55 protein-coding genes and 1 tRNA gene are annotated in these 85,284 nt (G+C 64.2%); 34 read left to right on the top strand and 22 right to left on the bottom strand.

Annotated elements, in window-relative coordinates; all coding sequences use genetic code 11:
- Positions 1–791: 791 nt before the first annotated feature.
- A tRNA-Ala gene (locus KA354_05635) sits at positions 792–864 on the bottom strand.
- Between the two features lie 123 nt (positions 865–987).
- On the opposite strand from KA354_05635, the gene KA354_05630 reads away from it, so the two are divergent.
- The 3 genes from KA354_05630 to KA354_05620 all read left to right on the top strand — a co-directional run bounded on the left by KA354_05630 (position 988) and on the right by KA354_05620 (position 3,685).
- On the top strand, positions 988–1,416 hold the full coding sequence (locus tag KA354_05630) for a winged helix-turn-helix transcriptional regulator (GenBank protein ID MBP7934114.1): 429 nt from the start codon (positions 988–990) through the stop codon (positions 1,414–1,416).
- Between the two features lie 81 nt (positions 1,417–1,497).
- Positions 1,498–2,019: a rhodanese-like domain-containing protein gene (locus KA354_05625; protein MBP7934113.1), complete on the top strand. Its 522-nt coding sequence runs from the start codon at positions 1,498–1,500 to the stop codon at positions 2,017–2,019.
- Positions 2,020–2,029: 10 nt separating this feature from the next.
- Positions 2,030–3,685, top strand: a complete 1,656-nt coding sequence (locus KA354_05620) for an FAD-dependent oxidoreductase (GenBank protein MBP7934112.1) — start codon at positions 2,030–2,032, stop codon at positions 3,683–3,685.
- A 114-nt stretch (positions 3,686–3,799) separates the two neighbouring features.
- On the opposite strand, the gene KA354_05615 is transcribed toward KA354_05620, so the two are convergent.
- Entirely contained in the window at positions 3,800–5,188 is a 1,389-nt protein-coding gene (locus KA354_05615; protein ID MBP7934111.1) for a DEAD/DEAH box helicase, read from the bottom strand.
- Positions 5,189–5,757: 569 nt separating this feature from the next.
- Here KA354_05615 and KA354_05610 point away from each other — a divergent pair.
- From KA354_05610 to KA354_05555, 12 genes are all read left to right on the top strand, one after another.
- Entirely contained in the window at positions 5,758–7,269 is a 1,512-nt protein-coding gene (locus KA354_05610; GenBank protein MBP7934110.1) for a hypothetical protein, read from the top strand.
- Entirely contained in the window at positions 7,266–8,723 is a 1,458-nt protein-coding gene (locus KA354_05605) for a hypothetical protein (protein MBP7934109.1), read from the top strand. Before KA354_05610 ends, KA354_05605 begins: the two co-directional genes overlap by 4 nt.
- A gap of 201 nt (positions 8,724–8,924) precedes the next feature.
- Entirely contained in the window at positions 8,925–10,478 is a 1,554-nt protein-coding gene (locus KA354_05600; protein ID MBP7934108.1) for a hypothetical protein, read from the top strand.
- Positions 10,478–11,935, top strand: a complete 1,458-nt coding sequence (locus tag KA354_05595) for a hypothetical protein (GenBank protein MBP7934107.1) — start codon at positions 10,478–10,480, stop codon at positions 11,933–11,935. Before KA354_05600 ends, KA354_05595 begins: the two co-directional genes overlap by 1 nt.
- Positions 11,936–11,948: 13 nt before the next feature.
- On the top strand, positions 11,949–13,007 hold the full coding sequence (locus KA354_05590; GenBank protein MBP7934106.1) for a MoxR family ATPase: 1,059 nt from the start codon (positions 11,949–11,951) through the stop codon (positions 13,005–13,007).
- A gap of 316 nt (positions 13,008–13,323) precedes the next feature.
- Positions 13,324–14,955, top strand: a complete 1,632-nt coding sequence (locus KA354_05585; protein MBP7934105.1) for a SpoIIE family protein phosphatase — start codon at positions 13,324–13,326, stop codon at positions 14,953–14,955.
- A gap of 124 nt (positions 14,956–15,079) precedes the next feature.
- A complete protein-coding gene (locus tag KA354_05580; protein ID MBP7934104.1) occupies positions 15,080–16,111 on the top strand; it encodes a MoxR family ATPase in 1,032 nt (343 codons plus the stop codon).
- 30 nt (positions 16,112–16,141) lie between these two features.
- Entirely contained in the window at positions 16,142–17,065 is a 924-nt protein-coding gene (locus tag KA354_05575) for a DUF58 domain-containing protein (GenBank protein MBP7934103.1), read from the top strand.
- Entirely contained in the window at positions 17,062–19,227 is a 2,166-nt protein-coding gene (locus KA354_05570) for a BatA domain-containing protein (GenBank protein ID MBP7934102.1), read from the top strand. The genes KA354_05575 and KA354_05570 overlap by 4 nt, the downstream gene beginning before the upstream one ends.
- Positions 19,224–22,493, top strand: a complete 3,270-nt coding sequence (locus KA354_05565; GenBank protein MBP7934101.1) for a hypothetical protein — start codon at positions 19,224–19,226, stop codon at positions 22,491–22,493. The genes KA354_05570 and KA354_05565 overlap by 4 nt, the downstream gene beginning before the upstream one ends.
- 11 nt (positions 22,494–22,504) lie before the next feature.
- Positions 22,505–27,589: a hypothetical protein gene (locus tag KA354_05560; protein ID MBP7934100.1), complete on the top strand. Its 5,085-nt coding sequence runs from the start codon at positions 22,505–22,507 to the stop codon at positions 27,587–27,589.
- Positions 27,586–28,734 carry a terpene cyclase/mutase family protein gene (locus tag KA354_05555; protein MBP7934099.1) on the top strand — a complete coding sequence of 383 codons (1,149 nt, stop codon included), beginning with the start codon at positions 27,586–27,588 and terminating at the stop codon, positions 28,732–28,734. Before KA354_05560 ends, KA354_05555 begins: the two co-directional genes overlap by 4 nt.
- A 161-nt stretch (positions 28,735–28,895) precedes the next feature.
- Here KA354_05555 and KA354_05550 read toward each other — a convergent pair whose 3' ends face one another.
- Complete coding sequence (locus KA354_05550) at positions 28,896–29,543, bottom strand: hypothetical protein (protein MBP7934098.1); 648 nt, start codon at positions 29,541–29,543, stop codon at positions 28,896–28,898.
- A 326-nt stretch (positions 29,544–29,869) separates the two neighbouring features.
- Positions 29,870–30,883, bottom strand: coding sequence for a uroporphyrinogen decarboxylase family protein (locus tag KA354_05545; protein MBP7934097.1), 1,014 nt, complete (start codon positions 30,881–30,883; stop codon positions 29,870–29,872).
- Positions 30,884–31,006: 123 nt separating this feature from the next.
- On the opposite strand from KA354_05545, the gene KA354_05540 reads away from it, so the two are divergent.
- From KA354_05540 to KA354_05520, 5 genes are all read left to right on the top strand, one after another.
- The gene (locus KA354_05540) at positions 31,007–33,217 is read left to right on the top strand and encodes an MMPL family transporter (GenBank protein MBP7934096.1); all 2,211 of its coding nucleotides are present in this window, start codon (positions 31,007–31,009) and stop codon (positions 33,215–33,217) included.
- Positions 33,218–33,474: 257 nt separating this feature from the next.
- Positions 33,475–34,899 (top strand): VanZ family protein, encoded by a 1,425-nt coding sequence (locus tag KA354_05535; GenBank protein MBP7934095.1) that lies wholly within the window; start codon positions 33,475–33,477, stop codon positions 34,897–34,899.
- Between the two features lie 19 nt (positions 34,900–34,918).
- Entirely contained in the window at positions 34,919–36,694 is a 1,776-nt protein-coding gene (locus tag KA354_05530) for a phosphoenolpyruvate carboxykinase (GTP) (GenBank protein MBP7934094.1), read from the top strand.
- 179 nt (positions 36,695–36,873) lie between these two features.
- A complete protein-coding gene (locus KA354_05525) occupies positions 36,874–37,662 on the top strand; it encodes a sugar phosphate isomerase/epimerase (protein MBP7934093.1) in 789 nt (262 codons plus the stop codon).
- A 10-nt stretch (positions 37,663–37,672) separates the two neighbouring features.
- Positions 37,673–38,020, top strand: coding sequence for a hypothetical protein (locus KA354_05520; GenBank protein ID MBP7934092.1), 348 nt, complete (start codon positions 37,673–37,675; stop codon positions 38,018–38,020).
- Here KA354_05520 and KA354_05515 read toward each other — a convergent pair.
- The 12 genes from KA354_05515 to KA354_05460 form a co-directional block, all read right to left on the bottom strand.
- On the bottom strand, positions 38,009–38,455 hold the full coding sequence (locus KA354_05515) for a hypothetical protein (protein ID MBP7934091.1): 447 nt from the start codon (positions 38,453–38,455) through the stop codon (positions 38,009–38,011). The genes KA354_05520 and KA354_05515 overlap by 12 nt on opposite strands.
- A 91-nt stretch (positions 38,456–38,546) precedes the next feature.
- The gene (locus tag KA354_05510; GenBank protein MBP7934090.1) at positions 38,547–39,083 is read right to left on the bottom strand and encodes a V-type ATP synthase subunit K; all 537 of its coding nucleotides are present in this window, start codon (positions 39,081–39,083) and stop codon (positions 38,547–38,549) included.
- A 17-nt stretch (positions 39,084–39,100) separates the two neighbouring features.
- A complete protein-coding gene (locus tag KA354_05505; GenBank protein MBP7934089.1) occupies positions 39,101–40,867 on the bottom strand; it encodes a hypothetical protein in 1,767 nt (588 codons plus the stop codon).
- Positions 40,864–41,574, bottom strand: a complete 711-nt coding sequence (locus tag KA354_05500) for a V-type ATP synthase subunit D (protein ID MBP7934088.1) — start codon at positions 41,572–41,574, stop codon at positions 40,864–40,866. The genes KA354_05505 and KA354_05500 overlap by 4 nt, the downstream gene beginning before the upstream one ends.
- Before the next feature lie 58 nt (positions 41,575–41,632).
- Positions 41,633–42,934: a V-type ATP synthase subunit B gene (locus tag KA354_05495; GenBank protein MBP7934087.1), complete on the bottom strand. Its 1,302-nt coding sequence runs from the start codon at positions 42,932–42,934 to the stop codon at positions 41,633–41,635.
- The gene (locus KA354_05490; GenBank protein ID MBP7934086.1) at positions 42,931–44,658 is read right to left on the bottom strand and encodes a V-type ATP synthase subunit A; all 1,728 of its coding nucleotides are present in this window, start codon (positions 44,656–44,658) and stop codon (positions 42,931–42,933) included. Before KA354_05490 ends, KA354_05495 begins: the two co-directional genes overlap by 4 nt.
- Entirely contained in the window at positions 44,655–45,428 is a 774-nt protein-coding gene (locus tag KA354_05485; protein ID MBP7934085.1) for a hypothetical protein, read from the bottom strand. Before KA354_05485 ends, KA354_05490 begins: the two co-directional genes overlap by 4 nt.
- Before the next feature lie 15 nt (positions 45,429–45,443).
- Positions 45,444–46,070: a hypothetical protein gene (locus KA354_05480; protein ID MBP7934084.1), complete on the bottom strand. Its 627-nt coding sequence runs from the start codon at positions 46,068–46,070 to the stop codon at positions 45,444–45,446.
- Positions 46,071–46,179: 109 nt separating this feature from the next.
- Positions 46,180–48,414 (bottom strand): alpha/beta fold hydrolase, encoded by a 2,235-nt coding sequence (locus KA354_05475; protein ID MBP7934083.1) that lies wholly within the window; start codon positions 48,412–48,414, stop codon positions 46,180–46,182.
- Positions 48,415–48,429: 15 nt separating this feature from the next.
- On the bottom strand, positions 48,430–48,585 hold the full coding sequence (locus tag KA354_05470; protein MBP7934082.1) for a hypothetical protein: 156 nt from the start codon (positions 48,583–48,585) through the stop codon (positions 48,430–48,432).
- A gap of 211 nt (positions 48,586–48,796) precedes the next feature.
- Positions 48,797–50,500: a M20/M25/M40 family metallo-hydrolase gene (locus tag KA354_05465; protein ID MBP7934081.1), complete on the bottom strand. Its 1,704-nt coding sequence runs from the start codon at positions 50,498–50,500 to the stop codon at positions 48,797–48,799.
- Positions 50,501–50,535: 35 nt separating this feature from the next.
- Positions 50,536–51,225, bottom strand: coding sequence for a DUF547 domain-containing protein (locus tag KA354_05460; GenBank protein MBP7934080.1), 690 nt, complete (start codon positions 51,223–51,225; stop codon positions 50,536–50,538).
- A gap of 815 nt (positions 51,226–52,040) precedes the next feature.
- On the opposite strand from KA354_05460, the gene rimO reads away from it, so the two are divergent.
- The 5 genes from rimO to recO are packed head-to-tail and all read left to right on the top strand — an operon-like array spanning position 52,041 to position 56,407.
- Complete coding sequence (rimO, locus tag KA354_05455) at positions 52,041–53,537, top strand: 30S ribosomal protein S12 methylthiotransferase RimO (GenBank protein ID MBP7934079.1); 1,497 nt, start codon at positions 52,041–52,043, stop codon at positions 53,535–53,537.
- Between the two features lie 39 nt (positions 53,538–53,576).
- Positions 53,577–54,194: a CDP-diacylglycerol--glycerol-3-phosphate 3-phosphatidyltransferase gene (gene pgsA, locus KA354_05450; protein ID MBP7934078.1), complete on the top strand. Its 618-nt coding sequence runs from the start codon at positions 53,577–53,579 to the stop codon at positions 54,192–54,194.
- Entirely contained in the window at positions 54,191–54,706 is a 516-nt protein-coding gene (locus KA354_05445) for a phosphatidylglycerophosphatase A (protein MBP7934077.1), read from the top strand. The genes pgsA and KA354_05445 overlap by 4 nt, the downstream gene beginning before the upstream one ends.
- Before the next feature lie 56 nt (positions 54,707–54,762).
- A complete protein-coding gene (locus KA354_05440) occupies positions 54,763–55,656 on the top strand; it encodes an undecaprenyl-diphosphate phosphatase (protein ID MBP7934076.1) in 894 nt (297 codons plus the stop codon).
- 31 nt (positions 55,657–55,687) lie between these two features.
- The gene (gene recO, locus KA354_05435; GenBank protein ID MBP7934075.1) at positions 55,688–56,407 is read left to right on the top strand and encodes a DNA repair protein RecO; all 720 of its coding nucleotides are present in this window, start codon (positions 55,688–55,690) and stop codon (positions 56,405–56,407) included.
- A 10-nt stretch (positions 56,408–56,417) separates the two neighbouring features.
- Here the strand turns inward: recO and KA354_05430 are convergent, their stop codons facing one another.
- The gene (locus KA354_05430) at positions 56,418–62,051 is read right to left on the bottom strand and encodes a lamin tail domain-containing protein (protein ID MBP7934074.1); all 5,634 of its coding nucleotides are present in this window, start codon (positions 62,049–62,051) and stop codon (positions 56,418–56,420) included.
- Between the two features lie 550 nt (positions 62,052–62,601).
- Positions 62,602–63,651 carry a glycoside hydrolase gene (locus KA354_05425; protein MBP7934073.1) on the bottom strand — a complete coding sequence of 350 codons (1,050 nt, stop codon included), beginning with the start codon at positions 63,649–63,651 and terminating at the stop codon, positions 62,602–62,604.
- 250 nt (positions 63,652–63,901) lie between these two features.
- Here KA354_05425 and KA354_05420 point away from each other — a divergent pair, with 250 nt between their 5' ends.
- The 4 genes from KA354_05420 (at position 63,902) to KA354_05405 (ending at position 68,549) form a co-directional block, all read left to right on the top strand.
- Entirely contained in the window at positions 63,902–64,951 is a 1,050-nt protein-coding gene (locus KA354_05420) for a type II secretion system protein (protein ID MBP7934072.1), read from the top strand.
- Between the two features lie 246 nt (positions 64,952–65,197).
- Positions 65,198–66,094, top strand: a complete 897-nt coding sequence (locus tag KA354_05415) for a hypothetical protein (protein MBP7934071.1) — start codon at positions 65,198–65,200, stop codon at positions 66,092–66,094.
- A 31-nt stretch (positions 66,095–66,125) separates the two neighbouring features.
- Positions 66,126–67,211 (top strand): PAS domain S-box protein, encoded by a 1,086-nt coding sequence (locus tag KA354_05410; GenBank protein ID MBP7934070.1) that lies wholly within the window; start codon positions 66,126–66,128, stop codon positions 67,209–67,211.
- A gap of 441 nt (positions 67,212–67,652) precedes the next feature.
- Positions 67,653–68,549, top strand: coding sequence for a DUF1571 domain-containing protein (locus KA354_05405; GenBank protein ID MBP7934069.1), 897 nt, complete (start codon positions 67,653–67,655; stop codon positions 68,547–68,549).
- Positions 68,550–68,661: 112 nt separating this feature from the next.
- On the opposite strand, the gene hcp is transcribed toward KA354_05405, so the two are convergent.
- Together hcp and KA354_05395 are read right to left on the bottom strand one after the other, a co-directional pair.
- A complete protein-coding gene (hcp, locus tag KA354_05400; GenBank protein ID MBP7934068.1) occupies positions 68,662–69,972 on the bottom strand; it encodes a hydroxylamine reductase in 1,311 nt (436 codons plus the stop codon).
- Between the two features lie 294 nt (positions 69,973–70,266).
- Complete coding sequence (locus tag KA354_05395; protein ID MBP7934067.1) at positions 70,267–71,115, bottom strand: 4Fe-4S binding protein; 849 nt, start codon at positions 71,113–71,115, stop codon at positions 70,267–70,269.
- 117 nt (positions 71,116–71,232) lie between these two features.
- Between KA354_05395 and KA354_05390 the strand changes: the two genes are divergently transcribed.
- From KA354_05390 to KA354_05375, 4 genes are all read left to right on the top strand, one after another.
- Complete coding sequence (locus tag KA354_05390) at positions 71,233–71,943, top strand: Crp/Fnr family transcriptional regulator (protein ID MBP7934066.1); 711 nt, start codon at positions 71,233–71,235, stop codon at positions 71,941–71,943.
- A gap of 21 nt (positions 71,944–71,964) precedes the next feature.
- On the top strand, positions 71,965–72,321 hold the full coding sequence (locus KA354_05385; GenBank protein ID MBP7934065.1) for a cupin domain-containing protein: 357 nt from the start codon (positions 71,965–71,967) through the stop codon (positions 72,319–72,321).
- Between the two features lie 86 nt (positions 72,322–72,407).
- Entirely contained in the window at positions 72,408–75,515 is a 3,108-nt protein-coding gene (locus KA354_05380; protein ID MBP7934064.1) for a DUF4091 domain-containing protein, read from the top strand.
- 84 nt (positions 75,516–75,599) lie between these two features.
- On the top strand, positions 75,600–76,772 hold the full coding sequence (locus KA354_05375; GenBank protein MBP7934063.1) for a DUF2961 domain-containing protein: 1,173 nt from the start codon (positions 75,600–75,602) through the stop codon (positions 76,770–76,772).
- Positions 76,773–77,301: 529 nt separating this feature from the next.
- On the opposite strand, the gene KA354_05370 is transcribed toward KA354_05375, so the two are convergent.
- Positions 77,302–78,621: an endo-1,4-beta-xylanase gene (locus KA354_05370; protein ID MBP7934062.1), complete on the bottom strand. Its 1,320-nt coding sequence runs from the start codon at positions 78,619–78,621 to the stop codon at positions 77,302–77,304.
- A 245-nt stretch (positions 78,622–78,866) separates the two neighbouring features.
- On the opposite strand from KA354_05370, the gene KA354_05365 reads away from it, so the two are divergent.
- The gene (locus KA354_05365; protein MBP7934061.1) at positions 78,867–83,609 is read left to right on the top strand and encodes a lamin tail domain-containing protein; all 4,743 of its coding nucleotides are present in this window, start codon (positions 78,867–78,869) and stop codon (positions 83,607–83,609) included.
- 29 nt (positions 83,610–83,638) lie between these two features.
- Here the strand turns inward: KA354_05365 and KA354_05360 are convergent, their stop codons facing one another.
- Positions 83,639–85,105 carry a hypothetical protein gene (locus tag KA354_05360; GenBank protein ID MBP7934060.1) on the bottom strand — a complete coding sequence of 489 codons (1,467 nt, stop codon included), beginning with the start codon at positions 85,103–85,105 and terminating at the stop codon, positions 83,639–83,641.
- Positions 85,106–85,284 lie beyond the last annotated feature (179 nt).

The raw sequence follows: 85,284 nt of genomic DNA, 5'->3' as shown, positions 1-85,284 counted from the left end.
TGGAGCTCTTCGAGGGCTGCGCCTCCGGCCCGGCCATCCCGCACGACGGCTCGCGGCTGTGCCGGGCGGCCGACTTCGACGGCGACAACGACGTGGACCAGGATGACTTCGGCATCTTCCAGCGCTGTTACAGCGGGGCGGGTAAACCGGCCGATCCGAACTGCGCGAACTAACCCGTGTCCTCCGGCGTCCCCGGCTTGTCCCTCAGAGTCTCGATGTGTAAATCCCGGATGCAGCTTGCGCCATGCTCGTCAACGAGTTCCGGCAATAGCATTCTGCTCGATGGGAGGGTGTCCCTCTCCCCGCCACGGCGGCCAGGCCTCACGTAGAAGGACTGGATGCGCACTGCGATAGTGGCGTCGACCAGGCCATCAGCCCAATCCCCGGCTTCCCCCGAAACCACGCCAGATGCGATCGGCATCGGTAGTCTGCCTGTATGAACGCAAGGTGTCGGTGGGGTCCTGCCAATTTGCCTGTTGGGCCTCCAAGAACCGGTTCGCCAACGCTTTCACCGAGAGTCCTGGAGCGCCGTCTTGGAGGATGGGGGCTCCGAGCCCAAGGGCAAGGCGATGGTACTTCTCCGGGCCAACTCATGGTCGGCAGCCAGGTCAATCCGCTTACCGGCACGGGTCACATAGAGTTGGCCGGTCGGCTTGTGGAGCGACAGGGAATTTGAAGCGGGTCGGCTTCGGGGCATGACACTACCTCCAGAAGTGTAGTGCCACGTTCGTCAGACCTGATGACAGGATGCTGACGGATCGTAAGTGCTTTTCCGTCAGATACTTGGGGAATGGAGCCGATGAGATTCGAACTCACGACCTCTTGCATGCCATGCAAGCGCTCTCCCAACTGAGCTACGGCCCCCAGCCGAGTAACCACATCCGCCGTGTAACTCAACCATCGGACAGCTGCCGACGGCCGGTGCGGCCACCCGCACCAAGATCGGTTATTAAACCCACGATATGCACATGCGTCAAGGGAGTAACCATGATTATTCCGGGTTACGACGTTTTCAGGTTGACACATCATGAGGTCATGACCTATAGTTGTGCTGATATGCTTGGCGCAACCCCCACCCTCGTCCCTATGACCCGATTGGAGCATGCGGCATCCGTGCTCCGCGTACTGGCTCATCCGCACCGGCTCCGAATCTGCGACCTGCTCCTGAACGCACGGCTATCGGTGAAGGAGATCGCCGACCATCTCCAGATCCCCGGCAACGCCGCGAGCCAGCACCTCAATATGATGAAGGCCCACGGGATTCTAGGATGCGAGCGAATGGGAAAGACAGTCTACTATCGCGTGATTGATCCGCGCCCCGGCTGGCTGCTGGCTTGCATGAAGGAGCACCAGGGCCCACCCTTGCCCTCGGCAACACCGGGATCTCAGCAACAAGACGGGAGAAGTCAGACATAAGTTGCGTCCCCGGGGGGGCGGGAACTTGGAGGAGGCTCGTAGTACGGTTGTGAATAAGAGAATCTGTTGGGAGTATCAATCATGGAGAAGCTGACCGCGGTAAACGTGACGAGTTGGGAAGGCCGGATTATCGATGTCCGCGGGTACGATGAGTTCGCGGCGGAGCGGCTTGCGAAGGCGGAGTGCGTTCCCCTGGATCGCATCCTCTCTGCGGCAAACCATTGGGACCCGAGCGAACGACTGCTGCTCATGTGCAAGAGTGGCGTGCGGTCCGGCAAGGCTGCGGAGCAACTGGCCCAGATCGGCTTCAAGAACCTGGTGACGCTCGAAGGCGGCATCGAGGCCTGCAAGGCGGCCGGCATCGAGATCGTCCGCAGCCGTCAGCCGATTCCGATCTTCAGGCAGGTCATGGTTGCGGCGGGCACCATTCTGTTGATCGGGCTGGCCCTGGCCCACTTCAACCTGTGGTTCTTGCTCATCGATGCCTTTGTGGCGCTCGGGCTTGTCGTGGCCGGGCTCACCGGTTTCTGTCCCATGGCCAAGCTGCTTGCGGCGATGCCTTGGAACGTACCGTCCTCCTGTACGTCAAAGTCCTGCTGCTAAGGAGTCGCGGATGTCAGCACCTAGAATCCTGATTGTTGGAGGCGTGGCCGGCGGAGCGAGTGCCGCCACGCGGGCTCGCCGGATGAACGAATCGGCCGAGATTGTGATCTTCGAGAAGGGCGAGTTCGTGTCCTTCGCCAACTGCGGCCTGCCGTACCATATCGGCGAGCAGATCCGCGATCGCTCCAAGCTCCTGGTGGCTACGCCCAAGCACTTCCTCGAGACTTTCCGAATCGACGTCCGGACATGCCACGAGGTCACCCGCATTGATCGGGCCGGGAAACAGATCGAGGTCCTCAACCATCAGACCGGTGAGCGATCGCTCGAACCATACGACCGGCTCATTCTCGCAACGGGCGCTTCGCCGATCCGCCCGCCATGGAACGGCATCGAATGCTCCAACGTGTTTACCCTCCGCGACATGGCGGATACCGATCGGATCAAGGCCTGCGTGGATAAGCGAAAACCCAGGCGGGCCGTGGTCGTGGGGGCCGGCTTCATCGGCCTCGAAATGGTCGAGGCCCTGACAAGCCGCGGACTCGCAGTGAGCCTGGTCGAGCTTCAGCCCCAGCTGTTGCCGAATATGGACCCCGAGATGGCCGCTTTCCTGGAACCTGTACTCCACGATCACAAAGTGGCGATCTGCCTCGGCGCCCAAGTCGAGAGCCTCACCGTCGAGGACGGGCAGGCGAAAGGCGTCCGGCTCACCGGCGGCCAGACGCTGGCCGCCGACCTGATCGTGATTTCCATCGGCGTTCGCCCGAACGCGGAGCTGGCCGCCGCCGCCGGCCTCACCATCGGAGCGAGCGGCGCCGTCGCGGTGAACGAGTCCCTGCAGACCAACGATCCCAGCATCTACGCGGCCGGCGACGTCGCCGAGGTCCTCTACCTGCCCACTGCCAAGTCCACCCGCGTACCCCTCGCGGGACCGGCTAACCGCAACGGGCGACTGGCAGGCCAGCATGCCGCGACCGGTGCCGCACCCGCCGCGACCCCGGTGGCTGGCAGCGCCATCGTGGGCCTGTTCGGGAAGGCGGCGACCATGACCGGCATGAGCCTCAAGGCGGCCCGCAAGGCCGGCTTCGCCTGCTCGGCAGCCTACGCAATCCGCGGCCATCACGCCGGCTACTACCCCGGCGCCGAGCAGATGATCCTCAAACTCGTGTTCGACGCCCGCTCGCGGCGCATCCTCGGCGCTCAGGCAGTCGGCGGCACGGGTGTCGACAAGCGGATCGACGTCATCGCAACCGCCATGCGCTTCAACGCTACAATCGACGACCTGGCAAATGTTGATCTGGCCTACGCCCCTCAGTTCGGAGCCGCCAAGGACCCCGTCCACATCGCCGCATTCGTCGCACAGAACCAGCTCGACGGGCATCTCCAGCAGGTCCTGCCAGGCGATCCGATCGAACCCGGACAACTCGTCGACGTCCGCACCGCGGCCGAGGTGGCCGCAGGCACCCTGCCCGGCGCGGTCAACATCCCCGTTCAACAACTTCGCGAGGGCATGTTCCGCCTGGATAAAAACAAGCCGGTGACGGTGTTCTGCCAGGTGGGACAGCGCGGCTACGTGGCGGCCAGAATCCTCATGCAGAGCGGTTTCAAAGACGTCCGCAACCTCGCCGGCGGTTACACACTCTTCAGAAAGGCCTGGCACAAAGCATAGGACCTGGCTGGCTTCCGGTGGCCGGCAGTCGACGATCGTCAGTCAATAACCGGCCGTCGACAACCATACCGAATCAGCCGTCGAACGCTGCAGCCGTGACCCCGTCGCACACCCTCACCTGCCCCTGCGGAGCCCTCTGCGACTGGGCCGTGACCAACCTGATAGGCGGCGCGTCCCCGCCGCCAGCACTGCCTGCGGACGGTCATGCGAGGCCGCACCCCGGTGGCAGGCCTGCGGGCCCGTCGCCGGGTGCGCACCAGCCCCAGCCTCCTGAAGGCCGTAATCGCAGTCAGACCCGCCTCCAAAGCCCGAAGCCTCTGGCCTTTGCTGCCGGTGCCCGCCAGCCGCCGGCCGCGCCTGGATCGCCGACACGCCGGCCCGCTTCGAGCTGACCGGGATCGGCCTGCGGATCAGCCGCTCGATATCCCTGAGGTACGCCATCTCCTCGTGGTCACAGAACGAAACCGCCAGCCCCATTGCTCCTGCCCGGCCGGTCCGGCCAATCCGATGCACGTACGTCTCCGGGACGTTGGGCACATCATAGTTGATGACGTGCGAGACGGCATCGATGTCCAGGCCGCGAGCCGCTATGTCCGTCGCCACCAGCACCGGCGGCGCCTGCGATTTGAACTGGTTGATCACCCGGGTCCGCGCACCCTGACTCTTGTTGCCGTGGATGGCTTCGGCCCGAATCCCGGCCCGGGTAAGATGCCGGGCCACACGATCGGCACCGTGCTTGGTCCGCGTGAAAACCAGGGCCCGGGTGATCGCGTTGGCGTTGAGATAAGACTCCAGCATCGCCGGCTTGCTCCGCTTGTCCACAAAGTAGACCGCCTGCTCAACCGTCTCGGCGGCCGGTGAAGACACCGCAACCTCCACGTGAATCGGCTGTCGCAGAATGGCGTTCGCCAACGTGCGAATGTCCTCGGGCATGGTCGCAGAGAATAACAGCGTCTGCCGCCGGATCGGCACCTTCGCCAGGATTCTGCGAATGTCGGGAATGAAACCCATGTCCAGCATGTGATCCGCTTCGTCGAGAACCAGTACCTCAACGTGCCTTAAATCAACCACACCTTGCTGCATCAGATCGAGCAGCCGGCCGGGAGTGCCGACTAGAATGTCAATGCCGCCCCGCAAGGCGCGCACCTGCGGGCTCTGATTCACTCCGCCAAAGATGACGGCCGAGCGAACCGCCATGTGCCGACCATAGCTGCGGAAACTGTCACCGATCTGGGCGGCCAGCTCCCGCGTCGGGGCAACCACTAACGCCCGGATCACCCGCCCATGCCGGCCATCACCGGGCCCCAGCCCGCCCAGGCGGTGAAGGATCGGCAGGGCAAAGGCAGCGGTCTTGCCGGTGCCTGTCTGGGCGCAACCCAGAACGTCGCGACCTTCAACGGCCGGCGGAATGGCTTTGACCTGGATCGGAGTGGGGGTGGTGTATCCCTCGGCGCGAACCGCACGAAGGATGGGCTCCGCGAGCCCAAACTGCTCAAATGTCATCAATACTACTCTTCCAAAAACGAGGCGAAAGTGGATGGTGCCGGGGAGTGTGGCGGCCGCATGCTGCGTCCTATCAAGCCATCGAAACCTGGCCCTGATCCAATGGCTTTATCGCCCACTGAATACGAGAAGTGTAGCAGGTTCTCCAGAAGATGTCCAGCACCCCCCCCGGCAACGCCAGAAAACGGGAAACCAGGGAACCGACCGGCCCAGCGGCCCCCACGGACGGAGACTCGGCATCTGCCCGTTCTTCGACCCGCTCCGCTCCTCGCCGTCTACAGGATCTGGCCGTCCCCAGACGCCATCCTCCCCCTGCACCCACCCCCGACCCTGGCACCCGGAAAAGACCCGGGCAATCCCGACTCGCCCGGGCCGTTGAATGTCCACGGTCCGGCTGTGGGCTCTTGGGGTTGACCTGAATCTTGGTGGATTCGACACTGCATTCGAGGACGACCAACGCATAAACGCGGTGACTTGACGCTCCCAGGTCGCCTCCGCCCAGTCCCGCACCGCGAGGGAAAAGAGCACGGGCTACCGAGCATCCTGCGCGTGACCGAGGAGGATTCGGCATGGCAGAGCGTCCGCGCATTCCCGCTCTCTCCATCTCGCCACCCGGGTGCAGACGCCGGTGGAACGTAGCCCTGCTGATCCTGGTTGTCTCCAGCGCGTGGCTCGCCTGGTTCGCCTATCCACGGATTACCCTGCGGCCGACGCCTCGGACCGATTACTGGCTGGCCCAGCTGAGAGCACTGGAACCGCTCGGCCCGCAAGCGATCTCCTCCGACCAGGCGGGAAGGCTCCTCGGGACATGCCCCCGTGCGGTCGTCCCCACGAGTCAGCCAATCCCGGCAGCGGCGATACGCTTCGTCGCCGCCTCGGACCCTTCCAGCCGAATGCTGTCTCCCCAGGAGCGGTCTGATACTTATTACTTCTACGAAATCCTGCGCGGAGACTGGGATGAGTCGCGCAGTGATATCCGGTCCGTCGGTCAACTCTTCTCGTCAGCGGAGTTCAAGAAGAGCCGAGCAGCGCTGAAGCAGGCCGTCGGGCTCGGCTGGGCGGACCAGAGCCTGAATCAGCCGGCCTCGGTCAGGTTTGACTCCTGCGTCCAATACAAGGAGTGGGCCCATTGTCTCCTCGCCCACTCCCGCTGGGCGCACGAACACGAGCACGACAGTGAGGCCATGGTCGAGGATTGGCTGACGGTATTCGGTCTGGCCCTTCAGCTGCGCCGATCACACTCTCCTCTGGCTTACCACAGCGCGTCAGGAATCACACGGGAAGTGGCTGTCGAGATCGGACTGACCGCAGGCGAAGACCCGACTGTCGTGGATAGCGCTGCCCTCATGCGCGACGTCGACGCCATCCTGCTCCCGGCTGCATGGCCCGCCAAAGTCGCGCAGGCAGCGTGGATTCAAACCCGCGATCGCATCGACCGGTACTACGTCCGGGAGGGCGGCGATTGGATCGATGTCAGCGAGTTTGCCACCGGACGAGAGATGGAACTCCATGCCTGGACAGCCAAACCCCGGGCCGGCCAGCGTCATTCGCGGTGGCTGAACCTGGCCTCTCCGCTGTTCCACGACTACCCCACCGCCTGTCGAAACGCCAATCAGCTGGCCGCCACACTGGCGTCCTTGGTAGACCTGAGGGCATGTCACACCCACGACGTCACCAGAAACCGCGGGCTGCGAAGTGACCCAAGTATCCTGGATGGCCAGGTTCGAAACGCTGGGCAGGATGCGGTCTGGACGATGACCACGGTCTACAGCGGCGCAATGGAGCTGGACACCGGACTGACCATGCTGGCACTGGAAAGGTTCAGGCTCGCCAAGGGCCACTATCCCCAGCAACTCGCGGACCTGATACCCCACTACCTGCCTCGCTTGCCGGTTGATTACGCCGATCGCGGTGTGCTGAGATATCGCTTGAGAGGCGAACACTACACCCTCTATAGCATCGGACCGGATGGAATCGACGACGGCGGGCAAACATGGAGGCGTCATTCACGGGACCCTCTGGACGAAAAGGGAGACTTGGTCCTCGGGACGTATTCCCGTGCTGAGAGGTGCCCGCGATGACTCAGGTGAATCCGACCTCGATCGAATGGGTGACGGATCCGGACCACGTGGCCCTGTTCCTGCCTCCGACCGCGCCCAGCCCCGAGCCCGCCCGGCGAGTCCCTTTCTGGAAAGGGCTGCTCTTCCATTGGCTCACGCCCGGACGGCTGGGCCCTCATCTCGTCGTGGATACGTGGACCCGAGCCTTCACAGCCCACGCCCTCTCCGTACTGCTTGGATTGAGCGTCGCTTGGCACTTGGGAACTCGCTCGTCAGCAGGACTGCTCCAGGTCCTCACCTCTCCGCGGGAACTGCGCTTGATCCTGGTCGGCGGGCTCCTGGATCTGGTCACCCAAGGGTCTTCCTTCAGCCTGAACACCGCCAGGGTTATGATCGTCCTCTTCGTGGTGGCGGTCATCGCAGCGGCACCCGCTTGCCTCGCTGCCTTCCTCATCCCTTGGTGTGCGGACGGCGACGACGGCAAGTCGGCGGCCAGGCGCGGTTTCAAGAGCGCCTACTGGGCGACCACGATCCTCATCCCCGCATCGGCGGTCTACTGGACGGCTTGCGGGCTCATGCCTCCGACCTGGCAACCGCTTACGCACGTGTACGGCCAACAGCTGCTAAGTCCGGTTCCGGTGGCCCTCGTGTTGCTGCTCCTCGGTCTGTTCATCCGAACACTGCTCCTTGGGGCGAGGCGGTACGTCGGCCAGCCGACCGGCCCAGGTTTCTCACCCCGCGAGCCATTGTGCGACCACTGCGGGTATCGAATCACCGGTCTGCCACTGACCGGCCTGTGCCCGGAGTGCGGTACCCCCGTCCAGGACTCGCTGCCGGGGGGATGCCGTCGACCGCCACTTGGCCATGAACCCCGGCTCACCGCCCACGGAGTCCTGGAATTGGCCCACACCCAGCCACAGATCCTCCGTGATCCGAGTTTCTTCAATACCCTGGCCGTCTACCAGGGGCAGCGGGCGGCATGGCACTTCTGCTGGGGGACACTCCTGTTGATGACCCTGGTTTCGCTCGCCTCCACCGCTCTGACCCAGACCGTCCTTCCACCGCTGATCGAGATCCGCAGTGATCCCGACGATGCCTGGAGCAGGGGAATGCTGGTCGCGGGCGCGGCCCTGGGCTTGCCATGGCTCCTCCATCTGTTGCTCGTGGTTGCGGCATGCCAATACGCCGAATGCCGGCTGAAGATGACCGACAGTCGAGTCGTGGTAACCGTCTGCTACTATGCTTCACCCTTGCTGTGGCCCCTCCTGTTCGTCGGAATCGCAGCCCTGTCCGCGTTCTCCACTCGACTCGGCCAGAGGCTCGCGGAAGCGGCCACCGTACCACTGCTGGACCATCTGCTGACGCCCGCCGACCTGATCGACGCGGTCCTGTGGTTGGCGGCCCTGGGAGCATCCTACTTCATGCTCGCAAGGCTGCGCCGGGCGCTGCACGCGGTTCGCTACGCGAATGTGTAAGCTCAGACCGGTGAGCGGCAATAGGGGGTAGCCGGGCTGCGCGCCGGGGCCGCCCAGGCCAGCCCCCCGCAGCGGGGCCCGGGCGACGCAGGGCCGGTCACGGCCCCGCGAGTAGAGACACAGGTCCCCGGTTCGGTACAATGTCGGTGACCAGCGGGCAGCAATCCGTCAGTCGGCGTCGGCGGGAGATGCTCAGCAGCCATGAACGAGCACCACCACATCCCCAGGGCCTTCCGTCCTCCTCGTAGGAAACGCAGAGGCTGGCTGGTCCTTCTGGTCGTCATCCTCGCCCTCTATGCCTGGTTCGGGCGGTTCGCCTATCTGCGGATCACACTCCGGCCGACGCCTAGACCGGACTACTGGCAGGCCCAACTGCAGGCCTTGGATCCGCCCGGGCCGGGGGCAATCACTTGGACCCAGGCATACAAGATCCTGGCCAAGCCCCCGCAATTGGCCCCTCCCCCAGCCAGCCAGCCATCCTTCGGACCCGATGCCTCTGCCGCGCTGCCGTCGCCTCGAGTAGTCCGTCAGGTTGTACTGCCTCGGCCATCCGTCGGACCCGATGCCTCTGCCGCGCTGCTCCCGCCCGGAACTGGCTTCCTTGCGGCCAGCCCCAATCCGCCGGAGATGCGTTCCGTCCTTGAAGGCCCGTGGGATCCAACACGCTCGGCAATCAAGGCCGCCGACCAGCTCTTCCAGTCCGCGGCCTTCAACAGCAGCCGCGAGTCCATGCGAAAAGCCCTCCAGGCCGGGTGGTGGGACGACACCGTCGGCATGCTGCCCGGAACCATCCCCAGCTCACTGAGGTCCTACCGCGAGTGGACAACGTGTCTCATGGCCCACGCCCGCTGGGCCCGAGAACACGACCATGATAGCCAGGCCGCGACCGACGACTGGCTCATGACCCTGAGACTCGCCCGACAGGTGCGCAGGTCCCATTGCCTCCTGCCTGAACTCACCGCCACGGCCATCGACGGACTGGTTGCCCGGGAAATGGGCTTGGCCGCCCGGGAAGGGTGCGTTCCCGCCGAGACCGCCACGCTCGCCCGACAGATCGATGCGATTCGCGGAGGCGCAGCCGAATTGTCCAAGATGGTTGATGCCGCTCGCATCGGAGAGCGATGCCAGTTGGAGTACTGCTTCGTGCGGGAGGGGGGTGACTGGGTCGACGTCAGCTCGTTCGCGAATATGGCCCGGATCGGACGGTGGGGGGGTGCCGCCGGTTCAGCGTCCCGATTGTGGAATGTGGCTTCCCCGTTGTTTCACGACTATGAAACGGCTTGCCGTAATGTGGAGCAGTATTGGGCAGTCGCCGCGACAAGGAACAATATGCGCGCGTGGTTCGCAGAGAGAGAAAAAGAGCCCACAGACTCGTTCGAGGGCGTCCTGGACGGCGAGGTCTTCAGGCTCTATGCCCGGAATAGCACCGCGATGCTCCGGTGCTACGCCGGGGCAACACATGTCGAGGCGAGCATGACCATGCTCGGTCTGGCCGCGTATCATCGCAAACACGCCCGCTACCCCGACAGCCTCACCCAGCTGGTACCCGACTTCCTCCCCCGACTGCCCGTCGACTACGCCGACCGTGGCGTCTTGAGGTATCGCCGCGAAGGGAATGACTACATCCTCTACAGCGTCGGCCCCGACGGCGCGGATGACGGGGGAAAGAGCACAAACACCAGCTATCCCGAAGACATCTATAGTAATGTGGATCTTGTCTACAGCAGGGTCGTTCGGGAAAAGGAGACCCCGTAGTGGCTGAAGCTGTCCGCGTATCGATCGCCACTCCGACCCGTACCGAGCACGTGGCTCACCTCTTGCCCGCCACCGCCCCGCGACCGGAACGCGCTCGGCGTATCCCCTTCTGGAAGGGACTGCTCTGCTATTGGCTCATGCCCGGGCGGCTGGGACCGCATCTGGCCGTGGGCACTTGGAAGTCGGCCCTCGCCGCCCATGCCGTCTCCGTCCTCTTCGCCGCCGGCATCGTGGGCTACATCCTGCTCACCAACTACGCCAACTCCATGCGGTCTTCGGGCGGCTTGCACGGGATACGCGTGGCTCTGGCTCGAACCGTCATCGAGCTGGCCGTGGGGACCACCTCCACCAGCTGGAACTGGGTGCCGCCGCTGCTGACCGTGTTGCTCGTGCCGATGGGCGAGCTCGCCCTGGCCGCTATCGCCATCCTGGCCATGCCGTGGTGCGCCGGCGGCGACAGCGCCTTGTCGGCCTTCAAACGCAGCCTTAAAAACGTGTACTGGACCACCACCGCACTCCTGCCCGGAGCAGTCGGATGCCTGGCCGTCCACCTGCTCCAGCCGACAGGTGTGGAGCCGGGCTTGCTCGATGCGGCCGAGATCCTCTGTCTCACCGCCGTCGTCGCTATGATCCTGCTCTTCTCCTTCCTGGTTCTGCGTATGCTCATCGCCGGGGCAAAGCGATACGTGGGCGACCCGGCCGGGCCGGCATTCGCACCGCGCGAGCCGCTCTGCGACCAGTGCGGGTACCGCATCACCGGCTTGCCGTCGGCAGGCAGATGTCCCGAGTGCGGCCTGCTGCTCCAGGATTCACTGCCCGGCGGCCGGCGACAGCCGACGGCTTGGGAACGGCATGAGTTCAGCCCGCGAGGTTTCCTCGAACTCGTCCGATTGCAGGGACACATCATCCGCACCCCGGCCTTCTTCGAACGCCTGCCAGTGCAGGCCGGGCACGCGACCGCTCGACACTTCTGGTGGGGAACCTTCCTGTTGATCGTCCTGGGCTCACTCGTGGCGACCAATCTGATGCAGTGGGTCAACTGGTATGCCATCTCCGCACGAGCCTTCTTCGGCTACGAACGAGGCGAAGGCGTGACGTCCCTGATCATCGCATTCTCCATACCCTTCGGCGCCCAGGCCATGATGCTCTTCGCCGCCTGCCTGTGGGCCCAGTTCCGCTTGGGTATCAGCGACTACCGCGTGTCCGCCACCGTGTGCTACTACGCCTCCCCCTTCATCTGGCCGCTGACCCTCATCATCCTGGTCACCACCTTCGTCTTCATCAGCAACGTGGGCGATGCACTCGACCAGCTTTTCCGGGTGACGCTCCTGGGCGTCCACCTGACCGCCGCCGAACTGTTCGCCTTCCTCATGATACTGCTGGCGGCCGGTTCTTGGTTATACTGGTGGCTGCGGTTGTGCCGGGCCCTGCGTGCGGCTCGCTACGCGAACGTCTGATCCGGAGTACCCCATGGCCAAGGAGACCTACGCCGTTCTGATGCAGAGCTTCCAGAAAAGCTACACCCTCATCAAGGACGAGATCGGAAAGGTCATCATCGGACAGCGGCGGGTCTACGACCAGATCCTGGCAGCCATCCTGGCCCGCGGACACTGCCTCCTCGTCGGCGTGCCCGGCCTCGCTAAGACCCTCATGGTGTCCACCCTCGCCGACATCATGACCCTGACCTTCAAACGCATCCAGTTCACGCCCGACCTCATGCCGTCCGATATCACCGGAACAAACGTGATCGACGAAACACCGGAAGGACGACGCGAATTCCGCTTCGTTCGCGGACCGGTCTTCGCCAATATCGTCCTCGCCGACGAAATCAACCGCACCCCCCCAAAAACGCAGGCCGCCCTCCTCCAGTCCATGCAGGAACGCGAGGTCACCGTCGGCCAGGAAACCTACCGCCTGCCTGACCCGTTCTTCGTCATCGCCACCCAAAACCCCATCGAACAGGAGGGAACCTACCCGCTGCCCGAGGCCCAACTCGACCGCTTCATGTTCAATATCTGGGTCGACTACCCCGGCGAAAAAGAGGAGGAACAGATCCTCAACACCACCACCGGCGGCGGCCGCAAGGAACTCGCCAAAATCCTCAACGCCCGCCAACTGCTCAATATGCAAAAACTCATCGCCAACGTGCCCATCAGCGAATACGTCGTCAACTACGTCTCCCGACTGGTGCGGGCCAGCCGCCCCAAAGACCCCACCGCGCCCGAATTCATCCGCCGAATGGTCGACTGGGGCGCCGGACCACGGGCCGGACAATGCTTGATCTGGGGCGCCAAAGCCATCGCCGCCATGGACGGCCGCTACACCGTCAGCATCGACGATATCCGCGACCTCGCCGTCCCCGTCATGCGCCACCGCCTGGCGTGCAACTTCGCCGCCCAGGCCGAGGGCGTCGACTCGGTCGGAATCATCCGCCAACTCCTCGATGCCGTCCCCGAACCGGTCATTCCTAAGTACGCCGACAGCACGCCCGCACCCGATTTCAGCGACATCGAGATTGAGCAGGAGTAGCAGGCCACCACCCCTTGCCCGCCCCACGCCAAACCCACCCACCACGCCGCCTCCACCGTCGCTCCGCGGGACAGCCGCGGTGTTCTTCCCAAGGCGGCCGGACCAGCCTCCCCAAGGCCCGACCACCTGCAATTGGCTTCGTTTGGCGCTCGGTATTCCGCTCGACGACGAGGCAAAAACCCGCTGGCGGCACCGATAACGCGGGTCCTCCGCCACGCAAATGGGTTCGCTTCGCCAAAACCACCCGACGCTCAGCAAGCCAGCTAACCCAATCCCGGGGTTGTATGTGTCCCAGGACAACCGTAAACTCCACAACATGCCAACCCTGAGGATCAAGCAGCCATCCCGGGCCGAAAACGTGTTTCGGCTCGAGGCCGATGCCGCCCTCTTCGGCAGAACGGAAGAGTGCGACTTGGTCCTCGGCGGCGAGGGCGTCTCCCGCCGCCACGGACGGTTCTTCCGCGACCAGAACGGCCAATGGTGGGTCGAGGACCTCCAGAGCAAGAACGGAATCCTCCTCGAGGGACACCGGATCACCCGCCATCGCCTCGCCGACGGCGATGTCCTCAGCGTCGGAGAAATGACCCTCACCTTCCTCGCGGGAACCTCGATCTGGCGCGGCGAACTCGACGCCGGAGTCACCCTCGCAGACATCACCCGGACCGCCGATACTACCATCGAACGCGCCCCCAACCAGGCGGCAACAGTCGACGCCAGACGCCTGGGGGCCCTCTACAAGATCAGCAAGCGGCTGCTCAACCAGCGAGACGTCGCCGGGTTGATTGATGCGGCTTCTTCAGAGTTGTCTGAGGCTCTAAAAGCTGGTGTCGTGGTCTTCGGCTTGACCTGCGACCCGGAGCACCATCCAGACCAGCTGTTCGTCCGCCCGGCAACCATGCACCGCGTCGGCGTCACCCTCAGCCTCTCCATCCTCCGCAGAACCCTCGACGCCAAACGCTCCATCCTCATCGCCGATACCCATTCCGACGCCAACCTGCTCATGGCCCAGAGCATCGTGTCCGGCAACATCCACTCCGCCCTCTGCGTCCCCCTCATGCGCGACCAGGCCGTCACCGGCTTCATGTACGTGGACAGCCGCAAGGGCGGCTGGCCTTACAAGGAACAGGACCTCGACTTCGCCTCCGCCGTCGGCGCTATGGTCGGAACCGCCGTCGAAAACGCCCGCCTCCACCAGGCCGAACTCGCCCACCAACGCATGGAGGCCGAACTGACCGGCGCCCGCCGCGTCCAGGAGGCCATCATGCCCGCACAATGGCCCGAGGTCGACGGGTGGGAAATCCACGGCCGCCATCAGATGTGCCACGAGGTCGGCGGCGATTACTACGACGCCATCCGCACCGAGGACCAACGACTGTGGCTCGTCGTGGCCGACGTCTCCGGAAAGGGAGCCGCCGCCGCCCTCCTGGCCAGCAGCGCCCACGCAGGTATCCACGCCCTCGTCGATCGGTGCACCACCCCCGCCGAACTCCTCACCCGCCTCAATCACCTCATGCGGCGGCGACCAGTGTCCTCGTCCTTCGTCACCTGCCTCGCGATCATGCTCGAGAACACCAGCCCCACCATCCAGGTCGCGTCAGCCGGACATCCGCCCCCGGCCATCGTCCCCGCTACCGGCCCACCCACCATGATGACCGTCCAGCCCGGATTCATGCTCGGAGCATTCGACGATCCAGAATACGAGAATACCATCCCTCCCCAGATCAGAACCGGCGAATCGTTCGTCATGTACACCGACGGAGTGACCGAGGCCATGGACCCAAACGGCAACCTCTTCGGTGAAACCGGCTTCCTGCCCGCACTCGAACAGGCCAACCAGCGAACCGCCCCCGCACTCGTCAACGCCGCCGTCAGCGGCGTCGAAGCCTTCCGCGGCGGCTGCCGGCAATCGGACGACCTCGTCCTCCTCGCCTGCCGCCGCACCCGCTAGCCCCACCCGGGTCGATCCACGCCCCCATGCGCTTGACACACCGGCCGGGGGGCGACGATCATGCCCCATCGGGCTCCTTCGTTCTCCCCTTCGTGTTCAATGTGCATGGCAGGAGGACGCCGTGATGACACGATTCGGCATCCGCCCAAACGAGTCCAGCGACTCCAAAGGCGCCGAACGATTGGTCGAAGCTTATCAGACAATCGCCGGAGAAATCGGCAAGGTGATCGTCGGCCAGAACGACGTCGTCGAACAGGTGATGATCGCGATCCTGGCACGTGGGCATTGCCTCCTCGAAGGAGTGCCAGGCTTGGCCAAGACACTCATCGTCCGCTGCCTGTCGGCGGCGATGGACCTCTCTTTCCGCCGGATCCAGTTCACCCCCGACCTCATGCCCGCAGATATCACCGGGACCGATATCATCCAGGAAGAACCCGACACCGGCCGGCGCCGGCTGGTCTTCGAGAAGGGACCGGTCTTCGCCCAGATGATCCTGGCAGACGAGATCAACCGGGCTCCGCCGAAGACCCAGGCCGCCTTGCTCGAAGCCATGCAGGAACACTCGGCCACCATCGGCGGGCGAACCTACAGGCTCGATGAGCCCTTCTTCGTGCTGGCCACACAGAACCCCATCGAGCAGGAAGGGACCTACCCCCTGCCCGAAGCCCAGCGAGACCGGTTCCTCTTTCAGGTCAAGGTCGACTACCCCGACCGGGAGCAGGAGCGAGAGATCATCAACCGCACCACCGGCGCGTTCGAGGTCGACCTGAGCCCGGTCGTCGGCGCGGCAGAGATCATCGCCTGCCAGCAGACGGTCCTGAAGGTGCCGGTGCCACCGCACGTGACCGACTTCGTCCTCGACCTTGTCCGGAGAAGCCGGCCGGGGGACGCCAACGCCTTCCCCTTCGCGAGGGAACTGATCGAATGGGGGCCCGGGCCACGTGCCTCCCAGAATCTCATCCTGGCCGCGAAGGTGCGAGCCCTCCTGCAACGCCGCTACCACGCGACCACCGACGACGTCCAGGCCCTGGCCCATCCGATCCTGCGCCACCGCATCGTGCCCACCTTCAACGCCGAGGCCGAGGGAATCACCGTGGATGTGATCGTGGATCGAATGCTGGCGGCCATGCCTCGCCCCAAGGCCCGGGTCCTCTAGCCGAGCCAGCTTCTTTAAGCCGGTGGAACCATGAGCCGTGCGACCGAACTGGTTTCCCCTCACGACCTCCGTCGGATCGCCGATCTCCAATTGCTGGCCCGCATGATCGTCGAGGGCTTCTGCGCCGGCCTGCACAAGTCGCCGCACAAGGGCCTCAGCGTCGAGTTCAAGCAGCACCGGGCCTACGTCCGCGGCGACGACCTGCGCTATCTCGATTGGCGGATCTTCGGCAAGTCCGACCGCTACTTCATCAAGGAGTACGAGGCGGAGACCAATCTCCGGGCCACGCTGATCGTCGACGCGAGCGGCTCCATGGCCTACGGAGGAGAATCCGCCGCGGAGACCGGCGACACCGTGGGCCTCTCCAAGTACGACTACGCCATCCGGCTGGCAGCCTGTCTCACCTACCTGTTGCTTGCCCAACAGGACGCGGTCGGTCTCATGCTCTTCGACACCACGGTCCGCAAGTACGTGCCGCCACGGTCGACGCCGAGGCACATGCAGGTGGTGATCGACGCCCTGAGCGCCCAGCAGCCCGGCGGTGAGACCTCCCTCGCCGACGTGTTCCGCCGCATCTCCGCGAAACTGCATCGCCGCGGCCTGCTCATCGTGCTCTCAGACTGCTTCGACGAGGTCAACGCGTTCCTGCGGGCCATCGCCCAACTCCGTCACGCGGGCCACGAGGTCATCGTGCTGCAGCTGTGGCATCGCGATGAACTCGAGTTCCCGTTCACCAGGTGGACGCGATTCGAGTGCCTGGAGACGGCCGGCCGGAACCACATGGTCGATCCCGCCACCCTGCGGGCCGCATATGTCGAGAAGCTCAAGGAGTACCAGGACACGCTGACCCGCGGCTGCCGGCAGCACGCCATCGATCTGCTGCCAATCGTTACCGACCGACCCTACGCCGAAGCCCTGGCCGAGTACCTGGCCTTCAGGGAGAGGAAAGGATGAGCTTCCTCGTTCCCATCATGGCTCTCGGCATCGCGGCAGCCCTCATCCCGCTGATCATCCATCTGCGCAACCGCAGCCGATACCGGGTCGTGCACTGGGGGGCCATGCACCTCCTCGAATCGGTCGTTCGAACGAATCGCCGGAGAGTGCGGATCGAGCAAGTCCTGTTGCTCATCGTCCGCATGGCGATCCCGGCCGCAATCGCGTTGTTCATGGCCCGGCCGGTGCTCACCGGATGGGAGGCCCTGCCCGGCGACGCCATGCGCTCCATGGTGGTGGTGCTGGACAACAGCTACTCGATGGAGGCTGGCAGCGGAAACCAGTCGAGCCTGGCCAAGGCAAAGCGCACGACGGACGCGATCCTGGCAGGCCTGCCGCGCGGTTCCGACGCCGGAGTCGTACCCTTGGCCGGAGGCGGGCATCCCGTCTTCGCCAAGTCGACCGTGGACCTCGCAGGTCTGCGCAAGCGGTTGGCGGACGCGCCCGAGGGCTTCGCCAGGGCACGGCCTGCCGCCGCAATCGAATCCGCAGTGGGACGGTTCCGCGAGATGGGCCACGCCGACCGCGAGCTGGTGGTGGTCAGTGACTTTCAGCGAGTCAGCTGGGGCGAGGCCGAGACCGCCGAGCTCCGACGCTGCGCCGCGGGTCTCCGGGCCATGCCGGTCAAGCCTCATGTCACCCTCCTGCGCTGCGGCGGCGAACCGGTGGACAACGTCTCGGTCGGCGCCTTGAGCTTCTCGCGTCTGGCGATCGGAGTGGGGCAGAGAACCCGCATGACCGCGACCGTCCGCAACGATGGACGGAGCGCCCGCAGCGGACTGCGCGTTCACCTCAAAGTGGACGGCCGCGAGAGCGAGACCACCGAGATTGCCGTGGGATCGGGTGAACAGGCCCAGGTCATGTTCTCGCAGGTGTTCGAGACGGCCGGATCGCACTACGTCGAAGTCGCGGTCGATCCGGATGCGATCATGGCCGACAACTCGATGCTGGCGTCCCTCCGCGTCTGGAGCCGCATCCCGGTGCTTCTGATCAACGGCGAACCCAGCCCTGAACCCCTCGGCGGCGAGACGGACTACCTCGAAATCGCCCTCCAGCCCTTCGCTGGATCTGGTCGGCTGTCGGACCTGGTTCGTGCCCGGGTTCTGGAACCCGGTCAACTCGATCAGAAGGCACTGGTCGACACGCGCGTCGTGGTGCTGGCGAACGTGGCCACGCTGTCTGCCGAGCAGACGAACCTGCTCGAGGAGTTCGTGCGATCGGGAGGAGGACTCCTGTTCTTCTCCGGCTCGAAGACCGACGTGGGGTGGTTCAATGCCGCCCTGGCAAAGGCCGGCGACGGGCTCATGCCGCTGCGGTTGCGGCCGCCGGCCGGCAGTCAGACCGACCGCGAGATGCAGACCTCCGTTGCCGCGGATCACTTCGAGCACGAGGCGATGGTGCTGTTCAACAACCCTGAGAACGGCACCATCGCGGGGGCGGAGGTCTGGATGTGGTTGCCGCCAGAGGATGCCGGGGCCCTGAAGACCGCGGGTGACGCCATGACCGTACTTGCCCGGCTGGCCAACGGCGATCCTCTGCTGATCGAGCGGCGGCTGGGCGAGGGGCGGGTCATCTTCTGCGCGACGGCCTGCGATGCCGATTGGGGCAACATGCCCATGCGCCCGGCGTACGTCCCACTGATGCAGCAACTGGTCACCTATCTCGCGTCCACCGTCTACCCGCCGACCAACGTCGAGTCGGGCGGCGAGCTGGTCCTCTTCCTGCCACCCGAACGCGAGGGCGCCAGGGCAAAGGTGACCTTGCCGGACGGTGGCAGTCAGAGCATGACCGCCACCGCGCATGGCCCTCGCGCCGTGGTGGCCTTTGGCCCGGCCTGGCACCCCGGGCTCTACGTCTTCTCAGGCGAGGGAATCGCGGCAACGCATTTCGCCGTCAACGCGCCACGCGAAGAGTCAGACCTCCGCATGCTGGATGAGCGTGAACTGGCCGGCGTCGGGACCACGCTCGGCGCGGACGTGGCTGCTACCTTCGAGGAATACGCGACCCTGCAGAGTCATCGCCGGCACGGGCGGGAGGTGTGGCGCTATCTGTTCGTTGCGGTGCTGGCACTCCTGGCGGTGGAGATGCTGCTGGAGCAGTGGTTCGCGAGGAGGGCCACATGAGCCTGCGTCTCGACTTCGCCGGGATTCTGACGGCCTGGCAGGGCGCGGTGCTTGGTCTGGGTGCCGCCCTGCTGGCCTGGCACGGGTATCGCCGCGATGTGCGAACGCAGGCCCGGCGCTGGGCCAGGCTTCTGCTGCCCCTGATCCGCGCATTCGCGGTATTCGCGGTGGTTGTGTGCCTGACCGGCCCGGTACTGACCCATCGCTGGCAGGAGGGCCAACTGGGCCGGGTCCTGGTCTTCGTGGACGGCTCGCAGAGCATGGGGCTCAATGACGAGCACCTCGACACCGGCCGCAAGCTACTGATCGCCGCCTCGCGAGGTGACGCTTCGACGGACAAGATCGATCTCGGTTTGCTGGACTTCGGCCGGCTTCTCAGCGAGGCCTGCCAGATCGCCATGGGTCAGGGCGGGCCGCTCATGGGCCTCAGCCGCGAGGATCGGCTGAAACGGCTGCAGGCTCGGCTCGAGAAGGCCGCCAGGCGGCTCGCCGGGCTGGACATCTCCCGCCTGCCGCCGCTCGATCCGCCGCGGGGAAGCGTGACCGTCGAGTACTTCGAGGGTGTTCCGGGAGCGAAGCTCGACGATCTCACCGGCAGCCCCAAGTTCAAGCAGGCTCCCGATCAGAAGGAGAGCCGCGACCTTTTCGAGAGCCGGCCAAACCGCGGCGACAACTACGGAACCCGGGTCCGAGGTTTCATCTGTCCGCCACTGGCGGGCACGTATACCTTCAGGATCAACAGCGATGACGACTCAATCCTCGCGCTGAGCCCAGATCAGGATCACTCCAAGAAGAAGACCATCGCTCGAATCGACGGCTTTACCCCGTACCATCAATGGGAAGTAATGCCATCCCAGCGATCCGCGCCCGTCCGGCTCGAAGCGGGGCGGAGCTACTACATCGAGGCCCTGCACAAGGAAGGAAGTGGTGAGGACTTCGTCTGCGTCGGCTGGGATCGGCCGGATGGCAAGAAGGAATGGCCTATCCCCGGGCTCTTCCTGTCGAACTGGGAACAGCCCGGCCAGGACGGGGCGTCAACACTCCTCCGCTTGCGGCAGGAGTTCGATCGCGAGATCGTCGAACCGGTGCGCCGCCTGCGGCGCGAGCTGGCAGCGAACGATCGCACCGCCGACCTGTCGAAACTCGCCCAGGTGGCCGACATGCTCGGTCGGTGGGAGGAGCGATTCACCGCCGCCTTCGCCGCCTATGCCGATGGCGTCGTCAAGTCCGGCGATCCGAAGCTGCGTAAGGTGTTGGACGAGGTCTCTGTTCAGACGAGGTGGAAACGGGCCGAATCGCTCCTTCTCGACACGGAGCGAGGACTCGCGGCCCAGCTCAACGGGACTCATCAGGTCGATATCATGACCCTCGCAGGTGCGGAGGCAAGACGAGTATGGGATTCAAACATGCCGGCTCGGATGCCGGATGTGCTTCCGGGTACGCCCGAGTCCCGTGTGACCGACTTGGCTGACGGCATTCGGAGCTCTGTAGGTGAGGGGGCCGATCGAACGGCCGTTGTGCTCCTGTCCGACGGCCGGCACAACGACGGTGGGTCGCCGCTCGAGCTGGCCCGGTTCTTGGGGGCCCGCGGCGTTCCCGTTCACGTGGTCGGCCTGGGAAGTCCTGTCGAGCCGCCCGATCTCGCGTTAGCGGAGGTCCAGGCGCCACAATCGGTCTACGCGGATGATCGCGTGAAGGGTCAGGTCCTTCTGCGGGATGCCATGGCTCCCGGCCGCTCGTTTGTGGTGACCATCTCGGACAAGGGCCGTGAGGTCTGGAAACAGGAACTGCAGACCGACGGCAGCGGCGCACGCCGGATCGATTTCGACTTCGCGGCCAAGGAGGCGATGGCCACCAGGAACGCGGTCGTTCATGCCGACGTGCAGATGCTGTCGGAACCCGTCGGGCTTCAGGTAGCTCTGTCGCCGGTTGACGGGGAATGCCGGCGCGACAACAACTCGTCCGATCTGCGATTCATGGTGACCCGGCAGGGTAGGCGGATACTCCTGCTGGACGGGCGGCCGCGCTGGGAGACGCGGTATATTCGAGACCTGTTCGATCGTGATCGGCAGTGGCGGATCGATCTCCTGATTCAGGATGTCGGGGCCCAGGGAGCCGCGTGGAGCCAAGTTGACGGTCCCGGCCGGTTTCCTCCGGATCGTGAATCGCTGATGGCCTACGGGTTGATCATCCTTGGGGAGCTGCCGCCGGGGGCCCTTCGGGGTGAGGAGCTCGAGTGGATCCGTGACTTTGTTGAGAAGCACGGCGGGGGGCTGGTTCTGATCGACGGACAGCGAGGACACCTGAGGGAATATGAGCGGACGGTGCTTGGGCGGTTGATCCCGGTCGGTCCCGCGGACAGTTTCGGGCGTTCGCTTCCGGACCATCTTGAACTCGCCGCTCCGGGTCGCCTCTCGGCTGCCCTGCGGTTGGAGAACGATTTGGGCATGAACGCCGCGTTGTGGCCCATTCTGCCCGCACCGCATTGGATCGCGCCGGTCCGGGCTCTCGAGGGTACCGAGGTGCTGGCCGAGGCGGTCTGCCGCGATGAGCGTCGTATTCCGTTTCTCGTTCACCGCCAGGTGGGCGCGGGTCACGTGCTCTACTGTGCCTCGGACGAGACTTGGCGATGGCGATATGAGGTGGCGGACCGGTACCAGACGCGATACTGGAACCAGATCGTCAACTGGCTCATGGAGGCTCCGTTCGCCGTCAAGGATCGTTTCCTCGCCCTTGATGCGGGTGGTCCTGCCTACCAGGCCGGTGAGTCCGCACGCATTCGCGTCCAGCTTTCCGACCGGGAGGGCAAGCCCCTGGTCGGCGCTCGGGGCGAAGCGGCCATCTACCGCGGTGGGGTCAAAGTGGCGGCCATGCCCCTGGAACCCGATACCCGCCGGATCGGCCGGTATTGTGCGGCGACTCCCGCCCTGGGCGAAGGCGAATACGAAGTGGGCGTTTCGATCGAGGGTTTCTCCGAATTGGAGACCAAGGCACGAACGACATTCGCCGTCGAGCCCGGCCAGAGTTCTGAGACAGCCCGCCTGAGCAGTGACGAGGAGTTGCTCAAGGCGATGGCGGCCACATCCGGCGGTACTTACCTCCGTGAGGAAGAAGTCGGCCGGTTGGCCGGCTTGCTCAAGCCGCTCAGCGCGGGCCGCACGGTGGTCAGCGAGACCCGGTTGGCCCAGAGCTACTGGTTTTTCGCCCCGATCATCCTGCTCCTGACGCTGGAGTGGGTCGTGCGCAAGCGAATTGGCTTGATCTAGAAGGTGTTGTCATGCAGATACCGCTTGACAAGGTGACGCAGGAAAGGCTCGACGCCCTGGCCGCCCGGCGACGGGTGTTGGTGCGGCGGCGGGGTTTGTCCGCAAGCCTTCTGGCTCTTATAGTCGCATTGATCGCCGGGGCGGCGATTGACCGATACCTGATACTGTCCGATCAAGCCCGCTGGGGCCTGAGCATCGGCGTCTATCTGGTCGTGGCCCTTGCCGCGTGGTTCTACTGGATCCGGCCGGCGTTCCAAGCGCCGAGCCTGCGCCAATTAGCGGTGTTCGTCGAAGGGCTGCGGCCGGATTTGCGTGAAGATCTCCTCTCCGCGGTGGAACTGGGAAGTGCGGATTCGGGGGCGGAGCTGGATTCATCCGAATTCCGGGCCATGCTCCAGGTCTCGGTGGCTGGCCGGATGAGCACCCTCAATCCGCGGGTCCTTCTGCCTCCTCGTCTCGTTCGGGGATGGGTCCTGTTCGCGACGGTGAGTCTGGTGGTCTTCGTCGGGCTTCTGACGAACAAGGACATTCGTTTTGGCCGACTGGTGGCTCGAACACTGCTTCCGATGGCGGACATCGAGAGGGTGTCGTCGACCCGGCTCTCGATTTTGGAACCGTCCCCCGCGGACGCCCTGGTGCCGCAGGGTGACAGTGTGCCGATCCGTGTGGCCTGTTCGGGCCCCGCCCCGGCCGAGGTGACGCTGGAAATGGCTCGCGGGGGGCGAAGAGCCGAGTTCGTGTCCATGCCCTCAGCCGATTGGCTGCTCCAGTACCAGGTCACGCTTCAGACGGATGAGAACGCGATCTCCTACCGGGTGCGGGCCGGCGACGCGATCACGCAATGGCACACCATCCAGTCACGCCTGCGGCCATACGTCACCGCTTTCGATGTGACCTACGAGTATCCGGCTTACATGGCACGGGGGCCGCGTTCTGAGAATGCCCAAAGGCGCGGCGATCTGACGGCCCATGCCGGGAGCACTGCCCGCGTGGTTCTGCACATCGACCAGCCTGTGAGCCAGGCGGCGATCGAGATGGAGCAGGGAGGGCAGTTCACGCGCGTGCCGGTGGAACGTGTCGAACCTCAGAAGCTGGCGGCCGCGATCCCGATTCAGGCCGCCGGTGAATACAAGGTCACGTTGTTGGCGGCTGGCACCGGTTTCGACAGCGGCAAGTTCAGCCCGAGATATGAAATCAAACCTTTGCCCGATGAGCGGCCCACGGTTCGGCTGACGGAACCCGCCAAGGACTTGCTGGTCCCGCCCAACGAGATCGTCCGGCTGGCCGGCGTGGCCAGCGATGACGTCGGGCTCGCTCGTGTGTGGCAACTGGTCATGGTCACCGAGGGCACGTGGCAGGAATCGCCATTTCCCGTGGCAACGTCGCTGCCTTCCGGGCCGGCTGCAACGATGAGTCTCCAGAAGGACTGGGACTTGACGCCGCTGGGTCTCAAGCCGGGCGATCGGCTGACAACTCGGTTGGCGGTTGCCGATCTGAAAGGTAGCGTAGCCGAATCGTTGCCGATCAGGATCATGATCGCCTCTCCCGGGTTCTCGCCGGCCGATCTCCAGCCAATCGCGGCCAGGCGGGGTGTATTCGAGCTGCTCGCCCAGTTCGAGAAGTTCGCCGCGGAGGCTAAAATCACCGCCGAGGATGTTGCCGGGCGCCTCAATCCCGATGACGTGGCGAGCCTGGGCGCGAGTGTCGACAAGCTGCGAGCGGTTGCTGGTCGGCTTGGCCAGGAAGCGAGTTCGCTCCGGGAGGCTCTCGCCGATGCGGCGCGGGCGTCCGGTGGCGGGGCGGACGGCTGGGAGCTGGCGGCCACCGGCATGGTTGTGGCCCGCATTCAGCGTGACTCCGCTCAGGGTGCGGTGGAACGAGTGGAGTCATCGCTGTCTCTGGGCGATACCGGCAAGACGAGGGAGGCCTTCCGTCAGGCCGCGGAGATGATCGGCCGGGTCGAGCAAGACGCCCGAGAGGTCCGCGAGATCTTCTCGGAACTGCTGGTCAGTGATGAAGTCGGCCTGGCCATGCAGGACCTGATCGAGCTCCAGCGGGACCAGGAGCGAACCGACGCGATCCTGCGACTGCCGGATGCGCCGGTCGGGCGCTGGACTCGCCGCGAGCAGACTGTCCTCAAGCAGATCAAGCAGGTCGAGATGCGTTTCGCCGATCTGGCGAGCCGCTACGCTGGTCGCCCCGCCGAGATCAGTCGCCGGCTGGCGATACGCCTGCGTACCACTCGTGAGGGGCTGGCCAAACGACTCGTGGAATCGCAGGAGGCAAAGACGAAGCCCGAGTCCGGTGGGGTCCTCAGACAGCTGGCCGAAGCTCGGACCGACTGGGGCGGGTACATCGCTGATGAGGCCGGACAGGCGGACGGCCAGCGTCGACGACTCGAGAGCAAGCTCCCCGTCATGGAACCGCTCCTCAATGAACTGACCGAGCGGACGCGTGAAGCGGCTGAGCAGAGCCGCAACATCACCAGGCGTCAGGCACAGGGCGACAAGCCGGGAGACATGCCAGACGACATCAAGCGGCTCAAGGAACTCGAGGCGGTCCGGGACCGGTTGTGGAGAACCGTGTTGGAGCTCTACTCAGATCGGGCCAAGCTGGAGGAAGCCCGCCCGGACCACGACCCGGCCTTCGTGTCTGACCTGGACCTCGTGCATCGGGCCCTGAAGGCGATCCGGACCCGCCCCATTGAGGACGACCTGGCTCACAAGTCTCTTGCCGCCGTGAACGGGGCGTTCAAGACGCTCGACGCGGGCCATGGTGTTGCCGAGCTGGCCGCGGCTCTGGATGAGGTGCGGAATCACGAACGATGGGAGTCATCGTCGCCGACGGCGCACACGAAGCAGCCCGAGAACAGCGATTTTGCGAACCACGTGTTTGGGGTTGCCGACCGGCTGGAGTCGGCGGGCATCCGCGGCTGGCCTCGGGAGCGGTTGTACAGGAATCGGGATAGCGCTTCATGGCGAGAGAGCCGCGAGCAGATGCATCAGCGCCGGCGAACGGCCGAGCCGGTGGTTCGGGTGACGGACAAGCTGGATCGAGTGGCTCGAGAGGCAGCCGAGACGAAGGACTCGATCCAGGAACGGTTGGCGCAGGCTCGCCAAGTGATTGCCGCTCACGCTCCGTCGCTGGGTGAGATGATGGCCGGCCTGGCAGACCAGGCTGAGCGGGTGCGGCAGGTGGCGCTCGACACTGCGGCGGGTCTGGAGAGCAAGAGCCCGCAGGAGGCGTCTCGCGAATTGGCCGGCCTGCAGGCCAGCCAGACCAAGGTGAGCGAGGGTGTGCGCGACCTTGAGAATGCCTTGCGGCGGGACGCGAATCTCCAGGACGCCAGCAAAGCAGAGGGTCGCGAGCGGGCGCGGGATGACGATGACGCGGTAGCGATGTTGGAACAGCCGCGTGATGAGGCGGATCGGGCGTTTGAGCAGGTCGCCGAGCCCGCGGAACGCGAGCAGCAAGTCAGCAACCTTGCGTCGGCCGCCGATCGGGAGGGCAATCTGGCGAATGTCCTTCGGCAGCTCGGTGAGCACCAGCAGGCTCTGGAGTCGGGTGGTGACGTGGCCGCTTCTCGAGCGGCCCTGCGCCGGGCGGAACGGGGACTCGGTTTACAGGAATCGCTCGATTCCCAGTTTGCCGCCACCGAGCGGGTGGCCGTCCTGGCCCAGATGGAGCCTGGCGACCAGATGGCGGCTATGGCTCGGGAACTGGGTCGCAGCGACGAGATGCGCAGGGCCTTGGCCGCAGTCGCAAGGGAATCGCTGGAGGAGGCTCGCGCCGAGCTGGTGGAGGCATCGGACAAGGAGGGGCAGGTCGCTGAACGTCTTGCCCCTCCGGTTGGCGAGGAGAATAACCGCCGCAACGCCTTGAGCGAGCGTCTGGCCCAGATTGGCAGGCGAAGCCAGGAGGTCGCCGCCAAGGATCTGAAGGCCGTTCGAAGACACGCGGAGCAAGGTCGAGTGGGGTCCAAGGAGCGTCTGGACAAGGCCGAACAGGGTGTGGCTGCAGCTTCGGAGAAGGCTGCCGCCGTATCCTCCGAGTCGATCGAGGATCTGGCTGGGCGGGCCAAGGCTACTGCCACCGAGCTTGCCGGGGCGGCGGAGGGCGTCAAGGCCTTTGCCGAGATCGGTCGACGGGCGGCGAAGGAGGCCCAGAGAGCGGGGAAGGGGGATCAGGCTCAAGCCGAGGGTGCGAGACAATCCGCGGAGGGAGCCTCCGTCGTCGCTGAAAGCCTGCGGGGGATGGCTCAGGACGCACGGCAGATTGCCCAGGAGGCTGCTCAGCGGGTGGCTTCTCCGGGTGACCTGCATGCCAGTCAAGATCCGGTCGGCCGCGACCTCAATGCGGCCTCTGCGGCGATGGAACGAGCTGCCCGACTCGAGGAGCGAGTCGGCGATGCGACCGCGCATGAGGTTCTGGACAGCCTGGCCGAAGGCGTAGAGGGAATTACCAGGAAGGAACTGCCCGCGGCGACGTCGGCGCTCCGAACCAAGGGTGCCGGCCAGGCCGCCCGAAGCGTGCACGAGGCTCGCAGGGCCATCGACTCGCACCTGGCTCAACTTGACGCCATGGCCGAGCGTGGCAAGCAGGCGGCGCAGAGCACCGGGTCGGCAAGCGCGACTGCTTTGCCGCAGAGCGCCGCGGAATCACTCGCCCGGGCGATGGCCCAGCTGGATCAGTCGCTTGCCGCGCCCCCGAATAGCCGCGGTCAAACGGCGGAGCAGACTCGCCGTGCGGCTTCCGACGCTGCGGCTCTGGCAAGAAACGCTGCCACCGCAACTGCCCGGGCCATGCGCCAGATGCGGATCAGCGGCCAGACGACCGTCGGCCGACCACCCCGAAGTGAGGGGGACACCCCGGATAGCAGGAGTGGTGCTGACCTCAACGCGGTGGCTGGCGGGGAGAGCGGCGCGCTGCCCGCGGCGGTCAGGTCGGCCTCGGGTGAAACCTGGGGCAAGCTGCCGCCGAAGCTGGCCCAGGATCTGATGGCCGGACGGCGGGAGAAGGTCGCCGACGACTACCGCGACATGGTGGAGACTTACTTCCAGACCATTGCCGAAAAGGCCAAGGATAACGCCCAATGACCCGGGTACTCGCACGATGGCTGGCTGTCGGATGGCTCGCGTGGCTGTGCTTGGCCGTTCCCGGCGAGGAATACGCTCCGGCCACGCGGTCGGCACTGGATCCGTTCCGCAAGGACGAGACGGACCGGGCCCTGGAGAAGGCCGTCGCCTACCTCATTCGCCAGCAGGGGGAGGATGGCTCGATCGACAAGGAGAGCCGCAAACGCAAGCCCAACGCCGGGATTGGCCGCAACAGCACGGCACTGACCTCGCTGGCGGCCATGGCGATCGCTTCGCTCGGCCACAGCCCGACCGATGAGACTCCGGAGGGTCAGGCACTCCGCAAGGCGTTGGTATGCGTGCTGGACGAGCGGCGTCAGCGCAAGGACGGGTACTTTGGGGAGGGTGATCACTCGCGGATGTATGGCCACGGGATCGCCAGTCTCCTGCTCGCGGAGATGCTGGGCATGGGCGTGGATCGCGAACAGGACCGCCAGATTCGTGCCCGGCTGCTGCTCGCGATCGAGTTGATTCTCCGTTCGCAGAACGTCCGCAAGGAGCCCCGCTTTCGCGGGGGCTGGCGCTATGAGCCGGACAGCAGCGATTCCGATCTGTCGGTGACCGTCTGGCAGGTCATGGCCTTGCGATCGGCCCGCAATGCTGGGATTATCGTCCCCAAGGAGGCAGTTGACCTGGCGGCGGACTACATCCGGCGCAGTTACCGGGCGCTGTCTCCTCGGGCTGATGCCCGGGCGGTGGCTCCCGCCTCCTTCGGCTACCAGCCCGGTGGCGGCGACCACAAGTATGCGATGGGTGCGGCCGGGCTGTTGTCGTTGCAGGTCTGTGGATTCTACGAGGATCCGACGGTCAAGGGCTCGGCGGACTGGCTGATGGAGTTCAAGCCGACGTGGGAGACCGAGTGGTTTCTGTATGGGACCTACTACTATGCTCAGGGCATGTACCAGCGCGGCGACAAGTACGCGGAACATGCCCGGGAGGTCGTGCAGTCGATTCTGCTTCGCCACCAGGAGAACAACGGCGAGCACGCGGGATCCTGGGATGCACGCCAGGGTGAGGAGCGGGACGCTGGCCGTGTGTATGCGACCTCGATGGCGATACTGAGTCTGTCAGTCAAGTATCACTACCTGCCCATCTATCAACGATAGGGGCTGTATTCTCCGACGCCCAGAGGAAAAGGCCATGGGGACGCTGGCGAGTCCCCACGGCCTTCGTGTGTCCTGGAACGGTCTCGCTTGACCGGCCTCAATGTCCTGGCACGTCTGATTTCAGACCGCCCATTCGGCGTTGACGATGCCGGCCTGTGGTCTCAGCGGCGGCTGCGACGCAGCAGAGGTAGACCGGCCAGCAGAATGAGCAGCGAAGCCGGCTCTGGTGTCAGCGACACGCCATCGACGAGCATGCTACTGGTCACAAAGCCACCCCATTTGAATGCGATCGTCACGGTGCCGGTCGAGGAGCTGATCGTGCCCGTGACCTTCTCCCAGCCTTCATCGCCGAGGGCATCGACTGTCGGCAACGTGCCGCCCGGCAGACCGGGCACGCCGGTCCACGAATCGCGTTTCCAGATCATGAACGGCTTGGAGAGATCGCCGCTGTCGATGTTGGTGTCGTCAAGGACCGCGTCGGGAAAGAGCAGGACTTCGGCCCAGTTCTGGCCGGGATTCGGCGCGTTGACGTAGCAGCTGAACGTCAGCGGAGTGTTGGCGGGGACATCCACCAACTGCTTGAAGCCGTAGCTGCCCCCATTGGCGTTCAGCGGGATTTCCGCAGCGTACGTACCCTCGTAGACGGTGACAGACTGGACCGCGACCGGACCGGAGTCGCCCCAGCCCGGTCCCCACTGGACCCACGGCGCCAGATCGCCGCTTTCGAAGCCCGGGTTGACGACGAGTTCCGCACCGAGCACCGGTACGGCCGCAGCCAAAGCGCACACGACAATCGCTAGACCTCTCATGACTCTCCTCCTGCCAAAACAGGCCAAATAGAAACCCTACCGAGCCGGTTCGGCCCGCGTGGCGTGCGCGAACCCTATCCCACGGCACGCCGGCACTCCCCGACGAACCATCTTACACCAAAGACACCGGTGGATTCAAATGCGGACGGATACCTCCTCCTCCCTGCCTTCGCGGCGATTTCCTCGATTTGCCGGCCGCGGCGACTGGGCCGAATCCCGCCCGGCCCGTGCGGGCGGCGGCTGCCGCCGAGCGGCCTATTTCATGTTGACTTCTGAGCAGCTCCGTGTCAAGGGTATAACCGATTGTATCGGCCGCCTTGGGCCACCTACGGGCGATGCTCTCGAGCATAGGCGCACAGAGCGCGCAGATTGGCATCCGGCGTCTCCCGCGGAACCTCACAGCCCGCTCCGACGATGTACCGTGGACCGGCCTCCCGGTGGCACGCCGCGATCGCGGCCCGCACCTCCTCTGGGGTGCCGTTCCGGAGAATGGTCACGGGATTGATATTGCCCAAAAGCAGCTGATTTGGCCCCATCGCCGTTCTGGCTTCGGAAAGGGGCGTCATCGAGTCCAGGTCGACGATTTCGCAGCTTAGGGTGCCCATGGGGGCGGTGATCTGTCGCGTCTTGCCGCAGATGTGGAGCCGGACGCGGGTTCCCAGGGCATGGAGACCGTCGACGAGTTGTTTCTCGTATGGCCAGACCAGGTCCTGGTAGAGTCGCGGACCGACCAGGGACGCGGCCGCATCGCCGACGCCGATCAGTTCCACTCCAGCTTCAATCTGGGCCTTGGCGAATTGAAGCTCCATCTCCACCACAAAGGCGAAAAGGTCGCGCACGAAGCCCGGATCATCGACGAGATCCAGCATCAGCGTGTTCAGCCCGCGCAGGTCGGCGGCCTCTGCGATGGGCCCTTCGATCCAGCCCTCGATCAGTTTCGTCCCGCCCACGCGCTCCTTGAGCAGTGCCGCAGCCTTGACGCGATCGTGCATTCGGCCGCCGCCCAGCGGGTCGGGCATGTGGAGACGCACCAGATCGGCCTTGTTTGCCAGGCGGGCATCCTGTTCGACGATGGCCGGTGGCTGATCAGCGAAGAACTCGATCCTGGCTCCGCAGTCCGCCGCCTCGCGGGTCGGGTCGGAGATGCACGAGACGTGGTCGAAGTCGAATGCTTCAGCGGTGCGGATTTGGGCCTCGACCAGCGTGCGGTGGTCGGTTGCGTATCGCCCGTACTCGACTCCGATCCAGTCCGCGGCGAACATCATGGTGATCGGCATCAGAGGGATTGAGTCCGTCGTTCGGGCCTCGATCATTGCCAAAACGCGATCGCGTCCGTTCATGGATAGCTCGCTCCTCGTGAATATCGGTGGGACCAGATTGCAGACTACCGCAGGGGTGCTCGCCGGGCAACCCGTGATTCCTTTTCTTGTCGAGTGAACCGGGACCGGCTACAAAGTCGTCCTATGGTTGACCTTCTTGGGCAGTGGATTGCCCGCAGATCATGGGTTCTCGTCTTTGTCTGGATGGCGGTACTGGCCGCCGGCGTCTGCTGGGCCATGTTTACCGAGCCGTTGCCGCCAAGCGACCTCGGTTCGTTTCTGCCTGAGGGTTCGCCGCAGAACAAGGCCGTGGAGGTCCTTCGCCAAGCGTTTCCGGAACTGGCCGCCCGCAGCAGCGCGATCGTCGTGGCCCATCGTGAAGCCGGCCTGACGTCCGAGGATTTCACCTGGCTCGGTTCATTGGCCGTCGAGATCGGGAAGGCGACTGGCGGGGTGGTTCTTTCGCCCGCGATGCCCTTTTTCAACCTCAGGTTGGTCAGCGAGGACAGGCAGGTCGGCATGGTCGTGGCCAATCTCAAGACCGGCTTCATCAGCGACGCCTCGGCTGTCGAGGTTCGCAGGATTGAGGCGTTGGCGGCTTCGGGGTGTCCAGCGGGCCTGCAGCTGGAGTTCACCGGCGTCGCCGCGATCGGGCGTGATTATGCCGCCGCGACCCGAAAAGCCATGCATCACACCACGTGGGTGACCATCACCGCCGTGCTGGTCATTCTGGTCGTGGTGTATCGTTCGCCGGTAGGGGCTTTTGTGCCCCTGGCCTCGATCGGCACCAGCGTCTTTCTGGCGTTTGTTCTACTGAGCCTGCTGGTCCACGGGGGATGGCAGGTTACCGACATCGAGCGACTGTTCGCGGTGGTTCTTCTGTTCGGCGCGGGCGTTGACTATGCGCTGTTCTGGATTGCCGGATACCGGGAACTGGTTGTGGAGACGCCGGGCCTCAACGCCGCCGCCGTGGAAGCGACCCGGTGCACCAGCCCGGCGATTATCGCCAGCGCCGCGACGACGATTTGCGGGCTTAGCATGATGATCGCTTCCGACCTCATTCCCACCAAGAACGTGGGCAGGGTTCTGGCCCCGGTGCTGGTCGTCGCCCTGCTCGCCGCATTGACTCTCTCTCCTGCCGTCGCCCGGCTGCTGGGCAGAGCGTTGTTCTGGCCCGTTGGGATGAAGGCCCCGCCGAGCCTGGGCCAGAGGACGGTCTGGCCGATCCTGGCCGGATACGTTGGCCGCGCGCCTGGAACCATCCTCGTCCTGGGCGTCCTGGTTCTAGGCCTTCCCGCACTGAAGGCTCCGTGGATCGAGCTTCGTTACGACTCGCTTTCCGAACTGCCCCTGGGTTCTTCTTCCGAACGTGGGTTCAGGTTGCTGGAGAAGCACTTTGCGCCCGGCCAGCTGTTTTCGACCCAGGTCGTGTTAGACTTCGAGAGAGCCTTGCCGGAAGGTGACGCTCTGGAGAAGACATGCCGTGAACTCAGCGACAGGATCATGCGTCTCCCCGGTGTTGAGGATGTCTATTCCCTCGACGCCCCGCTGGGTTCTCGTGGCTGGGGCAGGCAGGTCGCGGTCGTGGACGGCCTGATCAAGCGCGCTGCCAAGCCATACTATCAGTCGCCGAAGGGCCCGCTGCTCAGGTTCGAAGTGCTGATCAAACACCGGCCCTTCTCGCGAGAAGCCATGGCCCTGATCGGGGAGGTTCAGGGGATTGCGCTGGCGTATGGCCACGAGCTGGGTGCGGGTGGGTCGGCGGCGGAGGTGACGCTTTCCGGGCTGACACCGTATATCATCGACGTTCGGACCATCTCCGGTGCCGACCAGGTGCGGGTCATGTGCCTGGTAACGATTGTGATCGGTCTTATCGTCGTGGCCGTGGTCTGGGATCTGCCACTGACCTTGTTCATGATCTTCGCGACCTGGCTGACTTACGGCGCGACGCTGACGATTTGCGATGCCTGCTTCGTCCACTTGTTCGGAGAGAGCGGCCTGGACTGGAAAGTCTGCATGATCGTGTTCGTGATCGTGGTGGCCGTCGGGCAGGACTACAACATTTTCCTTGTGTCGCGCCTCCAGCGTGAGGCCCGGCGGGCGGACGTCCGCGAGGCCACGGCCCGGGCCATCGTCAACACCGGTTCGGTGATCAGCAACTGCGGTCTGATTATGGCGGCCACGCTCGGCTCCCTGGCGGTCGGCGGCCTTTCTCTCCTTCGTCAGATCGGCTTGGCCCTGGCGGTGGGTATCCTGATCGACACCTTCTTCGTGCGTCCGGTGCTGATCCCCAGTTTCTTCCTGGTTTGGCGTCGGCGGGCCGGCACGCCCGGTGAGGCAGGCGGTGCCGGGTGAGCGGGTTGTGCGGGTCGTCGCCGGCGATCGGCATGTGCGGGGCACGGGAAGCCCTCGATGTAATCCAACTCTTTTTCTGGAAATAAGTTAGGTTGTTTCTGGGAATAGGCGAGAACGCCTTTTTCCTTGGTGAATGGTCGTCCAGGCGGTACAATGGCGGCCTCATGTTTGCCCTGGGGGGGGCGTGAATCGTACGGTTTGCCTGTTGACGGGTTTCCTGCGTTGCGGGGGGAAGGGCGGACCCGGAGGGGCACGTCGTGTTACCGGAACTACTACGGTCCAGCCTGAACGACGCGTGGCGCGGCGATGATCGCGGCGATCGTGGCGGTGTTCCCCAAGCGGCGGATTCGGCGGGTGGCAAGCCTGCGGTTCTGCGGCGGCGTACGATCTATCTGCTCTGCTTCCTCGGTATTCTCGGCATTCTGTACGGTAGTTTTGCCCCGTTCCAGGTGGATCGCGCGCGCCAGTTTGGCTGGGGGCTGCTCTGGCATCCCTTCATTCCCAGCGATGCCATCGCCAACGTACTGATCTATGTCCCGATGGGGGTCTGCCTGCGGCTCATGGTTCGGCGGCGAGGGTCGATCCGGCTGGCTGAATACGCGGCAACCGTGGCCGTGGCGGGGAGTTTGAGCTATCTGGCTGAGGCTTGCCAGACGGTGCTGGTCTATCGAGTGGCGAGCTGGCTCGACGTGATCTCCAACGTGAGCGGAGCGGCCATCGGAGCGAGCATGGCTCCGACCGTGCAGCGGGTGATCCGCAATCAACATGCAGCTCTATACCTTGGTTTGCGCAGCCGGCCGTACGGCGCTGCGGCGGCGGCAACGCTGATTGTTCTGGCGGTTGCGGCGCTGATGCCGTTCGACGTGCATCCGACCATGAGCCATCTGGGGCGGCGGCTGCACATGTTGGCTCAATCCTCGCTGGCCCTTTCCTGGACGGCTGCGGCCAGTCCGAGCACTCCGCTGACTCCGCTGCAGAATGTCGACAAGTTGATCGGCGCCTCGGCCTTCGGTTTCGGGGCGATGATTCTGGTGTTGGCTGGGTGCGAGGCGGGCCGCCTGCGTGAGGTGGCCGTGAGGTACGCGTTAACTCGGATGCTCACCGTGGCGACGGTGATTGAGCTGCTCCAGCTGTTCACGGTGGCTCATGTGGCCGATCCGCGTGATCTCCTGATCGCCTGGGCCTGCTGTGGACTGGGAGCGGCCATTGGGTCTCGGCTGATTGCCCGATCCCCGCGTCGGCTTCCGCAGCCGGCGAACGTGCTGCGCGGCCTGGTACTCGTCGTGGCGATCGGTTTGGCGGGGCGCGGCGCCGTCGCGGTTGTGCTTCCGACGGGCGGCGAGCACGCGGTGATGTCTTCATGGCTGCCGATGGCGACTTCATTCCACCGTCCATGGGATAGTCTCTTGGGGGCCTATTTGAGCGGTTTGGCCTGGTACGGGCTTTTCGCAGGTTCGCTGGTCTTGAGTTTCCGGGCTGCCGGCCGCGTGCCGCGTTGGGCTGCGTCGACCACGGCCGCGGCCGCGCTTCTGGGGCAGGCGGTTCTGGCGATGAGCGGGCACCCCGTGGACACGGCTCACATCTTCCTGGCGCTGCTGGCTGGCGGGCTGGTCCAGCGAGCTGACCGCGTCCTGTTTGGGCCATGCCGGACGGGCGCCGAGCCAGTTTGCAAACTCGTATGAGTCTGCTAACCTACCGGCCATGACTCAGCACACAGAACTCGAGAAGTGGATTCAGGAATGCGCTGCGCTCTGCCAGCCGGACAAGATCGTCTGGATTGACGGGAGCGACGCCCAGCGGGATGTCCTCCGGGCCGAGGCGGTGGCGACCGGGGAACTGGTTGAACTGAATCAGGACAAGCTGCCGGGCTGCTATTTCCACCGCACATCCCCGACGGATGTCGCTCGCACGGAGCATCTGACCTACATCTGCACGAAGGAGAAGGAGAACGCCGGCCCGAGCAACAACTGGATGAGTCCGAGCGAGGGGTATCGCCGGGCAGCAGAGATTTTCCGAGGCTCGATGCGCGGGCGGACGATGTATGTGATTCCGTTTTCGCTCGGGCCGGTCGGCTCGGTATTCTCGAAGGTGGGCGTGGAACTGACGGACAGCATCTACGTGGTGCTCAACATGCTCATCATGGTGCGGTGCGGGCGCGAGGTTCTCGAGGTCTTGGGCACGGACGGTCGGTTTACCCGATGCCTTCACGGCAAGGCGGACTGTAACCCGGATCGTCGTCTGATCCTGCACTTTCCTGAGGACAACACGATCTGGAGCGTCGGCTCGGGGTACGGCGGGAACGTGCTGCTCAGCAAGAAGTGTATGGCCCTGCGGCTGGGCAGCCATTTCGCCCGTGAGGAAGGCTGGCTTGCGGAGCACATGCTCATCCTCGGCGTCGAAGCCCCGTCGGGGCGAATTGAGTATCTGGCGGCCGCGTTTCCGAGCGCTTGCGGAAAGACCAACCTGGCCATGCTGGTGCCGCCCGAGGGCCTGACCCGCAAGGGCTATCGGATCTGGACGGTCGGCGATGATATCGCCTGGATGCGGATCGATACCGACGGCCAGTTGTGGGGCGTGAATCCGGAGACGGGTTTCTTTGGCGTTGCCCCGGGCACGAACTCGACGACGAACCCGAATGCGATCGCGACGGTACGACGGAACACGATTTTCACCAACGTGCTGCTTCGCGAGAACAAGACGGTCTGGTGGGAAGGCGCCGACGGTCCGCCGCCGGCGCAGGGCATCGATTGGAAGGGTGACCCGTGGCGACCGGACGTGGTGGACGAGAAGGGCAAACCCGTACCCGGCGCCCATGCCAATGCGCGATTCACAGCTCCGGTGACGCAGTGTCCCTCGATCAGCTTCCGCATCGAGCACCACCACGGCGTACCCATCTCGGCGATCGTGTTTGGCGGCCGCCGGGCTCGGCTGTCGCCGCTGGTGTACCAGGCTTACAGCTGGCAGCACGGTGTGTTCATGGGGGCGAGCATGGCTTCCGAACGGACCGCGGCCCAATACGGGACGATCGGCGAGGTTCGCCGTGACCCGATGGCCATGCTGCCGTTCTGTGGTTACCACATGGGCGATTACTTCCGTCACTGGCTGCAGATGGGCCAGCGGATGCGGCGGCCGCCGAAGGTGTTCCACGTGAACTGGTTCCGGACCGATGAGGAAGGGGAGTTCTTGTGGCCCGGCTACGGGGACAACCTGCGGGTGTTGGAGTGGATCCTGGACCGCTGCCGCGGGCAGGCTGAAGCGATTGCGTCGCCGATCGGCTACCTGCCCACGCCGGACAGCCTGGACATGACCGGGCTGGACCTGTCGCCCAAGGTGGTTGAGGGACTGCTCCGGGTGGATCGGTCGGAATGGCTCAAGGAAGTCGAGAGCGTTCGGGAGTACTTCGCGACGTTCGGGGACCGCCTGCCTCACGCCTTGGGCGACGAGTTGGATTCGCTGCATCGGCGGCTGCTGACCTGATTCGTGGAGGTAGCGGGACGGCCGGGCAAAGGAGGCCGGACATGAGCAAAGCGGTGAATCGGCGGGAGTTGTTGGGGCGGTCGGCGGTTCTGCTGGCCGGAGCCTCCGGGGGTTGCGTCGCGGCCGGGGCGGCATTGGCTCAGGCGGGAGCGGCCGCGCCACCGGTGAGCGCGCGGAAGATGAAGCTGGGGCTGGTGACCTACAACATGGCCCCGGACTGGGATCTGGCGACGATCATCGATCGATGCCGCAAGTTGAAGCTGGCCGCCGTCGAGCTGCGTACCACGCACAAGCACGGGGTCGAGCCGGCGCTGTCGAAAGCCGAGCGAGCCGATGTCCGCAAGCGGTTCACCGATTCCGGCATAGTGTTGTGCAGCCTGGGCTCGACCTGCGAGTACCACGATCCGGACCTGGCCAGGCTGGCGAAGCAGATTGAGGTGACCAAGCAGTTTATCGGCCTGGCCGAGGATCTCGGGGCCAAGGGCGTCAAGGTTCGGCCCAACGGGCTTCCCAAGGGCGTACCCGAGGAGAAGACACTGGACCAGATCGGCAGGGCTCTGGCCACATGTGGGCAGGCGGCATCCGATGCAGGTGTCGAGATCTGGCTCGAGGTTCATGGTTCTGAGACGTCCCATCCGCCGCGGATCCGGAGGATCCTGGATATCGCCGGCCGGTCCAACGTCGGTGCAACATGGAATTCCAACGGCACGGACCTCAAAGACGGCTCGGTCAAGCCCTACTTCGATCTGCTTCGCGACAAGATCATGTCGGTGCACATCAACGAATTGACCGGCGGATATCCCTATGGAGAGCTGTTCGGGCTGCTCAACCAGAGCGGTTACGACCGGTTCGCACTGATTGAGGCTCAGGGTTTCAAGACCAGGAACGCCGATCCCGCGGACGTGATGCGATTCCTGCAATACTACGTCGCCTTGTGGGGCGAGTTGTCGAAGCCCGCTCAGGTGTGAACCATACCGCATGCCCTCCGCCTCATCACCGGTCCGGCGGCTTTGCCAGAGGGTACTGGCCCTGCTGGAGGCCAGTGATCCGCACCCTTTCCTATCCATTGTCGAGGACTACCTGTGGGCTGTGCCCGCGGACGGCGCGGTGCGGGCTCCGGCGGTTCGATTGCGGGTGGGCAAGGGGCTGGTCAGCGTGGCCGCCGAGCTGGCCAGGGCTTGTCCGGCATCGAGCCTGGAAGCAGTGGAGCTTGAGCAAGCGGCCGAGGACCTCGCCGGGGTTTCCTCGGATCTGATCAGCCCGGCAGAGGCGGAGTCGCTGTTGGCCAGTAATCTCGAGGTCTTTCGATCGCCTTCACGTCATTGAGCATGTGACCGGTGGCCAGGCAGGTTCCGTCGTACTGAAAGTGCTTCCCGTCCTTCCCGGAAGCCCGGTAGACGTGATGCATGGCCTTGAAGGCAGCAGCGAGTCGATGCGGTCGTTGCCGGTTGGCACTCCGTCCCACGCTCCGTAGAAGAGTTGCCAGCCGCCGGGCACCTGTACGGGCGACGGAGCGTCGATGTTTCGGAACGTGCCCGCCAACCGAGGAGTCATCAGCGGCGTTCGCAGGTCGGCCATGAAGTTCAGTGTTCTGGACTGCCAGGCGGACAGGTCACACTCACCCGCGGCGACACCGTGGATTTCCGCGCAGCCGACCTCTGCTTGCCCGGGCAGTAACTCGATCATGATAGACGCAGCGGCCGGAGAGGCTGGCCAGCTGAGGGCAAATGCTCCGACTGACACCGTGAGATGGTATCGCACGGTCTTTCGCTCCAGAATCTACTCCCCCTGATGCACCAGGCTGCTCCGAAGAGCCCCTTTGTGAGGATCGCCCATGGTCCCGGGCACAAGATCAGCCGGCCTGTACGGCCGCTGGAATGGAAGGGATCATGCCCAGCATGAAGACCATGGTGAAGATGCCGACGGTTTCGACGATGCCCAACGCGATGATGATGAACGCGAAACCCTTGCCTTCACCGTCGCTGAGTGCTCGCACGCCGGCCGCGCCGATTTGTCCCTGCATCCAGGCCGAGAACATCTCGCCGAGACCGGTGGCCAGGCCGATACCCAGCAGAAGGCCGGTGTTCGCCGCCGCCAAGTCGGGGGCGTCTTTGAGAAGTGCCCCCAGGCGGTTCATGACGATCATGGCATAGAGCGTCTGACTGATCGGGGCGCCGACCATGATGATGTAGGTGAAGCTCAAGGGCTTGCCGGATCGAGCCTCCTTGCCCCAGGCTCCCGCGGCGGCTTGACCGGCGGCCCCGATGCCAAGTGCACTACCCATGGCCGCCAGACCCAGGGCCAGGGCCACGCCCACCGTGCCGAACACGTTGGCCGGCTCAGCGGCACCGAGGATTGCCGGAAAGCTGGTGTGGGCCAGGGAACTCATCGCCTCAGATACCATGGTCAGTCCTCCTGAACTGCGGTCTTGGTGAACGGTCGGTAGGGATAGCCGGTCCACTGCATCCCCAGGTTGTTCGAGAACTCCAGTACGTTGAGTCGTACGCCGTGGGCAAACAGGGCGATCATGCACAGGGCCAGATTGAGGCTGTGGGCGGCCAGCCAGGCCACGGCCACCAGGGGCCAGAAGCCCAGGGTGCCGACCAGGTTGTTGAAGCTCACCGCCAGGACGCTGCCGGCCAAACCCACGGCCATGAGACGGACGTAGCTGATGACATCCGAGAAGGTGCCCAGCATGGCCAGCGGGGCATTCGCCGTGCCCAGCAGAACCCGCTTCAGGGGGTTGCGATGGCTGTTGTCGAACAGAACGGCAAGGGTGCCACCCGTGATCAGCAGGTACGGATAGACCGTGTCCCAACCGAAAGGCGATCGCAGGACGAACATCTGGACCACGCCCAGGATGCCCCAGATGAACACCCCCCAGCCGACCTTGCCGAGGAAGCATTGATCAGGAAACAGCCGGGCTGCCTGCCACCACTGGGCCAAGCTGACGTGTACGGCGCCGATGAGGAAGCTGATCCTCATCATCAGGGTTCGCGACTCCTCGCTCAGATCCACGCGTATCAACGGTGAGTAGAGCTCAACGCCGAAGAAACTGGAGATCACCAGTCCCCAGGCGATGGCGGCAGCGCCGATCACAATGAGCAGATGCGTCATGGACGCGCCAAGAAGGCGTTTGAGCTTTGCGCGGAAGACCAGTGGCAGAAGAAACAACACGGTTCCGTAGCCGGCGTCGGCGATCAGCATGGCCGAGAAGAGCGGCAGGGCGATCATAAACGGCACGGAGACGTCGAACTCTCGATATCCGGCCACCGTGCCGAGCATTTTGAACAGACCCTCGATCGGCTCCGCCCACTTGGGCGAGCGGATCAGGGTAGGGGGGTGTTCTTCGGGCTCCGGTTCGAGAACCTGGACGGCGGCGTCAAGTCCTGATTGGGCGAGCTTGCCGGCCAGCGAGGACGCTTCCTTCGCTGGTACCCACCCTTGGAAGGCGGAGAGCAGGTCGCGGTCCAGGGCGCTGCGCTGGGCGACGTCGACCTCGGCACGCAGCCGCATTCCAGGCACGGCCTGGCGCATCGCGTCAGCCAGGCAAGCCAGCTGAGCGAGGCGAAGGGCATCCTGTTTGCCCGCGGCGTCGAGTTCCGCGGCCTCTTGCCGGATCGACGGGGCATCTCGCTCGGGCAGGGGGTACTCCGCGGCGGATTCGGGCAGCCGGATCTTGCCATCGCGGCTGGCGACGCCGACCAGGAAGCGCCTGCCTGGCAGCTCGCTGAACACCTGGACGACCTGGGCATGTATCGCGGCGACATCCTGGGTTGGCACGGAACAGAAGCGCAGATCGACTCCGGCGCCGCGGAGCAACGCGATCCGGTCGAGCCGCACATCGCCCCAGATGGTGATCTGCCGCAGTTGATGATCCAGGGCGGCAAGTCGGTTGCGCCGGTCGGTGGCCTGATTCCGGATGGCCAGGACTTCGCGGGCGGCGTCGAGCGGCGATAAGGGTGGTGGGGAGCCGGCCGGCGCGATCGCAGACACGATCCGGATCGCCCGCTCAATGTCCGCGATTTCGCCCAGCGTCTTCTCGTGAGGAGCGGCCTTGGCCGGGTCGATCGGCACAAGATGGATGACGCCCAGATCACCGAGGACATCAACCGCGCGATTCTGATCCCGAGCTCGGTAAGCGACGAACACCTTGGCCATCGGAACGATCATCCGCCCGCCTCCTCGGGGTCATTTGTCTCGCTCCAGCCGACCGGGCCCGTGTCCGAGCCCTCGGCGAGGACCAGGGGCTCCATGCCCGCAGCCAGCTTGCTCTTGGCGATCTTGGCCCGGCCGACGGCTGCGGTCATCTCGTCGCCCAGCTTGATCCGAATGACCCGGATGGCCTCCTGGGCTTCCGGGATCTTCACCTTCTCGAAGAGGTTGACGCGCTGGGTGATCCGAGTCAGCTCCCGGGTGAGCAACTCGTATTGGCGGGCGTAGACGTCCATCTGTGCGCTGCGGCGGTTCAGTTCGCGATAGCCTTCAACCACCTGGTCCACCCACGGCGGCGTGCCGAACAGACTGTATGAGATGGGGGCAAACACCACCTCCTGAAACACGGGAACAGACACGCCGGCCACGTTCATGCTCGAGGTCCTGACCTCGACCGGGTCGGCCAATCTGCGCACGGACACGCCAGCCAGATCGGCCATCACGCCCTCGAACCTCCGGAACTCGGCCTCCGCCGCCCGCAACGCCGCCTCGGCCTCGCGACGCTTGCGGGCGATGTCTCGCTGGGCGATCTGCAGCTGCTGCTGCTTGAGCTTCAGCATGGGCAGATAGCGCTGGAAGCGATGCAGGGCATCTCTGTAGCGCTTCAGTTCGGGGCGGGTGAGTTTGACCTTCGCGGCCACGGTTCTATCCGTTCCCTCGTCCATTCTCAGGGGTGCTGTGCCCCGCACGCGGCATCGGCGTCCCGCCGGTGTCCTCGAAACCTCACGACGCGCTCTTCGGCCAGTGCTTCTCGATGATCGTCCGGCGAATGCCGGTCTCGGCCGGTTCGAAGCACTCGGCCAGAATCGCCCAGCAGCGGTCCAGGGCCTCGAACAACGGAATGTTGACCGACAGGTCCATGATCCGCTCCTCGAGCAGCTGTCCGTACTTGAGCAGCTTGTTGTCCCAGTCCGACATCTCGAAGCCCATGTCCCGTTTCTCGCGGCTTTCGCGGCAGAGGGCGTACAACTGGATACAGCCATCCATGATCGCCCGGTGGTCGTCGCGGGTCTTTCCGTTGACCTGCTGCTTGAGCCGCGAGAGCGATCCGAAGGGTTCGATCCGCCCGTTGCGCAGGTAGAACTGCCCCTCGGTGATGTAACCGGTGTTGTCTGGTACCGGGTGGGTGACGTCGCCGCCGGGCATGGTCACGCAGGCCAGCAGGGTCATCGAGCCGGCCCCGTCGAAATCGACCGCTTTCTCGTAGCGCCGGGCAAGCTGGGTGTAAAGATCGCCGGGGTAGCCGCGGTTCGACGGGATTTGCTCCATGATGATCGCGATCTCCTTGAGGGCGTCCGAAAACGCGGTCATGTCGGTGAGCAACACCAGAACTCGCTTACCCTGCAATGCGAACTGCTCGCCGACCGCCAGGCACAGGTCCGGCACCATCAGGCACTCGACCACCGGATCCGCCGCGGTGTGGACGAACATGATGGCCCGTCCGAGCACCCCGCCCTCCTCGAAGGTGTGACGGAACTTGAGGTAGTCGTCGTGCCTCAAGCCCATGCCGCCGAGAATGATGATCTCCGCGTCGGCCTGGAGGCCGATCCGGGCCAGTAATTCGTTATACGGCTCGCCGGCAACCGAGAAGATCGGCAGCTTCTGCGATTCGACCAGGGAGTTGAACACATCGATCATCGGAATGCCGGTCTGGACCATCTTGTCCGGCCGGCGGCGCTTGATGGGGTTGACCGGCGGCGAGCCGGTACTCACCCGTTCGGCATCGACCTCGCCGCGTCCGTCGCGCGGGCGGCCCGATCCGTCGAACACCCGGCCGAGCAGGGCCTCGGAGAACGGCATCTGCATGGGCTTGTGCAGCATCCGGACCCGGTCGTTGTTGGACACGCCTTGTGTGCCAGCAAACACCTGCAAACTGACCTGCTGGCCTTCCAGGCGGATAACCTGGGCGAGCGACTCACCGCGATCCGAGGTGATCACTGCCAGATGGTCATAGCCGACCTCCCCGGCCCGGACCGTGACCACGTTGCCGGCGATACGGCTGATCTCGTTGTAGTACTTCCTCATGCCTGGCGCCCTCGGGTGGCGATGAATCGATCGATCTCGCTCAGCAGTCGCCGGTACTCCGCGCTGTCGGTGGCGGCGTAGTTCCAGTTCCTGAAAAGATCGGTGATCCTGACGATGGCCGCACGGGCTTCGTTCTTGTCCGCGAAGTCATAGCCGACGTCGACGACCTCGAGCATCTTGTCAAAGGCGAATACCTGTCGTTCCGCGGGGGTGGCCCCGTCAACCTCATCGAATGCGTTCTGCTGGAGAAAGCAGTTGTCGAAGAGGTCCGCCAGCAGGGCGTCGGTGAAATCATCCGTGGAGGTGCCTTCCTCGCCCACCACGGTCATCATCTGGCGGATCTCGTTCCCGCGCGAGAGCAGGAAGCGGGCCTTCCGGACCTTCGCCGGGGCGATGATGCCCGTATACTTGCTCCAGGAATCGAGCGGATCAATCGCCGGATACCGCCGGGCGTCGCTGCGGGCCCGCGACAGGCCGTGGAACGCCCCGACGACCTTGAGCGTACCCTGGGTGACCGGCTCTTCGAAGTTGCCGCCCGCAGGGCTCACCGTGCCCCCGATAGTCAGCGTACCGATACGGCCATCCCGGAGCTCGATCGCTCCCGCCCGCTCGTAGAAGGCCGCGATGCGGCTCTCCAGATAGGCGGGGAACGCCTCTTCCCCGGGTATCTCCTCCAGCCGGCCGGACAACTCGCGCATGGCCTGGGCCCATCGCGATGTCGAGTCGGCCAGCATCAGGACGTGAAGCCCCATCTGCCGGTAGTACTCGGCGAGCGTTGCCGCGGTGTAGACCGATGCCTCACGGGCCGCGACCGGCATGGCCGACGTGTTGCAGATGATGATGGTGCGATCCATGAGGCTCTTGCCGGTTCGTGGGTCGGTCAACTCCGGGAACTCACGCAGCGTGTCGACCACCTCGCCGGCCCGCTCGCCGCAGGCCGCCACGATCACCACGTCGATCTCGGCGTTTCGCGACGTGATCTGCTGGAGCACGGTCTTGCCCGCTCCGAACGGGCCGGGGATGCAGTATGTTCCCCCGCGCACGATTGGGAACATCGAGTCTATGATCCGCACACGGGTTACCAGGGGTTCAGTGGGCATCAGCCGCCGGCGCGAGACGTTCAGGGGCACCTTCACCGGCCAGCGCTGCTGCATGGTGACCGTCTGCCCCTGGCCGTTCAGGTCGCTCAGCACCGCGATTTCCTGGTTGATCGTGTAATCGCCGTCGGCGACGATTTGCTCGACCGTGAATGTGCCTTGCCAGCCGAACGGCACCATGATCTGGTGGGTGAAGATGCCCTCGGGGACCGTGCCCAACGTGCTGCCGGCCACCACGAGATCGCCAGGCTTGACCGCCGGGGCAAAGCTCCAGCTTCGGTCGATGGGCAGGGCCGGCAGGTATTGACCCGGCTGAAGGAAGAACCCCGTCTTCTCCGCCAATTGCGGCAGCGGATTCTGGAGCCCGTCGAACACCTGCCCGAGCAGCCCGGGACCGAGGTCCACGGAAAGCATCTCCCTGGTGAATTCGACCGCGTTGCCGACTTTGAGTCCTCGGGTGTCCTCAAAGACCTGGAGATCGGCGCGCCGGCCGCGCACCCGAACCACTTCGCTGAGCAGCCGCACGCCGTCCGACCGCACGCAGTAACCCACCGAGTTCTGCACCACGCGATCACCGGTTTCGGCGATCACCAGGCTTCCATAGACGGCTGCAATCTTGCCTGTCACGAGCTCACCCTTTCCACAGTCCCCGATGCCCCGTGGACGGGTTCGCCCGCCGCCCGGCGTTCGTTCGCCTCCACGATCCGCCGCCAGTGTTCAAGCAGCATGATGCGGGCGGCATATACGGCGAACTCGTCGTCGGTGAAGGTGAACCACGGATCGCGCTCCGCCAGCCACGCCCAACGAGCCTGGATCAAGACCTGCTGGCCGGCCAGGGGGGTCCTCGCGGAGGCCCAGTCATTGACGGTGGCGGCGAAGTCGCGGCCGCCTTCCGCCAGATCGGACGCCACGAGGTAGTCGGCTGGATCCAGCCCCAACCGCCGGGCGCGGGCCGTCGCCAGGGCGTTCCGAAGCCCGACTTCACTTCGAACCCAGCCGGACAAGACGCCGCTCCCGGTTCGCTCGGCCACCCCGGCGGCGTAGCGAAAGTAGGCCTCCCAGAGACTGTCCACCTCGACCGCCCGATGTCGAGCGTTCAATCCATCTTCCGCCGCGCCGTCATCGACGCCAAACCCGGCGAGGTAGGGCGGTAGCGGACTCTCCCCGCGGGCTTCCGGAACGCTAAGGACAACCGGATGAGTCTCCTGAATCTCCCCGGCGAGGAATGCCTCTCGCTGCACGAGATCGTCGAACAGGAAAAACGTCTCCATCAGCGTCCGGGCAGACGATTCCCGCTCGAAGCGTTCGAGCAGCTGTTCGGCATTCAGCGGCGCGGGGCTACCCAACTCGCCGACGGCGGGCAGGGAGGCAAGGTCGTAGTACGGTCGGCCCGGCATGTCCGCAGTCTCCTGTCAGGTTGTGGCCCCGGCCTCGGCCAGCAGCCTGCGCAGCTCGGGGCCCACTAGCTCGGAGAGGATCGATACCACCGATTCTGCGGTGACGTCAACCGTGCCTTCCGTCACCTGGTATTCAAACCCGGCGGCCTTCAATGTGCCGAGAAGATTGACTGTCACCCCTTGTGCTTGAGCCTCCGCCTGCAGGGACGAGACCGCCCAGGCGGCGAGTTTCTGGCGCATCTCCGGGGCCACGTTGATCGTGACCGATTCGTCACCGGCGACGTCGGCCTTGACGTAGGCCATGATGACATCGTGAAGGACTCTCTCGAGGAAAGTCGGCTCGGCCAGCTGATCCCTGACCGCCTTGTCCAGAACACACCGCAGGGCGCGAGTCAGCGTCTCGCGCAGCCGAACAACCGTATCGCGTGCCGCCAGGCGCAGCTCCGTCTCGGTGCGGGCTCGGAGGACGCGGCATTCGGCTGCGGCCTTGTCCAGAATCCCGTGAGCCCGGCTCTCCGCTTCCTGGATCATCGCCGCGGCCTTCCGCTCGGCTTCGCTGCGGATCTTCTCCCCTTCAGCCCGGCCGGCCTCCACCCCCTCGGCCTGCAGCTTCTCGACAAATGCCTCGATTGTTCCAGCCATGACCGCACTCCCGCAGGCCCGGTCCAATCCGGGTCCGCAGCCTGCTATCGTAGGCGGAAACGCGGTCCGTGAAAACCCGCCGAGGACGATTCGGATCGGTTTGTTGTGCCTATTTCGACTGCTCGAGCCAATCCGCAACCGTCCGCTGCTGTTCGCCCTGGAAGCGGTTGTAGTCGTCGGGCGTCAGGTGGGTCAGAGCGGCCGGAGCACCCTTGGACTCCCACGATGCCCGAGCCTTGGCGACACAAGCGGTGACGTCCGACAGGCTGGCCTCCCGATCGTGGATCGGCGAGACGATCAGACACGGACGAGGGGCAATCATGGCCAGGAGATCCTCGCAGTCATAGGGCAGCTCGCCCTCGCGCTCATGGAACAGTCCCAGTCGCGGGATCAGGCCGTGCCATTCCCACAGTCGCCGGAGACCCCCGGTGGGCTTGGCATCGGTATCCGTTCGTATCGGGGTGAAGCCGGCAAAAGAAGCGACACCGGTGATCCGGTCGTCCAGGGCCGCTGAGTACAGCCCCACCGTGCCGCCGAGCGAGTAGCCGACGCAGAAAACGCGCGTCCGGTCGATCGGCGGCAATTCGATGCCGTTCTGACCCGGGCCAGCCGGTCCGCCCTTGCCGGTCAGGAAATCGACCGCGGCCCGGACGTCCGCTACCATCTTCCCCAGCTTCGACCAACGAGGGTATCGCCCATAGAAGTCCCGACCCTCCGCCAGTCGCCGGCCAAAGCCCAACTGATCGAAGGCCAGGACGGCATACCCTCTCTGGGCCAGGCTATGGTAGATTCGCGGGCCCAGCATGTACCCCCCCGTATAGCCCGAGGAGAAGGAGTAGGGGTGCAGCCAGATGACGCAAGGCATCGGGTCCTTGACGTTGGCGTGATAGAACAGGTCGCCCCGCACATTGTGCCCGAAGCTGATCGCCAGGCGAGTCACCTCCTTCGGCTTGCCGTCCTCGCGGCCCATCAGGGCGGATTCGTGGGCGACCTCCCGGCAATAGGTGCCGCCGGGATCGATACCACTCACGGGTGGCTCGCCCAAGGCCCAGAGAACGGCCTGTCGAGCATCCTTGCCGGTTGGCGGCGGCAGCAAAGCGGAGACCTGTTTAGCCTTCCACTCCGACCAAGCGAAGGCATGGAACAGCTGCTCCGGGAACTCGAATGGGTTCCGTCCGAACGCACGGTCGAACCAATCGAAGTAGGATTCCGCGTCCTGGGCATTCCATTCATGGCCCCCTTCGCGCCAGCGGATTCGCAGAGCTTCCGGCTTGCCCAACAGCCGGTAGACTTCGCGGTTGGCTACGTAGTTGCGCTCCACGGCGAAGGTCGTGGTCACGTCGTCGTTGCACGCCGTGGAGAAAAGGCAGAATCGCGGGGCAATCAAGGCAGCCAAGGCGTGAATGTCGGTGGGCAGCTTGTCCTCGCGTCCGGTGAACATGCGGATTCGCGGATGGAACCAGTCGGCGGTCCCCTGCTGGCGAGACATGAACTCGACACTCTCCTCGAATGCCGTCTCGCTGACGAACCGGAACGGGGAGTCCCCGCCGGTGCCGGAACTGCTGGAAACGACCGCGGTGAAACGCTCGTCCAGGGCGGCCGCAATCATCGTCTGCTTGCCGTTACGTGAATGCCCGGTAAGGGCGATCTGATCTTTCCGCACCTCGGGCAGGGTCACGAGGTAGTCGAGGACCCGGCTGGCCAGCCACGCTCGCCGGGTGAGCCTGCCCCAATCCGCCTTGGGATAGGCCTCGGCGAACTTGTCACCCTGATCATTGCCGTCGCCGCCCGGGTAGATGCACACCAGGTAGCCGCGCGCCAGGCCGATGAGCCCGACGCGCCGGTGGGTGGACTGAGTCATGAAGACCGGGAAAGGGCCTGTTCCGTCGGGCACCAGCAGTTCGATCGTAACAGGTACTTCCGGGACAGTCGTTGCCCGAGTCGAGTATGTCAGCCGGACCTCGCGTCGCGCGCCCCCGGCCAGCTTGTCTTCACGAACGATCTCGGCCTTGGCAAGGGCCGGTACTTCCTGCGGGACATGCCCGAGAATGTCGTCGCAAAGCAGGCGGCGCAGTTCGGCCCGGCGTCTCCCCCAGTCCTCGGCCGTCCGCACCGGCGAGCCGTCCTCGAACCGCAATAGCGGCGGCAGATCCGCCCACGACCTCATTGACGCGAAATCCGGGGTCTTTTCGCCCGTTTTTTGTCTCCACGCGTCGAACCACGACAGCGGTGGCGCGAGGAGCCGGCACTCCTCGCTCGCAGCCGGGGCCTGGGCCTGCACGCCGGTCGTTGCGGTCCACATCGGCGCGGATAGAACGATCCATCGAACAATCACTGTCGGCATGGTGATCCACCTCGATCAGAATCGGTACTCGCCCGGCACTCGTCGATTGACGATGTCCGGATGTTCTTCGCGGACCTGCTCAATGAGCAAGGCCTCGTCCTCATCGTGCAGCGAGGTCGCCAGCGTGATCTTCCGGTTGTGGGTCAGCACGGCGTTGACCTCGTCGGCCACTTGATTCCTCCGGCCCCCCGCGTTTTCTCCGTTGGCAGCAGATCTGGTCGATGCTCGCCTCCAGGATTTCGTGGTCGACTCGCCGGGGAGGCGGCCCACGCTTGATCCTCAGCAGACCGTTCGGGACGGTGATGGTTGTCGAGTTCGGAAAGCAGCACGGCATGAAATGGGCTTCCCTGGAACTCGGAGGAACACGCGTGCGCCAACCCGATCAGGTCAACGCGAGGGTGGCCAGGGTGCTGACCGCCAGGGCTTTCTGCAGATCCGGGATATCCACGTACTCGTCCTCGCCATGGGCCGCCTCGAGCCTGCCGGCACCGAAGATGGCCACTGGATGCCCTTTATGGTGGTAGATCCTGGCGTCGCAACTCGTCTGCCAGGCTACCGGTTGCGGCCAGGGCGAGCCCATCGCGGCGAAGGCCGCCTTCAGAGCCTGCATCGGGACACTGTCTGGCGTGTCAGCATAGGCATCGTTGTGCAATCGATCGAACGACATCTGCACCATGGCCTCGTCGAACTTGAAGCGACGCAGCTTGCAGTAGGACTCGACGCCGCGCCGGGCGGCGGCGGCCATACGGTCCTGGATGTCGGCCATCCGGTGGGATGGCGTGAAACCCTGCCCGCCTTCGAGCACGATCTCCTGGTCATCGCCGCCACCGTCGGCAAATCGCCCGGTAGCCTTGATGTTCGGGAAGTTCGGGGCGATCCGCAGCAGGCCGCCGAGCATGTAGGCCGCCTTGGTGATCGCGCTGTCGCAGTCCGCCACCGCGGCCATGTGTCCACTCTTGCCGTAGATGTCGATGCGGAAGTTCTGCGTCGTCGCGTTCGGCAGCACCTTGATGTCGAAGTGCCTGGCGACCTTGAGCTTGCCGGTAGCCGAGTCCGTGACCTTGGTCTTGTCACCGTAGACCTTCACATACTCCGCCAGGGCGTCCTCAAAAAACTCGCCCATCTTCATCGCCATCCGTTCCGGTTTGGCCCCGGAGCGAGCGATGAGTTCAAGAGCCACGTGGTCACAAACGCTGCCCGGGTGCTTGCCGTAGGGCCCGAGCACGCCATGGTTGGTCTGGACGTGGTCGGGCGTGAACAGCGGGGCGTTGGTCTCCTCCTTGATCCGCCGGCCTTCCTTCTCCAGCTGGTAGACGACCAGCGGGAACATCTCGACCGCCCCGACGTTGGGCAATCCTCTGGAGGAGAGCCGGCAGCGGTAGTACACCGCCCCGCGGTGGGCGCAGTACGGTACAAGGTCCGTTGACTCGAGCATTAGCACGGGTAACCGGGCGAACCGGGTGTCCATGCTCAGCGACAGCGAACCGTTGCCGCCAATCTCCTCGTCGATGGCAAGCTGAATGACGAAGCCGTTGGCCAGCTCGTATCCCAGTTTCTGGCGGAGCTCGCCGAGCAGCTTCAACTCGGCCAGGATCACGGCGATCTGAGCCTTGTTGTCGCAGGAACCCCGGCCGAAAACCCGACTGCCGGCTTCCCTGGGTCCGAACCAGGGCGAAACCACATCCGCGTGGGCGTGTAGGATGGCCGCCGCCCGGCTCTGGGGCCCTTTGCCCGGCACCTGGATCAGGAGGTTGGTGCGGCCGGCGTAGACTTGGCCCGCCGGAGGTACTTGGCCGCCAGGCCCCGCGGCGTATCCCGGGGGCGAGTAGGCCGGATCGTCGGCGATGCGCGGATCGACCGCCGGTCGTTCGACTGCGATCTCTTGGCCTGCAATCTGCCTCACCTCACGTTCAACCCAGTCGAAGAAGGCCTTCTCTCGACTCGCACTGGCATACAAGTCGTCGTCTGGAGCGGTGTTGAACTTCACCAGCTCGACCAGCGTGTTCTTGAGGTAAGTCGCGAATTGTTCGCTCTTGGCGGCTTCCCGGATGTACTCCACCACTTTGATGTCCAGTTTGCTGTTCATCAGTCGGTTGCTCGCAACGACCGTCCGGCTCTCCGTCACCTGCCACCCGTTGACGATCCGTCGACAGGCCACTTGTTGAGCCTGCGGTTGAACGGGATGGGCCGGATCTGGTATCCGACGGCGCTTTGGAAGGCCTGTTGGCGGTTCGGTGAGGCCATGTCCATCAATACATTGTAGAGGTACGCCGTCCTCACACGCCGGCGCACCTGCCAGTAGGCCACGAACTCCTGCTCGCGGCGCAGGACGTTCTGCCACACGAATATCGACCTGCCGACGTGATCCACGGCGCAGAGATCCGGGTTGTCCAGGGCTTTCAGTGCCGCTTGTGTCAGTTGGCTCTCAAGGTAGTCCGGGCGATAGGGTTCGCTCATCAGCCGCGGCGTACCTAGCGCTCCTCGGCTGGTGGCGAACATCGCCCGCACATCTCCACTGCTGTCCTTGAGCATCTCCGCTTCCACTTCGGACATGTTGCGCGATTTACCATCGACCATGAATCGATAATCCTGTTCCAGCACCGGCATGGACAGGTCGTAGACAGTAGAGCACGGATAACGTTGCAGGACCGCCAGCAGCACCAAAGCGTTATACGTGTTGATCCAATAGGCGGTTTTCGCTGTTCGCGAGTTCAACTGGTCCGGCGTGCGCGACGGGCCGGTAACACTGATCAGCGCGTAAAAGCGGTCCAGGGGTTCGCGGGAAGCGGCCAACTTCTCGTAGTCGATCAAGCCATCTCGGACGTGGTCACTCAGAACCTCTGACCAGTCCCGATCCCTGTAGATGGGGGGATTCTCCTTAGGCGCCAACGCAGGATTGGGTATCAGCGTCAGGTCCGCACAACCTGTAGTGAGAACACAACAGAGTCCCGTGAGGATGGAAGCTATCACGGGTGGCGAGACACGCCCGCGTGCGTTGCGGCCTTTTGACATCCGCGTGGTCCCCTTTCTGATCGCGCCGATTCACGGATCGTTGGCGGCGTCATTGTACCGAAGCGAATGCGTTCGTCGAGGGCAATAAAAAACCCGAGGCGGTGCCGTCTGGCCGGGGTGAACCAGACGGGCTTTGGGGGGGATGCCTCGGGCTTAAGTTATCCTAACCGGCTCTCGGTAAGGTCCGCAACCCCCAATTAGTCAAAAATGGCCGCATACATCGGAAATGTGGGAGATACAGTCGCACAGTAAACCCGGTGCAGGGCCGCTTATCCCCGTTTGGGGGGCCTTGGCGGGGGCCGGAGGCCGTTCTGACGGGCTTTGGAGGGTTGGAATAGACTCCGTCAAGGTGGCCGCTGCCTGTCCAAGGGTTGGGGCGCGGGTTCGGGAGACGCGACCGGAGACGCCGGGTCGGGAGGGCATTCCAGCCGCGAAGGGGTCGGTTGGTCAGGTTGCCCGGGCCGAGGTTCGCGGATCTCGGGGTGGGCCCGCGATCCCCGCGACAATGGCATATCGAGGTAAAAAGAGTACGCTGGTGCGCAGCAGGATGTCTTGCCCAGGGCGCCCGGCCGGGGCGGGGAACTGGCTGGCCGTGCCCGTGTGGAGGGATTAGAATGAGCACGCATGGCAGGAGCCATCGCTCCAGTGCCGGGCACTGTGCTCCCGTACGGGCCGGACGCGTACCCGAACCGAGCTCGCTGGTGAGGACTTCCTTGGGGACTGATCGACCGACGACCGTTGCCTTCGTGGCCTTGGGCTGCGCCAAGAACCTGGTGGATTCGGAGAAGATGCTTGGCCAGCTGGCGGAGGCCGGTGTTGCCATCACCAGCGACGAATCCGATGCGGATGTCATCGTCATCAACACCTGCGGCTTTCTGGAAGCGTCGCGGACCGAGGGCCACGAGGCCATCGCCCAAGCCGTCCGGCAGAAGACGAAGGGGCGATGTAGGCGCGTAGTCGTGGCCGGCTGTCTGGTTCAGCGTGACGGCGAGCGGCTGCTTGCGGACGTGCCCGGCATTGATGCCCTGGTCGGTGTGCACCGGCGCGAAGACGTGGTGAAGGCGGTCCTCGAGGTCGGGCGCGGTCCCCGGGGACGCAGGTCCACTGCACGGTCCGAGCCTGCTCTCTACCTGGGCAAGTACCATCCCCACGTGGACCTGGACACCGCTCGGCTGCGGCTGACTCCCCGCCACTACGCCTACTTGCGGATCAGCGAAGGCTGCAACCAGAAGTGCACCTTCTGCACGATTCCCTCGATCCGCGGACCACTGCATTCCAAGCCGCTGGATGTGATCCTGGCTGAGGCCCGCGAACTGATCGCCGACGGGGCCCTGGAGCTCAACCTCATCGGCCAGGACACCACCAGTTATGGTCAGGACATCGGCTTCACGCCGGGTCTGGCGGGCCTGCTTCGCGAGCTGGACCGGCTCGACGGGACTCGCTGGATACGCCTTCTGTATGCCTACCCTTCGGTCTTCACCGACGACATGATCGCGGCGATCGGTGAATGTGAGCGGGTGGTCAAGTATGTGGACATCCCTCTGCAGCACATCCATGATCGGGTGCTGAAGGCGATGCATCGCCGGGTAACCCGGGCTCAGACCGAGCGGCTGCTGGAGCGGATACGCGGGCGCATTCCCGGCGTGACCATCCGAACGACGTTCATCTCCGGCTTTCCCGGCGAGACCGAGGCTGAATTCCAGGAACTGCTCGATTTCGTGAAAGGGGCTGGGTTCTCGGCAGTGGGCGTCTTTCCCTACTCGCTTGAGCCGGACACGCCCGCGGGGCGGATGAAAGGCCAGCTGCCGGCCGAGGAAAAGGAGGCCCGGGCGAACGCCATCATGGAGGTTCAGCAACAGGTGGCCTTCGCTCATGCCGCCGCCCAGGTCGGGAGATCGTTCGACGTTCTGGTTGACGGCTCCGCCGACAAGGGCCGCTTCGTCGGCCGCCACGCCGGGCAGGCCCCCGAGGTTGACTCGGTCACCTACCTCACCGGCCGCAAGCTCAGATCCGCCCAAGTGATCCGCGTCCGATGCCACAGGTCTGATGGTTACGATTTGCTCGCTCGTCCGATGGATGATATCCTGCCTCTGCTTGACGGCCCTCGATAGGGTCGCACCGGAGTGGCAAGGAGGCGGCTCATACTCGGAATGCGAATCAATCTGCCCAATCAGATTACACTCGGCCGGCTGGTGCTGGCGATCATCTTCTTCGTCTGCCTGGCACAGTACGATGCTCGGGCGATCGTGCCCAGTTCCGGCTTGCTTGACTGGTGCACGGCGCTGTTCCTGGTGGCGGCCCTCTCGGACGTCGTCGATGGCTACCTGGCCCGCAGATGGAATGAGGTCACGTCCTTTGGCCGGGTGATCGATCCGTTCGTGGACAAGATCCTCGTCATCGGGGGCTACGTATTCCTTGCCGGCGAGGGTTTCGTGGATCCCGGCGGGGAAATGGTTAGCGGTGTCTCCGGTTGGATGGTGGTGGTCATTCTTGGCCGCGAACTGCTGGTGACCAGTCTCCGCGGCGTGACTGAGGCGGGCGGAAAGGCATTCGGCGCCAACCTTCACGGCAAGGCCAAGATGTTCTTGCAGTCGTTCACCATTGTCTGGATCCTCGTCACCGTGGCCCATCCGCATGGTTCCCCCATGCTGGTGCAGGCCCGGCCGTTCGTGATCTACCTCATGATCGCGGTGACCCTTCTGTCCGGCGTTTCCTATGTGTGGGCCGCCAAGGGCGTCCTTTCGCAAACCTCGGTGCCCACTTCATGATGCGTCGCGCCCTGATGAGCGGCTTTGGACTCGGATACGCGCCGGTGGCGTCCGGGACGTTCGGCTCGGCCGGGGCCGTCGTGATCGCTTTCGTTCTCTGGCTGATGGCGCGGCAGGTGGACAGCACGCCGTTCGTTCTGAATGCGGCCTGGGTCATTTTGACGTTGGGGGCGGGATGGGTGTGCGTGGCCTATGGCTCGTGGGCGGCCCAGTACTACGCCGGACGCTCGCCCAAGGAGGGCGACCCGGGGCAGGTCGTGATCGACGAGTTCGCCGGCCAGTGGCTTTCGCTGGTCCTGATCCCGCTTCCGAGCGCGTCGCTGAACCGGACGCTGATCGCCCTGACCCTCCAGTTCTTCCTGTTTCGGGTGTTCGATGTGCTCAAGCCGCCGCCCGGGCGACGCATGGAGAAGCTGCCGGCGGGCTGGGGCATTCTCATGGACGATCTTGCTGCCGGGGTGTACGCCAACGTCATCGGGCAGGTCGTCCTTCGACTGATCGTGGCCGGCTGAGCCCGATACCCCTGGACCGGGCGGGGCGCCGCCCCTGTTGTGTGAAGTGAGGCCAAATGACTGATGTTCTGCGAGCAGTGGTGTTGGGTGTCGTGGAGGGCTTGACCGAGTTCCTGCCGGTGTCGAGTACCGGACACATGATCCTGGTGGAGCCGCTCCTGGGGATTCCGGAGAAGGACCCTTTCTGGAGCGGCACCTTCGATGTCTTCATCCAGATCGGGGCCATCCTCGCGGTCGCGGCGCTGTTCTGGACCCGCCTGTGGAAGCTAACCTTCGAGCAGGCCGACGCGGTCCGTCGAAGGCACGCCCCGGTCGCCCTCTCGCTGGCCAGGCCGGGGCCGTTGCTCGGACTTCTCAAGGCGTTCGTTCAGGAGCACATCCTGGGCAAGATCCTCGTGGCCTTTCTCCCTGCCGTGATCATCGGCATGCTCACCGCGGACTTCATCGAGGCTCACATGAAGACGACCTTCGTGGTCGCTTGCGCCCTGGTGGTCGGCGGGGTCGCCATCCTCCTCATCGAGTATCTCGTCCGCAACTCGAAGATCACGGATGCTGCCTCGGTCACGCTCACGACCGCCTTCCTGGTCGGCGTCGCCCAATGTCTGGCAATGATCTTCCCGGGAACCTCGCGGTCAGCGGCCACCATCATGGGAGCCCTGCTGCTCGGCCTGTCGTCCTCGGCAGCGGCGGAGTTCTCGTTCTTCCTGGCCATCCCCACCATGTTCGCGGCCGGCGGCTACTCACTGCTCAAACACATCAACGAGATCGACTCCTCGCAGCTCCTGACCCTCGCCGTCGGTTTCGCGGTCTCCTTCATCGTCGCCTGGCTGGTGGTCAAGGTCTTCATGCGTTTCATCCAGACGCACCGGTTTACCTCATTTGCGATCTACCGGATCATCCTGGGAATCGTCGTGCTGGGATATTTCTTCGTGGAACGAGGTCGCGGGTAGGAGGCCCTGCCCGTCGCTGCGGTGTCCGCTCATGCACGTCGTCAATGACCAGGCCATCGTCATCCGTCGGCTCGACTACTCCGAGACCAGCCAGGTTCTCGTGTTCCTGACCCGCCGTCACGGGCTGCATCGTCTGCTGGCCAAGGGCGTCAAGCGAAGCACCAAAACCAAGTTCACCCCCGGTATCGACCTCCTCGAGCGCGGCGACCTGTCCTATCGACCTTGCCTGCGGACGGAAGGCGGTCTGGGTACGGTCAGCGAGTGGCGGCAGACCGAGCCCTACCTGGCACTTCGGGGCGAAATCAGGCGATGGTACGCGGCCCAGTATGCGGCCGACATCACGGCCGCCATGTGCGAGGAAGCGGATCCCCACCCGGACGTCTTCGACGGCCTGGACGCCCTGCTCGCCGGCCTGGCCGGAGGCAACGAGGCTCTGCCGCTGACGGCTGCTTTCCAGTGTGGGCTGCTCCAGTCCGTCGGACTATGGCCGGACCTCGGTCGCTGCGTGATCTGTGACCGGCCGGCCCCTGCCGGTCGAGGCGCCTACTACGCCGCCCATCAGGGAGGGCTGGTCTGTCGGCGGTGCCTGCCGACCCAGGCGGGCACGCGGCTGGTCGCGGCGTCCGTCCTTACCGCTCTCCGGGAACAACGATTCGACGGGCCCGAGGCACGCGGCGTCGTCGAACTCCTCGATCACGCCTTTGTCCAGGCCATGGGGCGGACGACTTCGGTGCGGCATGTCACCGGGTAGCACCCGGCGGTCAGGGACTGGTGTCCACGACCCAGGTCCTGGAGGTGACGGCGTCAACTTCGGATTCGAGGATTCCCGCCGAGTTCCGACCCATGACCTGAACAGCGTAGGAGTGGCCGTCCTGCAAGCCGGTCAGCGTCAGGGCTTCATTGACAGGTCGATCGACCGTGGTCCAAGGGCCCCATGTTCCGTCATCGCGGATCCGGTAGCGGTAGTGGGTGACGCCGGGGCCGGCCACGGTCAGGGTCGCGGTGGTGTGATCGGTGATCCCGTTTGGCTCGCCTGAGACCGAAGCTCCTCCGGGCACGTACGCACCCATATCCAATCCGTTGGGACCGGCACCGATGGCCGGGGAGTCCGGCTGCAGGTGCAGATCAGCCGGGGGATTGACGAACAGCGGATCGGCGTCGATGTTGCCCACTCCGTAGCCATGTTCGCTGGCGGCGACCACCGTACGGTTCATCGTCAGCTGCAGGTTGGGGTTGAGGTCTAGGTTCTGGAAGACCAGCGGATAGCCGTAGAGGATGTTGCCGTCGAGGGCGGCACCCCGGCCCGGCGTGTAGCCCCGCTCCGGCTCGCCGAAGTTGATCACCGCGATGTTGCTATCGTAGACGGTGTTGTTCTCGAACCAGGCGAAACAATCCTCCTTGAGCAGGAGCGCGTGATCGCAGTTGATGAACACGTTGCGCACCACGGTGACCTCCGAATTCAAGTCGAGCCGTATGCCGGTGGAAATCGCGCTGCTGGTACCGGGGTTGCCGGTGCCCCAGTAGAAGTCGGTGAAGACATTGCCCTCGATGTGGGCGTCCGTGCCGTCCAGGTCCGGGCCGTCGTCGCGTCCGCCCAGGAATGTGCAGTTGTAGATCTGGAGGATCGGCCCCGGTCGCTTGCAGCCCGAAAAGTCGATCACGTCGTTGTAACCGGTGGGCACGCCGAAGGTGGTGTTCTGAATGATGAAGTACTCGGAGCCGCTGAGATACAGTCCGTGGAACAGCTCCTTTGAGCCGGCTCCCGGAACGACGCAGTTCTGGACCACGATCGAGGGGTGATCGACCTCCAGCATGGTGGTGGTCACGTTGCTCCAGGTCACGTTGTCCAGCAGCAACCGCGAAGAGGTGACGCCGATCGAATGGCCTTGGGCATCCCCGTAGCTCTGGTCAACATAACTCACGACGTTGGCCTGCTGTGTGCTGTTGAAAGCCAGACCGTCCCAGGTTCCGGTGGTACCCGGCGCCCGGGTCAGGATGATGTGGGCGGCCTCGGTCCCCTGAGCGACCAGTCTGCCGTTCACGGTCAAGCCCGTGCTCGGCTGGAAGAACAGGCTCGCGCCCGGTTCGATGGTCAGGGTGACCCCGGCGGGGACGGTGACGTCGCCCGCGACGTGCCACGGGCCGACAGCGGCGCTCAGGGTCTTGTCACTTGACAGGGTTCCCGACAGGACGTTCTGGGTCGTGTCGTCGTAGAGGATATCGATTGTGCCCCGCTCGATCTCCTGGCCTGCGCCGTCGGGACCGTCGAAGGCCTGGATCAGTAAGGTGTTAAGCCCTGGTGTCAGAGGTACGCCGGTCGTCAAGGCCACGGTTTCCGCCACCAGTTCCAGGTCAAAGCCGAGATCCGTGCTGTCCCGCACAGACTGATGGACCTCGACCGCGATCACGTTGGTGGTGTTCGGCGTGAGCAGGCTCGGACTGATGCTGGCCTCGTAGTAGGTGTCTTCTTCCTCGTCTCCGACCGTGCTGCTGGCCAGGGTTGTCCAGTCAAAGGTGTCGGGCATGTTGTCGACCGTCTGCGGGAGGGTCAACTTGGTGCCGTTGAGGTACACCGCCGCCCCGTCATCGCGAAGCAGTCGCAGCTTGAGGCCGGTGTACTTGGTCGAATCGCCCACAGAAAAAGCCCGCCGGAAGTAATAGGTGACGTACTTGTTGCTCGAGTCCGATCCGTATGAAAGCGCCGGCGAGGTCTCCCCGTCATTACCGTAGCCCAGACGGGCGGCCTGCGGTCCCTTCCATGAGCTGTCGTTGAAACCGGTCTCCTTCCAGGCCGTTCCCTGGTTCGAGCCGTTGTCCAGGTACCGCCATGTGGAACCCTTGCTGACCAGGGTCATGGCCGACGTTTCGGCCACCAGCTCCAGGTCAAAGCCGAGATCCGTGCTGTCCCGCACGGACTGATGGACCTCGACCGCGATCACGTTGGTGGTGTTCGGCGTGAGCAGGCTCGGACTGATGCTGGCCTCGTAGTAGGTGTCTTCTTCCTCATCTCCGACATTGCTGCTGGCCAGGGTTGTCCAGTCAAAGGTGTCGGGCATGTTGTCGACCGTCTGCGGGAGGGTCAACTTGGTGCCGTTGAGGTACACCGCCGCCCCGTCATCGCGAAGCAGTCGCAGCTTGAGGCCGGTGTACTTGGTCGAATCGCCCACAGAAAAAGCCCGCCGGAAGTAATAGGTGACGTACTTGTTGCTCGAATCCGATCCGTATGAAAGCGCCGGTAAGGTCTCCCCGTCATTACCGTAGCCCAGACGGGCGGCCTGCGGTCCCTTCCATGAGCTGTCGTTGAAACCGGTCTCCTTCCAGACCGTTCCCTGGTTCGAGCCGTTGTCCAGATACCGCCATGTGGAACCCTTGCTGACCAGGGTGATCGTGTCCACATTGCCGCTGGTCCCGATCTTCCAGGTTCCAGCGACGCAATCCCATTGGGCGATCTGCCCGTTGGCGACCACCGAGCGGGTGTCATACGCATTGCCCTGCCCGTACAGCGCGGCGATCGCCTGGGTACTGTACCTGTGGCCGGCCAGGGTCGGCAGATCGCTCTGGATGGTCAGCGCGGAAGGGATTTGCGAGATGACGTATACGTTCCGGTTGGCGACGAACTGCTTCATGGCCGCCGCCTCGGCCGTGGCGGGCGTACCGGCCAGCAGGTTGTCTACCATGGCATTGAACTGGGTGGGAGCGAAGACCGTCTGCATCAGCTCGCGCAGCTGGCGATAGTATCGATGGCAAAACGCCGGGTGTTGCAGGAACCTCTTCATGTTGGGCACCTTTGCGGCCAGCCAGATGGAATCGGCCACCGTCGCGGGAGTGCCGTTGCCGGTCCCGAGCACGGTGTCGAGATCGTGAGACAGGACAACAAATCGGGGGTCCGTGACGCCACTGTACATCGAGTAGTCGTCACCCACGCCGTTGCCCAGGTTCGTTTCCGCGTTGCCGAGGAGGCTTTGAACTGCAAACCACCGCAACCACTGATCGACGTTGATGACGCCGGCGACGTCCTGCTCGTAGGTGGCGTCCGGGGCATAGGTCAGCACGTTGGCCAGATTGATCAGGTCCGCCCAATCCTCGAGCGAGCTATGGCTGTCCTTGTTGTAGTTGAGCCGGTAGGACGCCGGGTCCGGTCCAAGGTAAGTGAGCGTGGCGAACCGCTGGGGCGAGCCGACGAAACCGATGCAGCGGTAGACGTTGCCGTTGTCGTCGTCGGGGAAGTGATTCTCCGCCCATTCGCCCGAATAGGGTTCAAGGAACATGTAGGAGCCGTACATGAGGCGTCCGGATTGGGCCAGGTTCTGGCCGTTCACGCGCACCTGGACCAACTTGGTGTCGGCGTTGGGCAAATCGGCGGCCTGGAAGACCTGGTTGCCCATCAATTGCAGCCACGGGTACCGGCAGTTGAGAACCAGCTGAGCCATGTCGTTCCAGAGATGCTCGGTGACGAAGTTGATGCGGTAGTTGTTGGGGGGACCGGTGCGCGTGCCCTTGCCGCGGTTGCGGATGCCGACGTTGAAGCGCGATTTCACGCCTTCCTCGTCGACACTGACGAACGTGCCGTTCATCTGGGCGTTGCTTTCTTGCTCGCTGATGCCGTCGGTGCTCGAGTCGCCGATGTCGGCCAGCTCGGCTCTCTCGGCGGCGGTCATGATGATGTAGTAGGTGGGCTGTCTGCCGACCTGCCACGTCGGGTCAAACGCGTCGTCCACCAGATAGAGTCGGTTGGCCAGCGGTGTGTTCGTGGGCAGGGCGAACGCCGGCTGATGCCGCACGTGGCCGGCGGCGTCCGTGGCCTCGAAGTAGTACTCGACGATCGTGCCGTTGGGCTGGGCGGGCAACGTCCCGCCGTACACGCCGTCGCCCGCGGTGCCGTCGCCGTGGTTTCCGTCGTCGAGCAAGTCCAGAGCGGTGAACGTGTCTGTGCCGTCGCGCCGATAGCGGACCTTCACGCTCAGGCCCGTCGTGGACTCGTCGATGATCTGGGCGGTCACGAGTACGGTTTCGTCCGAGTGGGGGATGATCGGCGTCTGCTTGACGTCGCCGATGATCGGGGCGATGTCGATGGACGCCGTGGAGTTAGGCGCCCCGGGCGTACCCCCTGCAACCGTGCTGGCCGCCCAATTGTGGCCGTACTTGCTGGGCAGGGCCGCGTTGGTCAGTTCCATCGAGGAGCCCAGCCCGTCCGACGCCGTGTACCACTCCCAGCCATAATGCCCATGGTCCAGCGGGCCGCGCTGGCGGACCGCCCAGTCGCCCTCGTCGGCATACTGGACCTGATCGATGCCGCGGCCGCCTCCATCTACGAGGGACACGGTCTCGGAGTCGTTGCTCAGCCGCTTGGTCCATCCTCCCACAACGTGGGTCACGGTCGGGTACTTGGCTTGAAACGCCGCGAGATCGGCCGCCACGGTCAGGTACTCGTGCCTCCCGAGCACTGTGCCGGCCGGGAACTTGAAGCTGACACCTTCCGACAACCTCCAGCTGCTGATGTCCACCGGAGCATCACCCGCGTTGTACAACTCAATGAACTCCTCACCGGTCGGCTCAGGGGCGAACTCGGCGGCGTAGGGGCGGTACATGATCTCGGTGATCAGAACCTTGGCTTCATCGAGCTTGTGGATGTTCGGCTGGCCAGGCGTGGGTTGTTGCACGGACTCCCAGATGCTGCTGATATCAGGCACGCGACCCAGCGAGATGTCGGTACTCTGGGTGCCGTAGCTCAGGCTGTCGATGACCGCCGTACCGTCGGGCGCGATCAGGCCGACGTCACCACCCTCTTTCGGCAGCTTGAAGCTGGTGTGACGCGGTCCTTGCTCTGCTTCGTTGTCCGCCCAGAACAGCAGGTAGCTGCCGCCCTCGATCCGCACGCCGTCAGGGATGCGCCACAGGGTCTTCTGATCGAGGTCGTTGGTGAGGTACATTCCGCCCAGCTCGAGGAGCGCCGGAGTGTCGTTGTACAGCTCGATCCAGTCCGGATACTCGGTTGGCTCATCGGGATCCACGATCGTGGCGGAGTTCGAGGCCATGAATTCGGTGATGTACAGCCGTCCGGGCGGGATCGGAACCATCGGGCCAGAAACACAGGCGGCAAGCAGGGTCAGGTCGTCCTGGTCTACGTCCGAGTCGGAGTCGAACCGGGCGAAAGCGCAGCTCGGGTCTGCCTGGGGAATACCGGATCCACTATAGCAGAGCTGGAACTTCGCGAAGTCCGATTGGTCAATGTCGTCGTCCCCATCCAGATCGCAGGCTTGGCAGATGACACTCTGAGCGCGGACAAAAGCCGGATCACCGATCCATGCCGCCGGCAGACTGCCGATGATGACGAGCGTCAGTAGGAGGCGCGAAGACTCTCCGCATGAAAACGCCCGCGGCCATGAAACGTACATTTTGTATCTCCCGTGAATGTGCCATCATCCACGATAGTCTGTAGGTGAAACCGCGACGATTCGTGTGATCTCATCATACCTGGCATCCGCATTTGCGGCAAGAATAAAGGTCTCGAGAAGCGCAAGTCGAGAGCCATCACTGGGGACGATGAATCGGCGAAAGCAGGCAGCCTGCGCGCGATCATCACAGTTATCAGTCAACAGGATGCCGGTGCCTGGTCGTCTCGTGGATGGCATCGGCTTGGAGGCCATACGGCTTGGCTGAATGGGCAAGGAGGCGTTGTTCAGAATCTGCGCCCAGTCCAAGACTTGTACTGTGGCTGAATAGTTCCCGCCGGCCGCCGACCAGACAGCGGCCCCTCACCCGCCATTCTCCGCGTTGGAGAGGCTTCGCCTGAGCGACATGCGGTCAGGAATCACCTCGGATGCCGCCCGAATACCTCTGGGAACGAGCCACGAAGACGTGCGGGGGTGCGAAGACCCCCGTGGATGAAGAGCGGCAGAAGCGGTCAGCGGGCGGCCCTCAAGCGAGTCGACTGAACGGTGATGATCATCGTGCGACCCACTCCAGCAGTCCGAGCTGCCAGGGAATCCGGCCATAGGGCTTGCCCGCCTTGTGCTCGTCAAGAACGCCCTGAAACAGGAATCTGAGCCGAGCCGGGTCCACCTCGAGATGCTCATCGTGGCCAGTGCGTATCAACTCGCCGTGGCTGAAGGAATCAGTCCAGTGCCCCGCGATCTCCCTCACGTTGACCGGGGAGGCAAAAGGGCGCTCGCGGGTGGCGGCTAGTGGTCTCCATTTCCCGCCCAGGGTGTCGGCCAGGTAGGCCTTGTAGTATCGCCGGCCGTCAGCCTGGGCTTCCACGACGGTGAGATAGCGGTCCATCCCCTTGAGGGTGTAGGTGTGGCCGGCCTCGAAGATGTCATCCTGGAGAACGACCTCGGGACGGCTCCATCCGCGCGGAAAGTCGGCCAGTCCCGTCTCACTTCGCCACATCCGCCCGTCAAGTGAGGTGAAGAACAAATGGGCCCGCTGACGGTCGCAGATCACCCAGAAGTCGATCCAGGCGCTCACGTGGTCGGGCTTTCGATCAATGAGCGCGATCGGTCGGCTCCAGGAGGCTGGATCAGTGAGATTGGCGGAAGTCGAGCAGGCCGGCACCATCCCCTTCTCGCCGTCGAGGACCGCCTGGTAGATCAGATACCAACGCCGCTGCGGGGTGAAGTAGAATACCTGAGGGGCACAGAAGTACCCGTCACTGACCTGCAGGACATGCCGTGATGCCTTGTCTGCGTCCTTGAAGTCGGCGAACGCCAGGTACTCGATCTGGTGGGTACGCTTCTCGCTGCGGATCGTGCAGAACACGTGCCAGCGGTTCTGGTATCGGACAATGGTGGGATCCTTGATCGCCTGGCAGGGGTCTTCCGGACGGTCGGCAGGGCGCACCAAGGGCGGACCGGTGGTCCATCGGAACTCGCCTGCGAGCAGGTCGGCACCCGCCACGCTGGCCGCGGGACCGGATTCGGGAGACGCCGCCCAAGCCGCCGCAGAAGTGGCCAGGAGCAGACCCATCAAAAGGGAAGGGGGTGTGGTCGACATGAGACCTCCATGTTTCTGCCTCCTTGCCTCGCCGCGGAATGAGTGTAGTGACTGAATGGCGGGTGGCAAGAGAACCCATCCCGGTCGGTTCAGCAGGTGTATTCCCTGAAGACGGCAGTATGCTATAATGGCCTCATGCCGTGCGATGTCCTGCGACACCCGGGCTGACGCCACGGCGATTGTACTGCGGCGGGGCGCTGTCGACCCGTCGGAGTGGCCGGTTTGACGGGGCAGGGAGGTTTGCAGAGTCATGTTGGGACGGAATCGCGGGAACAGCATCGGGCGGGGTTTCACACTCATCGAAGTGCTTGTCGTCGTCGCGATCATTGCCCTGTTGATCGCAGTGCTCCTGCCGTCCCTCACCCGTGCCCGGGAAAGTGCTCGCTCCGCGCAGTGCACATCCAATTTGAGGCAGGTGGGGACCGCCACGATGATGTACGTGACGGACCAGAAGTCGTACCTGCCCGGTCCCCTGCACCCAATGCTCTTCCGGGAAACATACGACGCCTTCTACTTGAGCAGGGACGCCAATGACCCTACGTCGGCGGGTGGGTACTATCGGCGGGCTCACTTGGTCCATTACATCCGCAAGTACTTCACCGAGGCCTCGCGGACGGGCAGCTTGACCGACAAGGTCTCCACCTGCCCAACCGCCGAGGGCATCATGACCCGCAACATCAAGAAGATCATCGACTCCGGCGCTTGGAGCGGCTATGCGGGTTACCGGCCGTTCCACTACATCGTCAACAGCGCCAAAGTCACCGAGGATTCGGGGAGCGGCGTGAATACGGCCGGACAGTACCCTCGCCACGGAACCAAGCCGCCGTTCTACTTTGGCGTCATCTACCATGGCTACACCTGGGAACAGTGGTCCGTGACCGACGGCAGCGGGCGAAGCGAGTTTGACCGCAACAACGGTCTGAGACCCGGACAGAGGGTGCCCAAGAAGATCGAGGTGATACCGCGGCCCAGCGCCGAGTGGATGTTCGCCGATGCTTGGTACGGCGAGATGCAGGGATCGGGCGGCATCCGGGCCGGCGGGACGTGGCCCTATGTGCAGGGCAACAGTAGTTCGATCTCGCCCAACGGCGACATGGCAATCCCCGGCTGGGCGTTCCACACCACCACCAGGAAGTTCGGCCTGACCATGGGCGAAACCAAGGCCGACACCGACCCGAGGTCCCCGCGCTTCACCGACGGACGGACCAACGCCGCCTTCCTGGACGGGCACTGCGAGACCGTCCGCAACTGGAAGGGCACCAGCAACCCGTGCCTGCCCAACGATGTTTCGTGCAACTGAGCCGGATCGATCCCGCGGCCTTGTCCTTCTGTCATGCTGGTCATTGAACGCCTGCGGCTTCGCTCCATTGACATAAGCCCTTGACAAGCTTAATCTCATGGCTTGTTGTTTCGAGACACTCTTCGTTCCGTACATCCCGGTGGGCCCGTGCAGGCCATTCGATCCACTGCGCAATCGGGTCGACCTCGAACTCGGGGGCACGCGAGCCGACGGTGGTGCGCCGCTGCGGCCGTCCTGGCTGTCGTCGTGACCTCGGGCTGCAAAGACGCCAAGGGACCGACCCCAGCCCCGTTCCAGCCACTCTCGAGCGTCCTGCCCGCTCCCGAGGAGGCAGAGCAAGGCCCGGCCGTCGCCAGCCGTCCGGCTGATGATGTGCCCACCCCGCTGGAGACGGCTGAACTCCCCGCGACATCGGAGGACGCACCTCGCCGGCCGGTGATACTCCAGAGCATCGACTTCCGCATCCTTCGCATCCGGGCTCCTATCGGCACCTTCAGCCAATCCGGCAAGATCTGGAATCCAATCAACGAGGAGGTCGTGTCCATCCCGATGCAGCGGCTCCTGCAGCGGAACGGGATTCGGGTGGGCGTGGGCAAAGCCGAGGACTGGCCGCAGATCAAGGCAATCCTCGACGCGGAGAGGGTGGAAGTGGTGGATCGGCACAAGGCGGTCTTCAACGGCCTGCCGCTCATCATCGATCTCGAGCAATCCCCTAGAGATCAGACTATGTTCCTCTATCGAGCGGATGGAACCATGCCCGGTGCGAGTTTCCCCAGGAGCACAAACGTGCTCCGTTTGGAGTACGGCCTTTCGAGCGCTGAGGCGAACACGGTGATCGTGGACGTGATGCCCGAGATCCGCATGCAGCGAGTCGATACGTCCCCCGCCTTCGATCTGAGCTGGCCGCAACCGCCGCCTATCGATCCGCCGTCTCGGCCCTTCCGCGAATTGTCCGTCAGGCTGACCATCAGGCCGGAACACTTCCTGGCTATCGGACCATCAGCCGCCGCACAGCGAGGATATCTCCCGGGTTCGCTGCTGCTGTGCGAGGAGGTGGACGGGCAGCGCTTCGAGGCCCTGTACGTCATCACGCCCAGGGTGTTGAACGGTGGCGGCGACGTGGAGCCTGCCAAGCCGAAGTAGAGCCTGGCCCAGGAAGAGGTGGCCGAAAACAATGGAGCCAGTCAGCGACGAGTTCCTGAGAGATGCCTGCCTGCACGCCGGTGTCGCCATGATCGCGGCCGACGCCAACCTGCACGTTCGCTTCTGGAATCGTGCGGCCACACGCATCTTCGGTGGATCGGCGGAGTCAATGTACGGCCAGCCGATCGCTTCGATCGTGCCCCATGAGCGGCGGGAACTGGCCGAACGACTGATCGGCCGTACACTCCAGTCCGGCGAGGTTACCGAGTTCGAGTTCCCTCTTCGGGATGCGGCCGGCCACGCCGTGTACCTGGCCATCACCGTGTCGCCGATCATCAACACGAAGGGAAACCATGCCGGCGTGACCATCCACATTCGTGACGTCACCCGCCGGATCGAGGCTGAACGCAGCATGGCCCAGAGCCGCAAGATGGCCGCCCTGGGTACAATGGCCGGGGCAATCAGTCATCACTTCAACAACCTGCTCTGCGGCCTGATCACTTCGGTGGACTTCGCCCGAGACAGTACCGATCCGCAGGTCCTGCAACGCACGCTGCGGGCCATCGTTCCCATCCTCAACCGGGCAAGCGTGTTAACACGCAGCCTGCTCGCGTTTGCCGAAGGCGACCACAGCCACAGTCCGCCGGAAAACGTCACCACGATCGTCACCCGTTTCCTCGAGTCGGTGAAAGCCGTCGCCGCGGTCCGCAAGGTTGAAATCAGGTCCCACCTCCAGCCAGTCAATGCCGAGTTGCCCGCCAAACAGCTGACCACAATACTCGACTGCCTGGCGGCGAATGCCTCGGAAGCGATGCCCAATGGGGGGGTGCTGACCCTGGGACTGGAGCCGGCGGCGAACGGGCGGGAGTTCGTCCTGCGCGTCAGCGACACCGGCCAAGGCATCCCCGAGGACCAGCTGACGCGAGTTTTCGAGCCGTTCTTCACGACCAAGGGACTCGATGCGACGGGCTCCGCCGACCATCCTGGTCTCGGTTTGGCGGTGGTCCACGGCATCGTCCGTGACTTGGGGGGAAGCGTCACCTTCTGCTCAACCCCCGAGAGCGGAACGACTTTCTCCGTCCGGCTGCCCTGCCAATCCAAGACACCGGCCGCATAGGGTAACTTCCACCCTTGCCGAAGCTCCCTGAGGGTAACGACCGCGCGGTGCCCTCCACGGCTTATAGGACCGGCATGGTCCTATAAGCGGCGCGTGCAGTCGGTACCGGCGTGGCGTGTATAAGGGGAGAGGAGAGCGAGATGAGCTTGCCGCTGGATCACTGTTGAGTTCGGGGGAGCCGGCGGCTAGGATGTGAGTGGCTGGGGAAGGGGCTGACGGACTGGGGCCCTGCGGCCGGGACGACGAGGGTGCCTGCGGAAGGGTTCCCGGGAGATGAATGCGTTTGAGGAGCGACCATCTAACAGTCGATAGATAGTTGGCTGTGCGCAGGACGGCGCTCTGCGGCCGGTTGAGGAGACGGCGCGAGGGGGTCTGCGGTCGGTGAATGGACTTGACGCCGGCCGTGAGACGAGAGGGAGTCCAAGCAATCGGGAGCGGTCTTTGATTCAGCACCACGTCAGCAAGCGTCGGATTCGCGTGCTCTTGTGCTTGGCGCTTGCCGCGAGTTTCGCGATTCAATGCCAGCGGGCGATGGTAAACCGGAACGCGGAGATGGTCGCTTCGCCGCCGGTGGCGCCCCGCGCGGAGCAGGCCTTCGCCAGTCCGGCCACGGCGGTTCAGGTGTCGGCGAGCAGCGTCGAGGCCCGGGCGGCTCGAGATCCTGTCGCCTTCTTTGAGAGCCTCCTGGACGTTTACGATCGGGGCGTCCGCGACTACACCTGCACGTTCAGCAAGCAGGAGCGTCTGGGCGATACGCTTGGTGCGATGCAGGTGGTCGAGGTGATGTTCCGCGAGCGACCGCTCAGTGTTCGCTTCAAGTGGATCAAGAACCAGGACAAGTGCGCGCGCGTCCTCTATGTGGCGAAGCAGTGGGTGAAGGACGGCAATGAGCTTGCCGTGGTCGAGCCCGGTGCCATTGCCCGCCTGGTCGTGCCTTACGTCATGCGACCGATCCATGGCGATGACGCCAAGCGGAGTTCCCGGCGGACGATCGACCAGTTCGGCTTCCGCAACACGCTGGCCCTGACGCTGAAATACGCGAAGCTCGCGAGGGAGCAGGGGGTCGGTGACTTCGCGTACAAAGGCACGAGTGAGGTGGACGGTCGCGAGACCCTTTTGTTCGAGCGGCATCTGCCTTTCACCGGTGATGGGAGCACCTGGCCCGATCGCGTTCTTGTCGTGCATATTGACAAGGAACACCTGCTCCCGACACTGTGCCAGTCGTACGCCGATGACGCGAAGAGCGTGTTGCTGGGTCACTACCAGATGGTGGACGCCAAGTTCAACGTGAATCTTCCGGACTCAACCTTCACGAAGGAAGGCATGGGTCTTCAGTAAGCCGGGCCGGGCATCGGCCGGCTGGAATGAGAGAGCGGCGGGCAAGCGATGTGGCTTGTCCGCCGCGTTCGTTATGGTGATCGGTGCCGCCGGGATTCGGCAAACCGGCGGATCAGGCTGCAGGGCTGATTGCCTGTTTCAGATCAGCGGCGGGGTCCGTGCCGGTCAAACGCAGGTCGAACTTCTCCTGGAGCACCTTGAACACGTTTGGCGAGATGAAAGCCGGTGCGGCCGGCCCGATGCGGATGCCCTTGACGCCGAGATAGAGAAGGGTGAGGAGCACCGCGACCGCCTTCTGCTCGAACCAGGAGATCACCAGGGTCAGGGGCAGGTCGTTCACCGAGCAGTGGAATGCCTTGGAGAGTCCGACGGCCACCTGGATTGCCCCATAGGCGTTGTTGCACTGGCCCATGTCGAGAAGTCGCGGGATGGGGCCGACACCCTCTAGGTGGAGGGTGCCGAAGTCGTTGTCGCGAATGCGGTACTTGCCGCATCCCAGGGTGAGGACCAGTGAATCGGGCGGAGTCATGCGGGCGTACTCGGAGAAGTAGTTGCGGCCGGGCTCGGCGCCGTCGCAGCCACCGATGACGAAGAAGTGGTTGATCTTCTTGGCCTTGATGGCGGCCACGATCTTGTCGGCCAGCCCCAGCAGTACGGAGTGATGGAATCCGATGGTGGATTCCTTGACTGGGGCGTGGGGCAGCGGCTGGGATTTCTTGGCGCAGGCGATGACCGCTGAGAGATCGTTCGTCTTGAGGCGGGTGGCGCCTGGGACGGCGGTCACGCGGGTGGTGAAGAGACGGTCCTTGTAGCCCGCCTCGGGGATGAGCACGCAATTGGTGGTCGCGAGAATGGCGCCGGTGAACTGGGCGAACTCCTTGCGCTGCTTCTGCCATGCTCCGCCGAAATGGCCGGCGAGATGCGGGTATTGGCGGAGTCCCGGGTACATGTGAGCGGGGAGCATCTCTCCGTGGGTGTAGACATTCACGCCGGTGCCCTTGGTTTGTTCGAGGAGGTCGACCAGATCGACCATGTCGTGGCCGGTCACCAGGATGCCAGGGCCGGCCTTGGTGCCCTCGTAGACCTTGGCGGGTGACGGCGAACCGAATCGTTTGACGTGGCCTTCGTCGAGCATCTGCATGACCCGGAGGTTCTGCTTGCCGCACTCCAGGACGAGTTCGATGTGGCTGTCGAGATCGAAGTTCACGTTGGTGACGGTTGCGAAGAGGGCCTCTTCGACAAAGGCATCGACCTCTTCGTCGATCATTCCCAGCCTGCGGGCGTGGTGGGCGTAGGCGGCCATTCCCTTCAATCCGTACAGCAGGGTTTCCTGCAGCGACTGGATGTCCGGGTTTTTGCCGCACACGCCGGTGATGGTGCATCCCGTTCCGCGAGCTGTCTGTTCACATTGATTGCAGAACACGTCAGCGAACTCCTTTCCGCCCTGTTGCAGGGCTGGGTGATGGAAAACGACCAGGCCGCCGTCGCGGATCCCGGTTGGTCAGAACCACAGATGGAGCAGGTAGTCGATCCTGCCGCTGAGCAGCAGGCATCTGCCCGAGTAGTTCGTGGCTTCTCGCGTCGCCCGGCGGTCGGCCGGGTGTTAGCAGTACCGATGGCCGTGTTTGCACGCTGGTGCTGATCTGATGCTGGTTCACATGGATCTGGGTCGGCTGCGAGTACATCATATCATGGCCCATACAGGTTTGGCGAGTGCTCAATTCGTTATGGTGAACGGTACTTCGCGGCGGGCCAGGATTTCTCCTTGGCGGCTGATGACCACATCGTGCAGGGGTATTCCCTTGCCGCTTTGGCTGCGGGCTTCGATCGCCATGCGCAGGATTCCGGTGCAGCAGGGCACCTCCATGTGAGCGACGGTGATCGAGGCGATGTCTCCGATCTGGAGCATCTCGGTCAGCTTCTCGACGTAGCCGTCCGGATCATCGAGCTTGGGGCAGGCGATGACCACGGCTCGGCCGCGGAGCATGTTGCGGTGGAATTCGGGGTAGGCGACGGGTACACAGTCGGCCGCCAGCAGCAGGTGTGCCTTTTGCAGGGCTGGGGCGCCGGGGGGCAGGAGGCGGAGCTGGACAGGCCAGTGGGTGAGTTCCGACGGCGTCTCGGCGGAGGCGTGGGGGCCTGGGCGGGGTGGCGTGGCGTGCCTTGCCTCGAACTGAGCGAACGCGGCAGACGGGCAGCCGCCTCCGGGGTGGTGGCCGGAGGACGCGGTCAGATCCTGGAAGCGGCTTCCCGGGCAGCCGGTGCGGGCGGTCGCCGCCGGGGCGGAAACAGTGGTCGGGCTTGAATGAGGCTGGGGCTTCCGGCCGGAGCGAGCCAGATGCTGGGCGACGGCCGCCTCGTCGAATGCGACCGCTTCCCGTTTCTGGACGGTGATGGCCCCCTGGGGACAGTGTCCCAGGCAGGCGCCGAGTCCGTCACAATAGAGTTCGGACACGAGCCTGGCCTTGCCATTGATGACCTGGATGGCTCCTTCTGCGCAGGCGGTCACGCACTGACCGCAGCCATCGCACTTTGCCTCGTCAATCACCACGATATCGCGTACCATGTCTCACCTCGCTGGAACCGACGGCGAAATCGTCGATCCTGGTGCCCAAGGATATACCACTCGGTTCCGGCAGACCTTGATCTGGATCAAGCGAGGCGTTTTTTTTCCGGTTTTGCTATGGTCGACAGCGGAAACTCCCCCATTCAGCGTTACTTGCAGCAATGTGGGCTTTTTCGGGGATTGAATGAAGCCTCGACGGCCAAGCTGGCGGAGATTTCGATCTCCCGTCGCTTTTCCAAGGGACAGACCATCTTCCGCGAAGGTGCCCCATGTCCGGGCATTTACGTGATGGCCGAGGGGCTGGTTCGTGTTGTGAAGTACGCGCCCAGCGGGAAGGAACACGTCCTTCACCTGGCGTATCCGGGGATGACCTTTGCCGAGGTAGCGGCGATCGGGCGTTTCCCCTGCCCGGCGACGGCCGAGGCCATGGAAGACACGCTTTGCGTGCTGATTCTCCAGGACCGGCTGACGCAGCTGCTGCGGGCTGACCACGCCCTTTGTCTTCAGATCATGGAGACTTTTGCCTGGTGGGTAAAGCACTTCGTGGGCTTGCTTGAGGACCTTGTGCTGCGTGATTCCACCGGGCGGGTGGCGAGGCACCTGTTGCATGCGGGGGCAGCGGCCGGCGAGGAGGCTTTTCTCCTGCCCATGTTGAAGAAGGATCTGGCGAGCCATCTGAATCTGACCGGCGAGACGTTGTCGCGGACCATCCGGCGACTGGCGGATGCCGGGCTGATCGAGTTGCTGGACCAGCAGCGGATTCGGATAATGGACCGTGCCCGGCTCGAGGACGTGGCCGCCGGCCTGCCCGCCGGCGAGTTTGACTGACCGGCAGATTGAGGTGCGACGATGAAAGTGCGAGCGATCAAGGCTCATCGACAGGAACCGGTAGTAATGGACGGGGCCAAGGGGGCCCGGATGCGCATGCTCATCGGTCCGGACGACGGCGCGACGACCTTTCACATGCGGCATTTCGAAGTCGAACCTGGCGGCTGTACGCCTCATCACCAGCATGATTACGAGCATGAAGTCCTCGTGCTCAAGGGGAGCGGCGTTGCCAAAAGCGCCGAAGGCGATCGGCCGTTCAAGGCGGGTGATGTTGTTTTCGTTCCACCGAATGAGAAGCACCAGTTCTGCAACACCGGGGCGGAGCACTGCGAGTTCATTTGCCTGATCCCGGCGCCAAAGTCCTGCGGTTGCGGGTGAGTCCTTTTGGCGATTGTCCCCGGACTTGGCGGACGAAGCCTTGCCGGCGGTGGTTTGTCATTCGGCTTGACGAGAGGAGCGTGGCGATGCGCAGATTCCGGAAGCCGACAGGATGGGTTGCGTTGGGGGTGCTCGGCGCCTGGGCGGCATTCGAATCGCCGGCGTGGGCAGCCGTGTCGTTGTCTTCCGGCTGTGAATGGAAGCTGTCGGGCGGTGCCGGGGAGCGGATCCCATTGGAGGGTCAGCTGGGCAAGCCGGGCTTCCGGGTCAGCGGACAGGGCACGGACTGGAATGCCTGGGTGACGGACGCGCCTCTCGAGCCGGGGCAGCTTTACCGATTTGACTTCTTCTACATCTGGCGGGGTGAGAAGCCCGGCGGGTGCGTGGTGGCCGGGCCGGAGGGGGTCAATCGGGACTTCTCCTGTGAGCAGTCGGGCGAGCTCCGCGAGGTCGGATTTGTGTTCATGGCTTCGCCACGTGCGAACGAGCGGCGGTTCCGGCTGGGGCAGTGGCAGGTGAAGGGCGTGGTCGACATCGGCGATCCGATACTCACCCCGGTACAGGCGGTACATGTTCACTGTGGTGATCTGGAATTGGGGGAAGGGGAGGAGGTTGCCGGCCACACGTACACGTTCACGTCTTCGCTGGGCGGGGAGAGCAGCAATTTCAGCCGCCCGATCCGCGGTTTCACTGCGGGCTTCAACAGTAATCGCTGGGTGCTTGGCCAAGGGCAGGAGGTTGTGTATGGCCACCGGTTGGCTGGTCGACATCAGACCTCCGGTCAAATCGAGGTGAACGCCTGTTATGTGGCCGATGGGGGGCGATGTGTCATCGAAGCCAGCAAGGACGGCAAAGAATGGAGGCTGCTGGCCGCCTGCGAGAAGGAGGGGACCGTGCAAGCGACCCTTCCATCGGAAGTGTTTCTGGCGACCGAGATCCTGGTCCGGCTGCGAGGGGATGGGGGTGGTGTGGTTCAGATTGACCGCTATCACTACCAGGCGGTGATTGATGGGCCGGCAGTGGGCGTGCGTGGGGGTACTCAGTTTGTGGAGACGACGTCGCTGGATGCGAGCGCCGTTGTGCGTGTTGACCGGCTGCCGGCAGTTCGGCCATCGGGAAGCGAGGAGGTCCGGGTGTCGATCACCAACCGAGGCCTGGGTGCCCGGTCTTTCCGGGTCTCTCGTGTGATCCGGGCCGCGAAGCAGGGTGAGGGCGGTGCGGTAGCCCGGCAACGAGCCCTGGCCAGGCTCGAGGAACCGGCTGCCTCGTCCGCGGCGGAGGGTGTGAGCGTCGATGTTCCAGCCGGCGAGACGCGAGAGGTGAGCATTCCGACGGTGATCGCCGGAGGCCGCCGGGTGGCCGGTCGGCTCGATGTCGTGGGTGAAAAGCCGGTGTTCAGGGGTGAGTGGCAGGTTACAGTTCCGGTGCTCTACGCTGCGGACTACGGCGAGCGTTTGGCGGGCGGAGATGAAGTTGTGCAGCTTTGGTGGAGCGATGCGACCCGCAAGATAGCCCGGACGCGGCCGGTGCCTGAGGCTCAAGGCAAGGCGGTGGCGTTGTGGGCGGCGCGGAATGAGTTTGAAGCGGCCCAGCTGGTGGTGCGGCCCGGGAGCGAGCTGCGCGGGCTGACCGCGTCGGTTTCCGGGCTGAGCGGTCCCGAGGATGCTCGGACGGGTCGCCCGGCGGTGATTGCCGCGGGTCGCATCCAGGTTCTGTGGGTGTACTATCATCCGGTGCGGGTGGTTCTGGATGCCCATGGTGTGGCCGACGACTGGCCGGACGCCCTGCCGCCGCTGGACCGGCCGCTGCACGTGCCGGCGGGTGTGAACCAGCCGCTGTGGATTCTGGTTCGCGTACCGGCCGACGCGTCGCCCGGCGACTACGAAGGGGCGGTCCAGCTGAAGGCCGAGGGGTGGTCGGCGTCGGTGCCGATCCAGTTGCACGTTTGGGACTTCGCGCTGCCGGAGAAGCCCTTCACGCAGAGTGGCTTCGGCCTGTCGATGGGCGATCCGTTCCGCTACCAGGGTCTGAAGACAGACGTGGACAAGAGGGCGGTCTACGCCAAGTACATGCAGAGTTTCACCGATCACCGGATTAGCCCGTACGATCCGACCCTGTTTGACCGCATTGACGTTCAGTGGGAGCCCAAGGCTCAGCCGCCGCGTGCGAAGGTCGACTTCACCCGCTTCGACCCGGCGATGGCGGAGGCCGTGGCGAAGAACCACATCACCGCGTTCAATCTCTCGATTCCCGGGATGGGCGGAGGCACGTTCCATGAGCGATACGAGGGCGAGATCGCGGGCTTCAAGGCCGGCTCGCCGGAATATGAGGCGATGTTCTCGAGCATGGTCAAGCAGCTCGAACAGCACCTTCGGGACAAGGGTTGGCTGGACCTGGCGTACATCTACTGGTTTGACGAGCCGGACGAGAAGGACTACGAGTTCGTTCGCAGGGGGATGGAGCGAATTCACCGGTACGGGCCCGGCCTGCGGCGGATGTTGACCGAGGAGCCGGCCGACGCTCTGGCCGGTGCGGTGGACCTGTGGTGCCCGTTGACCCCGAATCTCCATCCTGACATGGCCGGTCGCCGGCGAGCGGCCGGAGATCATTTCTGGTGGTACGTCTGCTGCGGTCCGCGGGCGCCTTATTGCGGTTTGTTCATTGATCATCCGGCCACGGATTTGCGTGTCTGGCTGTGGCAGACCTGGCAGCACCAGGTTGAGGGCATTCTGATTTGGTCGAGCACTTACTGGACGAGCAGTGCGGCCTTTCCGGATTCGCTGCAGAATCCTTATGAAGACCCGATGGGTTACGTGAGCGGCTACTCGACGCCGAAGGGTACGAAGTTGTATTGGGGCAACGGCGACGGGCGGTTTTTGTATCCTCCGCTTGCGGCTGCCGGGGGCAGTGACAAGGCGGTCTTGGACGGACCGGTGAGCAGCATTCGGTGGGAGATGCTCCGGGAGGGGGTTGAAGACGTGGACTATCTTCACATTCTGAAGAACCGGCTGGACGCTCAGCCGGCAGGGGCGAGCTCGGAACGGATTGCCGAGGCCAGGAGGCTGTTGCAGGTTCCCAGGGAGATCACTGCGAGTATGACCGACTACACGTTTGACTCGCGGCCGATCTATGAGCGTCGGGCGATGATCGCGGCGATGATCGAGCGGCTGGGGGGCGGCTTGGCCGGCAAGTGAGGCGTTGGACGGACGGGTTGATCGTGGATAGAGAACAGGGAGGCGAACGGCATGCTTGTCGGGAGAAGGTACAGGTATCGATGCATGGTATTGGGCATATCCTTCATGCTCCCGAGCGCGATCCTCACGGCTCAGACGGGATTGAAGCCGGCGGACGGCGGCCTGCTGTCTGACGTGTGTGTGCTGCGCGATTTCCGCAGCAAGCGGGCTTCGAGTTGGGATCGCACCGGGGGGAACGCGGACTGGCTGGTGATTCCAGCCGGCAAGACCGAGGTGCTGCTGGAGGAGAAGGAGGCGGGTTGTGTCAAGCACTTCTACTGGGCCTACATCGATGCCGGGGAGGTGCCGAGGCTGAACCTGATTCGCGGGCTGGTGCTCCGGGCCTATTGGGACGGGGCGGGCAAGCCCAGTATCGAAGTGCCGCTGGGTGACTTGTTCGGCATCAGCAACGGTCAGATCCGGCCTATTCGTTCGTTGGCCTTCACGACGAATCTGGGTTTTGAAGTTGAAGCCCAGAACTCGTGGGGTTTCAACTGCTACCTGCCCATGCCGTTCAGTCGTGGAGCACGGATCGAGGTTGAGAACCAAGGCGGCGTGAACGCCCGGATCTGGTATCACATCGACTACCAGTTGTACGGTGATGCGGCCGGCGTCGCCGGGCAAGCCGGGCGGCTGCACGCGCAGTGGAACCGGGAGCGGCCGACCAAGGCCATCTCTCGGGTCGAGGCTGGAAAGGAGGCCCGCAACACGACCGGCAAAGAGAACTACACGATCCTGGAGGTGGAAGGCAACGGGCAGTTCGTGGGGTACTTTCTGACCGTGGTCAACGCTCATCGCGGCTGGTGGGGCGAGGGCGACGACATGGTGTTCATCGATGGCGAGGAGTTTCCGCCGTCCATCCACGGCACGGGCACGGAAGAGATCTTTGGAGGCGGGGCCTCTCCGCCGCGCGAATACAGTGGTCCTTACACCGGGTTCCATTGCGTCGAGAACCGAAGCGGCTACCGGTGGTGGGGCACGAACGGCATGTACCGGTTCTACCTCACGGATCCGTTGCGATTTCGAAAGTCGATCCGGGTCTCGCTGGAGCACGGGCATGCCAACAACATGGCCAACGATTACTGCAGTGTCGCTTTCTGGTACCAGGAAGGTGTCAACCAGAGACTGTGTCCGTTGGCGCCCCTGGACCAGCGCCGGGTGGATTTCAATTTCGAGCGGGACAATCCGCCTCCGGTGAACGGGTCTGCCTCGCGGTAGCCGGCGGAACGGAGCTGGTGCCGGTTCAAGGGTTGGTTGTGCTGTTTGCATTTTGAGGCCGGAAGCGTCCCTGGTCCACTGGTAACGGGTTCTGACTGCGGTCGGCTGCTTAAGGGCCAGCGCCAAACGAAGCCAATGAGCCGCTCGGTGTTGTCCGGAAGCGGGCTAGCCAGCGGTACTTATGGTTTCGACGGCATCGGCCAGCCGGTGGGTTTGGTGTGCTGCGGAGACGCGACCGGGTGCTCGCGTGTGGGTTTGACGGTTCGGAATGCACTCGTTGGTCGTTTTCTTTCTTTGCTTGTGTTTCGTGTATGGGGCGCGTGTTGTCTACGGGTCTCGATGAGTTCCGTCGGTCAGGTTGCCTGGACGCTTCTGGACCGAGCAGGGTATCTCATGCAAGAACACGTTGCCCGTTCCGCGACCGCGGGTTTAACGCGCAGGGTGATGACCTGGATGCGCGGGGTGCGTCTTCTCGCGGGCTGGCTGGCGTGAGTCACCGTTGAGTCGGCTGGTGACGAGAGGTGGAGGCTTACTGAAGCTCGACCGGGATTGGCTCGCCTGTTCCCGGCTTGAGTGTGAACAGGCCTTTGCGTTCCTTTTCCCCCTCGCCGACGGTGACCTTGTATTGGCCGTAGAAGCCGTGAAAGCGAAGGGTGCCGTCCTGTTCGACGACGGCTTCGGTTTTGGTCCACCACTTACCTTTGATGAGCTTGAGGAGGGCCTGGTAGGCCGGTTTGGGCGACATGTCTTTTCGAAGCAGGCCGGCCGGGGCTCTTTGCCAAGCGCCCTGGTCGCTGAAGTCCCACCAGGTGATGGCCTCGACGGCCGGGTGGCTAAACAGGAGCGTGTAGAAGCGGGTGACGTCTTCGGCCTGGCGTTTTTCGCCTTCGGGGGTGGAGTCCCATTTGAAGCCTGGGCGGGTCTCGGCGAGGTTGTAACCTTGTTCGCCGGAGACGAAGGTTGTCTCGGTCCAGTGCAGGGGTTTGCCGTACTTTCCAAATCGCTCGCAGGCTGCCCAGAGTGTCTCGGCGGGTATCGCTCCGCCGTGCTGGTGGGATTGCAGGCCGATGACATCGTAGAGTTTCTCGCCGCTTTCGTCGACCAGCTGCTTGAGGACGCGGTTCTCGAAATCGGCGTCGAGCCGATAGTCGTTGATGATCAGTTTTGCCTGCGGGCTGGCCTGACGGGCGGCGAGGAAGGCCTTGCGGACGTAGGGGCCGACGCCGATCTTGGCGATGGCGGCGGTGAGCTTGACGGCCTGTTTGTTCTTGAGTTCGGGGCGGTCGTAGTGGGTGGCCTCGTTGACTACGTCCCAGTACTGGATCTGACCCTTGAAGTGTTGGGCGCATTGGCTGATGCGGGTGAGCTGCATGTTCATGACCGCGTGGAGGTCGTCGGGCAACCAGGGAGGATCGGCCCAGTTCCAGGCGAGCGGGTGGCCCTTGGGTACGATGCCGTTCTCCCAACACCATTCGGCGGCGCGGCGTGAGCGTTCGTAGGCCGGTTGTCCCTGCTGGGGTTCGTAGCTCCACCAGTAGAAGGCCAGGGTGGCGAAATTGAGGAGTTCGGCGAAGCGGCGGGCGTAGGCCTCGTTGTCTTGTGGCGTGCGGAGCCGACCGAGGTTGAACACGTTGCTGCCGAACAGGAAGGCGTGGCGGACCTGCTCGATTCGGACCCTTGTGCCGGCGGCGAGGGTCTCGCCGGGTTTGGGTGTGAGCTTGATCACGGCGTCGGCGGTTCGGTGTTTCTGGATGCGGGCATCGGCGTCGGTCAGGAGTTGCCGCGCGGCCGGGGAGGGCTCCGCGGCGAGGGCGGCCAGGGACGCGAGTAGGGCAAGGGAGGTCAGCATGGGGAGTCTCCTTTGGGGAGGTAGTAACGGATGGGAATAGCGGCGTCAATGCGGGGGCGTCTGGAGTCTGCCCTTAACATGTCATCGATTGAACGATAGAATACGTTTTGGACAGATTGCCTTTGACTGCTCATTGGTTCCATGCCCGGCGTCGTCGCGGCGGGGGCGGAGGTTAACCGTCTGACATCCTGTCTGGAATCGCAGACCGATGCCGAATGAGAGGGTGTTCGGCGGGAGGGATCACGATGCGGAGAGCGGGTTGTCGCGAATGGCTCGATCGGGCCGTGTTCTTATGGGTCGTTGCCGTTCCGGCCGGATTGGTGGCCATGACCGACCGGATCGCGCGGGCCGGGGACTGCGCCTGTGTGCCTTGCGACTTCGATCACGATGGGGACGTTGACCAGGAGGATTTCGGGTATCTGCAGGGGTGTTTCAGCGGGTACGGTGTTCCTCAGACGAATCCGGCCTGTCTGGATGCACGACTAGCGGGGCATGACTATGTTGACCAGCAGGATCTAGCCATCTTCAGGGCTTGTCTTTCGGGGTCTGGGCGTCCCTATCCGGGCACGGACCTGCCCCTGGCCGCGATCTCGGAGTTCATGGCCTCCAACGACTCGGGCCTGGAGGATGAAGACGGCGACCACCCGGATTGGATCGAGATTTACAATCCCTGCCAGCCGGCTCTGAACCTTGGTGGCTGGTTTTTGACCGATGATCCCTCTGATCTCCGGAAGTGGGTTTTCCCTCCGGTCGGTCTACCGCGCGGCGAGTACCTTGTGGTCTTTGCCTCGGGGAAAGACCGTCACGAGTCTGGCAGTCCGCTGCACACCAGCTTCCAGCTGGACAAGGGCGGCGAGTACCTGGCGCTGGTGCTACCTGACGGCGAGACGGTGCTGCACTCCTTTGCGCCCCGAGCTCCCGAGCAGCTGACCAATGTCTCCTATGGCCTGGCTCAGCTTTCCATGCGGCCGGTCACGATTCGAGCCCAGGCCTGGTATCACGTTCCCAGGGCGGAGGATGCGGCTCTGGAGCAAGGCTGGACGGCGGAGGACTTCCCGGACGGTACCTGGGACACGGGCCAGACCGGCCTCGGCTTCAGTTCGCTCCCGACCAGCTTCGAGGTGACGGTCTACACCGCGAACCTGGCCGTGACCAGCCTGGCCACGGCTGAGGCGGTCATCAGTGATCCGAGCAAGCGGACCTCCGTGGTGACGTCTCGGGCCTCGACCGTGAATTTCGTCAACAGTGGAGGAGGCGGCCATTTCGCTGGGGACTTGCCTTTTCCAGGTTTGGATTCCTCCCGGGACTACGATCACTTTGTTGTTTTGGCCACCGGTTCGGTGGTCATACCGGCCGCGGGCGAGTGGACGATCGGGGTGACCAGCGATGACGGGTTCGGGTTGACGATGAGTCGTGGCACCCAGACCCTGACCGCCTCGTATCCGGCGTTGCGCAGCGAAGGCGACACGCTGACTCCCTTGGTCATCACTGAGCCGGGGGTCTACGCCGTGCGTCTGGTGTTTTTCGAATACAACGGGAGTTCGTCGGTTGAGTTGTACGCTGCGCAGGGGTACTACGAGGCATTCTCGTCGGGCGCATTCCGGCTGGTGGGTGACGCGGTGAACGGCGGTTTGACGTTGGGCAGCCTGGGGGCCGATCTGGCGACCGACGTGGGGCCGGCCATGCTGAACGTCAACAGCTCGATGTGGATGCGCGTCCCGTTCTACTTTGATGATCCCGCCGGGTATACCCGGGTGACTCTGCGGATGAAGTACGGGGATGGTTTCGTGGCCTTTCTGAACGGCGAGGAAGTGGCTCGCCGGAATGCGCCGGGCATCCTTTCCTGGGATGCCGCGGCGACGGCCGTCCGGACTGCCAAGGCGGCGGCGGTGTATGAGGAGATCAACCTTCCCGGTTGCCAGGACAAACTGAAGGCGGGCCGGAATGTGCTGGCCGTCCACGGCCTGAACAACGCGGCATCGGACGGGGACTTCGTCATCCTGCCGGAACTGGTGATCTCGAGCAACAGTTTCCTGGCCCAGTATCTTCCGCAGCCGACGCCCGGTGAGCCGAACGTACCCGGGGTGGTGGATTTCGTTCGGCCGGTGGAGTTTGACCAGGCGCGAGGTTTCCGAAGCGCGCCGTTCAGCCTGAGACTTTCCTGCCCGACTCCTGGTGCGGAGATCCGGTACACGGTGGACGGGTCCACGCCCTCGGAGGCCAGCGGCATTCTCTACACCGGTCCGATCGCCGTTGGTCGTACGAGCGTCGTGCGGGCCGCGGGCTTCCGGCCTCACTGGCTTCCCTCGGAGGTTATGACGCACACCTACCTGTTCCTGGGCGATATCGTCACCCAGTCGGCGAACGGGCAGGCCCCGGCCGGCTGGCCTTCGGGCTGGGTGAGCGGCCAGGTGTTCGACTACGGCATGGACCCGGACATCGTGAACAGCGCGCGTTACTCCAGCCTGATCGACGATGCCCTGCTTGCGATCCCGTCCATTTCGCTGGTGACCGACCTGAAGCACCTGTTTGATGCGAGTACGGGCATCTACACCCACGCCTCGGGGGATGGCGAAGCCTGGGAGCGCCCGGTCTCGGTCGAGTTGATCCACCCGGACGGCGCACCCGGCTTCCAGATCAACGCCGGCTTGCGGATCCGAGGCGGATACAGCCGCAGCGGGGACAATCCCAAGCATGCGTTCCGGTTGTTTTTCAGGGCCGCGTACGGCCAGAAGTCGCTGGAGTACCCTTTGTTTGACACCGAAGGCGTGAGCAGTTTCTGGAAGATGGACCTTCGCACCGACCAGAACTATTCCTGGAGCTTTGGCGGGGACTCGCGCAATACCATGATCCGGGACCTTTTTGCGCGCGACACGCAAGGCGCGATGGGCCAGCCCTACACGCGCAGCCGGTACTATCATCTGTACCTGGACGGTCAGTACTGGGGTATCTTCGAGACGCAGGAGCGGGCCCAGGCCGACTTCGCGGCCTCCTACCTGGGCGGGGATGCGGACGACTACGACGTAGTCAAGGTGGACGCAGGTCCGTACACGATCTACGCCACGGACGGCAACATGAGCGCCTGGTACCGGCTGTGGCAGGCTTGTCAGGCGGGCTTCAGTTCGAACGAGGCCTACTACAAGGTGCAGGGCCTCAATCCGGACGGCAGCCGCAACCCCGATTACGAGGTCCTGGTGGATGTGGACAACACCATCGACTACAACCTGCTCACGTTTTTTACCGGCGACCTTGATGGTCCAGTTTCCGCCTTTTTGGGCAACGTTCGGCCCAACAACATGTACGCGATCTACAACCGCGTGGACCCGTCGGGCTTCAAGTTCATGAGGCATGATAACGAGCACACGCTGCTCAACGTGAACGAGGATCGGACCGGGCCCTTCTCCGCCGGATCGGAGTTCAGCGCGTTCAACCCCCAATACTTGCACCAGCGCCTTGCGGCCAACCTGGAGTATCGCACGCGTTTCGGCGACCGCGTGCAGAAGCACATGTTCAACGGCGGAGCGCTGACCGTGTCGGAGAACGTCGCCCGATTCCAGGCCCGCGCGAGTCAGATTGACCTGGCCATTATCGCCGAGTCGGCTCGCTGGGGAGACGCCAAGAGGTATCCGCCGCTCAATCGGAACGATCACTGGATTCCCGAGATCAACTGGATCATGAACACCTACTTCCCGGAGCGGAACGCCGTGGTATTGAATCAGCTCACCAGCCACGGCTGGTATCCGACGGTGCCCGCGCCGCTGCTGAGCCAGACCGGGGGGAGTGTCGAGGCGGGTTTCATTCTGACGCTGTCGAAGCCGAGCGGCGCCTCGGGGACCGTATACTACACGGTCGACGGCAGCGATCCCCGACTGCGGGGCGGGGCGGTGTCGCCCGCGGCATTGACAGCCACCGAGAGTACGTCCAACGTGACGTTCATCCCGACCGGCTCGAGGTGGCTCTACCTGGACGACGGCTCCGATCAGGGCACCGCCTGGACGGCCACGGATTTCGCCGACGGCGGCTGGAAGGAAGGGAACGCTCAGTTTGGTTACAGCCCTGCGGAGCACGACGAGGTCACGACGGTCAGCTACGGGCCGTACCCCTCCAACAAGTTCGTGACGACCTACTTCCGCAAGTCATTCGACGTGCCCGTGGGCGCGGTATGCACCCAGTTGCAGTACAGGATCCTGCGCGATGACGGGGCGGTCATCCATCTCAATGGCCGGACGCCGCCGGCCACGACCAACATGCCGTCGAGCTGGCACTACCGGCGATTGGCCAGTACCTGCGCGGAGGGCGCCAATGAGACGACGTATTTCGCCGGGACGATGGATCCTTCCTTCTGCGTCGCCGGAGGCCGCAACGTTCTGGCGGTCGAGGTTCACCAGTGCTCGGTCACGAGCGACGACCTGAGCTTCGACCTGGAACTGACCGGCACGCTGAAGGTTCGCACGACGGTGGTGATTGACCGCCCCATGACGGTCAAGGCCCGGCTGTACAGCAACGGGCAATGGAGTGCCCTGGTTGAAGGGGTCTTCAGCGTTCCGGCGCTTCCCCTGGTGGTCAACGAGTTCATGGCCGACAACGAGACGACGATTGTGAACCCGGATCTTCCCGGTGTTTACTCGGACTGGATCGAGGTGTACAACCCCAACCCCTTTGCCGTTGACATGGGCGGCATGAGCCTGACGGACGATTTCGCTGATCCGACCAAAGGTCGCATTCCCGAAGGGGTGATTATTCCTGAGGGGGGGCATCTGGTGTTCTGGGCCGACGAGCTTCCGACCCTGGGCAGGATGCACGTCAACTTCAAACTGAGCAAGAGCGGCGACGAGATCGGCCTCTACGCGGTGGACGGAGTCACCCCGGTTGACCAGATCGTCTTCGGCACGCAGGCGGCCGATGTGTCCTACGGTCGCTATCCCGACGGGTCAGTTGCCTGGGGGGCCATGGCTCCGACGCCGGGATGGATGAACCACTCGCCGTAGGCAGTGGATCTGGCGGCCCTCGTGGGCAGCTACTCGCGAGCCAGTTTCGGGCTGGCAGGCTGCGATCCCGGGGCGGGTGGTCGTCCGGGCATTGGCAGCGTGGGATCGCCGAAGAGCATGAACTTCATTCCCTGGAAGAAGATGCTGGGCGGATACCAGTCGTTGTTGGGTTTGAGCCGGGCGAGATTCTCATGTTCGTAGTAGTAGGCGATCGCACCGGCCCAGCAATCGCCGAGGCGTGGATCGGCCTGGCGGGCCAAGGTGTCCATGAAGCCCTCCAGCAGGGTCATGCCACACGGCTGACTGCCGGTGTTGCATCCGAAGTAGGCCGCAGCGCCATCCGGCTTGGCCCGCAGGAGCTGCTCGCCCAGGCTGGTGCGGTTGTAGGCTCCGGTCTGGTAGGGGGCCGGCGGCAGAGGTGGTTCGCTGAAGACTTCGCCGTGGTCCGAACCGACGTGGGGGCGTCCTTCGAGATCGACGTACGGCTCGTAGGGGGGTAGTGTGGCGAATCTCGCGGTGAGGCAGCCGGCGGAGAGCAGGATCGGCAGATGGCCGGCGTTGTGGATCTTGCCGATGCTGTTGACGGTCAGGGAATCGTTCCAGTGGAGGTCCTCACCGTGACCGGCGTGAAGAGCCAGCCGGACGCCCGAGTTCAGCAGGTCGACGACGTTCTTCTCATCAGGTGGCGGTGTTGAAGCGGTCTGGCCTTTGTCTGCGTAGTATCGTTTTTCGATCACCCAGGCTGACGGCAACCGGGCGGCGATGCGGCTCATGCGGTCGCGTACGTCAACCCATCCCCCCACGACAAAGAACGCTGCTCGCCGGGGGTCTTTATCAGGCCCACGCAGTGATTCTTCGTAGGCCATTGACTTCTTCGCGAGGAGGCGGACCTCCTCGAGGGTACTGACCGGCCAGCGTCCGACGGCAATCTCAGGGCGGTAGTCGATCTGGTCGTAGTTGATGGGGTCTTTCTTATTCTTTTCGCCTCGGACCTCGCCGAAGTAGCGGGCATGGAAGCCGTCCTTTTTGGCGTTCCAGTCCTCGAAATGCATGTCCGGCTTGGCCAGGTCGGCGTAGTACAGGTCGCTGGGGTAGAACGCGTAGTCGAAGGCCGGTGGCGTGATCCGATCGAGGACCATGTAACGCACGGGCAGGACGTCGGCGTCACCGACGAGGAGCACGTAGCGGAGCCCACGGGTTTTCCAGATGTGGTAGATGAAGCGCTTGAGCCGTTCCGGATCATCGCCCGAGTCCTTGTCGGCGAGTGCTGTCTCGAGGCTGGTCAGTTCGACGGTGAAAGCCTGTTGTTTGGAGCGGGTGTACTCCTTGAGGGCTTCATGGAATCGCTGTGGGGCGATGATGAGGAATCGCGGGGGTGTGGCCGCTGCATCCGGCCTGGTGGTGGCAGGCTCGGAGGCGGTGAGATTCCCGAGGGTGGTGAGGGTGATGAGAAGGGCGGCCGGCAGCACGCGGAGAAGATTCGCATCCAGCTTCATGGGTCCATCCACCTGACGGTCTTTTCTGGGGCATCCCCCTGGGTCTTCGGACGAAGGGATTCTATCAAGGGCGGGCGGAGAAGGCGATTGTGGGGGAGGGGGGTTTGGGGGGCCGGCGAAGCTGGTTTGGCGGAGGACGCTGGGCGGGGGCGGTGGAGGGATGGTGGGCGGTTGGGTTT

Source organism: Phycisphaerae bacterium, from assembly GCA_018003015.1.
GTDB lineage: Bacteria > Planctomycetota > Phycisphaerae > UBA1845 > PWPN01 > JAGNEZ01.
The sequence above is the reverse complement of the archived record's forward strand: the minus strand, read 5'-3'. Positions and strand labels throughout refer to the sequence as shown.

Excerpts from the sequence above, each read along its gene's own strand:
- KA354_05630 (MBP7934114.1), top strand. The coding sequence starts at position 988 with ATGATTATTCCGGGTTACGACGTTTTCAGGTTGACACATCATGAGGTC.
- KA354_05625 (MBP7934113.1), top strand. The coding sequence starts at position 1,498 with ATGGAGAAGCTGACCGCGGTAAACGTGACGAGTTGGGAAGGCCGGATT.
- KA354_05620 (MBP7934112.1), top strand. The coding sequence starts at position 2,030 with ATGTCAGCACCTAGAATCCTGATTGTTGGAGGCGTGGCCGGCGGAGCG.
- KA354_05615 (MBP7934111.1), bottom strand. The coding sequence starts at position 5,188 with ATGACATTTGAGCAGTTTGGGCTCGCGGAGCCCATCCTTCGTGCGGTT.
- KA354_05610 (MBP7934110.1), top strand. The coding sequence starts at position 5,758 with ATGGCAGAGCGTCCGCGCATTCCCGCTCTCTCCATCTCGCCACCCGGG.
- KA354_05605 (MBP7934109.1), top strand. The coding sequence starts at position 7,266 with ATGACTCAGGTGAATCCGACCTCGATCGAATGGGTGACGGATCCGGAC.
- KA354_05600 (MBP7934108.1), top strand. The coding sequence starts at position 8,925 with ATGAACGAGCACCACCACATCCCCAGGGCCTTCCGTCCTCCTCGTAGG.
- KA354_05590 (MBP7934106.1), top strand. The coding sequence starts at position 11,949 with ATGGCCAAGGAGACCTACGCCGTTCTGATGCAGAGCTTCCAGAAAAGC.
- KA354_05585 (MBP7934105.1), top strand. The coding sequence starts at position 13,324 with ATGCCAACCCTGAGGATCAAGCAGCCATCCCGGGCCGAAAACGTGTTT.
- KA354_05580 (MBP7934104.1), top strand. The coding sequence starts at position 15,080 with ATGACACGATTCGGCATCCGCCCAAACGAGTCCAGCGACTCCAAAGGC.
- KA354_05575 (MBP7934103.1), top strand. The coding sequence starts at position 16,142 with ATGAGCCGTGCGACCGAACTGGTTTCCCCTCACGACCTCCGTCGGATC.
- KA354_05570 (MBP7934102.1), top strand. The coding sequence starts at position 17,062 with ATGAGCTTCCTCGTTCCCATCATGGCTCTCGGCATCGCGGCAGCCCTC.
- KA354_05565 (MBP7934101.1), top strand. The coding sequence starts at position 19,224 with ATGAGCCTGCGTCTCGACTTCGCCGGGATTCTGACGGCCTGGCAGGGC.
- KA354_05560 (MBP7934100.1), top strand. The coding sequence starts at position 22,505 with ATGCAGATACCGCTTGACAAGGTGACGCAGGAAAGGCTCGACGCCCTG.
- KA354_05555 (MBP7934099.1), top strand. The coding sequence starts at position 27,586 with ATGACCCGGGTACTCGCACGATGGCTGGCTGTCGGATGGCTCGCGTGG.
- KA354_05550 (MBP7934098.1), bottom strand. The coding sequence starts at position 29,543 with ATGAGAGGTCTAGCGATTGTCGTGTGCGCTTTGGCTGCGGCCGTACCG.
- KA354_05545 (MBP7934097.1), bottom strand. The coding sequence starts at position 30,883 with ATGAACGGACGCGATCGCGTTTTGGCAATGATCGAGGCCCGAACGACG.
- KA354_05540 (MBP7934096.1), top strand. The coding sequence starts at position 31,007 with ATGGTTGACCTTCTTGGGCAGTGGATTGCCCGCAGATCATGGGTTCTC.
- KA354_05530 (MBP7934094.1), top strand. The coding sequence starts at position 34,919 with ATGACTCAGCACACAGAACTCGAGAAGTGGATTCAGGAATGCGCTGCG.
- KA354_05525 (MBP7934093.1), top strand. The coding sequence starts at position 36,874 with ATGAAGCTGGGGCTGGTGACCTACAACATGGCCCCGGACTGGGATCTG.
- KA354_05520 (MBP7934092.1), top strand. The coding sequence starts at position 37,673 with ATGCCCTCCGCCTCATCACCGGTCCGGCGGCTTTGCCAGAGGGTACTG.
- KA354_05510 (MBP7934090.1), bottom strand. The coding sequence starts at position 39,083 with ATGAGTTCCCTGGCCCACACCAGCTTTCCGGCAATCCTCGGTGCCGCT.
- KA354_05505 (MBP7934089.1), bottom strand. The coding sequence starts at position 40,867 with ATGATCGTTCCGATGGCCAAGGTGTTCGTCGCTTACCGAGCTCGGGAT.
- KA354_05500 (MBP7934088.1), bottom strand. The coding sequence starts at position 41,574 with ATGGACGAGGGAACGGATAGAACCGTGGCCGCGAAGGTCAAACTCACC.
- KA354_05495 (MBP7934087.1), bottom strand. The coding sequence starts at position 42,934 with ATGAGGAAGTACTACAACGAGATCAGCCGTATCGCCGGCAACGTGGTC.
- KA354_05485 (MBP7934085.1), bottom strand. The coding sequence starts at position 45,428 with ATGCCGGGCCGACCGTACTACGACCTTGCCTCCCTGCCCGCCGTCGGC.
- KA354_05480 (MBP7934084.1), bottom strand. The coding sequence starts at position 46,070 with ATGGCTGGAACAATCGAGGCATTTGTCGAGAAGCTGCAGGCCGAGGGG.
- KA354_05475 (MBP7934083.1), bottom strand. The coding sequence starts at position 48,414 with ATGCCGACAGTGATTGTTCGATGGATCGTTCTATCCGCGCCGATGTGG.
- KA354_05465 (MBP7934081.1), bottom strand. The coding sequence starts at position 50,500 with ATGAACAGCAAACTGGACATCAAAGTGGTGGAGTACATCCGGGAAGCC.
- rimO (MBP7934079.1), top strand. The coding sequence starts at position 52,041 with ATGAGCACGCATGGCAGGAGCCATCGCTCCAGTGCCGGGCACTGTGCT.
- pgsA (MBP7934078.1), top strand. The coding sequence starts at position 53,577 with ATGCGAATCAATCTGCCCAATCAGATTACACTCGGCCGGCTGGTGCTG.
- KA354_05445 (MBP7934077.1), top strand. The coding sequence starts at position 54,191 with ATGATGCGTCGCGCCCTGATGAGCGGCTTTGGACTCGGATACGCGCCG.
- KA354_05440 (MBP7934076.1), top strand. The coding sequence starts at position 54,763 with ATGACTGATGTTCTGCGAGCAGTGGTGTTGGGTGTCGTGGAGGGCTTG.
- recO (MBP7934075.1), top strand. The coding sequence starts at position 55,688 with ATGCACGTCGTCAATGACCAGGCCATCGTCATCCGTCGGCTCGACTAC.
- KA354_05430 (MBP7934074.1), bottom strand. The coding sequence starts at position 62,051 with ATGTACGTTTCATGGCCGCGGGCGTTTTCATGCGGAGAGTCTTCGCGC.
- KA354_05425 (MBP7934073.1), bottom strand. The coding sequence starts at position 63,651 with ATGTCGACCACACCCCCTTCCCTTTTGATGGGTCTGCTCCTGGCCACT.
- KA354_05420 (MBP7934072.1), top strand. The coding sequence starts at position 63,902 with ATGTTGGGACGGAATCGCGGGAACAGCATCGGGCGGGGTTTCACACTC.
- KA354_05410 (MBP7934070.1), top strand. The coding sequence starts at position 66,126 with ATGGAGCCAGTCAGCGACGAGTTCCTGAGAGATGCCTGCCTGCACGCC.
- KA354_05395 (MBP7934067.1), bottom strand. The coding sequence starts at position 71,115 with ATGGTACGCGATATCGTGGTGATTGACGAGGCAAAGTGCGATGGCTGC.
- KA354_05390 (MBP7934066.1), top strand. The coding sequence starts at position 71,233 with ATGGTCGACAGCGGAAACTCCCCCATTCAGCGTTACTTGCAGCAATGT.
- KA354_05385 (MBP7934065.1), top strand. The coding sequence starts at position 71,965 with ATGAAAGTGCGAGCGATCAAGGCTCATCGACAGGAACCGGTAGTAATG.
- KA354_05380 (MBP7934064.1), top strand. The coding sequence starts at position 72,408 with ATGCGCAGATTCCGGAAGCCGACAGGATGGGTTGCGTTGGGGGTGCTC.
- KA354_05375 (MBP7934063.1), top strand. The coding sequence starts at position 75,600 with ATGGTATTGGGCATATCCTTCATGCTCCCGAGCGCGATCCTCACGGCT.
- KA354_05370 (MBP7934062.1), bottom strand. The coding sequence starts at position 78,621 with ATGCTGACCTCCCTTGCCCTACTCGCGTCCCTGGCCGCCCTCGCCGCG.
- KA354_05365 (MBP7934061.1), top strand. The coding sequence starts at position 78,867 with ATGCGGAGAGCGGGTTGTCGCGAATGGCTCGATCGGGCCGTGTTCTTA.
- KA354_05360 (MBP7934060.1), bottom strand. The coding sequence starts at position 85,105 with ATGAAGCTGGATGCGAATCTTCTCCGCGTGCTGCCGGCCGCCCTTCTC.